Origin of the sequence: Actinoplanes auranticolor, from assembly GCF_018332655.1 — a bacterium.
GTDB classification, from domain to species: Bacteria; Actinomycetota; Actinomycetes; order Mycobacteriales; family Micromonosporaceae; genus Actinoplanes; species Actinoplanes auranticolor.
In genome coordinates this window covers 1-111,994 of record NZ_BOQL01000026.1, presented here as the reverse complement: position 1 = coordinate 111,994, position 111,994 = coordinate 1, and the positions used below count along the sequence as shown (strand labels likewise).

111 protein-coding genes, 2 pseudogenes and 1 riboswitch (1 of these 114 cut by a window edge) are annotated in these 111,994 nt (G+C 72.2%); of the genes and pseudogenes, 55 read left to right on the top strand and 58 right to left on the bottom strand.

Going from position 1 to position 111,994, the window contains the following annotated elements:
* The 3 genes from Aau02nite_RS16340 to Aau02nite_RS16330 form a co-directional block, all read right to left on the bottom strand.
* Positions 1-560 carry the 5' end (the start) of a dynamin family protein gene (locus tag Aau02nite_RS16340; RefSeq protein WP_212989275.1) on the bottom strand. It extends 865 nt beyond the left edge of the window, so only the first 560 of its 1,425 coding nucleotides appear in the window; it begins with the start codon at positions 558-560; its stop codon lies off the left edge, out of view.
* A gap of 73 nt (positions 561-633) precedes the next feature.
* Positions 634-2,385, bottom strand: a complete 1,752-nt coding sequence (locus Aau02nite_RS16335) for a dynamin family protein (RefSeq protein WP_212989274.1) — start codon at positions 2,383-2,385, stop codon at positions 634-636.
* 39 nt (positions 2,386-2,424) lie between these two features.
* A complete protein-coding gene (locus Aau02nite_RS16330; RefSeq protein ID WP_212989273.1) occupies positions 2,425-3,492 on the bottom strand; it encodes a TDT family transporter in 1,068 nt (355 codons plus the stop codon).
* A 71-nt stretch (positions 3,493-3,563) separates the two neighbouring features.
* Here Aau02nite_RS16330 and Aau02nite_RS16325 point away from each other — a divergent pair, with 71 nt between their 5' ends.
* The 3 genes from Aau02nite_RS16325 to Aau02nite_RS46470 all read left to right on the top strand — a co-directional run bounded on the left by Aau02nite_RS16325 (position 3,564) and on the right by Aau02nite_RS46470 (position 9,079).
* On the top strand, positions 3,564-4,466 hold the full coding sequence (locus Aau02nite_RS16325; RefSeq protein WP_212989272.1) for a LysR family transcriptional regulator: 903 nt from the start codon (positions 3,564-3,566) through the stop codon (positions 4,464-4,466).
* A 213-nt stretch (positions 4,467-4,679) separates the two neighbouring features.
* Entirely contained in the window at positions 4,680-7,634 is a 2,955-nt protein-coding gene (locus tag Aau02nite_RS16320) for an Ig-like domain-containing protein (protein ID WP_212989271.1), read from the top strand.
* A gap of 119 nt (positions 7,635-7,753) precedes the next feature.
* A complete protein-coding gene (locus Aau02nite_RS46470; protein WP_246595232.1) occupies positions 7,754-9,079 on the top strand; it encodes a helix-hairpin-helix domain-containing protein in 1,326 nt (441 codons plus the stop codon).
* An 87-nt stretch (positions 9,080-9,166) separates the two neighbouring features.
* On the opposite strand, the gene Aau02nite_RS16310 is transcribed toward Aau02nite_RS46470, so the two are convergent.
* Positions 9,167-11,092 carry a S8 family serine peptidase gene (locus tag Aau02nite_RS16310; RefSeq protein WP_212989270.1) on the bottom strand — a complete coding sequence of 642 codons (1,926 nt, stop codon included), beginning with the start codon at positions 11,090-11,092 and terminating at the stop codon, positions 9,167-9,169.
* A 378-nt stretch (positions 11,093-11,470) separates the two neighbouring features.
* Between Aau02nite_RS16310 and Aau02nite_RS16305 the strand changes: the two genes are divergently transcribed.
* From Aau02nite_RS16305 to Aau02nite_RS16290, 4 genes are all read left to right on the top strand, one after another.
* Positions 11,471-12,199: an alpha/beta hydrolase gene (locus Aau02nite_RS16305; protein WP_212989269.1), complete on the top strand. Its 729-nt coding sequence runs from the start codon at positions 11,471-11,473 to the stop codon at positions 12,197-12,199.
* A gap of 9 nt (positions 12,200-12,208) precedes the next feature.
* Positions 12,209-13,837, top strand: coding sequence for an acyl-CoA dehydrogenase family protein (locus Aau02nite_RS16300; protein WP_212989268.1), 1,629 nt, complete (start codon positions 12,209-12,211; stop codon positions 13,835-13,837).
* A gap of 67 nt (positions 13,838-13,904) precedes the next feature.
* Entirely contained in the window at positions 13,905-16,154 is a 2,250-nt protein-coding gene (locus Aau02nite_RS16295) for a putative bifunctional diguanylate cyclase/phosphodiesterase (RefSeq protein WP_212989267.1), read from the top strand.
* A gap of 46 nt (positions 16,155-16,200) precedes the next feature.
* A complete protein-coding gene (locus Aau02nite_RS16290; protein WP_246595191.1) occupies positions 16,201-18,441 on the top strand; it encodes a putative bifunctional diguanylate cyclase/phosphodiesterase in 2,241 nt (746 codons plus the stop codon).
* An 18-nt stretch (positions 18,442-18,459) separates the two neighbouring features.
* Here the strand turns inward: Aau02nite_RS16290 and Aau02nite_RS16285 are convergent, their stop codons facing one another.
* Together Aau02nite_RS16285 and Aau02nite_RS16280 are read right to left on the bottom strand one after the other, a co-directional pair.
* On the bottom strand, positions 18,460-19,104 hold the full coding sequence (locus Aau02nite_RS16285) for a class I SAM-dependent methyltransferase (protein WP_212989265.1): 645 nt from the start codon (positions 19,102-19,104) through the stop codon (positions 18,460-18,462).
* A 2-nt stretch (positions 19,105-19,106) separates the two neighbouring features.
* Positions 19,107-20,564: an ATP-binding protein gene (locus tag Aau02nite_RS16280; RefSeq protein WP_212989264.1), complete on the bottom strand. Its 1,458-nt coding sequence runs from the start codon at positions 20,562-20,564 to the stop codon at positions 19,107-19,109.
* A 152-nt stretch (positions 20,565-20,716) separates the two neighbouring features.
* On the opposite strand from Aau02nite_RS16280, the gene Aau02nite_RS16275 reads away from it, so the two are divergent.
* Positions 20,717-22,693 (top strand): purple acid phosphatase family protein, encoded by a 1,977-nt coding sequence (locus tag Aau02nite_RS16275; protein WP_246595190.1) that lies wholly within the window; start codon positions 20,717-20,719, stop codon positions 22,691-22,693.
* Between the two features lie 9 nt (positions 22,694-22,702).
* On the opposite strand, the gene Aau02nite_RS16270 is transcribed toward Aau02nite_RS16275, so the two are convergent.
* Entirely contained in the window at positions 22,703-23,047 is a 345-nt protein-coding gene (locus tag Aau02nite_RS16270) for an XRE family transcriptional regulator (protein WP_212989263.1), read from the bottom strand.
* 117 nt (positions 23,048-23,164) lie between these two features.
* Here Aau02nite_RS16270 and Aau02nite_RS16265 point away from each other — a divergent pair, with 117 nt between their 5' ends.
* Positions 23,165-23,650 (top strand): GNAT family N-acetyltransferase, encoded by a 486-nt coding sequence (locus Aau02nite_RS16265; RefSeq protein ID WP_212989262.1) that lies wholly within the window; start codon positions 23,165-23,167, stop codon positions 23,648-23,650.
* 63 nt (positions 23,651-23,713) lie between these two features.
* Here Aau02nite_RS16265 and Aau02nite_RS16260 read toward each other — a convergent pair whose 3' ends face one another.
* Together Aau02nite_RS16260 and Aau02nite_RS16255 are read right to left on the bottom strand one after the other, a co-directional pair.
* Positions 23,714-24,859: a cellulose-binding domain-containing protein gene (locus Aau02nite_RS16260; RefSeq protein ID WP_212989261.1), complete on the bottom strand. Its 1,146-nt coding sequence runs from the start codon at positions 24,857-24,859 to the stop codon at positions 23,714-23,716.
* The gene (locus Aau02nite_RS16255) at positions 24,853-26,205 is read right to left on the bottom strand and encodes a glycoside hydrolase family 6 protein (protein ID WP_212989260.1); all 1,353 of its coding nucleotides are present in this window, start codon (positions 26,203-26,205) and stop codon (positions 24,853-24,855) included. Before Aau02nite_RS16255 ends, Aau02nite_RS16260 begins: the two co-directional genes overlap by 7 nt.
* 99 nt (positions 26,206-26,304) lie before the next feature.
* Here Aau02nite_RS16255 and Aau02nite_RS16250 point away from each other — a divergent pair, with 99 nt between their 5' ends.
* A complete protein-coding gene (locus Aau02nite_RS16250; protein WP_246595189.1) occupies positions 26,305-26,721 on the top strand; it encodes a nitroreductase family deazaflavin-dependent oxidoreductase in 417 nt (138 codons plus the stop codon).
* Positions 26,722-27,216: 495 nt separating this feature from the next.
* Here the strand turns inward: Aau02nite_RS16250 and Aau02nite_RS16245 are convergent, their stop codons facing one another.
* The 7 genes from Aau02nite_RS16245 to Aau02nite_RS16210 all read right to left on the bottom strand — a co-directional run bounded on the left by Aau02nite_RS16245 (position 27,217) and on the right by Aau02nite_RS16210 (position 32,538).
* Complete coding sequence (locus tag Aau02nite_RS16245; RefSeq protein WP_212989259.1) at positions 27,217-27,588, bottom strand: GntR family transcriptional regulator; 372 nt, start codon at positions 27,586-27,588, stop codon at positions 27,217-27,219.
* 5 nt (positions 27,589-27,593) lie between these two features.
* Complete coding sequence (locus Aau02nite_RS16240; RefSeq protein WP_212989258.1) at positions 27,594-28,391, bottom strand: hypothetical protein; 798 nt, start codon at positions 28,389-28,391, stop codon at positions 27,594-27,596.
* A gap of 411 nt (positions 28,392-28,802) precedes the next feature.
* On the bottom strand, positions 28,803-29,138 hold the full coding sequence (locus tag Aau02nite_RS16235; protein WP_212989257.1) for a hypothetical protein: 336 nt from the start codon (positions 29,136-29,138) through the stop codon (positions 28,803-28,805).
* A gap of 363 nt (positions 29,139-29,501) precedes the next feature.
* On the bottom strand, positions 29,502-29,690 hold the full coding sequence (locus Aau02nite_RS16225; RefSeq protein ID WP_212989255.1) for a hypothetical protein: 189 nt from the start codon (positions 29,688-29,690) through the stop codon (positions 29,502-29,504).
* 275 nt (positions 29,691-29,965) lie between these two features.
* Positions 29,966-30,244, bottom strand: a complete 279-nt coding sequence (locus Aau02nite_RS16220; protein WP_212989254.1) for a hypothetical protein — start codon at positions 30,242-30,244, stop codon at positions 29,966-29,968.
* Between the two features lie 420 nt (positions 30,245-30,664).
* Positions 30,665-31,348 carry a response regulator gene (locus Aau02nite_RS16215; protein ID WP_212989253.1) on the bottom strand — a complete coding sequence of 228 codons (684 nt, stop codon included), beginning with the start codon at positions 31,346-31,348 and terminating at the stop codon, positions 30,665-30,667.
* The gene (locus Aau02nite_RS16210; RefSeq protein ID WP_212989252.1) at positions 31,345-32,538 is read right to left on the bottom strand and encodes a sensor histidine kinase; all 1,194 of its coding nucleotides are present in this window, start codon (positions 32,536-32,538) and stop codon (positions 31,345-31,347) included. Before Aau02nite_RS16210 ends, Aau02nite_RS16215 begins: the two co-directional genes overlap by 4 nt.
* A gap of 174 nt (positions 32,539-32,712) precedes the next feature.
* On the opposite strand from Aau02nite_RS16210, the gene Aau02nite_RS16205 reads away from it, so the two are divergent.
* Positions 32,713-34,914 carry an MMPL family transporter gene (locus Aau02nite_RS16205; RefSeq protein WP_212989251.1) on the top strand — a complete coding sequence of 734 codons (2,202 nt, stop codon included), beginning with the start codon at positions 32,713-32,715 and terminating at the stop codon, positions 34,912-34,914.
* Positions 34,915-34,975: 61 nt separating this feature from the next.
* Positions 34,976-35,911: a phosphatase PAP2 family protein gene (locus tag Aau02nite_RS16200; protein ID WP_212989250.1), complete on the top strand. Its 936-nt coding sequence runs from the start codon at positions 34,976-34,978 to the stop codon at positions 35,909-35,911.
* Between the two features lie 15 nt (positions 35,912-35,926).
* Here the strand turns inward: Aau02nite_RS16200 and Aau02nite_RS16195 are convergent, their stop codons facing one another.
* The gene (locus Aau02nite_RS16195; RefSeq protein WP_212989249.1) at positions 35,927-36,547 is read right to left on the bottom strand and encodes a LysE family translocator; all 621 of its coding nucleotides are present in this window, start codon (positions 36,545-36,547) and stop codon (positions 35,927-35,929) included.
* 90 nt (positions 36,548-36,637) lie between these two features.
* Here Aau02nite_RS16195 and Aau02nite_RS16190 point away from each other — a divergent pair, with 90 nt between their 5' ends.
* Positions 36,638-37,789 (top strand): DUF2786 domain-containing protein, encoded by a 1,152-nt coding sequence (locus Aau02nite_RS16190; protein WP_246595188.1) that lies wholly within the window; start codon positions 36,638-36,640, stop codon positions 37,787-37,789.
* Between the two features lie 39 nt (positions 37,790-37,828).
* On the opposite strand, the gene Aau02nite_RS16185 is transcribed toward Aau02nite_RS16190, so the two are convergent.
* Positions 37,829-39,319: a M1 family metallopeptidase gene (locus Aau02nite_RS16185; protein ID WP_212989248.1), complete on the bottom strand. Its 1,491-nt coding sequence runs from the start codon at positions 39,317-39,319 to the stop codon at positions 37,829-37,831.
* A gap of 146 nt (positions 39,320-39,465) precedes the next feature.
* Between Aau02nite_RS16185 and Aau02nite_RS16180 the strand changes: the two genes are divergently transcribed.
* Positions 39,466-40,200 carry a sugar phosphate isomerase/epimerase family protein gene (locus tag Aau02nite_RS16180; RefSeq protein WP_212989247.1) on the top strand — a complete coding sequence of 245 codons (735 nt, stop codon included), beginning with the start codon at positions 39,466-39,468 and terminating at the stop codon, positions 40,198-40,200.
* Between the two features lie 76 nt (positions 40,201-40,276).
* Here the strand turns inward: Aau02nite_RS16180 and Aau02nite_RS16175 are convergent, their stop codons facing one another.
* Complete coding sequence (locus tag Aau02nite_RS16175) at positions 40,277-40,510, bottom strand: TM2 domain-containing protein (protein ID WP_212989246.1); 234 nt, start codon at positions 40,508-40,510, stop codon at positions 40,277-40,279.
* Positions 40,511-40,574: 64 nt separating this feature from the next.
* Between Aau02nite_RS16175 and Aau02nite_RS16170 the strand changes: the two genes are divergently transcribed.
* Together Aau02nite_RS16170 and Aau02nite_RS16165 are read left to right on the top strand one after the other, a co-directional pair.
* Positions 40,575-40,904, top strand: coding sequence for a FitA-like ribbon-helix-helix domain-containing protein (locus tag Aau02nite_RS16170; RefSeq protein WP_246595187.1), 330 nt, complete (start codon positions 40,575-40,577; stop codon positions 40,902-40,904).
* 59 nt (positions 40,905-40,963) lie between these two features.
* The gene (locus Aau02nite_RS16165; RefSeq protein ID WP_246595186.1) at positions 40,964-41,728 is read left to right on the top strand and encodes an IclR family transcriptional regulator; all 765 of its coding nucleotides are present in this window, start codon (positions 40,964-40,966) and stop codon (positions 41,726-41,728) included.
* 4 nt (positions 41,729-41,732) lie between these two features.
* On the opposite strand, the gene Aau02nite_RS16160 is transcribed toward Aau02nite_RS16165, so the two are convergent.
* Complete coding sequence (locus Aau02nite_RS16160; protein ID WP_212989245.1) at positions 41,733-41,903, bottom strand: hypothetical protein; 171 nt, start codon at positions 41,901-41,903, stop codon at positions 41,733-41,735.
* A gap of 50 nt (positions 41,904-41,953) precedes the next feature.
* Between Aau02nite_RS16160 and Aau02nite_RS16155 the strand changes: the two genes are divergently transcribed.
* From Aau02nite_RS16155 to Aau02nite_RS16145, 3 genes are all read left to right on the top strand, one after another.
* On the top strand, positions 41,954-42,319 hold the full coding sequence (locus Aau02nite_RS16155) for a hypothetical protein (RefSeq protein ID WP_212989244.1): 366 nt from the start codon (positions 41,954-41,956) through the stop codon (positions 42,317-42,319).
* A gap of 81 nt (positions 42,320-42,400) precedes the next feature.
* Complete coding sequence (locus tag Aau02nite_RS16150; RefSeq protein WP_212989243.1) at positions 42,401-42,604, top strand: hypothetical protein; 204 nt, start codon at positions 42,401-42,403, stop codon at positions 42,602-42,604.
* A gap of 204 nt (positions 42,605-42,808) precedes the next feature.
* Positions 42,809-43,651 carry a DUF1028 domain-containing protein gene (locus tag Aau02nite_RS16145; protein WP_212989242.1) on the top strand — a complete coding sequence of 281 codons (843 nt, stop codon included), beginning with the start codon at positions 42,809-42,811 and terminating at the stop codon, positions 43,649-43,651.
* 6 nt (positions 43,652-43,657) lie between these two features.
* Here Aau02nite_RS16145 and Aau02nite_RS16140 read toward each other — a convergent pair whose 3' ends face one another.
* Positions 43,658-44,245 (bottom strand): LuxR C-terminal-related transcriptional regulator, encoded by a 588-nt coding sequence (locus Aau02nite_RS16140; protein WP_246595225.1) that lies wholly within the window; start codon positions 44,243-44,245, stop codon positions 43,658-43,660.
* Between the two features lie 41 nt (positions 44,246-44,286).
* Positions 44,287-45,525: a sensor histidine kinase gene (locus tag Aau02nite_RS16135; RefSeq protein ID WP_212989240.1), complete on the bottom strand. Its 1,239-nt coding sequence runs from the start codon at positions 45,523-45,525 to the stop codon at positions 44,287-44,289.
* 110 nt (positions 45,526-45,635) lie between these two features.
* Between Aau02nite_RS16135 and Aau02nite_RS16130 the strand changes: the two genes are divergently transcribed.
* The 11 genes from Aau02nite_RS16130 to Aau02nite_RS16080 all read left to right on the top strand — a co-directional run bounded on the left by Aau02nite_RS16130 (position 45,636) and on the right by Aau02nite_RS16080 (position 59,666).
* Positions 45,636-46,382 (top strand): ABC transporter ATP-binding protein, encoded by a 747-nt coding sequence (locus Aau02nite_RS16130; RefSeq protein ID WP_212989239.1) that lies wholly within the window; start codon positions 45,636-45,638, stop codon positions 46,380-46,382.
* Complete coding sequence (locus tag Aau02nite_RS16125) at positions 46,379-48,691, top strand: ABC transporter permease (RefSeq protein ID WP_212989238.1); 2,313 nt, start codon at positions 46,379-46,381, stop codon at positions 48,689-48,691. The genes Aau02nite_RS16130 and Aau02nite_RS16125 overlap by 4 nt, the downstream gene beginning before the upstream one ends.
* Before the next feature lie 90 nt (positions 48,692-48,781).
* On the top strand, positions 48,782-50,329 hold the full coding sequence (locus Aau02nite_RS16120; protein WP_212989237.1) for a long-chain-fatty-acid--CoA ligase: 1,548 nt from the start codon (positions 48,782-48,784) through the stop codon (positions 50,327-50,329).
* A gap of 169 nt (positions 50,330-50,498) precedes the next feature.
* Positions 50,499-51,821: a GlnX family signal transduction membrane protein gene (locus Aau02nite_RS16115; protein WP_246595185.1), complete on the top strand. Its 1,323-nt coding sequence runs from the start codon at positions 50,499-50,501 to the stop codon at positions 51,819-51,821.
* Positions 51,821-52,774, top strand: coding sequence for a glutamate ABC transporter substrate-binding protein (locus Aau02nite_RS16110; protein WP_212989236.1), 954 nt, complete (start codon positions 51,821-51,823; stop codon positions 52,772-52,774). Before Aau02nite_RS16115 ends, Aau02nite_RS16110 begins: the two co-directional genes overlap by 1 nt.
* 6 nt (positions 52,775-52,780) lie before the next feature.
* Positions 52,781-53,980, top strand: a complete 1,200-nt coding sequence (locus tag Aau02nite_RS16105) for a hypothetical protein (protein ID WP_212989235.1) — start codon at positions 52,781-52,783, stop codon at positions 53,978-53,980.
* A complete protein-coding gene (locus tag Aau02nite_RS16100) occupies positions 53,977-56,175 on the top strand; it encodes a serine/threonine-protein kinase (RefSeq protein WP_246595184.1) in 2,199 nt (732 codons plus the stop codon). The genes Aau02nite_RS16105 and Aau02nite_RS16100 overlap by 4 nt, the downstream gene beginning before the upstream one ends.
* A 73-nt stretch (positions 56,176-56,248) precedes the next feature.
* Positions 56,249-57,223: a PP2C family protein-serine/threonine phosphatase gene (locus Aau02nite_RS16095; protein WP_212989234.1), complete on the top strand. Its 975-nt coding sequence runs from the start codon at positions 56,249-56,251 to the stop codon at positions 57,221-57,223.
* Between the two features lie 10 nt (positions 57,224-57,233).
* Positions 57,234-58,499, top strand: coding sequence for a vWA domain-containing protein (locus tag Aau02nite_RS16090; protein ID WP_212989233.1), 1,266 nt, complete (start codon positions 57,234-57,236; stop codon positions 58,497-58,499).
* Positions 58,496-59,143, top strand: coding sequence for an FHA domain-containing protein (locus tag Aau02nite_RS16085; protein ID WP_212989232.1), 648 nt, complete (start codon positions 58,496-58,498; stop codon positions 59,141-59,143). The genes Aau02nite_RS16090 and Aau02nite_RS16085 overlap by 4 nt, the downstream gene beginning before the upstream one ends.
* Before the next feature lie 70 nt (positions 59,144-59,213).
* Positions 59,214-59,666: a DUF1707 SHOCT-like domain-containing protein gene (locus Aau02nite_RS16080; RefSeq protein ID WP_212989231.1), complete on the top strand. Its 453-nt coding sequence runs from the start codon at positions 59,214-59,216 to the stop codon at positions 59,664-59,666.
* A 6-nt stretch (positions 59,667-59,672) separates the two neighbouring features.
* Here Aau02nite_RS16080 and Aau02nite_RS16075 read toward each other — a convergent pair whose 3' ends face one another.
* Together Aau02nite_RS16075 and Aau02nite_RS16070 are read right to left on the bottom strand one after the other, a co-directional pair.
* A complete protein-coding gene (locus Aau02nite_RS16075) occupies positions 59,673-60,464 on the bottom strand; it encodes an inositol monophosphatase family protein (RefSeq protein WP_212989230.1) in 792 nt (263 codons plus the stop codon).
* The gene (locus tag Aau02nite_RS16070) at positions 60,445-61,377 is read right to left on the bottom strand and encodes an RNA polymerase subunit sigma-70 (RefSeq protein WP_246595183.1); all 933 of its coding nucleotides are present in this window, start codon (positions 61,375-61,377) and stop codon (positions 60,445-60,447) included. The genes Aau02nite_RS16075 and Aau02nite_RS16070 overlap by 20 nt, the downstream gene beginning before the upstream one ends.
* A gap of 35 nt (positions 61,378-61,412) precedes the next feature.
* On the opposite strand from Aau02nite_RS16070, the gene Aau02nite_RS16065 reads away from it, so the two are divergent.
* Both Aau02nite_RS16065 and Aau02nite_RS16060 read left to right on the top strand, forming a co-directional pair.
* Positions 61,413-61,793, top strand: coding sequence for a VOC family protein (locus Aau02nite_RS16065; RefSeq protein WP_212989228.1), 381 nt, complete (start codon positions 61,413-61,415; stop codon positions 61,791-61,793).
* 220 nt (positions 61,794-62,013) lie between these two features.
* Positions 62,014-63,342, top strand: a complete 1,329-nt coding sequence (locus Aau02nite_RS16060) for a pectate lyase family protein (protein WP_212989227.1) — start codon at positions 62,014-62,016, stop codon at positions 63,340-63,342.
* Between the two features lie 66 nt (positions 63,343-63,408).
* On the opposite strand, the gene Aau02nite_RS16055 is transcribed toward Aau02nite_RS16060, so the two are convergent.
* Positions 63,409-64,227 carry a phytanoyl-CoA dioxygenase family protein gene (locus Aau02nite_RS16055; protein ID WP_246595182.1) on the bottom strand — a complete coding sequence of 273 codons (819 nt, stop codon included), beginning with the start codon at positions 64,225-64,227 and terminating at the stop codon, positions 63,409-63,411.
* Positions 64,228-64,301: 74 nt separating this feature from the next.
* Between Aau02nite_RS16055 and Aau02nite_RS16050 the strand changes: the two genes are divergently transcribed.
* The gene (locus Aau02nite_RS16050; protein ID WP_212989225.1) at positions 64,302-65,312 is read left to right on the top strand and encodes a LacI family DNA-binding transcriptional regulator; all 1,011 of its coding nucleotides are present in this window, start codon (positions 64,302-64,304) and stop codon (positions 65,310-65,312) included.
* Position 65,313: 1 nt separating this feature from the next.
* On the opposite strand, the gene Aau02nite_RS16045 is transcribed toward Aau02nite_RS16050, so the two are convergent.
* Both Aau02nite_RS16045 and Aau02nite_RS16040 read right to left on the bottom strand, forming a co-directional pair.
* Positions 65,314-65,778 carry a YfbM family protein gene (locus Aau02nite_RS16045; protein WP_246595224.1) on the bottom strand — a complete coding sequence of 155 codons (465 nt, stop codon included), beginning with the start codon at positions 65,776-65,778 and terminating at the stop codon, positions 65,314-65,316.
* A gap of 117 nt (positions 65,779-65,895) precedes the next feature.
* Entirely contained in the window at positions 65,896-68,694 is a 2,799-nt protein-coding gene (locus tag Aau02nite_RS16040) for a DEAD/DEAH box helicase (protein ID WP_212989223.1), read from the bottom strand.
* Between the two features lie 86 nt (positions 68,695-68,780).
* On the opposite strand from Aau02nite_RS16040, the gene Aau02nite_RS16035 reads away from it, so the two are divergent.
* Positions 68,781-69,527 carry an HAD family hydrolase gene (locus Aau02nite_RS16035; protein WP_212989222.1) on the top strand — a complete coding sequence of 249 codons (747 nt, stop codon included), beginning with the start codon at positions 68,781-68,783 and terminating at the stop codon, positions 69,525-69,527.
* Between the two features lie 106 nt (positions 69,528-69,633).
* Here the strand turns inward: Aau02nite_RS16035 and Aau02nite_RS16030 are convergent, their stop codons facing one another.
* The 7 genes from Aau02nite_RS16030 to Aau02nite_RS16000 all read right to left on the bottom strand — a co-directional run bounded on the left by Aau02nite_RS16030 (position 69,634) and on the right by Aau02nite_RS16000 (position 74,567).
* Positions 69,634-69,828, bottom strand: a complete 195-nt coding sequence (locus Aau02nite_RS16030; protein WP_212989221.1) for a hypothetical protein — start codon at positions 69,826-69,828, stop codon at positions 69,634-69,636.
* A gap of 68 nt (positions 69,829-69,896) precedes the next feature.
* On the bottom strand, positions 69,897-70,796 hold the full coding sequence (locus Aau02nite_RS16025) for a diacylglycerol kinase family protein (protein WP_212989220.1): 900 nt from the start codon (positions 70,794-70,796) through the stop codon (positions 69,897-69,899).
* A 24-nt stretch (positions 70,797-70,820) separates the two neighbouring features.
* Positions 70,821-71,771, bottom strand: a complete 951-nt coding sequence (gene tatC, locus Aau02nite_RS16020) for a twin-arginine translocase subunit TatC (protein WP_212989533.1) — start codon at positions 71,769-71,771, stop codon at positions 70,821-70,823.
* Between the two features lie 6 nt (positions 71,772-71,777).
* Complete coding sequence (tatA, locus tag Aau02nite_RS16015) at positions 71,778-72,140, bottom strand: Sec-independent protein translocase subunit TatA (protein ID WP_212989219.1); 363 nt, start codon at positions 72,138-72,140, stop codon at positions 71,778-71,780.
* A gap of 165 nt (positions 72,141-72,305) precedes the next feature.
* Positions 72,306-72,578 carry a hypothetical protein gene (locus Aau02nite_RS16010; RefSeq protein ID WP_212989218.1) on the bottom strand — a complete coding sequence of 91 codons (273 nt, stop codon included), beginning with the start codon at positions 72,576-72,578 and terminating at the stop codon, positions 72,306-72,308.
* Positions 72,579-72,588: 10 nt separating this feature from the next.
* Positions 72,589-73,575, bottom strand: a complete 987-nt coding sequence (locus Aau02nite_RS16005; RefSeq protein ID WP_212989217.1) for a helix-turn-helix transcriptional regulator — start codon at positions 73,573-73,575, stop codon at positions 72,589-72,591.
* The gene (locus tag Aau02nite_RS16000) at positions 73,572-74,567 is read right to left on the bottom strand and encodes a helix-turn-helix transcriptional regulator (protein WP_212989216.1); all 996 of its coding nucleotides are present in this window, start codon (positions 74,565-74,567) and stop codon (positions 73,572-73,574) included. Before Aau02nite_RS16000 ends, Aau02nite_RS16005 begins: the two co-directional genes overlap by 4 nt.
* A gap of 175 nt (positions 74,568-74,742) precedes the next feature.
* Between Aau02nite_RS16000 and Aau02nite_RS15995 the strand changes: the two genes are divergently transcribed.
* Together Aau02nite_RS15995 and Aau02nite_RS15990 are read left to right on the top strand one after the other, a co-directional pair.
* Entirely contained in the window at positions 74,743-75,738 is a 996-nt protein-coding gene (locus tag Aau02nite_RS15995; protein ID WP_212989532.1) for a cation diffusion facilitator family transporter, read from the top strand.
* A gap of 10 nt (positions 75,739-75,748) precedes the next feature.
* Positions 75,749-76,831 (top strand): DUF3866 family protein, encoded by a 1,083-nt coding sequence (locus Aau02nite_RS15990; RefSeq protein WP_212989215.1) that lies wholly within the window; start codon positions 75,749-75,751, stop codon positions 76,829-76,831.
* A gap of 350 nt (positions 76,832-77,181) precedes the next feature.
* Here the strand turns inward: Aau02nite_RS15990 and Aau02nite_RS15985 are convergent.
* The 3 genes and pseudogenes from Aau02nite_RS15985 to pafA all read right to left on the bottom strand — a co-directional run bounded on the left by Aau02nite_RS15985 (position 77,182) and on the right by pafA (position 79,236).
* Positions 77,182-77,565 (bottom strand): annotated as a pseudogene (locus tag Aau02nite_RS15985) (macro domain-containing protein).
* 22 nt (positions 77,566-77,587) lie between these two features.
* Positions 77,588-77,854 carry a hypothetical protein gene (locus Aau02nite_RS15980; RefSeq protein WP_212989568.1) on the bottom strand — a complete coding sequence of 89 codons (267 nt, stop codon included), beginning with the start codon at positions 77,852-77,854 and terminating at the stop codon, positions 77,588-77,590.
* Between the two features lie 23 nt (positions 77,855-77,877).
* The gene (gene pafA / locus Aau02nite_RS15975) at positions 77,878-79,236 is read right to left on the bottom strand and encodes a Pup--protein ligase (protein ID WP_212989214.1); all 1,359 of its coding nucleotides are present in this window, start codon (positions 79,234-79,236) and stop codon (positions 77,878-77,880) included.
* A gap of 128 nt (positions 79,237-79,364) precedes the next feature.
* Between pafA and rfbB the strand changes: the two genes are divergently transcribed.
* Positions 79,365-80,339, top strand: a complete 975-nt coding sequence (gene rfbB / locus Aau02nite_RS15970) for a dTDP-glucose 4,6-dehydratase (RefSeq protein WP_212989213.1) — start codon at positions 79,365-79,367, stop codon at positions 80,337-80,339.
* A 91-nt stretch (positions 80,340-80,430) separates the two neighbouring features.
* On the opposite strand, the gene prcA is transcribed toward rfbB, so the two are convergent.
* The 6 genes from prcA to arc all read right to left on the bottom strand — a co-directional run bounded on the left by prcA (position 80,431) and on the right by arc (position 86,464).
* Complete coding sequence (gene prcA / locus Aau02nite_RS15965; RefSeq protein ID WP_212989212.1) at positions 80,431-81,288, bottom strand: proteasome subunit alpha; 858 nt, start codon at positions 81,286-81,288, stop codon at positions 80,431-80,433.
* 57 nt (positions 81,289-81,345) lie between these two features.
* On the bottom strand, positions 81,346-82,185 hold the full coding sequence (prcB, locus tag Aau02nite_RS15960) for a proteasome subunit beta (RefSeq protein ID WP_212989211.1): 840 nt from the start codon (positions 82,183-82,185) through the stop codon (positions 81,346-81,348).
* Positions 82,104-82,676: an endonuclease VII domain-containing protein gene (locus tag Aau02nite_RS15955; protein WP_212989531.1), complete on the bottom strand. Its 573-nt coding sequence runs from the start codon at positions 82,674-82,676 to the stop codon at positions 82,104-82,106. The genes prcB and Aau02nite_RS15955 overlap by 82 nt, the downstream gene beginning before the upstream one ends.
* A 5-nt stretch (positions 82,677-82,681) precedes the next feature.
* Entirely contained in the window at positions 82,682-82,897 is a 216-nt protein-coding gene (locus tag Aau02nite_RS15950) for a ubiquitin-like protein Pup (protein ID WP_106124861.1), read from the bottom strand.
* A gap of 95 nt (positions 82,898-82,992) precedes the next feature.
* Positions 82,993-84,510 carry a depupylase/deamidase Dop gene (gene dop, locus Aau02nite_RS15945; protein WP_345477919.1) on the bottom strand — a complete coding sequence of 506 codons (1,518 nt, stop codon included), beginning with the start codon at positions 84,508-84,510 and terminating at the stop codon, positions 82,993-82,995.
* A gap of 175 nt (positions 84,511-84,685) precedes the next feature.
* A complete protein-coding gene (gene arc / locus Aau02nite_RS15940) occupies positions 84,686-86,464 on the bottom strand; it encodes a proteasome ATPase (RefSeq protein ID WP_212989210.1) in 1,779 nt (592 codons plus the stop codon).
* Positions 86,465-86,639: 175 nt separating this feature from the next.
* Here arc and Aau02nite_RS15935 point away from each other — a divergent pair, with 175 nt between their 5' ends.
* The gene (locus tag Aau02nite_RS15935; protein ID WP_212989209.1) at positions 86,640-86,933 is read left to right on the top strand and encodes a ferredoxin; all 294 of its coding nucleotides are present in this window, start codon (positions 86,640-86,642) and stop codon (positions 86,931-86,933) included.
* A gap of 56 nt (positions 86,934-86,989) precedes the next feature.
* On the opposite strand, the gene Aau02nite_RS15930 is transcribed toward Aau02nite_RS15935, so the two are convergent.
* From Aau02nite_RS15930 to Aau02nite_RS15920, 3 genes are all read right to left on the bottom strand, one after another.
* On the bottom strand, positions 86,990-87,580 hold the full coding sequence (locus Aau02nite_RS15930) for a hypothetical protein (RefSeq protein WP_212989208.1): 591 nt from the start codon (positions 87,578-87,580) through the stop codon (positions 86,990-86,992).
* A 75-nt stretch (positions 87,581-87,655) separates the two neighbouring features.
* Positions 87,656-88,621, bottom strand: a complete 966-nt coding sequence (locus Aau02nite_RS15925; protein ID WP_438841139.1) for a tRNA (adenine-N1)-methyltransferase — start codon at positions 88,619-88,621, stop codon at positions 87,656-87,658.
* 25 nt (positions 88,622-88,646) lie between these two features.
* The gene (locus tag Aau02nite_RS15920; protein WP_212989528.1) at positions 88,647-89,717 is read right to left on the bottom strand and encodes a M50 family metallopeptidase; all 1,071 of its coding nucleotides are present in this window, start codon (positions 89,715-89,717) and stop codon (positions 88,647-88,649) included.
* 170 nt (positions 89,718-89,887) lie between these two features.
* On the opposite strand from Aau02nite_RS15920, the gene Aau02nite_RS15915 reads away from it, so the two are divergent.
* Both Aau02nite_RS15915 and Aau02nite_RS15910 read left to right on the top strand, forming a co-directional pair.
* Positions 89,888-91,111 (top strand): RecB family exonuclease, encoded by a 1,224-nt coding sequence (locus Aau02nite_RS15915; protein WP_212989207.1) that lies wholly within the window; start codon positions 89,888-89,890, stop codon positions 91,109-91,111.
* 370 nt (positions 91,112-91,481) lie between these two features.
* Positions 91,482-92,111 (top strand): LuxR C-terminal-related transcriptional regulator, encoded by a 630-nt coding sequence (locus tag Aau02nite_RS15910; protein WP_438841143.1) that lies wholly within the window; start codon positions 91,482-91,484, stop codon positions 92,109-92,111.
* A 26-nt stretch (positions 92,112-92,137) separates the two neighbouring features.
* Here the strand turns inward: Aau02nite_RS15910 and Aau02nite_RS15905 are convergent, their stop codons facing one another.
* Together Aau02nite_RS15905 and Aau02nite_RS15900 are read right to left on the bottom strand one after the other, a co-directional pair.
* Positions 92,138-92,935 carry a DUF4097 family beta strand repeat-containing protein gene (locus Aau02nite_RS15905; RefSeq protein ID WP_212989205.1) on the bottom strand — a complete coding sequence of 266 codons (798 nt, stop codon included), beginning with the start codon at positions 92,933-92,935 and terminating at the stop codon, positions 92,138-92,140.
* A gap of 29 nt (positions 92,936-92,964) precedes the next feature.
* On the bottom strand, positions 92,965-93,462 hold the full coding sequence (locus Aau02nite_RS15900; RefSeq protein WP_212989204.1) for a toxin-antitoxin system HicB family antitoxin: 498 nt from the start codon (positions 93,460-93,462) through the stop codon (positions 92,965-92,967).
* A gap of 192 nt (positions 93,463-93,654) precedes the next feature.
* Here Aau02nite_RS15900 and Aau02nite_RS15895 point away from each other — a divergent pair, with 192 nt between their 5' ends.
* Entirely contained in the window at positions 93,655-94,422 is a 768-nt protein-coding gene (locus tag Aau02nite_RS15895; protein WP_212989203.1) for an ABC transporter ATP-binding protein, read from the top strand.
* On the top strand, positions 94,422-96,971 hold the full coding sequence (locus Aau02nite_RS15890; RefSeq protein WP_212989202.1) for an ABC transporter permease: 2,550 nt from the start codon (positions 94,422-94,424) through the stop codon (positions 96,969-96,971). Before Aau02nite_RS15895 ends, Aau02nite_RS15890 begins: the two co-directional genes overlap by 1 nt.
* 101 nt (positions 96,972-97,072) lie before the next feature.
* Here the strand turns inward: Aau02nite_RS15890 and Aau02nite_RS15885 are convergent, their stop codons facing one another.
* A complete protein-coding gene (locus tag Aau02nite_RS15885) occupies positions 97,073-97,720 on the bottom strand; it encodes an HAD family hydrolase (protein ID WP_212989201.1) in 648 nt (215 codons plus the stop codon).
* A 103-nt stretch (positions 97,721-97,823) separates the two neighbouring features.
* Complete coding sequence (locus tag Aau02nite_RS15880) at positions 97,824-98,546, bottom strand: neutral zinc metallopeptidase (RefSeq protein WP_212989200.1); 723 nt, start codon at positions 98,544-98,546, stop codon at positions 97,824-97,826.
* Between the two features lie 187 nt (positions 98,547-98,733).
* Here Aau02nite_RS15880 and Aau02nite_RS15875 point away from each other — a divergent pair, with 187 nt between their 5' ends.
* Positions 98,734-99,282, top strand: coding sequence for a hypothetical protein (locus Aau02nite_RS15875; protein ID WP_212989199.1), 549 nt, complete (start codon positions 98,734-98,736; stop codon positions 99,280-99,282).
* 64 nt (positions 99,283-99,346) lie between these two features.
* A complete protein-coding gene (locus Aau02nite_RS15870) occupies positions 99,347-100,093 on the top strand; it encodes a YqjF family protein (RefSeq protein ID WP_246595180.1) in 747 nt (248 codons plus the stop codon).
* Here Aau02nite_RS15870 and Aau02nite_RS15865 read toward each other — a convergent pair.
* From Aau02nite_RS15865 to Aau02nite_RS15840, 6 genes are all read right to left on the bottom strand, one after another.
* The gene (locus tag Aau02nite_RS15865) at positions 100,090-100,542 is read right to left on the bottom strand and encodes an SRPBCC family protein (protein WP_212989198.1); all 453 of its coding nucleotides are present in this window, start codon (positions 100,540-100,542) and stop codon (positions 100,090-100,092) included. The two genes, Aau02nite_RS15870 and Aau02nite_RS15865, sit on opposite strands and share 4 nt — an antisense overlap.
* Complete coding sequence (locus tag Aau02nite_RS15860; protein ID WP_212989197.1) at positions 100,539-100,874, bottom strand: ArsR/SmtB family transcription factor; 336 nt, start codon at positions 100,872-100,874, stop codon at positions 100,539-100,541. Before Aau02nite_RS15860 ends, Aau02nite_RS15865 begins: the two co-directional genes overlap by 4 nt.
* 76 nt (positions 100,875-100,950) lie before the next feature.
* Positions 100,951-101,496 carry a hypothetical protein gene (locus tag Aau02nite_RS15855; RefSeq protein ID WP_212989196.1) on the bottom strand — a complete coding sequence of 182 codons (546 nt, stop codon included), beginning with the start codon at positions 101,494-101,496 and terminating at the stop codon, positions 100,951-100,953.
* 18 nt (positions 101,497-101,514) lie between these two features.
* A complete protein-coding gene (locus tag Aau02nite_RS15850; RefSeq protein WP_212989195.1) occupies positions 101,515-102,228 on the bottom strand; it encodes a spermidine synthase in 714 nt (237 codons plus the stop codon).
* 83 nt (positions 102,229-102,311) lie between these two features.
* On the bottom strand, positions 102,312-103,289 hold the full coding sequence (locus Aau02nite_RS15845; protein ID WP_212989194.1) for a CDP-alcohol phosphatidyltransferase family protein: 978 nt from the start codon (positions 103,287-103,289) through the stop codon (positions 102,312-102,314).
* A gap of 136 nt (positions 103,290-103,425) precedes the next feature.
* Positions 103,426-104,205, bottom strand: a complete 780-nt coding sequence (locus tag Aau02nite_RS15840; protein WP_212989193.1) for a hypothetical protein — start codon at positions 104,203-104,205, stop codon at positions 103,426-103,428.
* Positions 104,206-104,359: 154 nt separating this feature from the next.
* Between Aau02nite_RS15840 and hpt the strand changes: the two genes are divergently transcribed.
* The 3 genes and pseudogenes from hpt (at position 104,360) to Aau02nite_RS15825 (ending at position 105,929) form a co-directional block, all read left to right on the top strand.
* Entirely contained in the window at positions 104,360-104,908 is a 549-nt protein-coding gene (gene hpt, locus Aau02nite_RS15835) for a hypoxanthine phosphoribosyltransferase (RefSeq protein WP_212989192.1), read from the top strand.
* Positions 104,905-105,237 (top strand): HAD family hydrolase, encoded by a 333-nt coding sequence (locus Aau02nite_RS15830; RefSeq protein ID WP_212989191.1) that lies wholly within the window; start codon positions 104,905-104,907, stop codon positions 105,235-105,237. The genes hpt and Aau02nite_RS15830 overlap by 4 nt, the downstream gene beginning before the upstream one ends.
* Positions 105,238-105,414: 177 nt before the next feature.
* A pseudogene (locus Aau02nite_RS15825) lies at positions 105,415-105,929 on the top strand (pyridoxamine 5'-phosphate oxidase family protein).
* Between the two features lie 7 nt (positions 105,930-105,936).
* On the opposite strand, the gene Aau02nite_RS15820 reads toward Aau02nite_RS15825, so the two are convergent.
* On the bottom strand, positions 105,937-106,551 hold the full coding sequence (locus Aau02nite_RS15820) for a LysE family translocator (protein WP_212989190.1): 615 nt from the start codon (positions 106,549-106,551) through the stop codon (positions 105,937-105,939).
* Positions 106,552-106,583: 32 nt separating this feature from the next.
* Here Aau02nite_RS15820 and Aau02nite_RS15815 point away from each other — a divergent pair, with 32 nt between their 5' ends.
* Positions 106,584-107,114, top strand: coding sequence for an AAA family ATPase (locus Aau02nite_RS15815; RefSeq protein WP_246595179.1), 531 nt, complete (start codon positions 106,584-106,586; stop codon positions 107,112-107,114).
* Here Aau02nite_RS15815 and Aau02nite_RS15810 read toward each other — a convergent pair.
* Positions 107,068-107,598: a hypothetical protein gene (locus tag Aau02nite_RS15810; RefSeq protein WP_212989189.1), complete on the bottom strand. Its 531-nt coding sequence runs from the start codon at positions 107,596-107,598 to the stop codon at positions 107,068-107,070. The genes Aau02nite_RS15815 and Aau02nite_RS15810 overlap by 47 nt on opposite strands.
* Positions 107,599-107,636: 38 nt before the next feature.
* On the opposite strand from Aau02nite_RS15810, the gene Aau02nite_RS15805 reads away from it, so the two are divergent.
* From Aau02nite_RS15805 to Aau02nite_RS15775, 7 genes are all read left to right on the top strand, one after another.
* Complete coding sequence (locus tag Aau02nite_RS15805; RefSeq protein WP_212989188.1) at positions 107,637-108,395, top strand: endonuclease/exonuclease/phosphatase family protein; 759 nt, start codon at positions 107,637-107,639, stop codon at positions 108,393-108,395.
* Positions 108,392-109,033, top strand: coding sequence for a class I SAM-dependent methyltransferase (locus Aau02nite_RS15800; RefSeq protein ID WP_246595178.1), 642 nt, complete (start codon positions 108,392-108,394; stop codon positions 109,031-109,033). The genes Aau02nite_RS15805 and Aau02nite_RS15800 overlap by 4 nt, the downstream gene beginning before the upstream one ends.
* An 11-nt stretch (positions 109,034-109,044) precedes the next feature.
* Positions 109,045-109,740: a hypothetical protein gene (locus tag Aau02nite_RS15795; RefSeq protein WP_212989187.1), complete on the top strand. Its 696-nt coding sequence runs from the start codon at positions 109,045-109,047 to the stop codon at positions 109,738-109,740.
* A 58-nt stretch (positions 109,741-109,798) separates the two neighbouring features.
* Positions 109,799-109,861: riboswitch (guanidine-III (ykkC-III) riboswitch) on the top strand.
* A 10-nt stretch (positions 109,862-109,871) separates the two neighbouring features.
* On the top strand, positions 109,872-110,186 hold the full coding sequence (locus tag Aau02nite_RS15790; RefSeq protein WP_212989186.1) for a DMT family transporter: 315 nt from the start codon (positions 109,872-109,874) through the stop codon (positions 110,184-110,186).
* A 92-nt stretch (positions 110,187-110,278) separates the two neighbouring features.
* Positions 110,279-110,962, top strand: a complete 684-nt coding sequence (locus Aau02nite_RS15785) for a phytanoyl-CoA dioxygenase family protein (protein ID WP_212989185.1) — start codon at positions 110,279-110,281, stop codon at positions 110,960-110,962.
* Positions 110,962-111,354 carry a hypothetical protein gene (locus Aau02nite_RS15780; protein ID WP_212989184.1) on the top strand — a complete coding sequence of 131 codons (393 nt, stop codon included), beginning with the start codon at positions 110,962-110,964 and terminating at the stop codon, positions 111,352-111,354. Before Aau02nite_RS15785 ends, Aau02nite_RS15780 begins: the two co-directional genes overlap by 1 nt.
* A 390-nt stretch (positions 111,355-111,744) precedes the next feature.
* Positions 111,745-111,994: hypothetical protein (locus Aau02nite_RS15775; protein WP_212989183.1), on the top strand; the 250-nt coding region annotated here is incomplete at its 3' end.

The window sequence follows — 111,994 nt, the reverse complement described above, 5'->3', positions numbered from 1 at the left end:
TGGAACGATTCCAGGAAGCGGATGTCGTGGGCGTGCATGTGACGCAACAGGTAGATGACGGCGTCGGTCTGCGCCGGACGGTCGGCGTCGGCGTCGAGGAAGGCCGTGGTGCGCAGGGACACCTCGGTGGACAGCGACGCGATGCCCGGGGTGTCGATCAGGGTGTGCCGGCGCAGGCGCGCACTCGGGACCCGGACCTCGAGGTGGTCGACCTGGTCGGCCGGGCGGTCGAGGGTGATCCGCACGGCGCCGCCGGCCCGGTGGAACGGCAGCGGCCGGGTGCCGCCGTCGCGCAGATGGGCGGTGACCGCGTACGTCGGACCGTCGGCGTACCAGGTCACGATGCGGGTGCACTCCCCCGCGTCGGTGGGCGCCAGGCCCTCACCGACCAGCGCGTTGAGCAGCGTGGACTTGCCGGCCTTGACCTTGCCGGCGAGGGCCACCCGCAGCGGCTCGCCGAGCCGGCGCCGGGCGTCGCCGATCGCCGCCCGCACGGTCGGGTCCGTGGTCCCGGCCAGCGCCCGGTCCAGCAGCGCCCGCACCTCCGGCAGCAGGCTCATGCCATCCCCTCCGCTGGCGCTCCGGGGATGACATTCGTCGGGCGCAGAGTTGATGATTCGCTCGCAAGCTCGCTCATGCCAGCCGGTCCAGTTCCGCGCGCTGGGCGGCGAGCTGCCGGGCCCGGGCCGCACGCTGGTCGTCCGGCAGCGCCGCCGCCTCGCGGACCGCGGACGCCGCCTCGGCCGTCGAGCGCTCGACGGCGGCGGCCCGGGCGGTGAACTCGTCACGCAGCAACCGCTGCGTGCGCCGCACCGCCTCGCGGGAGTCACGGCCCACGTGGAAGGACACGTCGTCGACGTAGCGGCGCAGTTCGGTGCGGGCCTGCTGGCGGCGCTGCTGGACCTGCCGTTCGCGTTCCTGCTTGACCAGCCGGCGACCCAGGGTCAGGCCGGCGATCAGGCCGATCGGCGCGGCGATGAACACGTTGAACAGCGCGCCGATCGCCCCGAGCATGTAGAAGCCGCCGTAGGTGATCCGGGCGGCGGTGAACGCGCCGAGGAACTGCTGCATCCCGGAACGGTGGAAGTCCACGTCGAGCTCGCTCACCTTGCCCAGGCCCGGCTCGGGCGACGGCAGGTCGAGCTCGAGGCCCTCGTACTCGAGGTCGAAGCGAGTGGCCACTGCCTGGGCGAGCTCGTCGCTGCGCCGGGCCAGCAGCATCAGGTTGTCCACCGCGGCGGCGGACGCCTCACGGGCGGCCCAGGCCTGGAAATCCTGCCAGGTGTCGCGCGGGTCGGACTCGTTGAGCAGCTCCTCACCGGCGCGCAGCATGGTCCTCAGTCGTTCGCGCAGGTCGTGGTCGACGTCGGCGGTGAGGTCCTGGATGCCGTCGCCGAGCACGGTCTGCCAGGAGCCCAGGGTGCGGGTGCGGCGCTGCTTCTCGGCGTACCGCTGGACCAGCGTCACCGCCGCCGCCGGTGAGCTCGCCGCGGCCTGCTCGGCCGCCACCCGCTCGCGCAGCTGGGCCACGACGAACGCCAGCTCGGCACGCGCGGCCGTGCGGGCCCCCGCGCGGGCGGCGTCGAGCACGTCCCGGCGCAGCAGCTCGACCAGCCGCGGGTAGCCCGACTCGGTGTTGAGCTCGGTGCTGTCGCGGGCCTGGGCGCGCAGCCGCAGGAACGACGAGACGGCCAGGACCGGCACGTCCAGGCCGGCGGCGGCGAGGTGACCGGCGTTGAGCTCGACGATGCGCCGCCACTCGCCGTGCAGGTCCGTTTTGGTGACGACGCAGTACGCGGCCGGGCACCGTTCCAGCACCCGGCGCAGGAAGGCGACCTCGGGCGCGGTCAGCTCCTGGGAGGCATCGGTGACGAACAGCGCCGCGGCCGCCCCGGCCAGCGCGCCGAGGGTCAGGTTGCCCTGCGCGGAGTCGAGCCCGCCGACGCCCGGCGTGTCGACCAGCGACAGCCCGGCGCCGAGCAGCCGCCGGTCGAGACGGACCTCGACGCTGCGCGGCGCCCGCGCCCCGGCCGCCGGGGCGGCCTCGGTGACATACCGGCTGAGCTGGTCGAACGGCACGGTGACGGGCTCCAGCGCGCCGTCGTCGGACGGCACCTGCAGGGTCACCGTGGGCTCTCGGCCGTAGCGCAGGACGGTCGGCACGGCGGTGACGACATCGGGGTCCACCGGGCACACGTCGGTGCGCAGCAGGGCGTTGACCAGCGTGCTCTTGCCCTGCTTGAACTCGCCCACCACCGCGACGGTGACGTCGCCGCGGCCCAGCTCGGCGGCTGCGCGGTCCAGGCGCCCGGCGAGGTCGCCCCGGTCGTGGGCGACGGCCAGACGGCGTGCGCCGGCCAGCTCGGCGAGCAGGTCCGTGGCCAACGACTCCCTCACTCATCTCGACGCAGCCCTGCTCAGAGGCTACGCGGGCGGCGCCGGCCGGAGTAGGTCACCCCGGTGCGCCCCGAGCAGCGTGCGCACGGCGACGACCGACCAGGCGGCCAGCAGCATCGCATAGAGCGCCACCGCCAGGGCGGCGGGCACGGCCGAGGGGATCCGGGTGGCCAGCCCGCTCGCGCCGGTCACGACCGTGCCGAGCGGGAAGGTGAAGCTCCACCAGGTGAGCGAGAAGGGCAGCCCGGCCCGGGCGGTGCGCACGGTGATCGCGGCGGCCAGGGCCGCCCAGCCCAGGGCAAAGCCCAGCGCCGGTACGCCGTAGAGCACGACCAGCAGCTGCGCGGCGGTGGCGTACGGCTCGCTCAGCACACCGTCGGCGGCGCGGCCCAGCAGGTGCACGGCGGTGACCGACTGACCGACCGGGCCCAGCACGATCCACCACGTCGGCACCATCCGGGCGGGGCCGGGGCCGTACCCGACGAGCCGGCGCCACAGCCGGACGAACACCAGCACCGCCGCGACCAGGCTCAGCAACGCCATCGCGTAGCAGGCCGCCAGCAGTTCGACGGGCCAGGGGACGTGCGGCACGAGCAACGCGCCGGTCGCCGCGGACACCATCGGCGACACGACCGGCATCAGCCGGCCGCCGAAGGCGGTGCCCGGTCCGGGCCGGTGCCGGGTGACCATCCGGTACGGGATCACGACCGCGACCACCAGCCCGAGCAGCGTTCCGGCCGTCCAGAGCACCAGGTCCACCGCAACGGCAGCCGGCTCGCCGATCCAGTCCCGACCCAGCAGCAAAGTCCCGGCGCCGACGGTCAGCAGCGCCATCGGCGGCGCGCCCCAGAACTGCTCCGAGACGACGTCGCCCGCGTACGCCCGCCGGTGCCGGACGGCCGCGGCCACCAGGACCACCAGTAGGACGGACGCCAACGCCCACACGGCCGTCGCGAGCGTCCGCAGCACCGGCACGTGCAGCGGCAGAGAAGCCGCGGCGGTGGCGACGATGCCCGTGCCCATGACACCGGCGAACCAGTTGGGGCCGACCACGATCGGGGCGACGCGCACGGGACGTTCGAGCAGGACGGTCATGATCTCCACTGTCCGGCCCCGGCCCGGTCCCCGGTAGCGGCCGCCCGCTTGTGGGGTCATAAGCTGCGGTTATGCCTCTGCCGCCGGCGTTCGCCGACCTGACCGGGTTCGACCTGCTGCTCAGCGTCGCCCGGCTGGGCAGCGTGGGCCGCGCGGCCACCGCCCATCACATCTCCCAGCCGGCCGCCAGCGCCCGGCTACGTGAGCTGGAACGCCGCCTCGGGCTGACTCTGCTGCACCGCTCCCCGCGCGGCTCGACCCTGACCGCGACCGGTGCGCTGGTCGCCGACTGGGCCCGCGCCGCCGTGGACGCGGCCGACGCCCTGGCCACCGGGGTCGCCGCGCTGCGCGCCACCCACGAGAGCCGGCTGGCGGTGGCCGCCAGCCAGACCGTCGCGGAATATCTGCTGCCGGCGTGGCTGGTGGCCCTGCGGGCCGGGCACCCCGGGCTCAGCGTGACGCTGCGCGCGGCCAACTCCGCCGACGTGGCGGCCGCGGTGCTGGCGGGCGAAGTCGAGCTGGGCTTCGTCGAAGGCCCGGACGCGCCCGCCGGCCTGCACGCCGAGACCGTCGCCACGGACCGGCTGGCGGTCGTCGTGGCCCCCGGGCATCCATGGTCGAAGCGGCGGCGCGGCGTCACCCCGGCCGAGCTGGCCGGGACGCCACTGGTGTCGCGGGAGGCCGGCTCGGGCACCCGGCGGGCGTTCGAGCAGGCCCTGGCCCCGCTGAACGCGGCGGCACCGCTGCTGGAACTGTCGTCGACCACGGCGATCAAACACGCGGTGGCGGCCGGCAGCGGGCCGGCGGTGCTCAGCTCGCTCGCGGTCACGGCGGAGCTGGCGGCGGGCACGCTGGTCGCGGTGCCGACGGCCATGCCGCTGCAGCGGCAGCTCCGGGCGGTGTGGCCGGCCTCGGGTCAGCTGATCGGCCCGGCCCGCGACCTGTACGCGATCGCCCGCCGCCAACACCGCTGAGCCGGCGCCGATCTGTACCGGGTGCGGCGGATCCGCTCGATGATCGGCGCTTACGGGCGCTCTATCCGTTCACGCCCTGCGGTCGGAGCGCGACATTCGGTCCGGGTCCCCACCTGCGTGAACACCGCAGACAGATTGCTGACAGCGGGCGCCGCACCGCCGCCGTGCCAGGCTGCCGCCAGGCCTGCTGGGGGCCGGTCTGAGGGGACCATCATGCGCCGTCTTTTGTGGACAGTCGCCGCCGCGGCACTCGTCGCGCCGTTCGCCGCTGCCGCACCCGCGCAAGCCGCCGTCACGCCCGTCGCGAGAATCAATTTCCAGCCGGCCGCCGCGGCGGTTCCGGCCGGATACACCGCCGACACCGGGCTCGGCTACACCGCCGCACGCGGGTCGGGCTGGGTCGCGGCCGGCACGCAGGACCCGCTGGACCTGAGCCGCAACACCCGCGACCGGGCCCGGTCCGGGATCGACGCGCGGCTCAACACCCTGATCCACCTGCAGTACGGCGACGTCGGCGGCACCGGCGGCGTACTGACCCCCGGCGCCTGGGAGTACGCGCTGTCCCCGGGTTCGTACCAGGTGACCGTGTCGGCCGGGGACCAGCCCGCGTACGACAGCGCCCACACCGTCCGCGTCGAGGGCGTGACCGCGGTGTCGGGCTTCGTGTCCACCGCCGCGGCCGAGTTCCGCACCGCCACCGTGACCGTGCCGGTCAGCGACGGCCGGCTGACCGTCGACGCGACCGGCGGCACCAACACCAAACTGACCTACCTGGAGATCGCCCGGGTCGGCGCACCGGCCGCACCCACCGGACTCACTGCCCGGCCGGGTGACTCGCAGGTCGCCCTGGCCTGGACCGCCTCGCCCGCCGCCGAGCCGACCGGCTACCGGGTCTACCGGAGCGGCACGCTGCTCTCGGGCCCGGCCCCGCTGACCAGCGCGGCGTGGCTGGACACCACCGCCCGCAACGGCACCGCGTACGGCTACACCGTCACCGCCGTGGACAGCGCCGGCACCGAGTCACCACCGTCGGCCGCTGTCACGGCGACCCCGGCGGCGTACGCGCTGAAGGTCAACTTCTCCGACGCCGCCACCGCCCCGCCCACCGGCTACGTGCGCGACTCCGGCGACGCCTTCACCACCGCCCGCGGCTACGGCTGGGTGCAACCGGGCACCACGACGCCGCTGAGCCTGGCCGGCAACGGGCGCAACCGGAACCCGGCCGCCGCCCAGCCCGACGTCCGGCTCGCCACACTCATCCACGCCCAGCTGCCGGCCGGCTCGACCGGAGTCACCACACCCGGATCGTGGGAGGCCGTCATGCCCGCCGGGACCTACACGGTGACGGCGGCGGTCGGCGACGCGGGCACGGCCGTGAACAGCGTGCACTGGCTCAGCGTCGAGGACCAGAACGCCGTCGCCGCGTTCACCCCGACCGCGTCGGTCAGGCATGCCACCGCGACCCGGACGGTCACCGTCACCGACGGACGGCTCACGCTCAGCCCGGCCGGCGGCACCAACACCAAGCTCAACTACGTGGACGTCGCCAGTGTGCCGGGGGCGGGGGCCGTCCCCGGCGTCCGCACCAGTACGCCGGCCAACGGTGCCACCGGAGTGTCGCCGACCGGCAGCGTCGTCGAGGATCTGGTGCTGCCCAACGGCGGCGTCGACCAGGCCACGCTGACCTCGGCGACCGTGACATTGACGCGGGTCAGCGACGGCGTGGCGGTGCCGGCCAACGCCATCACCAGCGGCGGCGGAGACGTCGTCAACCTCTCCCCGACCTCGGCGCTGGCGGCGAACACCGGGTACCGGTTCAGCCTGACCGCCGGGGTGCGGGACGTCAGCGGGCGGGCCTTCACGCCGTACTCCATCGTCTTCACCACCGGGACCGGGCCGGGCGGCCCGGCCGCCTTCGACAAGGTGGTCGGGGTCGCGACCGGCGCGTCCTTCACGACGGTGGTCGAGGGCCCCGGCAACCAGCTGTACGCGGGCACGCTCGACGGGCGCATCTTCCGGTTCCCGATCAACGGGGACGGCACGCTGGGCACCGCCACGATCATCACCGCGGTCCGGGACAACGCGGCGGCCCTGGGGCTGCCCGGCGCCCCCGCCCGCACGGTGATCGGCATGGCCTTCGACCCGGCCGGCAACCTCTGGGTCACCGACAACTACGAGTTCACCGGTCCGCTCAACGTGCCGGAATGGTCGGGGCGCATCGGCCGGCTCAGCGGCACGAACCTGGGCACCTACACGCCGGTCGTGGTCAACCTGCCCCGCTCGGTCAAGGACCACGAGACCAACTCGCTGGCCTTCGGACCCGACGGCGCACTCTACGTGTCGCAGGGTGCGAACAACGCGATGGGCGCGCCCGACTCGACGTGGGGCAACCGGAGCGAGCAACTACTCAGCGCGGCCGTGCTGCGCTTCGACCCGGCGGCGTTCACCGGTACGCCGATCAACGTCAAGACGGCGGACGGCGGCAGCTACAACCCTTACGCGGCCGGGGCTCCGGTGACACTGCACGCGACCGGCGTCCGGAACGCCTTCGATCTGGTGTGGCACCGCAACGGCCACCTCTACGCGCCGACCAACGGCTCGGCCGCCGGAGGCAACACCCCCGCGACGCCGGCACCGCTGCCCGCGTCGTGCGCCCGCCGGGGTTACACCGGACCGGCGGTGCCGGCACTGACGTCGGTGCCGACGGCCGAGACGGACTACGTGTTCGACGTGAAGGCGGGCCGCTACTACGGGCACCCGAACCCGCAACGCTGCGAATGGGTGCTGGCCGGCGGCAACCCCACCGCGGGCACGGACCCGTTCCAGGTGGGCGCGTACCCGGCCGGCACCGCACCGGACCCGAACTTCGACCTCGCCGGCACCTACGACGCGGGCCTGCACGCCTCGGCGAACGGCGTGATCGAGTACCGCGGCGGGGCGCTCGACGGCAAACTGCTCGTGGTGCGCTACTCGGCGGGACAGGACATCGAGACGTTCGACGTGGCGGCGAACGGCACCCTGAGCAACCGGACGACGGGCATCACCGGACTGACCGGATTCAGCCAGCCACTGGACGTGACGCAGGACGTGAGCACCGGCAACCTGTACGTGACGGAACTCGGCGCGCGCCGGATCACGTTGCTGAAGCCCGTGGGAGCCGGGACCTGACCGGCTCGTGCCGAAATCACCCGTCCGGGGTCACGAAAACGGCACGCCGCAACCGGGACGGTATCGAGATGTGCGAAGCTGCGCGCCTACATCTCGACCCTCGTCTTCGGAGGCATGCCGTGGCATCGCTCCTGTCCATCGTTGCCGCCCTCCTGGTCGGCCTGCTCGCGGGCTGGCTGATCTGGGGCCGGATCCTCGTTTCCCGGCGGTCCGCGGCTGCGGAAGCCGCCCCGGCGGCCGTCGCCACCGAACCCGCCGAGACACCGGCCGCGGCTTCCGCGGTGCCGGCCCCGACACCCGCCGCCGAGGTGAAGCCGGCCCCGGCAGCCACCGAGCCCAACGTGGAGACCCCCGAACCGGCCGGGAAGCTGCCCGTCGCCGACGTCGAGCCGATCGCAGCACCCGAGCCGGTGGCAGCTGCCGAGCCCGTGGCAGAGCCTCACCCGGTTGCCGCACCGGAGCCCGTCGCGCCTGCCGAACCGGTCGCCAAGCCCGAGCCCGTCGCGGTTGCCGAGCCCGTCGCGATTGCCGAGCCGATCGCGAAGCCCGAGCCCGTCGCCGCTGCGGCTGAGCCCGCGCTCGCCCAGCCCCTCGCCGCCGAACCGGCTGCCGCCGAACCAGTTGCCGCTGAACCGGCTGCCGCCGAACCAGTTGCCGCTGAGCCGGTTGCAGAGCCTGTGGCCGCAGCCGAGCCCGCCGTTGTGGAGCCCGAGCCCGTCGCCGCGCCGGGCGGGGTCGGGGCCGGGGCTGCGCGCCCGGCCGACAAGCTGACCCGGATCGAGGGCATCGGCCCGAAGATCGCCGCCACCCTCGCCGCCGCCGGCATCAGCACCTACCGCGACCTGGCCGAGGCCGACCTCGCCTCGCTGCGCGCCACCATCAAGGCCGCGAAGCTGCGGCTCTCGCCGAACCTGGCCACCTGGCCGGAGCAGGCCCGTCTGCTGGCCGAGGGCGACCAGCGCGCCTTCACCGCCCTCGCCGACGACCTGGCCGCCGACCGCGAACCAGGTGTCGAGCCCATCGCCACCACCAGCGCCACCACTCCGGCCGCGGACCCGGATCTGATCGCCGCCACCGATTCCGTCACCGGCTCCGAGCCGGCCGCGACCTCGGGCCTGGCTGCACCGACGCTCGGCAGCACGACGGCCGACGACACCGTGCCCGCCGACGGCGCGACCGCCGATGAAGCCACCGACGCCGTACCCGCGCAGCGCAGTGCGGAGCCGACCGCCCCGGACGATCTCACCCGGATCGAGGGGATCGGCCCGAAGATGGCCGGCGCGCTCGTCGCCGCCGGCATCACCACCTACGCGCAGCTGGCCGCCACGGACGAGGCCGGGCTGCGGGCCGCGATCGCCGCCGCCGGGATGCGTTTCTCGCCCAGCCTGGTGACCTGGCCGCAGCAGGCGAAGCTGCTCGCCGACCGCGGCGTGCTGCGGAGCTGACCCGGCCGGCCCCGGACGACAACGAAGGCCCAACCCCGTGCCGGGGGTTGGGCCTTCGCCGTCAGTGCGGGTGGCGCGGACCGGCTGTCAGCGCTTCCAGGTACGCAGCGTGGACTTGGCGGAGTTGCCCACCTTGTCGTACGCCCGGACCTGCACCTTGATCTTCTTGCCGTACTTCGACACCTTGATCTTGAACGAGTACGCCGACTTGGTGTCCTTGGCGACCACCTTGCCGTTGATCAGCAGCTCCACCCGGTTGATGCCGGACGCGTCGCTGGCCGACGCCTTCAGCGTGACCGTGCCCTTGACCTTCGCGCCGTTCTTGGGGCCGCTGGTGATCTTCGTCGTCGGCACCTTGTTGTCGGCGATCAGGGTGCGGTTGTAGACCGCCGAGTTACCCGCCCGGTCGTACACCTTCCACTGCAGTTTCACCGCACGGTTGAGCCGGCCACTGTTGTACTTGACCGCGTACGGCGTCGTGGTGTCCCGGCCGACGTACTTGCCGTCGGCGTAGAGCGCCCCGTACGACATGCCCGCGCCGCCGGTGTCGGTGACGCCGGTCGCGCCGACCGTCACCGCGCCGCGGAACCGCGTCGACTGCTTGGGCGTGGCCCCGGTGACCTTCGGCGCGGTGGTGTCCACAGTGGTCACCGCCGTGCCCGCGCGCACCTCGCCGAACGCCGTGAAGTCCGTCGTGACGGTCTGCTTGGCGGTCTTGGTGAGGCTGTTCTGCAGCGACCACAGGGTCGCCTTCGGGTAGCGCGAGCGCACCAGCGCCGCGGTGCCCGACACCAGCGGTGCGGACGCCGAGGTGCCACAGAAGTACTTGTAGTTGTCCTTGTCGTCCTCCTCGCCACCGGTGTCGTTGGCGAAGCCGGCCAGACTCGGCGCGTACGTGCACCAGGGTGCGGCCACGTCGACCCAGTCGGCGCCCCAGTTCGAGCCGTAGAAGCCGGCGGCCGGGTCGTAGCCGAGGAACCAGTCACCGGCGGAGTCCGTGCCACCGACGGCGAGCGCGTCCGGGTACGCGGCCGGGTACATCTTGTCGGGCACGGCGTTGTTGCCCGCAGACGCGACGACCAGGATGCCCTTGCCGCGGGCGTACGTGACCGCGCTCTGCAGCACCGTGCTGGTCTCGTAACCACCGAGCGACACGTTGATGATCTGCACGCCACGGTCGGCCGCGTACTTGATGCCGGCCGCGACGGTGCCCATCGTGCCTTCGCCCCTGGAGTCCAGCACCTTGACCGGCAGAATCTTGCACTGCCAGCAGACCCCGGCCGTACCGGCGCCGTTGTTGCCGCGTCCGGCGATGAGGGCGGCAACCGCGCTGCCGTGGCCCTCGTCGTCGGCCGGGTCGTTGTCGCCGTTGACGTAGTCCCAGCCGGGCACCAGCGCGTCACCGAGCTCGCCACCGAGGTCCGTGACACCGGTGTCCACCACGGCCACCGTCACGGCGGCCGATCCGGTGGTCAGGTCCCAGGCACCCGGCACGGTGATCTGGGGCAGCTCGGTCTGGCTCGCGTAGTGCGTGTCGTCGGGCGTGATCGCCGTGGCCCGGACGATGCCGTCCTTCTCCACGTACGCCACGTCCGGGTCGGCCCGCAGCTTCGCGATCGCCCCGGCGCTGGCTGCGGCCGGAACGGTCACACGACGGGCGTCGAGGGACGCCAGCGCGGCGTCCGCCTTCGCCCGGAGGCCGGCCGCACCGAGGGTCTGCGTGGCCGCGGGGGCCTCGACCCCCGCCTTGAAGCCGACCACGAGATGCACGGTGTCGTCCCCCGTATCCGCCTTCTCGCGGGCTGCGGCCTTCGCCGCGGCGGCCTTGGCCGCGGCCAGCATCTTCTTGTCACCGGCGGGAGCTTTCCCGTCGGCCGCGGCCCGCTTACGGGATGCCACGTCGGTGCCCGTGTCATCCGCCGACGCGGTGCTCGCCAGGATTCCCGCCGTCGCGACCATGGCCACGCAGGCGAGCCCGGCCGCAGCGCCGCGCACTTTCCGTTGTTTGAACACGTGCCTCCCCCATTTCGACCCGCAGGTTCGGGCGGGCCGGGTCATCCTAAGAGGACGACGCTCCTGCCGTGGGGCGGCATTTGGGACCAACACCCGCGATTGCGCCTTACCGGTCGGACGAGTTCCGGCTCGGTCCGAGAACGTCTCCCGCCGTCTCGACGGCGGGGTAGTCGCCGGCACACCCCACGGTCGCGCAGCCACCACGCGGATACCGTCCGGCCGGCTGACCGACGCCGGCCGCCGGGCGCGCGGCAGCCCGCGGTTCTCCCGCTGCTCCCCCGCCCGAAGTCGGAGCCGGTCGCCCGGCGGACCCGGTTTCGCTGTAGGCGTCACGCGCCACCCTGGCCACGGCGGCCCGTTTCCGGGACCGTGAGCACCATGGACGCCGTTTTCGTACTGGTGCACAGCCCGTCCGTCGGGCCCGGGACGTGGAGCCCGGTCGCCGATCAGCTGCGCGCCCGGGGAGCCGAGGTCGTCGTACCCTCGCTGACCGGCGTCGGCGCGGCCGGCCCGCCGTTCTGGCCGCGGGTCGTGGAGCTGGTCGGGGCCGCGATCGCCGAGCTGCCCGCGGACCGGTCCGTGGTGCTGGTGGCGCACAGCAACGCCGGGCTGTTCGTGCCGGTCATCGTCGCCGCCGCCGGCCGGCCGGTCGTCGGCTGCCTGTTCGTGGACGCGACGTTGCCGGCCCGGCAAGGACCCACCCCGGTCGTCCCGCCGGAGGCCCTGGCGTTCCTGCGGGACAAGGCCGTCGACGGCATCCTGCCGCCCTGGACGACCTGGTTCGACGAGACCGAGGTGGCCCCCATGCTGCCGGACCCCGCCGTGCGCGCGGCCGTCGAGGCCGAGCAGCCACGGTTGCCGCTGAGCTATTACGAGCAGCAGATCCCCGTGCCGGCGGGCTGGGACGCCCAGCCGTGCGGCTATCTGCTGTTCGGGCCGCCGTACGAGCAGGTCGCGAACGAGGCCGCCGCGCGGGGCTGGGCCGTGGAGAGGATCGCCGGACGCCACCTGCACCAGGTGGTCGACCCGGCCGGGGTCGCCGGGCGGATCGCCGCCATGGCGGCGACCTGGTCGCCGCCCTCGTCACCGGCGGGTGCGGCGGCCTAGATTCGGGGCATGCCACTCACCCACGAGGTCGTCAACCAGCCGCCACCCCTGGCCGGGCACGACCTCGCCGCCGACGCCGCCCTGCTCGAAGGTCTGGCCCGGGAGGGCGCCGGCTGGGCGGCCGAGGATCTGCACCGGCTGGGCAAGCTGGGTGGGCAGCCGGAGGCCCAGCGCTGGGCCGAGGATGCCAACCGGTACGAGCCGCGCCTGCTCACCCACGACCGGTACGGCCACCGCGTCGACGAGGTCGAGTTCCACCCGGCCTGGCACAACCTCATGGACGTCGCCGTCGGCGCGGGGCTGGCCGGGGCACCGTGGGCCGACGGCCGGGCCGGGGCGCACGTCGCGCGGGCCGCCGGCACGTTCGTGTGGAGCCAGGTCGAGGCGGGTCACACCTGCCCGGTCTCGATGACGTACGCGGTCGTCCCGGCCCTGCGCAACGCCCCCGAGCTCGCCGCCGCCTACGAGCCGTTGCTGACCGCGCGGGTGTACGACCCGGGGCTGCGTACCCCGGCGGCCAAGCGGGGGTTGCTGGCCGGCATGGGCATGACCGAGAAGCAGGGCGGCTCCGACGTGCGGGCCAACTCGACCACGGCCGCCCCGGCCGGCGACGGCACGTACCGGTTGCGCGGGCACAAGTGGTTCACCAGCGCGCCCATGTGTGATCTGTTCCTGGTGCTGGCCCAGGCTCCCGGCGGCCTCTCCTGTTTCCTGGTGCCGCGGGTACTGCCGGACGGCGCTCGCAACCCGTTCCGGATCCAGCGGCTCAAGGACAAGCTCGGCAACCGGAGCAACGCCAGCAGCGAGCCGGAGTTCGACGAGACGGTGGCCTGGCTGGTCGGCGAGGAGGGCCGCGGGGTGCGGACCATCATCGAGATGGTCGCGATGACCCGGCTGGACTGCGTGACCGGCTCAGCCGCGGGGATGCGGGCCGCGCTGGTCCAGGCCGTGCACCACGCGCGGCACCGCGCCGCCTTCGGCGGGCCGCTGATCGGCAAGCCGCTGATGCGCAACGTCCTGGCCGACCTGGCGGTGGAGTCGGAGGCGGCGACGGCGCTGGCTCTGCGGCTGGCCGGGGCCGTCGACCGGGGGGTACGCGGTGATGCCGGCGAGCGCGCGTTCAGCCGCCTGGCCATCGCGGTCGGCAAGTTCTGGGTGTGCAAGCGCCAGCCGGCCGTCGTCGGCGAGGCCCTGGAGTGCCTGGGCGGCAACGGCTACGTCGAGGAGTCGGGCCTGCCCCGGCTCTACCGGGACGCCCCGCTGAACTCGATCTGGGAGGGCTCCGGCAACGTCCAGGCGCTGGACGTGCTGCGGGCCCTGCGCCGCGACCCGGCCGGGCTGGACGCGTTCCGGGCCGAGGTGGGCGCGGCGGCGGGCGCGGACGCCCGCCTGGACGCGGCCACGGCGCAGCTGACCGCGCTGCTCAGCGACGGCGACGACCTGGAATCGGACGCGCGCCGCGTCGTGGAGCGGATGGCGCTGGTCCTGCAGGGCTCCCTGCTGGTGCGGCACGCCCCGGCGGCCGTGGCCGACGCCTTCTGCGCGAGCCGGCTCGGCGGCGACTGGGGGCACTCGTTCGGCACGCTTGCCCGCGGCGTGGACACCGCGGCCCTGATCGACCGGGCCCTGCCGGCGTAGCGGTCCACCGGGCGGCCCGTGGGTGCCCGAAGTCTCAGGTGCCGGGCGCCGGTGCCGATGGCCCGTCGTGCGGACAATTGGGGTCGACCGGAGGGTCACGGCGTGGACGGCGGCCGGGCTGCTGATCTGCGTCGCGTACCCCCTCCTGGGCGACGGCACCCTGGCCGGGGCTCTCCTGTACAACCTGTTCGAGCTGCTGGCGTTCGTGGTGGTGCTGGTCCGCGCCCGGCGGAACCGGCCGGAGGACCGGCTGGGCTGGTACGTCTTCGCCGCCGCCATCGGGTTCCGGCTGGCCGGCGACGTCACGTACGAGATCTACCGGCAGGTGCTGCACCAGTCGCCGTTCCCCTCCCCGGCCGACGTCTTCTACCTGGGTAGCTGCCCGTTGCTGGTGGTCGGCACGCTGCTGCTCGCCCGGGGCGGCCGGCGGCCCGGCCGCGACCTGGCCGGCCTGCTCGACGCGGCGATCATCGCCACCGGCCTGGGCCTGGTCTGGTGGGTCCTGGTCATCGGCCCGATCGCCGGCGACAGCTCCATCCCGCTGGCGGAACGGTTGCTCGGCGCCGCGTACCCCGGTTGTGATCTGGTGTTGCTGGCCCTCGTGGCCCGCGTGCTGACCCGCTCCGGGCGCCCGGCGGTCAGTGTCGCCCTGCTGATCACCGGCACCGGCACGCTGCTCGCCGCCGACGTCGGTTTCCAGTTCGTCACCGCCTACCGCCCCGAGCTGGAGGGGATCATCTCGGTCGGCTGGCTGCTCTCCAACGTCGTCTGGGGCGCCGCGGCTCTGCATCCGTCCGCCGCCGCCCCGCCGCCGGTCCGCACCGGCGGGCCCCGCGTCGGCCCGGGCCGGCTGGTCCTGCTGACCGGCAGCACGCTGCTCGTGCCCACCCTGCTGTTCGCCCAGGGTGCCCTGGGCTTCCCGAACCTGAGCTGGCTGTCCATCGGCGTCGGCGCGGTGCTGCTGTTCGTCCTGGTCCTGCTGCGGATGTCCGGTTTCGTCACGCAGGTGCAGCGGCAGGCCCGGCAGCTGCAGGACCTCGCCATGCGCGACGACCTGACCGGCCTGCCCAACCGCCGCTTCTTCGAGGAACGGCTCGCGGCCGCGGTCGCCGCCGGTCCGGCCCAGGTGGCGATGCTCGACCTCAACGGCTTCAAGGACGTCAACGACCGGTTCGGCCACGCCGTCGGCGACCGGCTGCTCGCGGTCGTGGCGCAGCGCCTGGCCGACCGCCTGCGCGGCGGCGACCTCGTCGCGCGGATGGGCGGCGACGAGTTCGCCGTCCTGGTCACCGGCGCGTCCCCGGAGGCCATGACCGGCATCGTCGACCGGCTGACCGCGGGCCTGCGCCGGCCGGTGGAGGTGGCCGGCCACGAGCTGCTGGTCGGGGCCAGCGTCGGCATCGCCGGCGACGAGGGCACGGACGACCCGTACGAGGTGCTGCGCCGCGCGGACACCGCCATGTACGCGGCCAAGGCCCAGACCGGCAGCCACGTCCGCCGGTACGCCGTCGAACTCGACGACCGGGCCCGCGCAGAGGCCCAGCTCGGCGCCGAGCTGCGCGCCGCCCTCGACACCGGCCAGTTCCGCCTCGTCTACCAGCCCATCGTGTCCCTGCCGGACGCCCGCGTCGTGTCCGTCGAAGCCCTCATCCGCTGGCACCACCCGGAGCGCGGCCTGATCAACCCGGTGGACTTCATCCCCGTCGCCGAGCAGAACGGCCTCATCGTCGAACTCGGTGCCTGGATCCTGCGCACCGCCTGCGCCCAGGCCGTCACCTGGCACACCTCACAAGCCTCATCGACACCCGTACGCGTCAGCGTCAACGTCTCCGCGCGCCAGCTCGCCGAACCCGATTTCGCCGATCTCGTGGCCGAGGTGCTGGCCTGGACGGGCCTGAGTGCGCACAATCTGATCATCGAAGTCACCGAGACAGCCGTGTTCCGTGGCGGCCAGAGCGTGCAGACCGTGAAGGACCTGCACCAGCTCGGTGTGCGGATCGCCCTGGACGATTTCGGTACCGGCCACTCGTCGCTGGGGTTGCTGCACACCGTGCCCGTCGACGTGCTCAAAGTGGACAAGAGCTTCGTGGACACCATCACCATGGCCGGCCGGCACGCGGTCATCGCCACCGCGCTGATCCAGGTCGCCGACGGACTCGGCCTCAGTGCCGTCGCCGAGGGTGTGGAAACCGCCGAACAGGCCGCCGAGTTGTACCGCCTCGGCTACCGGCTGGCCCAGGGTTACCACTTCGGCCGGCCCGTCGCCGAACCGGACTTCCACGGCACCGTCATCGCCGCCGAGACAGCGGTGGCGTGACGCGATGGAATTCTCAGATCAATACGCCGGCGACCGATTGCCCTCCGTGCGACAGAAACGGCTCTGGTGGTGGTGGCTGACCCTCGGCGTGCTGGCCGTGGGCGGCTACTACCTGCTGCCGCACGACGGTCTCGCCGCGAACCTGGTCTACAACATCATCGGGCTGCTGTCCTGCCTGATGATCCCGCTGGCGGTACGCCTGCACCGGCCCGAGCGGCCGGCGATGTGGTACTGGTTCGCCGCCGGACAGACCACCTGGGTGTGCGGTGACCTGGTCTGGGAGTACTACAAGTACGTCCTGCACCAGGAGCCGTACCCGTCGGCCGCCGACTTCTTCTATCTGAGTGCGTACCCGATGCTGGTCGTCGGTCTCGTGCTGCTCAGCCGCGGCCGGCGCCGCGGCGGTGATCTCGCCGGCCTGGTCGACCCGGCGATCGTGGCGATCGGCATCGGCCTGGTCTTCTGGGTGTTCGTCATGCACCCGATCGCGGCCGGCTCGACCGCCTCGACGCTGGAGCGGGTCATCGGGGTGGCCTACCCCGCCGCCGACGCCCTGCTGCTGGCCATCCTGGCCCGGTTCTTCACCACCTCGGGGCGGCACTCGGCCAGTGCCCGCCTGCTGAGCGTGGCCGCGCTGCTGCTGCTCGTCGCGGACATCGCCTACTCGCTGGTCTCGCTGTACTCGGAGTCCGAGGGTGGCAGCCTGCTCGACGCCGGCTGGCTGCTCTCCTACGTCGCCTGGGCGGCGGCGGCCCTGCACCCCTCGATGCGCTGGACCGGCACGACGACGAACCAGCCCAGCGACGCGCGGGTGGGCCGGTCCCGGCTGGTGCTGCTGGCCGTCTGCTCGCTGCTGGCCCCCGCCCTGCTGTTCGTGCCCGGCATCGGCGGCGACCCGGTGGACCGGCTGGCGATCGCCATCGGCGCCGTGCTGCTCTTCGTGCTGGTGGTCCTGCGCATGTCGGGCTTCGTCGCCCAGGTGCAGCAGCAGGCCGATCAGCTCGAGGACCTGGCGATGGCCGACGCCCTGACCGGGCTGGCCAACCGCCGCCGGCTGGAGCAGGGGCTGACCGAGGGCCTGGCCGCCGGGCCGCTGCAGGTGGCGCTGCTCGACCTGGACGACTTCAAGGAGGTCAACGACGCGCTGGGGCACGCCGTCGGGGACCGGCTGCTGGTCGGTGTGGCCGAGCGGCTGTCCCGGGCGGCCGGCCCCGGTGCGCTGGTCGCCCGGATGGGCGGCGACGAGTTCGCGGTCCTGCTCACCGGGGCGGACACCGCGACGGCCGACGCCGCGGTCACCAGGCTGGCCGACTCGCTGCGTTCCCCCGTGCAGGCGGCCGGGCACGAGCTGCTGATCGGCGTCAGCATCGGCGTCGCCGACGGCACGGGCACCGCCGACCCCGTCGAGGTGCTGCGCCGCGCCGACGTCGCCATGTACGCCGCCAAGGCGGTCGGCGACACCCACCGCCGCCACACCGCCGACCTCGACGACTCCGCGGACGAGCAGGCCCGGCTGGGCGCCGAGCTGCGCACCGCACTGGACACCGGTCAGTTCCGGATGGTCTACCAGCCCATCGTCGAGCTGCCGTGCGGCCGGCTGCGGGCGGTCGAGGCGCTGGTCCGCTGGGACCACCCGGAACGCGGCCTGATCTCCCCCGACCGGTTCATCCCGGCGGCCGAGCACAACGGGCTCATCATCGAGCTGGGCGAGTGGATCCTGCGGACCGCGTGCACCCAGGCCGTCGAGTGGCAGGCCGACTGGGGCCCCCGAGCGCCCCAGCGGATCAGCGTCAACGTCTCGGCCCGGCAGCTGGCCCAGCCCGGCTTCACGGCCGTGGTGGCGCGCGCCCTGGCCGACACCGGGCTGCCGGTCGGCAAACTCACCGTCGAGGTCACCGAGACCGCGGTGTTCGGCGGCGGTCAGGCCGTGCAGACCCTGAACGAACTGCACGAGCTGGGCGTACGGATCGCCCTGGACGACTTCGGCACCGGGCACTCGTCGCTCGGTCTGCTGCAGACCGTGCCGGTGGACGTGCTCAAGGTCGACAAGTCCTTCGTCGACAACATCACCATGGCGGGCCGGCACGCGGTCATCGCCACGGCGCTGATCCGGGTCAGCGAGGGCCTCGGCCTGACCGCGGTGGCCGAGGGTGTGGAGACGGCGGAGCAGGCCGAGGAACTGCACCGCCTGGGCTACCAGCTGGCCCAGGGCTACCACTTCGGCAAACCAGAGGCCGAGCCGGACTTCGCGGCGTACGCCGTGCGCGAACCCGCGTCCCGCCCGTAGGGAGCCGATGTCCTGCGCTCAGCGCCCCTTGCGGGCGAGTAGCTGGAGGGCGCCGACCGGGTTGCCGTTCATGGTCTCGACGGTGAGCTCGCGCTCGGCCACCAGCTCGTAGCCGGTCAGCAGACCCCGCAGGTGTTCCGGGCTGTGGTGCCGGCAGACCGCGCCGTCGCCGACGTCGAAGACTCCGTGGGTGCCGTAGCGTTCCGCGCCGCGCCGGTAGCGGTCCTGGTTGCGCGCATCGGTCTGCAGCAGCACGTCGCTGACGTAGAGCAGGCCCCTGGGGCGCAGCACCCGGGTCAGCTCCGCGAGCAGCCGCCGCTGGTCGTCGTCGGCCGGGATGCACGTGAGCACAGCGAAGACCAGCACCGCGTCGACGCCGCCGTCCGGGAAGGGCAGGTGGGGCGGATCCGCCAGCAGCGTGAACGCCAGCCCGGGATGGGTACGGCGGGCCCGCGCCAGCAGACCGGGTGAGGGGTCGACTCCCTCGACGGCGGTGAACCCGTGCTCCCGGAGCAGGCCGGTGACGCGGCCGTACCCGCAGCCGTAGTCGACGATCCGGGCCGTGCCGGGCAGGCCGGGCAGCCAGGCGACGTCGAGCGGGTGGGTGAAGGACTTGGCGACGCCGGTCGAGCTCCAGTAGGCCAGTTGCCCGTCCGGCGTCACGGTCAGCGGGGGCCGAGCAGGTCGTTGACGCTGGCGATCAGGTCCTGCTGGCTGATCGGATCGACCAGGCCGCCGGTGCGGGCGTCCTGCATCGCCTTGGCCAGCTGCACCCGGCGCAGGATCTCCTTGATGTCCGCGCCGGTCATGCCGTGGCTGAGCCGGCCCAGCTCGCCCAGGTCGATGCCGTCGGCGAACATGGTGAAGCCCGGCTCCTCGTGCACGGCCGCCAGCTGGGCGATCATCTTGCGGAAGATCTCCGCCCGGCTCACCTCGTCCGGCTTGGGCACGGAGATCTTGACGTCGAAGCGCCCGGAACGGATCAGCGAGTCGTCGACCCGGTGCGGGAAGTTCGTCGTGGCCACCACGATGACGTTGGGGTTGGCCTCGATCAGGTCGTTCATCTCCTGCTTGAAGATGCCGGCCACCGCGTTGATCGCCTGGCTGGCCGCGTCGCCGCCGGAGCCCGCGTAGCTGATGATCGAGTCGAACTCGTCGAAGAGGATCAGGGTGGGCACCCGGTACCGGCGGGCGTCGCGGAAGATCTGCTTGATGTTGCGCTCGGAACCGCCCAGCCACTTGTCCAGGATCTCCGGCGTGCGGATCTCGCGGAAATCGGCGCCGATCTCGTTGGCCAGCGCCCGGGACAGCATGGTCTTGCCGGTGCCGGGCGGACCGTACATGAGAATGCCCTGCGGCCGGCGCGCGCCCCACCGGGCCATCGCCTCCGGGTGCCGGAACGACACCGCGATCTGCCGCAGCTCGGCGACCACGTCGGCCAGGCCGCCGACCTGGTCGAGGGTGACCGTCTGGGTGGTGGGAGCGACCCGCGGGATGGTCTCGCGGCTGACCACGTACTGCCGGCCGGCCAGCGGCTGCTCGCCCGCCTCCGGGCCGAGCAGCTCGACCACGGCCTGCAGGGTCAGCTTGACCATCGCCTCCAGGTGGGCGGGCTGGACGTCGTCGCGGGGCACCTCGGCGCGCAGCCGCACGACACTGCCGGCCTGGTCGTAGGTCACCGCGGCCTGCAACCCGGCGGCCGCGTCGGCCAGGACCGCGGCGCCCGGCTCCCGCTCCGCGACCGGCCCGGAGGGACGATCAAGACCGAGCTTCTTGTACGCCGCGACGGCCGCCGCCCCCACCCCGTCCACGATCTTGGTGGTCACCGGGTCACCCGCGGCGATCCGCTTGGCCAGCAGGGTCCCGACCGGGTCGTTGCCCAGCACCACAGCCCGGATCCGCTCCCGCTGCGGCACGTCGTCATCGTTGGTGCGGATCTCCGCGACGAACACGTGCACCGGGCCAGAATCGGCATCCGCGCTGGTCACGGTCAGGGTGGCCCGCCGCACCGGCGCGGGGAAAACAGCCCGGCGCAGCAACTCGACCGGATTGACCCGGGCAGCGGCAAGAATGGTGGCGGCATCCACGATCTCGACCGTGGCGCCCGCGTACTCGAAGGACATGACGGCCCCCTCTCCCACCAAGAGTGACACGACCCCCCGACGTTCCGCCCGCTCAGCCCGGCGTCCGGTCCCGGGGACCCCTTTCGTCGGGTTTTCTCGGCGGGCCGGGCGTGTACGGCCCGTGACCCGCGCCGGCCGGTCAGGATGGCCGCGTGAAGTTGTCGAAGGGTAGCCGTCCCGTCACGGTGGATGAGTGCACTGAGTGGAACGCCCGGGAGCTGACCCGGCAGCGGGTGAGCCGCCGCTCGATGCTGAAGGCCGTCGTGGCGGGCGCCGGCGGGTACGCGTACGCCCAGTTCCAGCTGGCCGATGCGGCGTTCGCGGCCGGTGGCGGCAAGGCGGGCAAGGCGGGGGTGGTGGTCTCCGGCCGGCACCTGTCGTTCGTACCGGCCTCCGACGGCATGCTGCGCCCCGCGATGGCCGTGACGGCCCAGCTGGTCAGCAAGACCGGCAAGCTGCCGGGCAAGTTGCGGGCGTTCGTCGACGTCGGCACCGAGCCGGGCCGGTACGGCCACCGGACCGAGGCGGAGATCCAGCACCTGGTCGGCCAGTACGCCATCCCCGGCGGTCCGATCGGGAGCCAGTTCTACCTCAAGGCGACCGTGGACGGACTGCGCGCCGACACGGTGTACCACTACCGCGTCCGGCTGTCCGACGGCACCGTCAGCGGCGACGCGCACTTCAGCACCGCTCCGGCCCGGCAGTCCACGGTGCCGGCACCGTTCACGTTCACCGCCTTCGCCGACGTGGGCACCAACACCGCGCCCAAGGACCCGAAGTACGCGTGGGGACAGAACCCCGCCTCCGTCACGGCGGCCGGTGGGAAATGGCCGTCCGGGATCTTCGACGACAACTCGTACCTGCCGGATGATCCGGTCGCCGGGCCGCACGGCACCGACCGCCGCCCCGCCTTGACCCAGACGATGCTCATGGCCACCCAGCGGCCGGTCTTCACGCTGCTGGCCGGCGACATCTGCTACGCCAACCCGTCCGGCTCGGGGCTGCCCGCCGACGACACCACGGCGCTGACCGGCGTCGCTCCCAAGGGCCGCAACCTCTACAACCCGTACGTCTGGGATGTCTTCCTCGATCAGATCGAGCCGGCGGCCGCCTACACCCCGTGGATGTTCACCACCGGCAACCACGACATGGAACCGCTCTACGGCAACACCGAGTTCCTCGGCGACAGCCCCACCCACGGGTACGGCGGCCTCATGTCACGACTGGACTTCCCGTCGAACGGGCCGAAGAGCTGCCCCTCGGTGTACCGGTTCGTCTACGCCAACGTGGGCGTGATCTCCATCGACGCCAACGAACTCTCCGCCGAGCTGCAGACCAACACCGGCTACTCCGGCGGTGCCCAGCTGAGCTGGCTCAAGCGCACGTTGCGGGAGTGGCGCACCGAGCGGGCCGGGGACATCGACTTCGTCGTCGCCTTCCTGCACCACTGCGCGTACTCCACGACCCAGAACCACGCCTCCGACGGCGGTGTCCGCGACGCGCTCGACCCGCTGTTCAGCCGGTACCAGGTCGACCTGGTCGTGCAGGGCCACAACCATCTGCTCGAACGCACCGACCCGATCCGGTACGGCAAGCGGACCCGGTCGGCGCCGGACGGCTCGACGATCCATCCCGCCAAGGACGGCGTCACCTACATCTGTGTCGGTTCCGGCGGCCGGCCGCGCTATCCGTTCCGGCACGCGCCCAGCCCCGCCGCGCCACCGCCGCCGGGGATCACCCCGACCGGGCCGCAGAAGCTGCCGGCGGGCCAGCGCTACCGCGGCTACCAGCCGCCCGGCGGCCCGAACGAGGTGGAGAACAACACCGAGAACATCGTCAACAGTTACGTGTGGTCGAAGCAGGACAGCAAGATCAAGGCGGCCGGCCACCTGGGCGGCAGCCGGGTCCCCGAGGTGATCGACTGGTCGCAGGTCCGCTACGACGACTACGCGTTCATCGCCGTCGACGTCGTGCCCGCCGCCCGGGGCGCGCGCACCACCATGACCGTACGCAGCCTCGCCGACGCGCTGCCGGGGACCGAGACGCCCTACACCGAGATCGACCGGATCACGCTGGCCCGTACCGCTGGCCACGCGGCCGTGCTGAGCGACGCGGCCACGCAGCCGTGACCGCGCACTTCAGCACGCGCGGTGACCCGCGGCCGGCCGGGGCCTGACGGTGCGCTGGCCCTCCGGATAGACCTTGTGGAACGTGATGAGCCAGCGGATCTGCTCCCGTGGGGGCACTCCGCATCCGCGCAGGAAACCCACCAGGGAGTCCTGCCGGGGCGTGCTCGCGGCGGTGATCAGATTGTGGACCGTGGCGCGGGAGATCGGCGTCCCCGCGTCGCGGCTGCGCTTGGCCACGCTGTCGAGCGAGCGTCTGCGCACGGACATCAACGCCCGCAGGCGTCCTGCGAACTCGACCGGTGTGGCGGCGCCGGTGGGATCCGGGGGTACCGCCGACGTGGTGGTGACGTTCATCAAACCTCGCCCCTCGTACTGGCCCTTCCAGACACCGCCGATCGTGGTGGGGGCCCCGGCAGCGAACAAGAACGCAGTTGCGTACGAGTTGGCGCGCCCGGCGGGTACCGTCGTCGCGTGCCCGAGCTGATCACGCCGACCGTCCACCTGCACCGGTCCTGGCTGGAGGCCCACACCGAGTGGGGCCCCGGAGCGCACGAGGACGGATTCGGGCTGGGTCCCGGCGACGAGGTCGGCACGCCGGCCGGGTTCGCGGCCTGGCTGGCACGGCTCTCGCAGCACCGGTGCAGGTACCGCTGGATCATCGAGGGTGATCGCGTGCTCGGCGGGATCGCGCTGCGTTACGGTGACGACGAATACGTACGGTGGGCCGGTCACCTCGGTTACGGCATCCGGCCGTCCGCCCGGCGGCGCGGGCTGGGCGCCTGGGCGCTGGCCCGGATGCTCGACGAGGCGCGCGGGCTGGGTCTGGAGCGGGTGCTGGCGGTGTGCGCGCCCGGCAATGCCGCCTCGGCGCGGACGATCGAGCGGGGCGGCGGCGTCTTCGAGGGCCTCGGGGAGACTCCGTTCGGCCCGGCCCGGCGGTACTGGTTCGAGCTCTGAGGTGTCCCGGGACCCGGAACGGCGACGCGGAGGTCGCGCCGCCGCCCGGGTGCCCGGGGTGAATCAGCAGCCGATGCGGGCGGTTCCCACGGCGACGTCGTCGTACCAGAGGGTGTCGGCCCCCTCGCCGTAGCTCTCCCAGCCCAGACGCAGGTCCGTCAGGGCCGGGCGCCAGGTGCGGTTCAGCCACTGGCCGTCGATGTCGTGCGTCGGTACGCCGTCCTGCAGCAGGCCCGGCACCGAGGTGCCGTTGAGCCAGGTCTGCATCGTGCCGTTGCCCTGGTCCACCTTGAACTCCACGCAGTTCCAGGTGCCGGTGGGCAGCGGCGCGGACAGCGCCACCCCGGCCGGGCTCTGTTCCGGCAGCGTGGCGTCGTCGGATGCCCGGTTCCACTGCAGAGCGCCGTTCTGGCCGCCGAGGCGCAGGTCCCGGTTGCCGTCGTTGGCGTCACGCAACGCCACCGCCGTGGTGTGCGCCGCCGGCAGCGCGGTGGTGTGCCGCACCCAGTAGCGGACGAACAGCGCGGACGCCCCCGCCGGCAGCAGGGCGGTGTTCCGCATGAACACGTGGTTGCAGTAGCCGGCCGCACCGTCGATGCGCAGCGACGTGCTGCCGCTGTGCGCGACCGCGGTGTCGAACGCCGCCTTGCCCGCGCCCGAGCAGTCCGGATAGGTCGCCGTCCAGGCGGCCTGCGTGCCCTCGAAGCCGTCGCAGCGGACGCCGGAGTCGCACCCGTTCTGCGGCGGGGTCGTGGTGGGCGGGGTGCTGGGCGGCGTACTGGTCGGGGGCGTGCTGGGCGGGGTGGAGGTCGGCGGGGCGTCGCCGTTGCAGGAGACACCGTTGAGGGCGAAGTCCGCCGGGGCGGGGTTGGTGCCCGAGTACGTCGCCTGGAAGCCGAAGCCCGCCGAGGCCCCGGTGGCCAGCGCGGTGCTGTAGCTCGGTGCCGCGGCGGTCACGGCACTGCCCGACTGGGTGAGCTGCGCGTTCCAGCCGGAAGTGACCCGCTGGTCGCCGGTGTACGTCCAGGTCACGACCCAGCCGCTGATCGGTGCGCCGTTGTTGGTGACGCGCACGTCGGCGGTGAAGCCCGTACTCCACTGGTTGGCGGTGTAGGTGACGTCGCACGCCGTGGCGGCGGCCGCGGGGGTCACCGCGACCAGGACCGCGCCGATCAGCAGAGCGCCGGCGGCCGCCAGCTTGATCAACACGGCGTGCCGTTCAGCACGAAGTCCGTCGGGGCGGCCGGGGCGGTCCCGGTGAAGGTGGCCTGGAAGCCCGTCGACGTGGTGGCGCCGGTGGCCAGCGAGCCGTTCCAGGCCGCATTGCGGACCGTGACCGTGCTGCCCGACTGCGACCAGGTGCCGCTCCAGCCGCTGCTGACCGTGACGTTGGCCGGCAGGGTGAAGGTCAGCGTCCACGAGGTCAGGGCGGCGCCGCGGTTGGTGATCCGGACGTCGGCGGTGAAGCCGTTCGACCAGGCGTTGGCCGAGTAGGCCACCGAGCAGGTGCCGGTCGGCGGCGGGGTCGGCAGGGACGGCGGCGGGGTGCTGGGCGCCGGCGTGCTCGGCGTGGGCGAGGACGTGACCGGCGGCGGGCTCACCGGGCCGGCCGCGATCGCCAGGTCGTAGGCGCGCTGGGGGACGAACTGCCCGGCCCCGGCGATGCAGCCGTCGGCCTCACCCGGCAGCTTGATCCACAGGTACGCGTCCAGGATCGGGTCGGACACCGCGTTGGTGCTGGGGATGCCGATCGCCCGCCCGGCCGGGTCGCACCACTCGCTGCCCAGCGGCCCGTTGCCGTTGCGGCTGGTGTCGATCACACCCTTGAGCCGGGAGACCCCGGTGGCGGCGATGACGTTCCGGATGTAGGCGGTCGACTCCGCGGTGGTGCGGTAGTTCGAGACGTTGACCGAGATGCCGTCGGCGCTGTTGGCGATGTCCGCGCGGACCAGCCGGGCGGCCACCTCGGCCGGGGTCAGCCAGGCCGAGTGCCCGGCGTCGAAGTAGACCTTGGCGGCGGCCGAGGCGGCCTTGAACGCCTTGCCCGCGTACGCCATGGAGGCATAGACCTCCTGTTGCTGGGCCGCGGTGAGACAGCTCGTCATGATCGGGAGCACGTCGGGCTCGAGGATGATCGCCGCCGCCCGGCCCTTGAGCCCGGCAGCCACCTGGTCGACCCACTGCCGGTACACGGTGTGGTTGGGCAGCCCGCCGGAGCTGGCCCCGCTGCAGTCGCGGTTGGGGATGTTGTAGACGACCATGATCGGCGTCTTGCCGGCCGCGGCCGCAGCCCCCACGTAGGCGTCCACCTCGGCGGCCACCGTGGCGGTGTTGTTCTGGGTGTACCAGCGGCCCTGCGGGACGTTCGCGATCCGGTCGCGGATCACGGCCGCTCGCGAGTCGCCCGGGTTGGCGGCGACCCAGCGGGCGGCGCTGGTCTGCGGGTCGACGTAGAAGGGGGACTCGGCGGCGGACGCCGCGCCGGGCCAGAGCACCGCGGTGCCGGCGACCACGGCGGCGGCCGCCGTGGTGGAGGCGAGGGATCTCAAGCGCATTCGACAACTCCTGGGGATGAGTATGGGAGCGCTCCCATGCATCGACCACGCTAGTTGTAACAAGGTGGAAATCTCAAGGCCGCAGGCGATGATGTCCGGATGACCATGCCTGAGGACGTCCTGGCCTACAACCGCGAGCTGATCGAGGAGTTCCGGACCGACGGCGGAGAATCGCTGGCGAACCGGCCCCTGCTACTGCTCACCACGGTCGGCCGCCGCACCGGCCGGCCGCGGACCAGCCCCATGATGTACGTCCGCAGCGGCGACCGCCTCCTCGTGATCGCCTCGAACAACGGAGCCCGCGAGGACCCCCAGTGGTACCGCAACCTGCAGGTCGACCCCTCGGTGACGGTCGAACTGCCGGGCGAGAGGTTCACGGCTCACGCCGAACCGTTGTCCGGCGACGACTACGACCGCGAGTGGGCCGGGATCAAGCAGGAGTTCCCGTTCTTCGCCGAGCACGAGACCCGCGCCGGCCGGCGTATTCCGGTGGTGGCCCTGACCAGAACGGCCTGAGCGCCGCGCGGAGGAAATCCAGCGCGCCGGCTGCGCCCGAACGTCAGCTGGGCGCTTGGCGCCAGCAGCGAATGACGAGCACGACGGATTGCTGGTCGTCGTCGCAGGTCACGGCGCATACGGCGAGGACGATCTTCTGGCACCGGACAGCGCCTGTTGTCCTTTGCCATCGAACTCTGCCCGTGCCACTCAATCTTGTCTCGAACCGAGCTCTTGCCACTGAAGTTGTCCTGCTGGCTGCTGACCTGCGAAAATCCGCCCCCCGTAGCCGGAGAAGGGCTTCCGATGGCGCGTGGCGCCTCCGCTCTTTGCCAATCATGAAGGCCCGCGCAGGTCAGGGACACCCCAACGGGCCGACATAACTGTCACAGGACAGCGCCCGACGGCGGGCAGCCAGGCCTCTCTTCCGTGCTGTCCTTCGACCGATCCTTGATCGCCTACGACCACTGATCCGTTGGGAATCACTCGCCTGGGGGTTGGCGGTCGTCCCGATGTTCAGCTGACCTTTGGAACGCCCTGGGTCAGCGCCGCTTGGACGATGCGGACGGCCTCGGCGGTGTCGATGCCGAGGCTGGCGATGACGGCGGCGTACTCGGCGGCGGCGCGGCTTGCCCGTTCGCGTCCCTGCTCACCGGCTGCGGACACAAACGAGCCGGCCGCGCCGCGGGTCTCGATCAGCCCCGCCTCCTCCAGCTCCCGGTAAGCCCGGCCGACCGTGTTGACCGCCAAGCCGAGGTCCGCGGCCAGGCGGCGGATGGTCGGAAGCCGGGTGCCCACGGCCAGCGTGCGTTCCTGGATCTGCCGGGCGAGCTGGGCGCGGAGCTGCTCGAACGGTGGGACCGGCGAGGCCGAGTCGATGACGATCATGCGGTTCACCGGGCGCTGGAGACACGCTGGGCCGCCAGGGTCCTCCGCCCGTCCCAGACCGTGATCAGGACGAGCGCGATGACGCTCAGGATGATGAAGACGAGCCAGCCCGTGTTCCACGGATCGAGCCCGGTGTCGAATACCGAGACGACCGGCAGTGACCACACCACGGTCGGTAGGCCCACCTCGCGGGCGTCCTCGACGCGCATGAGGAAGTCGACCTTCAGTGAGCCCTCGTCGTCGGCCACTACCGGGTGGGTGAGCACATGGCGCAGTTGGACGGCCGTACCAACCGCGACCCCACACAGCCCGATGAGCAGGATGACCGCCGCGTACCTCGCGGTTCCGTCTCGCATGGTCAGGGTCGCGATCGCCAGCACTGCCGCGCCCGCGTACGTGATCGCCAGCAACGCGGCCCGCGGCACGCCGAGTACGGTTCGCCAGCCGGGCCGGACGGAGTGGGTCGCCCGTCGCGGCAACGCCGCGCCGGCCTGCTCATCGACCCGCCGTACCCACCGGTCCAGCAGCGACAGGCTCAGCACCAACCCGGCCACCAGCGCCGTCAGCACCACCAGCGCCCAGCGCCGCTGCGTCCCGAACCCGTCATCCGCGGGACGGATCGGCAAGGCCGAGACGTAGACGAGGGCGGTTGCGATGAGGAACGCGGTCGGCAGGACGGCAGCGGCCAGCCGCGCACGTCGCCGGGCCGTCAGGCGCACCGCCAGCATCGGTGTCGGCATGACGTCGGCCAGGCCGCGCCCGGCCAACCACAGACGAGCTATCTCGAGCTCCGTCGGACGCACCTTCCTCGGCATAGCGGCCTCCCAGCTTGTCGCAAGTCTTGTCTCACTATCTTGCGACAAGTGCAGCGACAAGTCAATTCTGGCCACCGTGCGATGGAACGTGACGACAAGCGCGCTCGGCGTCCCGTAGCCGGCCCGGCCGGCGGGCCGCGGCGACCGGCTGGGTCACCTCGAACCTCCGGCCGGACAAACCCCGGTGGCAGGCCAGACGGAACTACTCAGCTGTCAAAGGACGCGTACGCACTCCGGCTGCCTCGGAGCCGGTGGTGCCGAAAGAACATGCCGAGTTTGGAGTGGCGCCCACAGAAGATGCCGAACGATAGCTACCTATACCTGCGCCCGACCCGTGGTGCCGAGAGAACCCACCCTCCCGGTACCCGATCAAGGTGCCGAAATCAGACGGCCGCCTGGTCAGGGGCGGGCGAATCTTCTGGCGAGGTCGCGGTATCGAGTCGCGGCCGCCAAGGCCTGGTCGGGGGTGACGGCGGTTCCGGGCATCCGGCTGAGGTGTTCGAGCTGGTCGGCGAGGTGCAGGTGGTGGCGGTGGGCGAAATCGCGGCAGGCCAGGCAGGTGACGTTCTCCGGGTGGGCGGAGGTCATCGCGTGCGGCACCCGCAGGCCGCATCCGGTGGTGACTGTCGGCGGTAGGTCGGCCGCGAGGCCGAAGGTGGACGCGAGGATGTTGCGTGCGGTCACGTCGGCGTTGAACTTCACGTCGACGTGGATGTGAGGATCGGCGTCGCCCATTCAGTTGTGTTTAGCACAGAGGCTGCCAGGCACGGGGTCGAGGGGAGCCTTGGCGCTACCTCTCGCGGTGATCGAGCGGCCGGATGACGCGCCCAACTCGGTCAGTTCCTGGCGGTCGCCCCCGATCGTCTGCTCAATGATCTGGGGTGATCCCCGCCGGCCGGTACCTCTCCTGCATCTCGATGCCGATCTGGACGGCCGCCTGGTCGCGGGTAGTCGGTTCCGTGCAGCGCGGCCAGGTCGGCAGCGTCCGCGCTGCCGTGCAGCGCCCAATCGGGAAGTCGGCCTTGATGCCGACGTAGCCGTAGTGGAGATTCGACCAGAAGTCGTAGCTGATGCCGGTGTCCGTGTCGGAGATCGGGATCAGCCGGTTGTCTCCGCGGCGATGTCCCGGATGTCCTCCTTGTGATCCCAGTCGCCGCCGGGGTTCACAAGGTCGAACCACCTGACCAGGGACGCCCCGGGGACGGACGCGTTCGCCTCCGCCAGCTCGGCGACCGTCTTCGACTGCGAGTTGCGCGTCATCTCGTCGGTGATGAAGTCAGTGACCACCTGATACTCCGCGCCTTCGGCGCCGGGCACGCCCTACAACGCGACGCCGGAGTCCTGCTTGCGGATCAGTTCAGTGGGCGGCGTTCAGATGGTGCGCACCTCCTTCATACCCCGATCGGGCATAACTCGGCGTTTCCTCCGCAATTCTGGCGGTCCCTTCTGCACACACAGCCTTACCCGGAATTGCTCAGTCCGACCCGGCAGGTCCTTGAAACTGATCCAGAATTGCTTGGCAGCCGTACTGAGCAGGCACTGCCGAAACTAAGGACGATCGTTCAACCGCAGAACCCTGAAAGGGACAGCTGGCCGGCACGGAGTGTGCCGTTCGCGATGAGTAGGTCTGCCGAACGAGGCGCGACGTCGAGATAGTCGAGATCGAAGTTGTCTCGGAAGAGGATCAGCCGACGGCAGTCAGCGATTTTCGGCGGATCGTTGACGTCTCCCAGAATCTCGGCACAGATTCCGGCCTGCCCTGTTCCGGCCACTCCGAAGGCCGGGGTCGGCAACGGATCCTGCGGCTGCGGCCCGAGGCTGACCTGCGCCGCACTGGTCACCAACGTGGTTCCAGAAAGCGTAATCATGACAATGGCGGCGGCGATGGAGATCAGCCGGATATTGGTGACCTGGCGTGAGTGATCACTCCAGCGCTGGAAACGCGCACGCAGGGCGCCTTACCGAGAAGGACTCACGTCCGGCTTCCATGGTGACCCATGGAATGATCTCTTCTCATCATGTCGCCCCCGTTCCGGGCTCTGCTGCAACTGCACTCCGAGCTTAACGGCGGATGGCGCTGAAGGTGATGAATGATTCGATCGATCATGCCCACCTTCACCCGTGCGATCCCGTCCCGAATTCAAACTCGTGCTTGCGTCCTGGGCATGGGTTCTGAACGATGCCGGCCGCTCTCCGAATGGACTACCTCGCCAGTGTCCCGACGTCAGCCGACGCCGATCGCCGTGCCGCGCGGAGCAGCTCTAGCCCGTGGGCAGCTGCTCGCCCGGGCGGACCAGGCCCCGCTGGTACGCCAGCACCACCAGCTGCGCCCGGTCCCGCACGTCGAGCTTGGTCATCGCCCGGTTGACGTGTGTCTTCACGGTCAGCGGCGAGACGTACAGCCGCTCGGCGATGTCGTCGTTCGACAGGCCGTGGGCGACCAGCACCAGGATCTCCCGTTCGCGGTCGGTGAGGCCGGTCAGCTCCACCGGGACCTGTCCGGCGCCGCCCTCGGGCTGGCTCAGGAACCGGCTGACCAGCCCGCGGGTGGCCCGGGGTGACAGCAGTGCCTCGCCGTCGGCCACCACCCGGATGGCGTGCAGCAGGTCCGCGGGGGCGACGCTCTTGCCCAGGAAGCCACTGGCGCCGGCCTGCAGGGCGAGCACCACGTTGTCGTCGTTCTCGAAGGTGGTGAGCACCAGGACGCGTACCCCGGCGAGGTTGTCGTCGGCGCCGATGCGCCGGGTGGCCTCCAGGCCGTCCATGCGCGGCATCCTGATGTCCATCAGCACCACGTCGGCGCGGGCCGTGCGGGCCAGGGCCACCGCCTCGCCGCCGTCGGAGGCCTCGCCGACCACCTCGAACTCCGGCTCCGAGTCGATGATCATCTTGAAGCCGGCCCGGATCAGCGTCTGGTCGTCGGCCAGCAGCACGCGGATGGTCACCGCAGGCAGCCCTTCGCCGGGGTGTCCTCGGTGGGCAGCACGGCGTGCACCCGGAAGCGGCCGTCGCCGAGCGGGCCGGCGGTCACGGTGCCGCCCGCCGCGGTGGCCCGCTCGCGCATGCCGAGCAGGCCGTAGCCGGTGCCCTCGGTGTCGCGGTCGGGCCGGATGTCGTTGGTGACCTCGAGGATCACGCCGCTGGCGGCGTACTCGACGAGCAGCACGGCCCGGCCGTCGCCGTAGCGGTGGGCGTTCGTCAGGGCTTCCTGCACGATCCGGTACGCCGCCAGGTCGACCATCGCCGGCAACTCGCGGGGCTCGCCGCGCAGCTGGTTCCGTACGGTGAAACCGGCGGCCTGCAGGGCGCCCAGCAGATCGGGCAGCCGGGACAATCCGGGGGCGGGCTCGGTGTTCGCCTGCTCGTCGGAGTTGCGCAGCACGCCAACCACCGAGGAGATCTCCTTGAGTACCAGGTCGGAGGCTTCGCGGATGTGCGCCAGTACCGGGCCCACCTGGTCGGGCCGGCGCTCCAGCACGTGGGTGGCCGCGCCCGCCTGCACGCTGATCACCGCGATGTGGTGGGCGACCACGTCGTGCAGCTCCCGGGCGATCCGCAGCCGCTCGTCGATCACCCGGCGCTGCGCCTCCTGCTCGCGGGTCTGCTCGGCCCGGTGCGCCCGGGCCTCGACCTCGGCGACGTACGCGCGGTGGCTGCGGGCGGCGTCCCCGACCGCGGCGGCCATGAAGATCCAGGCGAAGACGGCGAGCACGTCCGGACGCCACCCGGCGGAGGCGACGACGGCGGCCACGTAGACCACCGAGGCGGCCGCCAGCGCGCACGTCCAGCCGTCCCGGCGGTTGCGGTGGGCCGCGATGGAATAGGTGATCACGCCGAGCACGAGGATCAGCCCGGGATTGCTCACCCCCTGGCTGATGCCGCCGACGGTGGCGCCGGTGGCGATCACCAGGGCGCCCCGGGGATGGCTGCGGCGCTGCAGGACGGCCAGGAAGGCCACCACGGCGACCAGCACGTCGCCGATCGTCACGGTATCGGTGAGGTCGGAGGTCGGCTTCAGCACCGCCGACTTCAGCACGAAACCGGCCAGCACGACGGCGAGCAGGGCGTCCACCAGCAGCGGGTGCCACTGGGCATCCGACCACCGCTTCATCCGCATCACGCCGGTCTCCTCCATCACGCTGACCGTACGCGGGCGGGCGGGACCGGGTCGTCGTCTCGTCGCAGTAGCCGGTGCCGGTCGGAAATACCACGCCGATGGTATGCGGTGCCTGCACGGGGACGACGCGCCGGAACCGGGATTCATTGATCGTTTCAGGGGTCACCTGACGACGCGATCACGGGAGTACCGATGGCCACCTACCTCTACCGGCTGGGCCGGTTCAGTTTCCGCCGGCGCAGACTGATCCTCGCGCTCTGGCTGGCCGCGCTGGCGTTACTCGGCGTGGGCGCGGCCACGTTGTCGGGACCCACCTCCGACGAGTTCAAGATCCCGGGCACCGAGGCCCAGGAGGCGATGGACCTGCTCGGTCAGCGCTTCCCCGGCGCCGGTGCGGACGGCGCCCAGGCCCGGGTGGTGTTCGCGGCCCCCGCCGGTGAGAAGCTCACCGACGAGCGCAACCGCGCGGCCGTCGCCGAGACCGTCGCCCGGCTCAAGACCGGCGGGCAGGTCGCCGCGGTCTCCGACCCGTTGCAGGGCACCGTCAACCAGGCCGGCACGGTCGCGTACGCGCAGGTGACGTACAAGGTCGCCGCCACCGCGCTGACCGACGCCGACCGCGAGGCGCTCACCGAGGCCACCGAGGCGGGCCGCGATGCCGGCCTGGCCGTGGAGGCCGGCGGTGACGCGGTCCAGGAGCAGGGCGGCCCGGGCAACTCCGAGATCCTCGGCATCCTGGTCGCCGCGGTGGTCCTGGTCATCACCTTCGGTTCCCTGGTCGCCGCGGGGCTGCCGCTGCTGACGGCCATCCTCGGCGTCGCCGCCGCCGTGCTCGGCATCCAGATCGTCTCCGGCTTCGTCGACCTGGGCAGCAACACCTCCACGCTGGCACTGATGCTCGGCATCGCCGTGGCCATCGACTACGCGCTGTTCATCGTCTCCCGCTACCGCCACGAGATCACCATCGGGCGCCGTGCCGAGGAGGCGGTCGCCCGCGCGGTCGGCACGGCCGGTTCCGCGGTCACCTTCGCCGGGCTGACCGTATTCATCGCCCTGGCCGCGCTGACCGTGGTCAACATCCCCGTCCTGACCGAGATGGGACTGGCGGCCGCCTTCGCCGTCGTCGTCGCGGTGCTCATCGCCCTGACCCTGCTGCCCGCCCTGCTCGGCTTCGCCGGCAAGCGCGTCATGGGCCGCCGGGGCCGCGACCCGGAGGCCGGCGCGGCCAAACCGTCGGCCGGGCTGCGCTGGGCCACGTTCGTCACCCGCCGCCCGGTGGCCGTCCTGGTCGCCGCCGTGCTGGGCCTGCTGGTGCTCGCGATCCCGGCCCTGGACCTGCGCCTGGGCCTGCCCGGGGACAACATGGCCGGCGCCGAGACCACCCAGCGCAAGGCGTACGACATGCTGACCGACGGCTTCGGGCCGGGCTTCAACGGCCCGCTGACCGTGGTGGTCGACGCCGCGTCGAGCCCGGACCCGCAGAACGCCGCCGCCACCGCGGCCGGGACGATCAAGGGCCTGGCCGGGGTCGTCACGGTCAGCCCGCCCACCCTCAACCCGGCCGGTGACACCGCGATCCTGCAGGTCATCCCGGCTACCGCACCGGACAGCACGGAGACCGAGGCGCTGGTCCACGCGATCCGCGACCAGAACGACGGCCTGCGCGAGCGCACCGGCGCGGACCTGTCGGTCACCGGCACCACGGCGGTCGACATCGACATGTCCGACAAGATGGGCAACGCGCTGGTGCCGTACCTGGCGGTGATCGTGGCGCTGGCGTTCCTGCTGCTGACGCTGCTGTTCCGGTCGATCCTGGTGCCGATCAAGGCGATCGGCGGCTTCCTGCTCTCGGTGATCGCGACCTTCGGCGCCGTCGTGGCCGTCTTCCAGTGGGGCTGGCTCGACGGGCTGTTCGGCATCGACCAGGCCGGCCCGATCATGCCCATGCTGCCGATCTTCCTGATCGGCATCGTCTTCGGCCTGGCCATGGACTACGAGGTCTTCCTGGTCAGCCGGATGCGCGAGGAGCACGTGCACGGCACGCCGCCGACCGAGGCGGTGGTCAACGGCTTTGCGCACGGGGCCCGGGTGGTGACGGCGGCGGCGATCATCATGGTCAGCGTCTTCGCCGGCTTCATCCTCTCGCCCGAGTCGTTCATCAAGTCCATCGGCTTCGCGCTGGCGGCGGCGATCCTGTTCGACGCGTTCGTGGTCCGGATGACCATCGTGCCGGCGGTGATGACGCTGCTCGGGCGCCGGGCCTGGTGGCTGCCGCGCTGGCTGGACCGGGTGCTGCCGGACATCGACGTCGAGGGCGAGAAGCTGCGCGTCCCGCCGGAGGAGCAGAGCGAGCCGGAACACACCGGCTCGGATCTGGTCACCGCCGGCCGATGAGAGTGGCCCGGACCGCCCCGGCGGTCCGGGCCCTCACCCCGGGAACAGAGGTGACCCCGCGATGACGCTCGCCGACGACCGTCCGGCTCCGGCGCCCGTGGCCGTGCCGCGGACCCGGCCGGCCCCGCTGCGCGAGCTGGCGCTGATCGCGGCGCTGTGGGCCGCCTACAGCCTGGGCCGGCTGGCCGCGGACGGCCACGTCGCCACGGCGACGGCCAACGCGAGCCGGGTCTGGGACCTCGAACGGTTGCTGCGCCTGCCCGGCGAGACCGGACTGCAGCACCTGCTGCTGCGTTCCGGCGCGGTGATCGAGGCGGCGAACAGCTATTACGCGTACGTGCACTTCCCGGCCACGATCGCCTTCCTGCTCTGGGTCTACCTGCGCCGCCCGGGCCACTACCGGCCGGTCCGCAACACCCTGGCCCTGCTCACCGGTACGGCGCTGGCGGTGCACCTGATCTTCCCGCTGGCTCCGCCCCGCATGCTGGCCGCCACAGGGCTGATCGACACCGGGCGACTCTTCGGCCCCAGCGTCTACGGCTCCCCCGCCACCGACAGCGTCACCAACCAGTACGCGGCCATGCCGTCCCTGCACGTGGGCTGGTCCCTGCTGGTGGCGTGCACGCTGCTGCGACTGACGCGGGGCCGGTGGCGCCGGCTGTGGCTGCTCCACCCGGTGCTGACGCTGCTGGTGGTGGTCGGCACCGCCAACCACTACTGGATCGACGCCGCGGTCGCCGCCGCTCTGCTGGCCGCCGCGATGCGCCTGACCGGGCTGGGCCTCGTCCGCCCCGGCCCGGCCCGGTCCAGCCTTTCCCCGCCCAGTCCCGCACCGCTCATTCCCGCACCGCGCCACAGTCCGCACGTCCGCGAGCTCACATCACACGGCCCCATCCGGCGCAGTCCCACCCGGCCCCGCGCCACCCGGCCCGGCCCGGCCCGGCGCGGCCCCGGACCCCGCGGCCCGATACCGCACGGCCGCACACCGCGCACCTGAGCGCCGGCCCGGGCGTCACGACCGGACGAAGGCCAGCCGGGCGCCCAGGCCGAGCAGCGCCGCACCGCTCAGCCCGTCCAAAGCCCGCCGCACCCCGGACCGGTCGAACACCCGCCGGAACACGGCCACCAGGTTCGCCACCGTGTAGAACCACAGCAGGGTGACCGCGACGGCGAGCAGCGAGAGGGTGAGCGTCTCCAGGGTGCCGGGATGCGCGGGCAGGAACTGCGGCAGCAACGCCAGGAAGAACACCGCCGCCTTGGGATTGAGGGCATTGCAGAGCAGCCCGTCCCGGAACGCCCCGCCGGTCGACCCCGGCACGGCGCCCGGACCGGTCTCCGGAGGGCGGATCGCCGCCAGCAGAGCCCGGATCCCCAGGTACGCCAGGTACGCCGCACCCACGTACCGGATCGTCGTCAGCACCACCGGGACCGTAGCGACCAGCGCGGCCACCCCCGCGGCCGCCGCGACCGCCCAGAGGAAGACGCCGGTGGCCACGCCCGTGGCCGCGGCCATCCCTTCCGCCCGCCCGCGCACTGCCGAGCGGCGCACGACCACCGCCAGGTCGGGGCCGGGCGACATCGCGCCCAGACCCACCACACCGCAGAACGCCATCAGCTGAGCAGCCGTCGTCATGCCGCCCACGGTACGGCCACCGGGGTGACGTGCGCCGCCCGGCGGCCACGCTGTGCGAGGGCTGCTGGCCCGACCAGGCATCATGGCCGCGTGGAAACGGTGCGGGAGACGATCGGCGCGATCGTCGGCGGGCGGACGGGCTACGAGGACGGCCTCGACGCGCTCACCGTCGCGCCGGCCGCCGAGGTGGACCCGGCGCTGGCAACGGCGGTGTTCGACGCCACCGCGCGGCTCTGGCGCGGTGGCTGGCAGCCGGCCGAGCTGCACCGCCTGGTCACCCGCCGCGGCACCGGGGTGCAGCCGCTGCTGATCGTCGACTCCGTCGCCGCGTACCTGCGCAGCTTCCGCCCCAAGACGGTCGACGAGCGCTGGCGGGCCCAGGCCGCCGAGCTGGACGCCCGCCCGTGGTGGGGCGACGACGCCGGCTACCTGCGGCAGGTCACCACCCACCGCCGGGTCGACCGGGTCACCCTGATCGACGCGATGCTGAGCCTGGTGACGTTGCTCAACGGGCTGCCGCCGATCGAGGTGCTCGTGCCGCCGCCCGGGCAGGCCGCGCCGGTGCGGCGGGAGCCCGGCAACGACGCCAAGCTGGAACGGGTCCGGGCGTTGCTGGCCAAGGCCGAGGCGACGACGTTCCCGGCGGAGGCCGAGGCGTACAGCGCCAAGGCGCAGGAACTGATCTCACGGCACAGCATCGACGAGGCGCTGCTGGCGGCCGGGGGCGGGACCGCCGTGGTCCCGTACGCCCGGCGGATCGGGGTGGACCACCCGTACGAGAGCGAGAAGGCGTCGCTGCTGAACTCCGTGGCCCGGGCCAACCGCTGCCACGTCGTCTGGTCCCCCGAGTTCGGCTTCGCCACCGTCTTCGGCTTCGACGCCGACATCGACGCGGTGGACCTGCTGCACACCTCGCTGCTGGTGCAGGCGCACCGGGCCATGGCGCGTACCGAGCCGCGGGGCAAGGCGGGCCGGTCGCGGCTCAAGAACTTCCGGCAGTCGTTCCTGGTCGGCTACGCGGTGCGGATCGGCGAACGGCTCGCCGAGGCCAGCCGGGCCGCCCTGGACCAGGCCGCCGATCCCGCGGCGCTGCTGCCCGTGCTGGCCTCGCGCGACGTGCAGGTGCGCGAGGCCCGGGACCGTTCGTTCCCGAGCACCACACGCGGGCGCGGCTTCCGGGTGGCCAGCCTGGAGGGCTGGGAGTCGGGTCGCGAGGCGGCCGACGAGGCGAAACTGCACTGAGGACCCGGCCGTCTCCGGCCGGGCCCTCAGCGGGACGGATCAGTGTGCGTGCAGCATCTCGTGGTTCTGCTGGATCTTCGCCCACGACTTCGGGGCCTTCGGCGCGGCCTTGCGGGCCAGCGCGGAGACACCCTCGACGGCCGGCTTGGACGGCGTGTAGAGCCAGTCCTGGAACAGCTCGTCGAGCTGCTGGCCGGAGACCTTCTCGGCCAGCGCGATGAACTCGGCGGTGTTGGCGTCGCCGTCCTTGTGTTCGGCCGCCCAGGTGCGCAGCAGCTCGAAGAAGTCGTCGTCACCGATGGCCAGGCGCAGCTGGTGCAGCGTCATGGCGCCCCGGTCGTACACCGCGCCGCTGAAGATCTCGGCCGCGCCGGGGTCACCGGGTGCGATGGTCCAGAAGTCGGCGGGCTGGGTGGCGTACAGGTAGTCGAAGATCTCCTGGGTCGTGCCCTCCCCCTGCTCCTCGGACCACAGCCACTCGGCGTAGCTGGCGAAGCCCTCGTTGAGCCAGATCTCCTTCCACCGCTCGACCGACACGCTGTCGCCGAACCACTGGTGGGCGTTCTCGTGCACGACCACCGACATGTTGGCGCCGCTGCGGAAGAAGCCGGACGAGTACACCGACCGGGTCTGGGTCTCCAGGGCGAAGCCGAGCGCGCCCGGCGGCCCCACGACGCCGCCCTGCGCCTCGAACGGGTACGGCCCGAAGATGCTGCTCCCCCAGTCGACGACCTCGGCCGTGCGCTCGACGCTGGCCTTGGCCGCGTCCTCGAAGTCCTGCGGCAGCAGCTCCGAGTAGGCGTTGATCACCTGCTGGCCGCCGGCCGTGGTGTCCCGGGTGATCTCGTACTGCCCGATGGCCAGGAACGCCAGGTAGGTGGCCTGCGGGTGCAGCGAGCGCCAGCTCCACCGCTTCCAGCCCAGGATGTCCTGGGTGGGGTTGCGCGGCATGACGCCGTTGCTGAGCACCTCGACGCCGTCGGGCACGGCCACGGAGACGTCGAAGGTGGCCTTGTCGCTCGGGTGGTCGTTGCTCGGGAACCACCACCAGGCGATCTCGGGCTGGCCGACCGCCAGGGCACCGTCGGCGGTGCGCGTCCAGGCGGTGTAGCCGGCCGCGACCTTGTTGGACGGCACGCCGGAATACTGCACCACGACGGTCATCGTCTGGCCCTGGGTGACCGCCCGCGGCGGCGTGACGACCAGCTCGTGGTCGCCCTCGCGGGTGAACGTGGCGGGCCGGTTGTTGACCTTCACGGAGGCCACGTCGAGCACGAAGTCGAGGTGGAAGGAGCTGAGATCCTGCGTCGCCGCGGCCAGGATCGTGGTGGTGCCGGTGAGGCGGTCCTCGCCGGGGTAGTAGCGCAGCCGGACGTCGTAGTGCGAGACGTCGTAGCCGCTGTTGCCGTAGTCCGGGAAGTAGTCGTCGCCCAGCCCGGCCCCGCCGGGAGTGGGTGCGGCCTGGGCCGGGAGCGCGCCACCGGCCAAGGTCAGTGCGGTGGCGAGCGTTGCCACCAGCAGTCGTCGCACGGTCGAACTTCCTTCCGTCGCGGACCGGATCACGGTCCTGCGTGGAGTGGTCAGCCCGAACCTATCGAAGTGTCTCGACGCCCGCCGCCCCCGGACAGTCCGCGGTAGAGTCGTCCTCATCTATGGCGGACATCCGCATCCTTGTCATGACGAAGCCGTTCGGCGCTCCCCCGCCCGGCCGGCTCGCCGCGACCCTGGCCGCGCTCGACGCCGACGGGGCCGAGCTCGTCGTGCGCGACGGCCAGACCGTGACGCCGCGGGATCCCGGCCGGCTGCGGGACGTCGCCGCGGAGCTCACCCGGCACGGCCTGCAGCTCGGCGTGGTCACCACCGATCTGGTCCGGGCGGACGACACCGCCGACACGATCTTCGGCATCTGCGCCGAGCTGGGCGTGCCGCTGGTCCGCCTCGGCTGGTGGCGGTACGACGCCGCAACGGGCTACCAGCGCATCCTCGACACGGCCCGGCGGGATCTGGCCGGGCTCGCGGGGCTGGGCCGCCGGCACGGCGTACGGCTGGCCCTGCAGCTGCACCACGGGACGATCCACCCGTCGGCCGCGCACGCGCTGCGCCTGACCGAGGAGCTGGCCGTCTACCTCGACCCCGGCAACCAGGCGATGGAAGGCAGTGAGCACCTGCCGATGAGCCTGGACCTGCTCGGCGACCGGGTCGCCTGCGTGGGCGTGAAGAACGCAGCCTGGCGCGACGCCGGCCTCGCCTGGCAGCCGCTGGCCGACGGCGGTGGCGTCGTCGACTGGCCGCGACGCTGCGCATCCTGCGCGAGCGCGGCTATGCCGGGCCGCTGTCGCTGCACGCCCACTACCCGACCGCCGACCCGGTGGCCGCCGTCGCGCGGGATCTCGCCCACTTGCGGACATTGATCGCCTGAGCCGAACAATGCCGGCCGCGCCGCCGCTTCTGTCGCGGGGGCACGGCCGGTCATCGGCGGGATGCGGGTCAGCGCGCGAGCGCGAGCCCCTGCTTGTCGGTGAACTTCCCGACCGCGATCATGATGAAGTCGATCAGCGCCCAGAGACCGAACCCACCGAAGGTGATCAGCATGAGGACGCCCGTGCCGATCTTGCCGACGTAGAAGCGGTGGATGCCGAGCACGCCCACGAAGAAGCTGAGCACGAGCGCGACGACCCAGGACTTCGAGCCCGTGCCGGTGGCGGTCTGAGTAGCAGTCATTCTGGTTATGTCTCCCTGTCTGAGATGTGTCGAAGCCGGTGCACGGTAGCGGGACAGGGCATCCGTGGGCAAGATCGAAATTCCGATCGCCGCGGCCCCGCGTGCGGGCATTGCCAGCGTTCCGGAGCAACAAGGAGATGAGGCGATGGCGGCGCTCAGCATCCGAGATCTGGACGACTCAGTCAAAGAGAAGCTGCGTCTCAGGGCGGCCCGGCATGGTCGTTCCATGGAGGCTGAGATCCGCCTGATTCTCACCGCAGCTGCCACCGAGGAGGAACGCTCACAAGCCGACCTCTTCGGCGCGCTTACCGAGCGCTTCGCCCAACTCGGCGGAGTCGACCTCGACATCCCGGTCCGGACCACGCCACCCCGAGCGGCGGACCTCGGCGCGTGATGATTGTCCTCGACACGAAAGTCGTCTCCGAACTCATGCGTGCGACGCCAGCTCCGGCCGTGCTCGCACGGCTACAGCAAACGTCCAGCACCGGCCTGTACACCACTTCGGTCACTGCCGCCGAGATCCGCTACGGCGCCCTCTCGGAGCTGCAGGAGCGCATGGGCTATCCCCGCTCCAGCCTGCACGCGCTGGTACGCACGCTGCGCGAGCTGAAGTGGGTGGAGGCGGACGAGAGCGGCTCGGCGTTCGGCGTCGGCCCGCACGCCCTGCTCTCCGGCACGGCCTATCTGGACCGGGACCCGGCGCTGCGGTACGCGTACGAGACGCTGGAGGACCTTCGTACCGAGGTGGGCCACACCATCCACTACGCCCGCCGCGACGACACCCACGTGCTCTACCTGGCCAGCCGCGAGTCACGCGAGGCCGAGCGGGTCATCTCCCGGGTCGGGCGCCGGCTGCCGGCCCACGTCACCGGGCTGGGCCAGGCACTGCTCGCCGACCTGACCAAGGCCGAGGTGGACGCCCTGCTGCCGGACACGCTGGAGGCTTTCACCCCGCAGACCATCACCGGGCGCGCCGCCCTGCACGCCGAGCTGGACGCGGTCCGCCGGCGGGGCTGGGCCTTCGAGGTCGAGCAGGGCACGCCCGGCGTGGCCTGCGTCGCGGTCGCGGTCGGCTACCGCATCCCGGCCACCGACGCCATCTCCTGCTCGATGCCGGCCGACCTGGCCCAGGGCGTCCACCTGGATGAGGTGGTGGCGGCGGTGACCGCGCACACGAACGCCCTCGCCGCCACGTTGCGCCGCGAGGGCATCCGCTGACGGCTCACATCGGCTCACCCAGCGGCAGGTCGCACCACGAGCCGACCCGGGTCAGCAGCGGGGCGTGCGCGAAGTCGGGCTCACCGAACTCGGCGATCTGCCGCTCGGCGTAGACCTCGGCCTCGGCCCCTCCATCGCGGGCCCGCGGCAACCTCAACCGGATGATCCGGGACACCGCACGCAGTCAGGCCCGGCGCCCCACCGCGCAGTATGCCCCACTGCTGCGTGCGATGGCCGGGTCGGCGTACCGCACCCGGGGTCACCCACCTGGAGCCGCTCATCGATGTGCTGGTGCAGGGGCAGGACGTCGCCGTCCCGCTCGGCCGGCAGCGCGCGATGCCCGCGCGGGTGTCGGCCGCCGCCGCAGCCCGGGTGTGGCCGAATCTGTGGCCGTTCCGGGCCGAGCGGCGGCTGCGCGGCTTCTCCTTCGCCGCCACCGACGACGACTGGACGGCGGGTGCCGACCCCGCGTCGAGGGCCCGATCGGGGCGATCCTGCTGCTGCTCACCGGGCGGCCGGCGGCCCTGTCCCGGCTCTCCGGCCCGGCGTGGAGGCTCTGGCGCACGGCTGTCACCCGCCCGGACGGAGTAGCCGCCGCCCGGGGCACGTGTGGCAATCGTCGCCGCGGGTAATCAGGAGGGCGTACCCCCAACCGGCGACGAGGAGACTCCGATGTTCTTCAACCTGATCAGGCGCTACGCGATCATGGCGATCGCCATCCCGCTGGCCGCGGCCGGCGCGCGCAAGCTCAGCGACGCCGTGGAGGCCAAGCGCGGGCCCAGCCGCGGCACCAGGCTGCTGCGCCAGGGCGCCGACACGCTCCAGGGCCGTTTCGGCCGGCAGAAGAAGCGCTCGCGTTTCGCCTTCGGCCGCTGACGCAGCTACGGGCGGGCCGGGAACCGGCAAGCACCCGTCCCCGCCCGTAGCTCCCGGCCCGCCAGTCGCGGACCGTGGTCGGCCCCACCGAGGGCGGCGGCGGGCGCGACAGTGATCAGACCGGCGGGATGCCGCCGGCGAAGTGGGGCGGCACCCGGGGCACAGTGTTCTCCTGCCGTGTTACGACTCGGATAACGTGCCCGCATGACTTTCTCTGTCGTGGCGCGATCCGCCGACGGCGGCGCGCTCGGTGTGGCCGTGGCCAGCAAGTTCCTGGGCGCCGGCGCGGCCGTGCCCGCCGCCCTGGCCGACGTGGGCGCGGTGGCCACCCAGTCGTACGCCAACCTCGCGTACCGGCCGCAGGCGCTCGCGCTGCTGGCCACCGGGGTGCCCGCCACCGAGACGGTCGCCGGGCTGATCGCCGCGGACGCCGGTCCGGTGGACCACCGGCAGGTCGGCGTGGTCGGCACGCAGGGTCCCGGCGCCACGTTCACCGGCTCGGCGTGCCACGACTGGGCCGGCGGCGTGGCCGGGGACGGCTTCGCCATCCAGGGCAACATGCTGGCCGGCCCGCAGGTGGTCGAGCAGATGCGCAGGACTTGGCTGGCCGGCGCGGACCGGACCCGGCTGGCGTACCGGCTGCTCGACGCCCTGCGCGCCGGCGACGAGGCCGGCGGCGACCGGCGCGGCCGGCAGAGCGCGGCGCTGCTGGTGGTGGCCAAGGGCCAGGGGTACGGCGGCACCAGCGACGTCGTGGTGGATCTGCGCGTGGACGACCACCCCGACCCGGTCACCGAGCTGACCCGGCTGCTCGAGCTGCACACGCTCTACTTCGCACGCCCGGACCCGGCGACCCTGCTGGATCTCGACGGGGACATCGGCGCCGAGGTCCGCGAGCGGCTCGCCGCCCTGGGCCACCCCGCGGGACCGGCGCCGGCCGACCTCGACGAGGCCCTGGCCTCCTGGGCCGGCATCGCCAACCTGGAGGAACGCATCGTCGCCGGGAGGATCGACCCCCTGGTGCTGGACCAGCTGCGCGCCGCCTGAGCCGGGTCAGCCGCGCAGGAAGGCCAGCACGGCCCGGACGCGGCGGTGGTCGTCGACGTCCGGGGGCAGGTCCAGCTTGGCCAGCAGGCTGCCGATGTGCTTGGCCACGGCCGCCTCGCTGACCACCAGCGTGCGGGCGATCGCCGTGTTCGAGCGGCCCTCGGCCATCAGCGCCAGGACCTCGCGTTCGCGCGGGGTGAGCCGGCCCAGCGGGTCGCGGCGCCGGCCGAGGAGCTGCCGGACCACCTCCGGGTCGACCACGGTACGGCCGGCGGCCACCCGGACCAGCGCGTCGACGAACTCGGCCACCTCGCCGATCCGGTCCTTGAGCAGGTAGCCGACGCCCGCGGTGTGGCCCGAGTCGAGCAGCTCGGCGGCGTACGTCTGCTCCACGTACTGGCTCAGCACCAGGACCGGCAGGTCCGGGTCGGCGGCCCGCAGCGCGATCGCCGCCTGCAGCCCCTCGTCGCTGAAACCCGGCGGCATCCGCACGTCGGTGACCACCACGTCGGGCCGGTGCTCGGCCACGGCCGCCAGCAGGGCGGGCGCGTCGGCGACGGCCGCGACCACCTCGTGGCCGAAGTGCCGCAGCATCCCGGCGATGCCCTCGCGGACGATGACGCCGTCCTCGGCGATCACGACCCGCACGGGATCTCCACGTGCAGCAGGGTCGGGCCACCGGGCGGGCTGGACAGCGCCACCGTGCCGTCGACGGCGGCGACCCGGTCGGCCAGCCCGGTCAGGCCGGTGCCGCGCTCGGGGTCGGCGCCGCCGCGGCCGTCGTCGCGGATGTCCAGGTGCAGCCGGCCGCCGCGCACCCCGGCGGTCACGGCCGCCCGCGTCGCCGCGCTGTGTTTCGCCACGTTGGCCAGGGCCTCCACCACCACGAAGTACGCCGCCACCTCGACCGCGTCCGGCAGCCGCCCGTCCAGCCGCAGGTCCAGGTCGACCGGCACCGGGGCGTGCCCGGCCGCGTCGCCGACGGCCGCGGCCAGGCCCCGGTCGGTGAGGACCTTCGGGTGGACGCCGCGGATCAGCTCGCGCAGCTCGGCCAGGGTCTCCTTGGCCAGCTGCTGCGCCGCCGTCACCTGGACCGCCGCCGGAGAGCCGGCGGCCAGCTCCAGCCGGGCCAGGCCGAGCTGCATGCTGAGCGCGACGAGCCGCTGCTGGGCCCCGTCGTGCAGGTCCCGCTCGATACGCCGGCGCTCGACCTCGAACGCGTCGACCAGCCGGGCCCGGGACCGGCTGAGCTCGACCAGCTTGGCGTCGCTGTCGTCACTGCGCGGGGCCAGCAGCGCCCGGGCCATCGCCGCCCGGGCCCCGGCCCACGCGGTCACCGGATAGGCCGCCACCGCCAGGATGGCCGGGGTCGACAGGGCGAGCGGCACGGTGAGCCACAACGAGTCCTCGCGGTTGTAGAACGGACCGAACAGCACCGTCGTGGGTGCGAAGACGGCCGCCCCGACGACCACCGCGTCCATCCAGCACAGCACCAGCGCCGAGATCATCGTGTAGCCGAGCTCGCGCCAGGTGGCCTGCTCCCGCAGCCGGCACATGAGCCACGGGCGCAGGCCCGGGGCGGCGGGTGCGCGGTGCGGGTCCGGCAGTTCCTCGCGGTCGACCAGGCGCATCCGCCACCGCTCCAGGCGGCCGACGGCGACTCCGGACAGGACGGTGGCCAGGTAGCCGGCGATACCGACCACCACGACCGACAACACCGCGCCCGCGGCCAGCAGCAGCACGGTGGCCACGATCGTGGCGAAGCCGATCATCGCGCCACCGGTGAGATAGGCCAGCGAGCGCCACGGCCACGACGACGTCAGGAACCGGGTGGGCCGCATGGTGAGCGCGTCGAGCGCGTTGCGGACCGGCATGGGCAGTCACGCTACCGGCGGGCCGCGGCCCACTCGGTAGTGCTGGGTATACCTTCGATCCTCGCCCGCGGGGGAATGTGCCCGGCCGGGCCGGCCGGAAGGCTTCCGGCATGACCATCACGACGATCGGCACGGCGGTCCGGCTGCGGGCCGTCTCCAGGATCTACGGTACGGGCGAGAGCGCGGTGACCGCCCTCGACGCGGTCGACGTGGACATCGCGCCGGCCACGTTCACCGCGGTGATGGGCCCGTCCGGGTCCGGCAAGTCCACCCTGCTGCACTGCGCCGCGGGCCTCGACCGGCCGACCGGCGGCGAGGTCAGCATCGACGGCGTCAGCCTGACCGGGCTGTCCGAGCGTGCGCTGACCAAGCTGCGCCGGGCCCGGGTCGGCTTCGTGTTCCAGGCGTTCAACCTGATCCCGGCGCTGAGCGCGGAGCAGAACGTGGCGCTGCCGCTGCGCCTGGCCGGACGGCGGCCGGCGGCGGGCGAGGTCCGCGAGATGCTGGCCGAGGTGGGGCTGGCGGACCGGGCGCGGCACCGGCCGAGTGAGCTCTCCGGCGGCCAGCAGCAGCGGGTGGCGATCGCCCGGGCGCTGGTGACCCGGCCGGCGGTGCTGTTCGCCGACGAGCCGACCGGCGCGCTGGACACCACGGCGTCGCGGGAGGTGCTGCGGTTGCTGCGTACGGCGGTGGACCGGCACGCGCAGACCGTGGTGATGGTGACGCACGACCCGTACGCGGCCGCGCACGCCGACCGGGTGCTGCTGCTCGCCGACGGCCGGGTGGCCGACGTGCTCGACCACCCGGCCGGCGCCCCGGAGATCGCCGTGCGCATGGCCCGGCTGGAGGAGCGGTGAGGCTCGCCTGGGACATGGTCCGGCACCGCTTCGCGGCGTTCGCCGGCACCTTCGTCGCGATCGCCCTCGGCGTGGGCGTGGTGGCTGGTTCGACCACCCTCTGGGCGTCGTCGCAGCCCGAGACGCCGCAGCGGTTGTCCGCGACGCCGGTGCTCGTGCACTCCCCCTCGGTCGGTGACAACGACGACGGTTACCCCGAGTACCGCTCGTGGACGATCGCCGAGGCGGCCGCTCTGACCGGGCGGCTGGCGGCCCTGCCCGGAGTCACCGCGGCGATCCCCGACCCGGCCTTCTACGTGCAGCGGGTCGTCGGCGGCCGGCCCACCGGAGACCCGGAGACCGCACTCACCGAGGGACACGCCTGGTCGTCGGCGGCGCTCGGCGGCTACCGGCTCAGCGCGGGCGCCGCGCCGGCCCGGCCCGGGGAGGTCGCGCTGGCCGGCCCGGCCCCGGGCTCCCGGATCGACGTACTGACCGCGCGCGGCCCGGCGACCTGGACCGTGACCGGCACGACCGACGGGCCCGGCTTCTACGTCGCCGACGCCACCGCGGCCGCCCTGTCCGCCGGGGTCCGGCTCATCGGGCTCACCGTCAGCGGCGACGCCGAGGCGGTCGCGGCGGCGGCCCGGTCGGCGGTGGGCACGGACGGCACCGTCCTGTCCGGCGCGGCCCGCGACCGGCTGGAACCGGAGTCGGTGACCCGGATCCGCTGGCTCGGCGCGCAACTGCTGATCGCCATGGTCGCGCTCGGCTCCTTCGTGGCGATCTTCGTGGTCGCGTCCACCTGCGCGCTGAGCGCCGCGCAGAGACGACGGGAGATCGGCCTGCTGCGCGCGGTCGGTGCCACCCCGGGCCAGGTGATCCGGATGATGTACGCCGAGACGCTGGTCGTCGCCGTGCTGGGTGGCGCGGTGGGCGTACCGCTGGGGGCGCTGGCCGCTCCCCTGCTCGCGCCGCCGCTGGTGGCCGCCGGACTCGAACCGGCGGGTTTCGCCGTGACCGGGCAACCGGCCGCCCTGGCCGGCTCGTTCGCCCTGGGCATCGTGGTCGCGCTGGCCGGCGTCTGGACGGCGGCCCGGCGGTCCAGCCGGGTGCCCGCCCTGGACGCCCTGCGCGACGCGGCAGTCGAGCACCGGGCGATGACCCGGCCCCGCTGGATCCTCGGCGTCCTCGGCATCGCCGCGGGGGCGGCGCTGCTGATCGCCCTGCCCACGATGAGCACCGACGCCCAGTCGTCGGCCATGATGGGCGCCGCGATGCTGCTGCTCGTCGGGGCGGCGCTGCTCGCCCCGGTGCTCATCGCCCCGCTGGTGCGGCTCACCACCTGGCCGTGGCGGCGCGGCGCCACCGGCATGCTGGTCCGCGAGGGCACGCTCACCGGGGCCCGCCGGGTCGCCTCGACGGCGGCCCCCGTGCTGCTCACCGTCGGCTTCGCGGTGCTGCTCACCGGGACCGTCTCGACGATCTCGCAGTCCGCCGGGGCCGACGAGGCGGCCGACGTGCCGGCCGCGCTGGTCGCCGCCCCGGACGGCGTTCCGGGGCTGTCCGACGCCGCGGTGGCCGGCCAGCCCGGCGACTCCTATCTGAGCAGCCACGCGCTGGTCACGGTGGGCGGCACGACCACGCGCTACGGCGTGGCGGGGACCGACGGCCTGACCGGCGTCGTGCTGTCGCGCGAACTCGCGGACCTGCCCCGCCGCCTGGACCTCCGGTTCCCGGACGGCACCACTACGACGCTGCCGGTCACCGCCGTCCGCGACGACGCTCCCGAGGCCATCCTGCTGCCCCGCGACCTGGTCCGGCGGCACGACCCGGGAGCGCTGACCCCGGCGGTGCTGCTCGACGGCCCGGCCGGGCCGGCCACCGGGCTGCGGGTGCTCACCGCCCGCGCGTACGTGCAGATCGACATCGACGAGGAGGGCGAGATCGTGCAGATCTTCCTGGCCGTGCTGCTCGCGCTCGGGGTCGGCTACACCGGTCTGGCCGTGGCCAACACCCTGCTGATGGCCACAGCCGCACGCCGTGAGGAGTTCCGGGCCCTGCGCCTGGCCGGTGGCGGCACGTCCCACGTGCTGCGGGTGACCTCCGGCGAGGCCCTGCTGGCGGTGGCCACGGGCACGCTGCTGGGCGGCACGGTGGCGCTGTTCTGCCTGCTCGCCGCCCGGCGCTCGATCGAGGAGGAGATCGGGCAGGCCATCGAGCTGGTGATCCCCTGGGGCCAGAACGTCGCCGTGGCGCTGGTCTGCGCCCTCGTCGCCGTCGTGGCGGCCGGCGTGCCGGTGCTCCGCGCCAGGGCTGGGTCTCGATGAAACAAAATCGAAACGGAGGGTTCTTCGGGTGCCGTCGGCGTGTTGGGATTGAGACCGTCGTCACAGCGGATCTGTCGAGGAGACCCACGCATGCTCAACCTCTCCGTCTTCTTGGAAGACAGCGCCCGTCACTACCCGGAGCGGGCCGCGGTCGTCCTCGGCGACCAGCGCCTGACGTACGCGCAGGTGAACGCGGCAGCCAACCAGGTCGCCAACCTGCTGCGCTCGCGGGGCATCGGCCCCGGGGACAAGGTGGCCCTGTCCTGTCCCAACCTGCCGTACTTCCCGGTGCTCTACTACGGCATCCTCAAGGCCGGTGCCGTCGTCGTGCCGCTCAACGTGCTGCTCAAGGGGCGCGAGATCGCGTACCACCTGACCGACTCCGAGGCCAAGGCGTACTTCTGTTTCCAGGGCACGCCCGACCTGCCGATGGGCACCGAGGGGCACACCGGCTTCGCCCAGGTGGACGCGTGTGAGCACTTCTTCCTCGTCACCGCCGACCCGGCCGCCGAGTCGCCGATCGAGGGCGCCGAGACGCTGGGCCGGGCGCTGGCCGGGCAGTCGGCGGTCTTCGAGACCGTGCTCGCCGCCGAGACCGACCCCGCGGTCATTCTCTACACCAGCGGCACGACCGGGCAGGCCAAGGGCGCCGAGCTGAGCCACTCCAACCTGATCCTGAACGCGCTCACCTGCAACCGGCTGTTCCAGTCCGCGCCCGGCACCGACACCCACCTGCTGGTCCTGCCGCTGTTCCACTCGTTCGGCTCCACGGTCAACATGAACGCGGGCTTCTCCAGCGCCTCGACGCTGGTGCTGCTGCCCCGGTTCGAGCCGGCCGCCGCGGTCAAGCTGCTGGAGAAGGAGAACGTCACCTTCTTCGCCGGCGTGCCGACGATGTACTGGGGGCTGCTCAACGCGCTGACCGACGACGTCGACGTGGAGAAGATCGCCCGGACCATGCGGCGCACGGTCAGTGGCGGCTCCAGCCTGCCGCTGGAGATCATCAAGGAGGTCCGCAGCCGGCTCGGCTGGACCATCCTGGAGGGCTACGGCCTGTCCGAGACCTCCCCGGTGGCGACCTTCAGCGCTCCGGACAGCGAGCCGCGACCGGGCTCCATCGGCGTGCCGATCTGGGGTGTCGAGGTCAAACTGATCGACGAGTCGTGGAACACCGTCGAGGCCGGCGACGAGATCGGCGAGATCGCCATCCGCGGGCACTGCATCATGCGCGGCTACTACAACCGGCCCGAGGCGACCGCCGAGGTGATGAACAACGGCTGGTTCCGCACCGGCGACCTCGCCAAGCGCGACAAGGACGGCTGGTACTACATCGTCGACCGGGCCAAGGACATGATCATCCGCGGCGGCTTCAACGTCTACCCGCGGGAGATCGAGGAAGTGCTGATGACCCACGAGGCGGTGTCGCTCGCCGCGGTCATCGGGGTGCCGCACGCCACCCACGGCGAGGAGGTGAAGGCGTACGTGATCCGCAAGGAGGGTGCGACCGTCACCGAGGAGGAGCTCATCGCCTGGGGTAAGGAGCAGATGGCCGGCTACAAGTACCCGAGACTGGTCACCTTCGTGGACACGCTGCCGATGACCGCGACCGGCAAGCTGCTCAAGCGCGCCCTGACCTGAGTGTCCTGACCTGACCTGACGTACGCCGGACGCGCACCCGGAGGGGGACCCTCCGGGTGCGTTCTGCTGCGTAGACTCGGCCGGCCGGGACGCTCCGAAGATCATTTGCGCGCGTGCGGCACAGTGAGCGGGTGAGCGCCCGACCACGCACGGCACCGACGGAGGAAGCTTGAGCACAGCACAGCTCGACCGGTCCGTGCCGGTCGTGGCCGACCCCGCCGGAGGCGTCCTGCACCGCGTCGCCCGGCTCCGGCGGACCTCCCCCGGCCGGCTGCAGCTCATCCTGGCCGGGCTCGTCACTCTGGGCCTGCTCACCGGCCTCGTCGCCGGGCTGACCGCGGCCGCCGCCGCCACCGGCACCGCCGATCTCGGCAACCGCGCCCAGCCGCTGCTGGTCGAGGCCGAGACGATCTACTCCGCGCTCGCCGACGCCGACACCACCGCCGCGCAGGCGTTCCTGGCCGGCGGGCTGGAGCCGACCGAGCTCACCCGCCGCTACGATGACGACCTCGACCGGGCCACCACCGCGCTGACCTCGGCGGCCCGCCGTACCCCCGAGACCGGGGCCTCGGCCGACGCGATCCGGCAGCTGTCCACGGACGTCTCCCGCTATGCGGCCCTGGTGGCCAGCGCCCGGGCCAACAACCGCCAGGGCCTGCCGATCGGCGCCGCGTACCTGTCCTCGGCGTCCGCGCTGAGCCGCGATTCGCTGCAGCCGCAGGCGCAGGCGCTGTTCCAGGCCGCGCAGGCCGAGGTCGACGACGGCTACGGCGACGCCCGCAGCTCCTGGTGGACCGCCCTGCTAGTCCTGCTGCTGGTGGCCCTGCTCGCCGCGCTGGTGCTGGCCCAGCGCCACCTCAGCCGCCTGACGCACCGCACGTTCAACGTGCCGCTGCTGGTCGCCACGGCGGTCACCCTCGTGCTGGCGGTCGGCGTCGGCGGGGTGCTGATCTCCCAGCGCGCGCACCTGTCCGAGGCCGACACCGAGGGCTCCTGGCCGGTCGCGCTGCTCGCCGAGACGCGGATCGCCGCCCTGCGCGAGCGCGGCGACGAGGCGCTGACGCTGGCCGCCCGGTCCGGCGAGGGCGCCCTGGAGGCGGACTTCGACGAGACCACCAGCCGGCTCGACAAGCTGCTCACCGACGCCGCCGAGGTCATGCCGGACGGCCGGACGGGCTCGGACGTGCGCTCCGCGGCCCGGGCCCACCGGGCCTACGTCAGCGCCCACGACGAGGTCCGCAAGCTCGACAACGGCGGCAACTACGACGGCGCCGTGGCGCTGGCCATCGGCCCGCAGACGAGCAGGACCTTCACCGGCTTCACCGACGACATCGACCGGGCACTGGAGAGCCGCAAGGACGTCTTCCGCAACGAGATCGGCGCGGCCGGCCGCGGGCTGGGGCTGCTCACCGTGCTGGGACCGCTGCTCGCGCTGCTGATCTGCGGCCTCGCCGTCGCCGGCCTGCGCGCCCGACTCGAGGAGTACCGCTGATGCGTGCCCGTGTCACCCTCGTCGCCGTCGCCGCGCTGTCCGTGCTCGCCGCCGCGGGCTGCTCCGGCGACTCCTCCCCGCTGCCCGGGCGCCCGAGCGCGTCCGCACCCGCCCCGACCGGCCCCGCCGCCGCCGTGGACACCTCCTGCAACCCGCGCGCCAGCCTGAAGCCCACCGGGGCGCTGCCCGCGCCCGGCAAAATGCCGGCCGGCACCTACATGGCCGAGATCTTCAAGCGCGGCCGCCTGGTGCTCGGCACCAGCCAGGACACTCTGCTGTTCAGCTCGCGCAACCCGTTCACCGGCAAGGTCGAGGGCTTCGACGTGGACATGGGCCGGCAGATCGCCCAGGCCATCTTCGGCGACCCGGACAAGATCCAGATCAAGGTCATCGGGTACGACAAACGGGTCAGCTCCGCGGTGGACGGCTCGGTCGACATCGTCGCCGACACGATGACCGCCAACTGCGCCCGGTGGAAGGACGTCAACTTCTCCACCATCTACTACGACGCCGGGCAGAAGGTGCTGGTCTCGTCGGCCTCGAAGGCCAGGAGCATCAACGACCTCGGCGGCAAGAAGGTGTGCGCGGCCAAGGGCTCCACGTCGTACGACAACATCGCCAAGGTGCCCGCCAAGCCGATCGCGGTGGACCGGCCCGGCTTCGGTGACTGCCTGGTCGCCTTCCAGCAGAACGAGGTCGACGCGATCTCCACCGACGACACCATCCTGGTCGGGCTGGCCGCCCAGGACCCGTACGCCAAGGTCGTCGGCCCCCGGTTCACCGAGGAGCCGTACGGCATGGCGATGAACAACGACCACCCGGAGTTCACCCGCTTCGTCAACGCGGTGCTGGCCAGGAACCGGGCCGACGGCACCTGGAAGGCCACGTACGAGCGGTGGCTCGGTGACTTCGGCGCCGCCCCGCAGCCGCCGGTCGCCGAGTACCGGGACTGACCCGCCGTGACCGCACCCACCCAGCACCTGCTCGGCCGGGCCGACAGCGAGCTGTTGCGCCTGGAGGCGGCCGCGGCGGCCGTGGCGGCGAACCTGGTGGACCTCGACGACAACACGGCCCGCAAGGATCTCGACAAAGGACCGCTGACCGGGCGTACGGCCGCCGCCTGGGCCGACGCCACCGCCGCGCTGACCCGGCTCTGGGACGGCTACGGCATGCTGACCGCGCTGATCACCTCGGCCCGGTCGGTGCGCAACCAGCGACGGTTCACCGACGCCGAGAAGACCGCGTACGTGCACCAGGTCCTGGGCCGCTCGATCACGCTCTCCACCACGACGGTCCCGCTGGCCCAGCGCGGCCTGCTCGGGGCCGGCCAGGTCAGCACCACCTGCACCCCGGCCGAGCTGCTCGCCGCGATGGAAGCCGCCTTCAAGACCGCGGTCGACGTGGCCGTCCGGGCCGGCGACGTGTGGCACCGGCTGATGCCCGAGGCCGCCACGGTCGCCTCGTCGCTGGCCCACCTGCGCGGGCTGACCCGCTCGGCCGCCCTGGACGAGGCCGACCGGCGGCTCGGTGACTTCACCTCCGCGCTCGCCAGCGACCCGCTCGGCTGCGACGAGCAGGCCCTGGCCACCGTCCGCACGCTGCTGGACCGCGCCGACGCCGAACGCACCTCGGCCGGCGAGCTGCGCGAGACGCTCACCCAGCGCCTCGCCGACGCGCACGCCCTGCTGGACCAGCTCGCGGAGGCCGCCCGGGCCGCGGCGGTGGCCGAGCAGAACGCCGCCGGCCGTTTCGCCGACAGCGCCATCGCCGTGGTGTCCGGGCTTGATCTGCGTCCGGACCTGGCCGCGCTGGACGCCCTGGCCGCCGCCGGGCACTGGGCGTTGATCAGTCCACGGCTGGCCGAGTGGAGCCGCCGGGCCCGGGAACGCATCGCCGCCCTGCGCGACGCGGCTGCCCGCAACGCCGGGATGCTGGCGGCCCGCAACGAGCTGCGGGGACGCCTGGACGCGTACCAGGCGAAGGCCGGCCGGCGGGGGCTGGCCGAGGACCCGGCCCTCGCGCCGCTGGCCGAGCGGGCCCGCGACGCGCTCTACACCGCGCCCTGCGATGTCGACGCCGCCCGCGCCGCGGTGAATGCGTACCAGGACGCGGTGGCCAGACTCACCGCCACGACGACTGCGAGGGACGGCCTCTTGTGAAATGCCAACGCGACTGTCCCGGCACCATCCAGGACGGCTACTGCGACACCTGCGGCATGGCCCCGCTCAAGGGAGGTGCCGCCGCGCCGCCGAAGCCGCGTACGGCCACCGCGCCCTCGGTGCGCACGGCTGCGCTCTCCACCCGTACCGGTGGCTCGGCCCGCACCGGCAGCTCCCGCACCGGGTCCCGGCGCCGGCGGTTCGGCGGCGGGCTGGTCGACGTGGCACCGCTGCCCGAGCGTGATCCGGCCACGGCGATCATGGCTGTGGCCGAGGTGCCCGAGGACAAGCGGTACTGCGCCAAGTGCGGCAGCCCGGTCGGCCGGGCCCGCGGTGACCGGCCCGGGCGCACCGCCGGTTTCTGCCCGTCCTGCGGCGAGGCGTTCAACTTCACCCCCAAGCTCGGTAAGGGCGACCTGGTCGGCGGGCAGTACGAGGTGATCGGCGCGCTGGCGCACGGCGGCCTGGGCTGGATCTATCTGGCCAACGACAAGCGCGTCTCGGACCGCTGGGTGGTGCTCAAGGGCCTGCTCAACTCCGGCGACGAGGACGCGCTGGCCGCCGCGGTGGCCGAGCAGCGCTTCCTGGCCGAGGTCGAGCACCCGAACATCGTCAAGATCTACAACTTCGTGGAGCACGAGGGCGCCGGCTACATCGTGATGGAGTACGTCGGCGGGGAGTCGCTCAAGGGCATCCTCAAGGACCGCCGTACGGCCAACAACAACCAGCCGCACCCGCTGCCGGTGGACCAGGCGCTGGCCTACGTGCTGGAGATCATGCCGGCGTTCGGCTACCTGCACGACCGCGGCCTGATCTTCTGCGATTTCAAGCCGGACAACGTCATCCAGACCGGCGACCAGGTCAAGCTCATCGACCTCGGCGGCGTCGTGCACATCGACGACCAGGACGCCGCGCTGTACGGCACGCTGGGCTACCAGGCCCCCGAGATGGCCACGGCCGGCCCGTCGATCCAGTCCGACCTCTACACCATCGGGCGCACCCTGGCCGTGCTGACCACCGACTTCCGCGGGTACCAGAGCACCTTCAAGGACAGCCTGCCCGACCGCGGCGAGTTCGAGGTCTACCAGCGCCACGAGTCCTTCTACCGGCTGCTGCAGCGGGCCACCCGCACCGACCCGGGCGAGCGCTTCGTCGACGCCGGCGAGATGACCGAGCAGATGCTCGGCGTGCTGCGCGAGGTGCTCGCGGCCGACGGCGACCCCCACCCGGCCACCTCCCGGCTGTTCACCGGAGAGCTGCGCACCGACCCCCGCAACGACGAGCCGCAGTGGCGGTTCCTGCCCGCGCCGATGATCGACCTGACCGACCCGGCCGCGGCGTTCCTGGCCTCGGTCACCGTCACCGAACCGCAGCAGGTTCTGACCCTGCTCGGCAAGGCCCCGGAGAACACCCTCGAGGTGCAGCTGCGGGCCCTGCGCGCGCTGATCGACCTGGGTGCGGCGGGCAGCGGCCGGGACGCCTTCGCCGACGCGACCCGGCTGCGCGACACCATCGCGGCGCACGCGGGCGGGGACTGGCGGGTCGCCTGGTACGACGGGGTCCTGGCGCTGGCCTCCGGTGACCTGGCCCGCGCGCAGGAGCAGTTCGACGCGGTCTACTCCGCGCTGCCCGGCGAGCTCGCGCCCAAGCTGGCGCTGGGCCTGACGCTGGAGCTGGCCGGGCGTCCGGCCGAGGCCGCGGGCTACTACGACGTGGTGAGCCGCACCGACCCGGCGTACACGACCGCGGCGGCGGGGCTGGCCCGGTGCCGGCTCGCCACCGGGGACCGCGACGGGGCCGTGGAGGCGTACAACCGGGTGCCGGGGACCTCGGCGGCGTACCGCAGCTCGCAGGTCGGCGCCGTGCGCGCGCTGGTCCGCTCGCATCCGGCGGCAGCGGCCGACGTGGCCGCCCTCGCGGCCGCGGCCGCCCTGATCGACCGGCTCGAGATGGAGGCCGCCCAGCTCGCCGCGCTCCGGGCCGAGCTGCTGGAACGGGCGCTGAGCACGCTGACCGGCGGGACCCCGGTGCCGGCCGCGGTGCTGGGCACGCCCGGCGCCACGTACGCCGGGGAGCGGGACGTACGCTTCGCGCTGGAGGGCGCGTACCGGGAGATGGCCCGGGCCGCGCACGGGCCGGAGAAGATCCGCCTGGTGGACCTGGCCAACGCGGCCCGGCCGAGGACCCGCACGTGAGGTGGGGCATGACCGACTGCACCGAACTCCCCTGGCCGCAGCAGGGGCTTTCCCGGCCGCAGAAGGGCACCGCATGAGCTCCGCACCGGACTGCGCGTCCTGTGCCGACGAGCGCGCCGCCGGGGCCGCCTTCTGCGAGAGCTGCGGCAAGCCGCTGGCCACCGGCGCCGGCCGGGCGATCGGCAAGGACTGCCCGTCCTGCGGCGCGGCGGGCGGGGTCGGGGACGACGGCTACTGCGGCAACTGCGGCCTGCTGGCGGCCCGGCCCCGCGACCACGTCGAGGCCGACGCGGGCCCGGTGGCCGCCGCGGTCACCGACCGCGGCCTGCGGCACCACCGCAACGAGGACGCGATGTGGCTGGCCACCCGCGGCACCGACGTCGACGTGGTGGTCTGCGACGGGGTGTCCGCCTCGTTCGACCCGGACGTCGCCTCCGAGGCCGCGGCCGAGGTGACCGGCAAGGCCCTGCTCACCGCCGGCCCCGAGCTGCCGGAGAGCATCGCCGAGGCGATCCTCGCCGCCGGCACCACGGTCGCCGCCCTGGCGGCGACCGGCGACCCGCGCCGGGCCACGTCCAACCCGGCCTGCACGATCGTCGCGGCCTGCGTGCGCGGCACCGAGATCGGGTACGGCTGGGTCGGCGACAGCCGCGGCTACTGGGTGCCCGTCGAGGGCGACGCCGTGCAGCTCACCGAGGACGACTCGTGGGCCACCCACGCCATCTCGCTCGGCGTCGACCCGCAGTCGGCCTGGAACGACCCCAAGGCGCACGCCATCACCGCCTGGCTGGGCGCGGACGCCGGCACGATCCGCCCGCGCACCGGGGCCTTCTTCGCCGAGACCCCGGGTCACCTGGTGCTGTGCAGCGACGGCCTGTGGAACTACCTGACCGAGCCGGCCGCCTTCGCCGACACCGTCCGGGCCGCGCTGCGCGACTCCGCGGATCTGCTGCAGGCGGCCCGCCGGCTCGTCGACTTCGCCAACGCCGCGGGCGGCTCGGACAACATCACCGTCGCCCTCGTCCCCTTCAACACCTCCGACAGCTAAGGGAGAGCCCGTGCCGTACACCGCCGAGGCGTTCCAGAACGAGTTCCTCGCCCTGGGCGCGACCGAAGTCAACGCGATCGTCACCGTCGCCTCGTCCGGTGCGGAGGGCGGACGGCGTACGGCCGGCGCCACCGAGATCATCATCGTCGACTGCTCCGGCTCGATGCAGGCCGAGGGCCGCATGGTCGCCGCCCGGCAGGCCGCCAAGGCCGCGGTCGACTGCATCGACGACGGCGTGCGGTTCGCCATCATCGCCGGCGTGAGTACCGCGCAGCAGCTCTTCCCGGCGCCCGGCCAGCTCGCGGTGGCCACCGGTGAGACCCGGGCCCAGGCGGTCAGCGCGATCGACCGGCTGCAGGCCAACGGCGGTACGGCCATGGGCGCCTGGCTCAAGCTGGCCGGCCAGCTGTTCGCCCAGCGCCCGGGCGACATCACCCACGCCATCCTGCTGACCGACGGTGAGAACGGCGAGTACAAGGGTTACCTCGAAGGCGTGCTGCGGGAGATCGGCGGCACCTTCACCTGCGACTGCCGCGGCGTGGGCACCAACTGGACCGTCTCCGAGCTGCGCAAGATCGCCGCCGCGATGCTCGGCACGGTCGACATCGTGGCCCGCCCGCAGGACCTGGCCGCGGCGTTCGAGCAGATGATGACCGCCGCGATGGGCAAGACCAGCGCCGACGTGCAGCTCAAGGTCTGGACCCCGGTGAACTCGACGGTCCGCTTCGTCAAGCAGGTCGAGCCGCAGGTGGCCGACCTGACCGGCAAGCGGGTCGAGGACGGTCCCCGGGCCGGCCGCTATCCGCTGGGCTCGTGGGGCTCGGAGAGCCGCGACTACCACGTCTGCGTCGACGTGACCCCGGGCGCGGCCGGTGACGAGATGCTCGCGGCCCGGGTGTCCGTGGTGGAGGGTGACAACGTGCTGGCACAGACCCTGGTGCGCGCGGTCTGGACCGAGGACTCGGCGCTGTCCACCCGGATCAACCGCCAGGTGGCCCACTACACCGGGCAGGCCGAGCTGGCCGACGCGATCCAGGCCGGCATCGAGGCGCGCAAGGCCGGTGACGACCGGACGGCGACGCTCAAGTTCGGCCGGGCCGCCCAGCTGGCCCACGAGAGCGGCAACAAGGCGACCGAGGAGCTGCTGGCCACGGTCGTCGACATCGAGGATGCGGCGACCGGCACGGTCCGGCTGCGCCGCAAGGTCGAGGCGGCCGACGAGATGGCCCTGGACACCCGCTCGACCAAGACCGTGCGGGTGGGACGGTCGTCATGACCACGTACGCCTGTCCCAAGGGCCACGCGTCCACGACCGACGACTTCTGCGACACCTGCGGTGCGAAGATCGGCGGCACGGCGGTGTTCAGCCCGGGCGTCGTCGCGGCCGCCCCGCCGGCCTTCCCGAGCGGTGAACCCTGCCCGAACTGCGGCACCCCCAGGGCCGGGGCGGGCCGCTTCTGCGAGGACTGCGGCTTCGACCACAGCACCGGCAAGGTGCCCGCGCTGGTCCAGCCCCCGCCGGCCGGGCAGCCGGCGGCACAGTGGACGGCGACCGTGTTCGCCGACCGGGAGTACTTCGCGGCCAACGCCATCGAGGGTGTCGACTTCCCGGAGCAGCCCACCGAGCGCACGGTGACGCTGCCGGCCCCGCAGGTGCGGATCGGCCGCAAGAGCACCTCCAAGGGCACGGACCCGGAGATCGACCTGGCCGACGCCGACCCGGGGGTCTCGCACAGCCACGCCCTGCTGACCCTCAGCGTGGACGGTGTCTGGCTGGTCTCCGACCTGGGCTCGACCAACGGCACCTACCTCAACGACGAACCCAAACCCCTGACCGCCGGCCAGACCCGCAGCGTCGGCGCCGGCGACCGGGTCCACGTCGGCGCCTGGACGACCATCCTGCTGCACGCCCCGGCGTAGCCGACTCCGTGCGGGTGACTGTGCGGGTTTCGCCGCGCGGGGCGCCCGGCGCGCGATACGTTCGCCACCGATGAAGGACGAGCGCATCGGCACCGTGCACCGCACCCAGGTGATCGACCAGCTGAGTCAGGCCCTCGGCGAAGGGCTGCTGACCACCGAACAGTACGACGGCCGGGTGGTCGCGATCAGCACGGCCACGTACGCCTCGGACCTCATGGTCCAGGTGCAGGACCTGCCGCCCCGGTTGCAGTGGGACCCGCGCAACGCCGCGCCGCCGACCCCGCCGAACCGCACCGCCGGGCGGACCGCCCTGATCCTGGGGGTCATCGGCGTACCGCTGTCGTTCTGCCTGCTGGGCTGGATCGTCGGTATCGCCGCCATCGTCATGAGCACCCGGGGGCGCGGCGCGCACGGGGTCGGGCCGGCGCTGATCGGCCGGGTCCTGGGCATCATCAGCGTGGTGCTCTCCATCGGGGCGGCCGTGGCGCTGGTCTTCGCCCTGAACTCCAGCACCTCCCCGTAGCGCGGGTCAGGCCGGCCAGAGCACTTCGGACGCTTCCTGCCACAGGGAACGGTTCGCCGCGTAGAGGGAGACACCGGCGCGCGGCCCGCGGATGCCGTCCACCCCGCCGTAGCAGCCGCCCGCCTCGGTGACGATCAACGAGGTGGCGGCGAAGTCCCACACCTCGCCCCGGGTCTGCACGGCCAGGTCGAGGGTGCCGCCGGCGACGAGCAGGCCGGCGTGCACATCCCACTCCACGGCCGGCGTCACCGCGGTCAGCGGCGCGGCGACAGCCAGGTCGGAGGGGTAGACGTTCGGGGCGACCGGGACGACTCCGAGGCGGGCGGCGCTCAGCGTGGTGCGGCGGTCGCTGACGTGGATGCGCTTGTCCGCCTTACCGTCGAGGTTCGTCTCGAAGGCGCCGCCGCCGCGGCGCGCCCACCAGACCCGGTCCTGCGCCGGGACCGCGGCCACCCCCGCGACGATCTCGCCGGCCTCCTCCAGGGCGACCAGCACCAGCCACCGGTCGTCGCCGGTGACGAACTGGGCTGTACCGTCGATCGGGTCGATGATCCAGCGCCGCTCGCCCGCACCGGTCTCGCCGCCCTCCTCCCCCAGGATGGCGTCGTGCGGCCGGGCCTCGGCCAGCACCGCGCGGATCGCGGCCTCGGTGGCGCGGTCCGCCTCGGTGACCACGCTGCCGTCGGCCTTGAGCTCGCGCGGCAGACCGGCGAGCTCGGCGAAGTACTTCAGGGCGACTGTCGCACCGGCAAGGGCGGCGGTCCGGGCCAATTCAGCATCACTCTGCACGCGTCCCATCCTGCCCCCACGCCGCGGGTGACTCGTCGAGAAACGTGGTGATCTCCGTAACCAGACCGTCCCGGGTCTCGAACAACATCAGGGCGAACGGCTCGTACGCCCCGCCCGGCCCGGTGGGCCGCTCCTGCCAGTACGCGGTCGTGCCGTTGGCCGCGACCGGCACCATCCGGGCGCCCCGGCACGATCCGTCGCCGTGCAGCAGCACCTGCCGGATCCGCTCCCGCCCGCGCAGCCACCAGAGCAGCGGCGGCATGGTCATCGTCGCGTCCTCGTGCAGCAGCGCGACCATCGCGGCCACGTCGTAGCGCTCGAACGCCCGGCAGTAGCGCTCCAGCAGCGCCGCGGCATCCGGCTCCAACGGCTCGACCGTCCCGGCCCGGCGCACAGTGGCCCGGGCCCGCTGCAGCGAACTGGTCACCGCGGGCACCGACGTGTCGAGCAGGTCGGCCACCTCCCGGGCCGGCCAGCTCAGCACGTCCCGCAGGATCAGCACCGCACGCTGCCTCGGCGAGAGCCGTTGCAGGGCGGCGATGAAGGCCAGACGTACGGACTCCCGGCGCACCGCGTGCTCGGCCGGATCGTCGCCGGGCAGCACCCGCGCGTCGGCGACCGGCCGGACCCAGACGCCCGGCGGCAGCGGCGCGCCCAGCGGTGCGCCCGCCTCCACGGCCGGGCCCAGGTCGACGGCGCGGGCCCGCCGCTGGGCACTGCGCAGCATGTCCAGGCAGACGTTGGTGGCGATGCCGTACAGCCAGGTGCGCAAGGTGCCCCGGCCGGGGTCGAAACGGCCGGCATGCTGCCAGGCCCGCAGCAGCGTCTCCTGCACGGCGTCCTCGGCCTCCGCGGCCGCGCCGAGCATCCGGTACGCGTACCCGGTCAGCTCCACCCGGAACTGCTCCGCCTCGAGCTGCACGCCTGGCACGGTACCGCGTTGCTAGCCTGGCTCCCATGCATCGCAGCCGCCTCTACGGCCTCTTCGTCGACACGCCCACAACGGAGGCACCGGCGGCCGCGGCCTTCTGGTCGTCCGCGCTGGGCGTCCCGGCGGTGCCCGAGCCGAACGAGGAGCAGTTCATCATGCTGCGTACGGCGTTGCCCGCGCTGACCATGGGGGTGCAGGCGGTCGACGACGCGCCGCGCTACCACGTGGACATCGAGACCGACGACCACGAGGCCGAGGCGGCCCGGCTGACCGCGCTCGGGGCGGTCGAGATCAACCGCTGGCTGGACTGCCACATCATGCGCGCGCCCGGCGGGCACCTGCTCTGTGTCGTGCCGGTGCACAGCGACCCGGAGCTGTTCGCGGCGCACGCCACCGTCTGGCCCTGACCGGCCGGCCCCCTTTCCGCCAGCCGGCCCCCTTCCGCCAGCTGAACCTTGCGCCAGCGGCTCTACCGCTTGCCGGAGGTCGATCACTGCAAACTTCCTGCACGTTCGCGGGCATTGACTCGCCGAAACACGCGTGTAACCGTTGCTCGGGGTAAGCGCTTTCCCACTCTCACCTGCGCTTTCCTCCCCCACCTGGAGCATCGATTACCTGGAGCGCACCATGCGCGGAAGATCCCTTGCCGCGGCCGCCCTGGTCACGGCCATCGGTTTCAGCCCCGTCCTGCCGGCCGAAGCGGCCGACACCCCGCCGGGTGTGTCCGCCGCGGCCCTCCGGCTGGCCCGGCAACCCCTGCCCGCCGACGACGGCTGGGCCGCCGCCGGCACCGGCACCACCGGCGGCTCGGCTGCCGACGCCGCCCACACCTTCGTCGTCCGCAACCGCGCGGAGCTGGTCGCGGCGCTGAGCGGCGAGGCCGCACCCCGCCTGGTCATCGTCGACGGCCGGTTCAGCATGAGCGTGGACGCCGACAACCAGCCGCTGAGCTGCACCGACTATGCCGACCCGGCGTACACCCTGGAGGCTTTCCTGCAGGCGTACGACCCGGCCGTCTGGGGCCGGGCGGCCAAGCCCACCGGGCCGCTGGAGGAGGCGCGGGTCCGGTCGGCCAAGCGGCAGGGCGACCAGATCAAGATCAACGTACCGTCCGACACGACCGTCATCGGCATCAACGGCGCCCGCATCGAGCACGGCAGCATGATCCTGCAGAACGTGCGCAACGTGATCGTGCGCAACATCGAGTTCACCGACGCGGCGGACTGCTTCCCGGCCTGGGACCCCACCGACGGCTCGGCGGGCAACTGGAACTCGCTCTACGACCTGGTGTCGCTGAGCGGCGCGACCAACGTGTGGCTGGACCACAACACCTTCAGCGACGGCAACAACCACGACGCCGACCAGCCGCAGTACTTCGGCCGGCCGTACCAGGTGCACGACGGGGCCAGCGACATCATCCGCGGCTCCGACCTGGTCACCGTCTCGTACAACAACTACTACGACCACGACAAGACGATGCTGATCGGCTCGACGGACACCCCCGGCGTGGACGTGGGCAAGCTACGCGTCACCGTGCACCACAACCGCTTCGGCAACGTGATCCAGCGCGCGCCGCGGGTCCGCTTCGGCCAGGTGGACATCTACAACAACCTGTACGTCGCCACGGCCGACGACTACAGCTACTCGCTGGGCGTGGGCTTCGAGTCGAGCATCTACGCGGAGAACAACTACTTCCTCCGCAGCGCCGACGTCGGTGACGGTGACCTGATCAAGTACTGGAAGGGCACCCGGATCACCGCGAAGGGCACCCTGGTCCACGTGGGCAGCCAGGCGCCGCGAGCGGTGGACCTGGTGGCGGCCCACAACGCGGCCTACGACCCGGACTTCGCTCCGGACGCGGGCTGGGAGCCGGTGCTGCGTACCCGCCTCGACCCGACCGCGCTGGTGCCGGTCATCGTCAAGGCCGCCGCGGGATCGCGCCGCCTCGGCATCTGAAGGACCGCCTCGCATCTGAAGGACCGATGAGCTCGGCCGGGCCGTTGTGCCCGGCCGAGTCGTTTCTCAGGCCTCGCCCATGACCAGGCCCTCGATGGTGTGCTTCTGGGTGATCGGGGTGAGCGTCTCCACGACCGGGCAGTGCAGGTGGGCCTTGACCTGCTCCGGCAGCGCCTCCCAGTAGGCCCGGGTGACCGCGGTGTCGTGGCGCTCGCTGTTGCCGGCGCCCGGTGCGTCCACGCCCAGGACCAGCACCGGCCGCGACATGTCGGAGTAGTTGCGGGTGCCCCGGTGGATGGTCAGCGCGGAACGGGCCGAGATGTCGCCGCGCTTGGGGTACTTGCGCACCGCCCGCTCCTCGTAGCGGGGGTAGAAGGACTTCGGCGGGAACATGCCGTGGCCGAACTCCGGCTCGTCGTCGAACTGGGTGCCCGGGGCGATCTCGAACGGTCCCATCTCCTCGGTGGTGTCGACGCCGGTGAGGTTGAACGCCAGCGAGTTGAGCCGCCGCTCGGTGCGGGTCACCTCGGGCATCGGGAAGTCACGGTGCCAGGGCTGGTTGACCGCGCCGGCCAGCGGGACGTCGAAGCCGAGCTCGACGATCTCGTACTCCGGGCCCAGCACCGACTCGCACACCGCGGTGACCCACGGGTGGGTCACCAGGTCGACGAAGCCGCGCAGCTGCTCGGGGTGGATCTCGACGTAGTAGCGGTGCGGTCCGCGGCCGACCGCGCCACCGGGCCGGGAGCGGGCCTCGGCGAACGCCTTCTCGATGTCCTCCCGCATGGTGTCCGCCCAGGCGACGCTGAAGGCGCCCGGACAAGCGGTGATCCCCTGGTCGTAGATGGCGTCGCGAGCCCGCACGCCGGCGTCGGTGTCAGTCATGCCCCTCACTTTGCAACGTTGCATGCAACGTGGCAAGTGGTAGCCGGTAGGGTTTGCACCATGGGAGGTCGATCATGACGGCGAGCCTGCGGCAGGTGGCGGAACGGGCCGGGGTCTCGATCCGTACGGTGTCGAACGTGGTCAGCGGCTTCGCCCAGGTCGCGCCGGAGACCCGGGCCCGGGTGCAGCAGGCCATCGACGACTTGCAGTACCGTCCCAACGCCGCGGCCCGGCACCTGCGCGGCGGCCGCTCCGGGCTGGTCGCGCTGGCCATCCCGGAGATCGCCTCGCCGTACTTCGGCGAGCTGGCCGGGCTGCTCGTCCGCGAGGCGGAACAACGATCGTGGATGCTGCTGGTCCAGCAGACCGACGGCGACGCCGACCACGAACGCCGCCTGCTCGACGGGGTACGCGGCCAGGTGATCGACGGTCTCGTGCTGAGCCCCTGGGCGCTGTCCCCACAGGAGTTGCGCCGTAGCCCGGGCGGCGTACCGGTGGTGCTGCTCGGTGAGCAGGACGCCGCCGGCCTGCTGGACCACGTCGCGGTCGACAGCGTGGCCGCCGCCCGCGAGATCACCCAGCACCTGATCGGCATCGGTCGGACCCGCATCGCGGCGATCGGGCTGCAGCCCCATCTCGAGAACGGCACCGCCGCCCGCCGCCTGGAGGGCTACCGGCAGGCGCTGGCCGAGGCGGGCCTGACCGCCGATCCCGCGCGGGAGATCCCGGTGGACCGGCTGCACCGCGCCGACGGCGCCGCGGCGATGAGCCGGCTGCTCGACGCCGGGCCGCGGGTGGACGCGATCTTCTGCTTCAGCGACCAGCTCGCCCTGGGAGCGATGCAGGTCGCGCTGGGGCGCGGCCTGCGGATCCCGCGGGACCTGGCAGTGGCGGGCTTCGACGACGTCGAGGACGGACGGTACGCGACCCCGGCCCTGACCACGATCTCGCCGGACAAAGCGGCGATCGCCCGAGAAGCGCTGAACTGTCTCGCCGACCGGCTCGGCACCCGCCCACCGGACCGCCCGGCCCGCCGCATCGTGGCCGCGCACCACCTGGTGATCCGCGACAGCACCGCCGGCTGAATCAGGTGATGACCAGCAGGACGGCCTGCGTCTCCTCCGCGGCGGCGGCATAGAACGCCTGCAGGCTCAGGAAGTTCGGCAAGAGGTAGCTGGCGAGGTCCTCGTCGTCCCAGACCTGCGGGTAGATCGCTTCCGCGAGCAGGGCGGCCGGATCGAAGCGGGCCCGCAGCGAGTCGGCGGTCACCTCACCGAGGGCGGCGGCGACCAGCTGGACCCGGTCCGCCGGCAGGAGCCGGGCCGGACCGTAACCCAGGTCGTCACCGATCGGATCGCCGCCGAGCACCGCCTCCCCGGCGCCCGGGGAGGTCTCCCAGGCGCTGCCGGTCAGCAGGAAGTGGATGCCGTGCCAGGCCTTGTCGAGATCGAGGACGTCGTCCTCGCGATCGAGGAGGCCGGCGGTCAGCGACGGATCGGCGGCGAGGTCCGCGACCTGCTCGGACGTCAGCCGCCGCCCTTCGAAAATCATGCCCACGCCGGGAGTGTGCCAGACCCCTGCGACAGCTACCGCCCTGGCCGACCTGCCCCGCCCGGCTCGCACCGCCTTGGCCGCACCGCCCTGGCCGCGCGGACCGCCCAGGACCGTTCACAGGGCCGTCTGGTAAGCCAGCACTCCCCTGTTCACCGCGGTCATCGCCTTCCGCGCCGTCTCCCGCACCCCCGGCGTCGCCGCCGAGGCGTCCCTCAGCTGGGCCAGCAGGTCGAGCACCTGGCGCGCCCAGCGTACGAAGTCGCCCGCCGGCATGTCGGTCTCGTAGTTGTTGCCGCTGGCCAGCACCCGGGCCAGCGGTTCCCCGCGCGCCCAGCGGTACATCGGCCAGACGAAGCCCGGGTCCGGCTCGCGGGTCAGCGACAGCCCGTGCTCGGCCTCGTCGGACTCGATCTCCGCCCACAGCTTGTGGCAGGCGTCCACGGCGGCCGTGGTGGCGCCCTTGGGCACCGATGCCCGTTCGTCACCCTCGCGGCGGGACTCGAAGAGCACCATGGACACCGCCGCCGCCAGTTCCTCCGGGGCGAGGCCCTCCCAGACGCCTCGGCGCAGGCACTCCGCGACCAGCAGGTCCGCTTCCGTCCAGATGCGGCCGAGCATCCGGCCGGCGTCGGTCACCTCGCCGTCGCCGGACAGGTAGCCGCGGCCCGCGAGCACCGCGCAGACCTGGTCGAAAGTGCGGGCCAGGGACCCGGTGCGCCCGGCGACCTTGTCGCGCAGGGCGTCGGTGTCGCGGGCCAGGCGGTGCCGGCGTTCGGCGAAGCGGGCGTGCTCCTCGCGGTCGGGGCAGGCGTGGCACGGGTGCTGGCGCATCTGCACCTTGAGCAGCGCGATCTCCGCGTCCTCGCCGGGGGCGGCCTTGCCGCGGCCGCGCCGGCCGTTGCCCGAGCCGTGCCGGTCGAGACCGGTCGCGCTGACCGTGGCGGCCAGGTCGCGGCGGGCGCCGGGTGAGCGGGGGTTGAAGTTCTTCGGCACCCGGACGCGGTCGAGCACGTCGACCGCACCGGGGAAGTCGGCCGGGCTGACCCGGCCGGCCCAGCGGTCCTGGGTGAGCACCAGCGGGCGCGGCTCGCCGAAGCCGCCGGTGGGCGGCTCCAGGACGACCGCGAGCCCGGCCCGGCGGCCCTGCGGGACCCGGATGACGTCGCCGACGCGCAGCTTCTCCAGCGAGGACACCGCGGCGGCCCGGCGCTGCGCGGTGCCCTGGCGGGCCAGGGCGCGCTCGCGGTCCGCGATGGCGACGCGCAGTGCGAAGTACTCGTCGAAGTCACCGTGGTGGCAGGTACCGTCGTTGTCGTACGTCTGCATCGTCTCGATGTTGCGCTGCACCTGCCGGGCCAGCCCGACCACCGACCGGTCGGCCTGGAACTGCGCGAACGACGACTCGAGCAGGTCGCGGGCCTTGTCCGCGCCGACCGAGCCGACCAGGTTGACGGCCATGTTGTACGACGGGCGGAAGCTGGAGCGCAGCGGATAGGTGCGGGTCGAGGCCAGGCCGGCGACGTGCCGCGGGTCGACCTCGGGACTCCACAGCACCACGGCGTGGCCCTCGACGTCGATGCCGCGGCGCCCGGCGCGCCCGGTGAGCTGGGTGTACTCCCCCGGGGTCAGGTCGACGTGGGCCTCGCCGTTGAACTTGACCAGGCGTTCCAGCACCACGCAGCGGGCCGGCATGTTGATGCCCAGCGCCAGCGTCTCGGTGGCGAAGACCGCCTTGACCAGGCCGCGCACGAAGCACTCCTCGACGGCCTCCTTGAAGGCGGGCAGCATGCCGGCGTGGTGGGCCGCGACGCCGCGCTCGAGGCCGTCGAGCCACTCCCAGTAGCCCAGGACCGACAGGTCCTCGCTGGGGATGTTCGCCACCTTGGCCTGGGCGATGCGGCGGATCTCGGCCCGCTCGTCGGCGCCGGTGAGCCGCAGGCCGCTGGACAGGCACTGCTGCACGGCGGCGTCGCAGCCGGCCCGGCTGAAGATGAACAGGATGGCCGGCAACAGGTCGGCCCGGTCGAGCCGGTCCACCACCTCGGCGCGGGGCGGCGGCTGCCAGCGCCGGGGGCGTCCGCCCCGGGAATTCCAGCCGGCACCGGCGGTGCGGTCGGTGAGCTCCAGGCGGCGCAGCATCTCGCGGGTGTAGCGCAGCAGCTCCGGGTGGACGTCGTGCTTGCGGGCCGCGTCCGCGTCGTGGAACAGGTCGAACATCCGCTTGCCGACCAGCATGTGCTGCCAGAGCGGGACGGGGCGGTGCTCACTGACCACGACCTCGGTCTGCCCGCGCACCGTCACCAGCCAGTCGGCGAACTCCTCGTAGTTACTGACGGTCGCGGACAGGGAGACCAGCGTCACAGAGGACGGGAGGTGGATGATGACCTCCTCCCAGACCGCGCCGCGGAACCGGTCGGCCAGGTAGTGCACCTCGTCCATCACCACGTACGCCAGGCCCTGCAGGCTCGCCGAGCCCGAGTAGAGCATGTTGCGCAGCACCTCGGTGGTCATGACGATGACCGGCGCGTCGCCGTTCACCACGTTGTCGCCGGTGAGCAGGCCGACCTGGTCGGCGCCGTAGCGTTCCACCAGGTCGTGGTACTTCTGGTTGGACAGGGCCTTGATCGGGGTCGTGTAGAAGCACTTGCGGCGCAGGCCGGAGCCGTCCGAGCGCAGCGCCAGGTGCACGGCGAACTCACCGACCACCGTCTTGCCCGCGCCGGTCGGGGCGCAGACCAGCACGCCGCTGCCGCGCTCCAGGGCCTCGCAGGCCTGGCGCTGGAAGTCGTCGAGGTCGAAGCCGACGTCGAGCATGAAATCGTCCAGGGCCGGGAACTCGGCGGCCCGGGCCGCCCGGCGCTTCGAAGCCGCATACCGTTCGGCGGGGCTCACATCACCGGCGGGGCTCGTCATGACCACAAGGCTAATGCTTGCCTGTGACACAACGACGGTCATGCCCCGCCAGGCGGTTGCCGACAGTTGCGTCGCGGGCGCTGGGTATGGTGCACGGCGTGCCGGATGCCGCCGAATCGACTGCCTTCCCGTCGCGCCGCCAGGTCGACGCGGTGCTCTTCGACTTCCACGGCACCCTCGCGCAGGTCGAGGAGCCGGTGGCCTGGGTGCTCGCCGCGGCCGCGGCCTGCGGGCGGGAGCTGGACCGCGGCCGGGCCACGATCCTGGCCGACCGCCTGGTCACCGCCGGGCGGGCCGGCGGGCCGCTGCCCTACCGGGTGCCGCTGCACCTGGCGGAGCACTGGGCAGACCGCGACCTGTACGAACACAGCCACCGTGCCGCCTACACGGGTCTGGCCGCCACCGTCAGCACGGACGTGGAGGGCCTCGCCGACGCCCTCTACGAGCGGTTGCTGGGCCCGCAGGGCTGGCTGCCGTACGCCGACACCGAGCCCACCCTGCGCACCCTGCACGACTCGGGCATCAAGGTGGCGGTGGTCAGCAACATCGGCTTCGACATCCGCCCGCACTTCGCCGCGTGGGGACTGGCGGAGCTGGTGGACGCGTTCGCCCTGTCGTACGAGGTGGGCCGCACGAAGCCGGACCCGGCGATCTTCCTGCGCGCCTGCGGGATGCTCGGTGCCGACCCGGAACGCACGCTGATGGTGGGCGACAGCCCGGCCGACGCGGGCGCGGTCCAGGCGGGCTGCGCGGCGCTCGTCCTGCCGGCGGCCGAGCCGGGCCGCACCAACGGCCTGGGAGCGACGCTCGCCCTGGCCGGCTGCCCCGTCTGACCCCGGCCAACCGCCAGCAGCGGCATTCGCCCGGCGCGCGCCGGGCGAGCGCCACCAGCGCAGCCGGAACGAACAGCAATGCGGCGCGGTCAGCCGGCCGGTGCGGTCAGAGGTAGGTGTCGACCAGCGTGCCGAGCGTCGTCGAGACGCTGCGGATCGGCTCCTGCGTGTCCGCCGCGGCCACGTGGTCGGCGATCGTCGGCGACTCGGCTTCCCGGGCCTTCGTGGCCTGCCCCGCCGTGTCGGCCGAGGCCAGCGTCGCGGTGGACACGGTGCTCGAGCTCAGCGAACCGATCGACATGCTGCCTCCCGATGATCTGTGGCTTCACCTGTCCGTTCGGCCTGAGCGGGCGGCTGCTGACGCCGTAGTCACCGCAACAACCGGACCGCACCCGGCTCGCAGCTGATCACGAGCGGCAGGGCGGCGACGCGTTCCCCGTCCGCGTACCCGATGATGTCCGGCGCCCCGATCCGGATCTCCCGGGCGCGGTAGCTGCCGACCCGCGGGTCGGTGACGTGCGTGCCGCGGCGCAGGCGCGGCTTGAGCCGGACCATGGCGCCGCGGCCCAGCGGGGCCGCGACCACCACGTCGAGCAGGCCGTCGGTGGGGTCGGCGTCCGGGCAGATCAGCATGCCACCGCCGTAGCTGCGGCAGTTGCCCACCGCCACCAGGACGCCGGTGAAGCTGCGGTCGACGCCGTCGAGCTCGAGGCGGTAGCGGCGCGGGCGCAGCCGGGCCATCTCCAGCACGATGGCCAGGTCGTAGCGGCGCGGGCCGCGGGGCCAGCGCATCCGGTTGGCCCGTTCGTTGACGATCGCGTCGAAACCGGCGGCCAGTACCGCGCCGTACCAGCGGACGTCGCCCTGGCCGGTGGTGACGCGGGCGAGGTCGACCGGGGTGGCGTGCCCGTCGCGGACCGCGTGCGCGATGGCGGTCGCGGCTGTCATCGGGTCGGCGGGCACCCCGGTGCCCGCGGCGAAGTCGTTGCCGGTGCCCGCGGGCACGACGCCGAAGCCGACCCGGCTGCCGGCCACTGCCTGGACGGCCCGGTGCACGGTGCCGTCCCCGCCGACGGCGACCAGCGCGCCGATGCCCTCGGCGACGGCCCGGTGGCAGGCCTTCTCGGCGTCCTCGGCGCTGTCCGCGCTGAGCAGCCGGACGCTGCGGCCGGAGGCGCCCAGGCGTTCCAGGACCCCGGGAAGCAGACCGCGGTGCCGGCCGCGCCCCGCCCGGGGGTTGGCCAGCACCGCGATGTCGTCGCTCGTCACAGCCGGAGGCTACCGGCTGCCCGGTCAGGTCATGTCGTCGAAGCGGCTCGACAGCGGCAACGGTTTCGACACGGGCTCCGGTGTCTCGACCGGTGCGATGGACTCGACCCGGCTGCCCGCGGTGACCGGATCGCGATCGTCCTCGATCGGCGAGATCTCGTCGTCGTCCAGGCCCGCGTAGATCTCCTTGCCCCGGCCCTTGCGCTTATCGTTGAGCGCGGCCACGCCCACGGCGATGAGGTAGAGCACCACCAGGCAGGCGGCGAGCAGCGTCATGCCGAAGGGTCCGGGGTCGGGTGTGGCGATGGCGGCGAAGCCGAACGACAGCAGGACCACGATCCGCCACCAGCTCATCAGCCTCTTGGCGGTGACCACGCCGGTGAAGTTGAGCATCAGCAGGACCAGCGGGAACTCGAAGGCCACGCCGAACAGCATGATCATGCTGGTCACGAAGCCGATGTAGGACGTCACCTCGAGCTGGGTGGTGTCACCGATGACACCGGCCTGCATGATGAAGGCCAGGCTGTGCTGGACCACGAAGAAGGCCAGCACGGCACCGCCGGCGAACAGCGGCGCGGCGATCGCCACGAAGACGTAGGCCCACTTGCGCTCGTGCCGGTGCAGGCCGGGAGCGATGAACGCCCACAGCTGGTAGAGCCAGACCGGCCCGCCGACGATCAGGCCGACCCACAGGGCGATCTTGAGTCGCAGGATGAGCGTGTCCGCGACGCCGAGCACGAGGAACTTGCACTCGCCCGCGATGTTCGAGCTGGGCAGGGCGCAGTACGGGCCCGACAGCAGGTTGAACACCCATTGCGAGACGATGAAGCCGACGATGAGGCCGGCGACGATGCCGAGCGCCGCCCAGAAGAGCCTGTTCCGCAGCTCGCGAACGTGCTCGATCAGGGTCATCGAGCCGTCGGAGGCCTGCTCGAACTTGCTCGGGCCCTTCTTACGGCGCAGGGAGAGGGCCACCATGGGTCAGCGGTCGTTCGTGCGCTGCACCGGGTCCACGTACGGCTGGGCCGGCGGCTGCTGCGGCGGGTACTGCTGGCCGTTGGGCTGCTGGTAGCCCGGCTGCTGGTAGCCCGGGGGCGGCGCCTGCTGGTAGCCCGGCTGCCCCGGCTGGTGGATCTCGGTGGGGTGCAGCGGCTGGCGCGAGTACGGCGGCTCGGCCTTCTCGGCGACGTTGTCGTTGTCGTCGACCAGGCCCTTGGTCTCGGCCTTGATGATCCGCAGCGACCGGCCGAGCGACCTCGCGGCGTCCGGCAGCCGCTTCGCACCGAACAACAGCACGAGGACGACGACGAAGATGGCGATGTGCCACGGCTTGAGGGCGCCCATGGATAACTCCAGTCGATCGGATCAGGGTCCTGACGGGTGATGCGGGGTCCATCGTACGTGTGGTTGCTGAGAGCGGCCCCTGCCGGAGCTGTTTGATTGCGATCCCGGCCGAGGAATTTTCGGACAACGCGCGGGGAACGCCGCACGCTACCACCCGGATCAGACCTACTTTAAGGCGTGTTTCCCGTCCGAGGCGCCCCGCCCGGCCTTGATCACCGCGAGCTGGGCCTGCATGATCTCGGCACGTTGCTGCAGGCCGGCCACGGACTCCTCGAGCACGACGGCGCCCTGCTGGAGCTTCATCGCCTCGGCCTGCCGCAGCTGCAGCCGCCGCGCCGCCCGGTCCAGCCCGTTGAGCCTGTTCAGCACGGAGAACACGGCCACGACCAGAACGACCAGGGCGAGCGCCACCACGGCGATCACGATCCACTTCACCATGGCGGACAGCTTAGGCGGTGACCGGTGGGGTCGCCGCGTACTGGTCCAGCGCGGTCGCGGCCTGTTCGCGGATCCGGTCCACCAGCTCGACCGGGCCGACCACCGTCACGTCCGGGCCCAGGCCCAGCAGCAGCCGCTGCGCCCAGCCCAGATCGGTGACGCGCATCGTGACGATCCACTCGTCGCCGTCGCGCCGCACGTCCTCGCACGGGTAGTACTCGGTGATCCACCGGCTGCCCCGGCCCACCCGCAGCGTGACCAGGGGCAGGTCCGGCGACGGATGGAACACGCCGTCGCTGACGTCGTGCGGCACCGCCTGCGCCGGCGGGGCCGACGGCTCGTCCAGCTCGGTGAAGGCGTCGATGCGGTCCACCCGGAACAGCCGGGTGCCCTCGGCGCGGCGGCACCAGGCCTCCAGGTACGCCCGGGGGCCGACCATGAGCATCCGCATCGGGTCGACCACCCGGTCGGTGGTCTCGTCCCGGGCCGGCGTGTAGTAGGTCAGGCGCATCGCGTGACGGCGCTCGACGACCCCGCGGATCGCGTCGACCCGTTCGTTGTCAGCCGGCAACCGCACCGCGACCGGGGTGTCCGCCACGTCACCGGCCGCGTTCTCGATCTTGGCCAGGGCCCGTTCGACGGCGTCGCGCGACCCGGTGCCCGGCGTCTCGGCCAGCATCCGCAGGGCCACGACCAGGGCGAGAGCCTCGTCCGGGTTGAGCCGCAGCGGCCGGTCGATGCCCGCGTCGTAGGTGATCGTCACCCGGTCGCCGTCCAGCGCCATGTCGATCAGGTCGCCGGGGCCGTACCCCGGCAGCCCGCAGACCCAGAGCAGCTCGAGGTCCTCACGCAGCTGCCGCTCGGTGATCCCGAAGGCCGCGGCCGCTTCCGCGACCAGGATCCCGGGCCGGGCCAGCAGATAGGGCACCAGGTTGAGCAGCCGGCCCAGGCGGTCGGCGGAGGCCTTGTTCTCCCGGGTACGGGGTTGAGGGGTCATCGCAGCACCGCGGGCCGCACCCGCTCGTGGCGCGCCACGACCTCCTTGAGCTGCTGGATGACGGCGTCGCGGAGCTCCGGCGGCCCGTCCGCGCGCACCTCGGCGCCGTAGCCGACCAGCCGCGAGGCCAGCCACTCGACGTCGGAGTACGGGATGGTCAGGCGGTCACCGTCGGGACCGGGCACGGTCTCGATGGCCAGCCGGCGCAGCCCCGCGGCCCGGCCGGGCTGCACGAGCACCGTGGCCCGCCCGTTGCGCTCGACGGGCCCGGACCAGCGGGCGACGTGGCTGATCAGGTCGACGTTCTCGGGCGGGGTGAACGCGCCCTCGGTGCCGACCGGGCGGACCGCGCCGACGATGCGCGACAGCCGGAAGCAGCGGGTGGCGCGGCGGTCCCGGTCGTGGCCGACGACGTACCAGCGGCCCTGCCAGCAGACCACGCCCCACGGCTGCAGCCGGCGGGTGGAGGGCTCGTCGACCTCGGGCACGCGGTAGGAGAAGGTGACCGCGCGGCGGGCCCGGGCGGCGGCGGTGAGCGGCCCGAACGCCGGGTCCACGGTCATCACCGGCTCCATGCCGAGGGTGGCCTGCGGGTCGACCTCGACGCCAGCGGCGCGCAGCTTGGCCAGGCCGGAGGAGGCAGCGGCGGCGAGACCGGCGTGCTGCCAGAGGCGGGCGGCGATGCCGACGGCGGCGGCCTCGTCCGGTTCGAGCGGGATGTCCGGCAGGGCGTACTCGCGGTGGGCGATCCGGTAACCCGACTCGGTGTCGAAGGCGCTGGCCAGGCCGGTCTCCAGCGGCACGCCCAGCTCGCGCAGCTCGGCCTTGTCGCGTTCGAACTTGCGCTGGAACGCCTCGTGGTCGCGCGGATCCTCCGGGTCGTGCTCGTACCCGGGCACGGTCGCGGCGATCTGCGCGGCGGTCAGGAACCGTCGCGTGGACAGCAGACAGATCACCAGGTTCACCAGGCGCTCGGTGCGGGTCCGCGACACGAGAGGAAACGCTAGCAGCAACGACGCCGGATGGCGGCAGCCGGAAGCCCCGCTGAGGTTATTCGTGACCGCCGAGGGGAAACCCGCACGCGTGCCAGAGCAGACCCCCACCGCCGGACCCCCGCTCACCGAGCCCGATGACCACCTGCCGGCCGGCGTCGCCGGCGGCTCGGCCCTGCCCGCACCGGCCGAGCCCACCAGCCCGGCGGGATCGTCCGATGACAAGGGCAACGAGAGCGTCGGCACCGTCGTCGTCGCCGGCCTGGCCAACCTGGCCATCGCCGCCGCCAAGCTGGTCGCGGGCATGCTCTCGGGGTCGGCGGCCATGCTGTCCGAGGCCGCGCACTCGCTCGCCGACACGGTCACCGAGGTGTTCCTGTTCGTCGCGCTGCGCCGCGGCACCAAGGAACCGGACGAGGAACACCCGTTCGGGTACGGCAAGGAGAGCTTCGTCTGGGCCTTCATCGCGGCCCTGTTCACCTTCATCGGCGGCGCCGGCTTCTCGATCTACCACGGTGTGACGACCATCATCAGCGGCGAGCACAGCGGCCAGTTCCTGGTGTCGTACGTCGTGCTCGAGGTGTCGTTCCTGGCCGAGGGCACGTCGTTCCTCAAGGCCCAGCGGCAGGTGACCGGGGAGTCCCGGCGCTGGAACATCAGCCGCCGGCGGTTCCTGCGGCTCACCTCGGACACCACGGTCAAGGCTGTCTACTTCGAGGACGCCGCGGCGCTGATCGGCCTGATCCTGGCCGCCGCCGGCATCGCGCTGTCCCAGATCACCGGCTCCGAGCTGTGGGACGGGGTGGCCTCGATCGCGATCGGCCTGCTGCTGCTCGTGGTCGCGACGGTGCTGGCCCGCGCCAACGTGTCCCTGCTGGTCGGGCGGGCGGTGCCGCGGCGCATGCACAACCAGATCGCCGACGACCTGGCCGGCATCCCGGTGGTGACCGCAGTGCCGACGCTGCTGACCATGCAGCTCGGCCCGGGCGCGATCCTGGTGGCGGCGAAGGTGGACTTCGACGACGAGGTGAGCGGCGCGGAGATCGAGGCCGCCTCCGACGAGGCGGAGCGGCGGCTGCGGTCGCGCTATCCCGGCATCCGGTACGTGTTCCTGGACCCGACGCGCGGCCGGGCGGCACGCGACCACCGCGACGGCGGAGTGGACATATAGGGTCGCCGCCATGGTGCGCTGGCGATCAGGAACGGTGTCCGCGGTACGGCGCGAGTGGCACGGCGCCGTCGAACTCGACGTGACGACCGACGACGGTCCCCTGCGGGCGCTGGCCTATCCGGCCCTGACCGGTACGCCCGAAGCCGGCGACCGGGTCCTGCTGAACGTGGGCGCGCTGGTCATGGGCCTCGGCACCGGCGGTTACGCCCTGGTGGTGGCCCTGCCCGACCGGCTGCCGCCCGACCCGCCCTCGGCCGGCACCGACCGCGACCAGGGCCACCTGGTAAAGGCCCGCTACACGCCATTGCAGCCGATCCTGCTGGGCGTCGACGAGGAGGCGTCCCCGCACCGCGAGGTGATGGCGGCCGCGGACAGCCTGGACGGCATGCCGGTGGTGACGGCGGACCTGCACTCGGCGCTGCCGGCGGTGCTGGCCGGCATCCACGCGGACCGCCCGGAGGCCAGGGTCGCGTACGTGATGACCGACGGCGGCGCCCTCCCGGCCTGGTTCTCCCGCACCCTGGACGGCCTGCGCGACCACCTGGCCGGCACGGTGACGACGGGCCAGGCGTTCGGCGGCGACCTGGAGGCCGGCACCCTGCACACCGGCCTGCTGGCCGCCCGGCACGTGCTGAACGCCGACGTGGCGATCGTGGCGCAGGGCCCGGGCAACCTCGGCACGGGTACGCCGTGGGGCTTCTCGGGTGTGGCCCTGGGCGAGGCGGTCAACGCGATCGTGGCGCTGCAGGGTCACCCGGTCGGCTCCCTGCGCATCTCGGACGCCGACGGCCGCGCCCGGCACCGCGGCGTCTCCCATCACAGCCTGACCGCGTACGGCAGGGTCGCCCTGGTCCCGGCCGATCTGGTGATCCCGGACGACCTGCCGACGGACCTGGCCAAGGCGGTGGAGGACGCCCTGGCCCCGCTGGCGACCCTGCACAGCCTGGTGCACGTGGCGACCGACGGCCTGGACGCAGCTCTGCAGGCAAGCCCGGTCCGCCTGTCCACGATGGGCAGAGGTCTGACCGAGGACCACGCCTATTTCGTAGCAGCGGCAGCAGCCGGCCGCCACGCCGCAACCCTGATCCCCTGACCACCCGGCCACAACCCTGATCCCTGACCGCCCGGCCGCAACCCTGCTCCCCTGGCCGCGTGCGAGCGACTGGACCGCAGCAGCGGCCGGCCACCCCCACCCACCACCTCGACCCGCCGCTCACCCGGACGACCCAGCACCGAACCCGCCGCTTCGGGTTTGTGCGCGTAGCGCGCAAGGGTGACTCCGCACGCACCTGGCAATCGGCGGGAGCGACGGTCAGTGCCATGCAATCAGGCACGACATGACCTTGACCTTCATGACCTTGACCTTCGAGACCTTGATCTTCCAGAGCTTGATCTTCCGGTCCTTGATCCCCGGACCCTGCCCCGCCCGCTGACCTCTACCGCTCAGGTCGCTCGCAACGCCGCCTGCAAGATCCGCCCTGCTTCGGCGTCGAAGGCGACCAGCCGAACCGTTTCCACCGCCGTCGGGGTGTCGGTGATGGCGCGGACCGCGATGCCCGCCGCCTGCTCGGCCGGGAAGCCGTAGACCCGGTTGCGATCGCGGGGAAGGCCACCGTGCGCGCCCCGATGCGGTCGGCCACCTCCAACGCACGCCGGCAGCAGGACGCCAGCACCTCGGCCTCGCCCTGATCGCCGCCGTGGCCCGGCCGCGCGGTGCACGGCACCGTCCACACCGCCGCCACCGAGCAGGGATTCGTTCGCCGCCGTGACGATCGCGTCCACAGCTTCGCCGGTGATATCGGCGACCACGATCTCGATGTGGGTCATGACCCGTCATGACCGCCGTGCGTCAGGCGGTGATGATCAGAGCGAGCCAGGCCACCACGATGACGATCAGGATGGTCGTCAGCACCCAGGTCGGCACCCGGTGATCACCGTTGCGGGCCTGCTGCACCTCGGCCCGGATCCGCTCGCGACGGCGCTCCACCAGGCTCGGCTTGCGGTCCTCGACGGGCTCCGCCGGCTTCTGGCCGGTCGGATGCTGAACACCGGGAGGCTGGCCGGGGAGACGGCGGCCGGACGGATGCTGGTCGGGCTCGCGCGCTGGTGTCGTCATGGCCCGACCAGCCTACCGTTCACTCACATGCTGGCGATGAGGCGCTCCACCCGCTCGTCGTAGGCGCGGAACGGGTCCTTGCACAGGACCGTGCGCTGCGCCTGGTCGTTGAGCTTGAGGTGCACCCAGTCGACCGTGAAGTCGCGCCGCTTCTCCTGCGCGTGCCGGATGAACTCGCCGCGCAGGCGCGCGCGGGTCGTCTGCGGCGGCGTCTCCTTGGCCTCGAAGATCTCGAGGTCGTTGGAGATGCGGTCGACCTGCTTGCGCTTCTCCATCAGGGCGTAGAGGCCGCGGCCGCGGCGCACGTCGTGGTACGCCAGGTCGAGCTGCGCGATCCGCGGGTGCGACATCGGCATCTCGTGCTTGGCCTGGTACCGCTCGATCAGCTTGTACTTCGACACCCAGTCGATCTCGCGCGACACCGGGTCGAGGTCGCCGCTCTCGATCGCGTTGAGCACCCGGCCCCAGAGCTCGACGACGCGCTTGGCGGTCGGGTCGCCGCCGCGGCGCTCGACGAACTCCGTCGCCTTGGCCAGGTATTCCTGCTGGATCTCGAGCGCGCTGACCTCTTTGTTGTTGGCCAGGCGGATCTTGCGGCGGCCGGTGATGTCGTGCGACACCTCGCGGATGGCCCGGATCGGGTTCTCCAGCGACAGGTCGCGCATGACCACGCCCGCCTCGATCATCCGCAGCACGATGTCGGCGCTGCCGACCTTGAGCAGCGTGGTGACCTCGTTCATGTTGGAATCGCCGACGATGACGTGCAGGCGCCGGTAGCGCTCGGCGTCGGCGTGCGGCTCGTCGCGGGTATTGATGATCGGGCGGCTGCGCGTCGTCGCGCTGGAGACGCCCTCCCAGATGTGCTCGGCCCGCTGCGAGAGGCAGAAGACCGCGCCGCGCGGGGTCTGCAGCACCTTGCCGGCGCCGCAGATCAGCTGGCGGGTGACGAGGAACGGGATGAGCACGTCGGCGAGGCGGCCGAACTCCCCGTGCCGGCTCACGAGGTAGTTCTCGTGGCAGCCGTACGAGTTGCCGGCCGAGTCGGTGTTGTTCTTGAAGAGGTAGATCTCGCCGGCGATGCCCTCGTCGTGCAGGCGCTTCTCCGCGTCGACGAGGAGACCTTCCAGGATCCGCTCACCGGCACGGTCATGGGCGACCAGGTCGGTGACGGAGTCGCACTCGGGGGTCGCGTACTCGGGGTGGGAGCCGACATCGAGGTAGAGGCGGGCACCGTTGCGGAGGAAGACGTTGCTGGACCGTCCCCAGGACACCACTCGGCGGAACAGGTAGCGGGCCACTTCGTCCGGCGACAGCCGCCGCTGTCCCCGGTAGGTGCACGTGACTCCGTACTCGGTTTCGAGGCCGAAAATTCGCCGTTCCATGACGAAACACTAGCCGCACCCGGGGCGTTCGCGGCAGTGACAACGCGCCCTTTCACCGGTGCTATCTGTCATGATCGTCTGTGAAGATCAACTCGCAGGGCCTGGACCTGCGGATACACTCCCGCTTGATGAATCTTCTGGTCACCGGCGGCGCCGGCTTCATCGGGTCCCACTTCGTCCGCGGCGCGCTCACCGATGCGCTGCCGGGCCTGGAAGGGGTCCGGGTCACGGTGCTGGACAAGCTGACGTACGCCGGCAACTTCGCCAACCTGGGCCCGGTCGCGGAGAGCAAACGCCTCGACTTCGTACCCGGCGACATCGCCGACGCGGCCCTGGTGAACTCGGTGCTGCCCCGCCACGACGCGGTGGTCCACTTCGCCGCGGAATCGCACGTCGACCGCTCGATCCGGGCGGCGACGGAATTCGCCACGACCAACGTGGTCGGCACCCAGGTGCTGCTGGACGCGGCGCTGCGGCACGGCACCAGCCGCTTCGTGCACGTCTCGACGGACGAGGTCTACGGCTCGATCAGCACGGGCGCGTGGACGGAGAGGTCACCACTGGCCCCGAACTCGCCGTACGCGGCCACCAAAGCGGGCGCGGACCTGCTGGCGCTGGCGTACCACCGCACTCATGAGCTGCCGGTCGTGGTGACCCGCTGCGCCAACAACTACGGGCCGTACCAGCACCCGGAGAAACTGATCCCCCGCTTCGTCACGAACCTGCTGAGGGGCCGCACGGTGCCCCTGTACGGCGACGGTGAGCAGGTGCGCGACTGGGTGCACGTGGACGACCACTGCCGGGGGACGGCGCTGGCGCTCCTGGAAGGCAAGGCGGGCGAGGTCTACCACATCGGCGGGAACGAGGAACTGACCAACCGGAAGCTGACCGGCATGCTGCTGGAGGCGTGCGGGGCGGGGTGGGACCGGGTGGAGACCGTCGAGGACCGCAAGGGGCACGACCGCCGGTACGCCTTGGACGACGAGCGCATCCGGCAGGAGCTGGGCTATCGGCCCAGGGTGGACTTCGCCGCGGGACTGGCGGAGACGGTGCAGTGGTACCGCGACAACGAGGACTGGTGGCGCCCGAACGTCATCGACTGAGGCTCGCCGGTCCTCAGCCTGCTCCCGGCCCGGCCGCTCCCCCGAGCCCGGCCCGTGCGGGCGAGGCCGGGGGTGCGGCACCGGATTCAGGTCAGGAGCCGTCGCCGTTGGTGTCGTCGGCCGGCTTGGCCGGGTCCGCCTCGGGCTTGCCCTCCAGGTCGACCGAGGCCGCCGAGACTGTCGGCTTGTCCTCGGCCGGTGCCGGCGGTGCGACGTCGCCCGCCTCGCCGACCTCCTTCTCCGGCTCGTCCTTGCCGCCCTCGAGCAGCGTGGTCAGCGCCGCGCCCGAGATGCGGCGGAAGGTGCGGCCCTTGCGGCTACGGTCCAGAACCGCCACCTCGAGCTGGGAGGCGCCCAGCGTGCGCGGGGTGCCGTTCTCCCCGCCGACGCTGGCCAGGCCCTCGACCGCCAGCGCGAGGGCGGTCTGCAGGTCCGCCGCGACGTCGTGGCGGGACTTGAGCACCGTCGAGATGGCCTCGGCGGAGCCGCCCATCGCCATGAAGCCGGGCTCGTCCTGCACCGAACCGTCGTAGGTGATCCGGTACAGCTCGTCGGCCTCGGGCGAGGTGCCGACCTGCGCCACGCAGATCTCCACCTCGTACGGCTTCTGCGTCTCGGAGAAGATCGCACCCAGCGTCTGGGTGTAGGCGTTCGCCAGGGCGCGGCCGGTCACGTCCCGGCGGTCGTAGGCGAGACCGTTGAGGTCGGCCATCCGTACGCCGGCCCGGCGCAGGCTCTCGAACTCGTTGTAGCGGCCGACAGCCGCGAAACCGATCCTGTCGTACAGCTCGCTGATCTTGCGCAGCGAGGTGAGATTCTCGGCGACCAGCAGGACGCCGCCCTCGTAGGTGAGGACGACGGCGGAGCGGCCGCGGGCGATGCCCTTGCGGGCGTACTCCGAGCGGTCGCGCTGGACCTGCTCGGGTGAGGCGTAGAACTGCATGGCCACGGGTGGCAACTCCTTCGAAGACCGGATGGCGGGTTCAGGTGGGAGAACCGGGGGGCATCAGCCGCCCGGGTTCTCCATCCGTCCGGCGACCACTTGCTCGGCCACCGCGTTGATCTCGGCCTCGGTCAGCCGGTGGGTGCTGTCCGCCGTCGCGGTCATCACCACCGGATAGATCTTGCGGGTCAGGTCCGGGCCACCGGTCGCGGTGTCGTCGTCAGCGGCGTCGTAGAGCGCCTCGACCGCGAGACGGATAGCGTCCTGGGTGCTGACGCCGGGACGGTAGCGCTTCTTCAGGGCCGACTTGGCGAACAGCGAACCGGAGCCGATCGCGTCGTAGCCGGTCTCCTCGTAGAGGCCGCCGGCGACGTCGAAGCTGAAGATGCGACCGACCTTCGACGGGTCGGACGGGGACAGGTCGAAGCCCGCGAAGAGCGGCACCACGGCCAGGCCCTGCATGGCCGCACCGAGGTTGCCGCGCACCATGGCGGCGAGCCGGTTGGCCTTGCCGTCGAGGGACAGCATCGCGCCCTCGATCTTCTCGTAGTGCTCCAGCTCGACCTGGAAGATGCGCATCAGCTCGATGCCGATGCCGGCCGTGCCCGCGATGCCGATCAGCGAGTACGCGTCGGCCGGGTGCACCTTCTCGATGTCCCGGCTGGCGATGAGGTTGCCCATGGTGGCGCGCCGGTCGCCGGCCATCACGACGCCCTCGGCGGTGGCGATGGCGACGATGGTGGTGCCGTGCGGCGCGATGTCGGCGGCCATCCCCGGCGGCAGCGGCCGGCGACCCGGCAGCAGCTCGGGGGCCGCTTGGCTCAGGAACTGCGTGAAGGAGGACGTCCCCGCATTGGTGAACACATCTGGAAGACGCCCGGATGGATCAAAACCCGCTGCCACGTGGTTCCTTTCAGATACGTAATAGCCTCGGCGAGGAACACCGGGTTGTCCCGGAACCGCCCCAGGCCGCCGTTGCAGTTGAAGCACAGTATCCCGCGAACCCAGCCGGTGCGGTGATCGTGATCGACGTGTTGGGGATCAGGGGCGCCATAGAGACGTTGCCTGGTCTCGTTACCTCGGGCGTTATGACAAAGCAGGCAATAGCTGTGGTATCCACTGGCGTTCGCCCGGGTACGGGCGAACGCCGTCAGCGGCTTGGCCGTCTCGCAATCGGGGCACCACTTCGACCCATCGGGCACCGGCACCGGCGCCTGCCGCCGCGCGGAGATCCCACGCCGCCGACGGCTCGCTTCCGACCGCTCAGCGGCGCACCGCTTGCAGTAGTAGGCCAGGCCATTGGGCCGCCGGCGGTTGGAATGGAATTCGGAGCGCGGTAGATCTCGACCGCACTGAGGACAGTGCACACTATCCAATTCCCCCGAATCGGACATATCGCTCACTGGCCGCCTTTTTGTACATACCCCCGCACGAACTCCTCGGCGTTTTCTTCGAGGACGGAGTCGATTTCGTCGAGCAGGTCGTCGACGTCCTCGGTGATTTCGGCGTGTCGTTCGGCAACCTCAGGGTTGGCCTCGGTGGTGACGTCCTCGATCTCCTCGTCGCGCTTGCCCTTGCCGGACTGCGACTGACCGCCGGTGTCTCGCGTTGCCATGGCTGTCCCCCTTCGTGACCCAACCGCTTCGGGTTGGGAAAAACTTACCTCGCGGGTCCGACAGAAACGCCCGTCGGCACACGGGCGTTTCCCGGTCAACGGCTCGTGATCACCTCGAGCAGGTCCTTCGCGGTGTCGCACTTGTCGAACAGGGCGCCGACGTGCTTCCTGGTGCCCCGTTCGGGCTCCATCATCGGGACGCGCACGAGCGATTCGCGACCCACGTCGAAGATCACCGAATCCCAGCTGGCCGCGACCACCTCGGACGCGTACCGGGCCAGGCACTGGCCGCGGAAGTAGGCCCGGGTGTCCTCGGGCGGTTCCACCATCGCGCGGCGGGTCTCGTCGTCGTCCAGCAGCGTCTTCATCGAGCCGCGGGCGACCAGGCGGTGGTACAGGCCCTTCTCGGTCCGTACGTCGGAGTACTGCAGGTCGACCAGCTGCAGCTTGGGCGAGGACCAGGTGAGGTTCTCGCGCTCGCGGTAGCCCTCCAGCAGCCGCAGCTTGGCCACCCAGTCGAGCTGGTCGGAGAGCTGCATCGGGTCGCGGCCGAGCTGGTCGAGGACGTCCTCCCAGCGCTGCAGGATGTCCGCGGTCTGCTCGTCCACGTCGGCGCCGTAGCGCTCGTCGCAGAACGCCTTGGCGCGCTCGTAGTAGGCCCACTGCAGGTCAAGCGCGGTGAGCTTGCGGCCGTCGCGCAGGCGCATGAGGTGCTTGAGCGACGGGTCGTGGCTGACCGCCTTGAGCTCGGAGACCGGGTCGGCGATGCCGAGCTCGCCGGTGAACACCTTCTCCTCGATCATGTTGAGGATCAGGGCGGTCGTGCCGACCTTGAGGTAGGTGGAGATCTCGGAGAGGTTGGCGTCGCCGATGATCACGTGCAGCCGGCGGTACTTGTCCGCGTCCGAGTGCGGCTCGTCGCGGGTGTTGATGATGGGCCGCTTCAGCGTGGTCTCCAGGCCGACCTCGACCTCGAAGAAGTCGGCGCGCGAGGAGATCTGGAAACCGGCGCCGCTGCCGTCCTGGCCGATGCCGACGCGGCCGGCGCCGCAGAAGATCTGGCGGGTGACGAAGAACGGCGTCAGGTGCGCGACGATGTCGGCGAAGGGCGTCTGGCGGCGCATGAGGTAGTTCTCGTGCGAGCCGTACGAGGCGCCTTTGTTGTCGGTGTTGTTCTTGTAGAGCTGGATGCGGTGGGTGCCGGGGATCGAGGCGGCGCGCCGGGACGCCTCGGCCATGACCCGCTCGCCGGCCTTGTCCCAGCGGACGATGTCCAGCGGGTTGGTGCATTCCGGGGTGCTGTACTCCGGGTGGGCGTGGTCGACGTAGAGGCGGGCACCGTTGGTCAGTATCACGTTGGCCAGGCCGAGGTCCTCGTCGGCGAGCGCGTCGGCCGGGTCGTACGCGGCACCCGAGTAGGTGAAGCCGCGGGCGTCGCGCAGCGGCGACTCCTCCTCATAGTCCCACCGGGCGCGGCCGCCGCGGTTGAGCTCCGGTCGTGCTCCGTAGGCGTTGACCACCTGCGATGAGGTGACCATCGGGTTGGCGCCGGGCTGCCCGGGCACCGAAATGCCGTACTCGACCTCGGTACCCATGATTCGTCGAACGCTCATGCTGCCACCCCACCCGCCACTGTGCTGCCGTTGCCCATGTATCGAGCCTAGACGCTTCTCTGTCCGTACTCGCACCCGCACGTGCGCACCAGAACACGCAGGGTAGAGATGCACAACGCGGACGAGGGGGCGCGTCGTAGCGCCTCCCCGCCCGCGTCGGGCGTTGCTCGGCTTCCTACAGGTACTGACCGGTGTTGCTGGCCGTCTCGATGGAGCGGCCGGCCTCTGCGCCCTTGCCGCCGGAGACGAGCGTACGGATGTAGACGATCCGCTCGCCCTTCTTGCCGGAGATGCGGGCCCAGTCGTCGGGGTTGGTGGTGTTGGGCAGGTCCTCGTTCTCCCGGAACTCGTCGACGCAGCTGTCGAGCAGGTGCTGCAGTCGCAGGCCCTTCTTGCCGGAGGTGAGGAACTCCTTGATCGCCATCTTCTTGCCGCGGTCGACGATGTTCTGGATCATCGCGCCGGAGTTGAAGTCCTTGAAGTACAGGACCTCCTTGTCACCGTTGGCGTAGGTGACCTCCAGGAAGCGGTTCTCCTCCGTCTCCGTGTACATCCGCAGGACGACGGCCTCGATCATCGCGGCGACGGTGACATCGCGGTCGCCGCCGTGCTCGGTGAGGTCGTCCTCGCTCAGCGGCAGGCCGCTGAGGATGTACTTGGCGAAGATGTCCTTCGCCGCCTCCGCGTCCGGACGCTCGATCTTGATCTTCACATCGAGGCGGCCGGGGCGCAGGATCGCCGGGTCGATCATGTCTTCCCGGTTGGAGGCGCCGATGACGATGACGTTCTCCAGGCCCTCGACGCCGTCGATCTCGCTGAGCAGCTGCGGGACGATGGTGTTCTCCACGTCGGAGGAGACGCCGGAGCCACGGGTACGGAAGATCGAGTCCATCTCGTCGAAGAACACAATGACCGGCGTACCCTCGCCGGCCTTCTCCCGGGCCCGCTGGAAGACCAGGCGGATGTGCCGCTCGGTCTCACCCACGTACTTGTTGAGCAGCTCGGGACCCTTGATGTTGAGGAAGTAGCTGGTGTGCTTCTCCTCGCCGCGGCGCTCGGCGATCTTCTTCGCGAGCGAGTTGGCGACCGCCTTGGCGATCAGGGTCTTACCGCAGCCGGGCGGGCCGTAGAGCAGGATGCCCTTCGGCGGGCGCAGCTGGTGCTCCCGGAACAGGTCGGCGTGCAGGAACGGCAGCTCCACCGCGTCGCGGATCTGCTCGATCTGCGAGTGCAGACCACCGATGTCGGTGTAGTCGACGTCCGGCACTTCCTCGAGGACGAGCTCCTCGACCTCGCTCTTCGGGATGCGCTCGTACGCGTACGCCGAGCGCGGCTCGATCATGAGCGAGTCGCCCGCACGCAGCTTCGAGACCTGCAGCGAGTCGGCCAGGTGGACGATCCGCTCCTCGTCGGCGTGCGAGATCACCAGCGCCCGGTCACCCGGACCACCGGCGGGATTCTCGAGGACTTCCTTGAGCAGGACGACCTCGCCGACCCGCTCGTAGCCGAACGCGTCGACGACGTTGAGCGCGTCGTTGAGCAGGACTTCCTGCCCCCGCTTGAGATCCTCGACCACGAGCGACGGCGAGACCGCCACCCGCAGCTTGCGACCGCCGGTGAAGACATCGACAGTGCCGTCCTCGTGGGCGGCCAGGAATACGCCGTAGCCGCTGGGCGGCTGGGCGAGCCGGTCAATCTCTTCTTTGAGAGTGACGATCTGGGATCGGGCTTCCTTGAGGGTCGCCACGAGCCGGTCGTTGTTCTCGGTCAGCCGGGCCAGCTGCGCCTGCGTCGCCGCGAGCCGTTCCTCGAGCTGCCGGACGTGTCGGGGGCTTTCGGTCAACTTGCGCCGTACCAGAGCGAGTTCCTCTTGCAGGAACGCAACCTGGCTGGAGAGATCGTTGGCCTCTTTCTCCCAACGTGCGGCGCCTGACGCCTCGTCGCTACGTGCCACGTCCCACCTCCCCGGGGGCTCGAACGTCTTGGGGACAACACTAGCCGCTGCGAGCCGGATTTCGACCCATGCAACACCCTCGTCACTGAACCTTGATCGATCGGGCCCGTGGGGTGCACCGGGTGGTCAGGGGGTTCGGGTACCGTCGGACCGGGCTAGTTGGGGGAGGTAAGCGGTGTCGACACAGACCGACACAGACGAGCTAGAGGTCTGGGTGGATCAGGACCTGTGCACCGGTGACGGGCTGTGTGTGCAGTACGCACCCGAGGTGTTCGAGTTCGACATCGACGGCCTCGCGTACGTCAAGGACAGCGCCGGTGAGCTGCTGCAGAGCCCCGGAGTGCGGACCGGCGTGCCGGCCCGGCTGCACCTCGAGGTGATCGACGCGGCCAAGGAGTGCCCGGGCGATTGCATCCACGTGGTGCGCTCGCGCGACGACGTGGAGATCGCCGGCCCGGACGCCGACTGATCGTTTTCCACCATCCCGCCGGGCCCGACGGAGTCGGCCCGGCGGAGCGGGAAATGTCACAGCGTCGGGCGACCGACCAAAGATGCGACAACTCGGGAGAATTCCTCCAAACGGGCAATCTGCCCGGGACCGCCGTCGTCGAGCGTCTTGCCGAAGCGCAGTGCGTCGTGCCGCAACGCGGCCCGGCCCTCCTCCTCGGCCATGCCGGGCGGCGGCACCGCGTCGTCCACGGAGCTCAGCAACAGATAGACGTCGATGCTGTCCACTCGGGCCTGCCCGGTCGACGTGCGGGTCAGCCGCCGCCGGCAGCCCACCTCGGTGACGGTCGACAGCGGCACCACCCGCAGGGACGACGTCATCGAGCCGACCGGCCCGTCGCCGGGCGCCACGTCCTCGCCGTGCCACAGCACGAGCCGGCTGCCGTCACAGATGACGACCTCCTGCCAGACGCCGTTGACCTCGTTGACGAAGCGCTCCAGCGTGAAACAGAGCACCGAGGCACCCCGCAGCACCCCGAACAGGGCGTCGAGCGCCACCTCGGGGTCCCGCAGGTAGGCCCGGGCGGCCGAGTCCAGATCCTCGTACGGCGACCAGTCGGGGAAAACCGCCGGCATCTCGTTGCTGCCACCGAACGGCGGAGAACTCATCGCGCCCACCCGATCCCTCCGCTCTGCGAACCCATCGAAACCCGCGACGGAAACTACCGGATCCGTCCCGGACCGTCACACCCCGGGATCGTCATCCGTCTCCGCACGTTCGGCCGCCAGCGCCGCCTGAGCGGCCCTGCGCAGGGCGTACGCCTCGGAGCCCTTGCTGGGCTTGCGGCGCCGCGGCGGAGCGGTCACCCCGGGGGCCAGTTTGCGCGCCGAGACCAGGAACGCGGTGTGCGCGATCATCCGGTGATCCGGGCGTACGGCGAGGCCCTCCGCGTGCCAGTCGCGCACCAGTGACTCCCAGGCCCGGGGCTCGGTCCAGCCGCCGCGCTCCCGCAACGCCTCGACCAGCTCCGACAGCTGCGGGGTCGTGGCGACGTACCCGATGAAGACGCCGCCGGGGATCAGCGCCCGCTCGACCATGTCGAGGGCTTCCCAGGGGGTCAGCATGTCGAGGACGATCCGGTCGAAACCGGCCCCCTCGGCCTGCGCGACATCGCCGGAGTGCAGGTGCCACGCGGGGTGCGGACCACCGAAGAACGCCTCGACGTTCTTGCGGGCGATCGCCGCGAAGTCGTCGCGCAGCTCGTACGAGTGCAGCTCACCGCTGCTTCCCACGGCCCGCAGCAGCGAGCACGTCAGCGCGCCCGACCCGACACCGGCCTCCATGACCTTGGCGCCCGGGAAGATGTCGGCCATGGCGACGATCTGCGCGGCGTCCTTGGGGTAGATGACCTGCGCGCCGCGCGGCATGGAGAGCACGTAGTCGGCGAGCAGCGGGCGCAGCGCCAGGTAGGCCGTACCACCGGCGGAGACCACGACGCTGCCGTCGGGCAGGCCGATCAGCGCGTCGTGGGCCAGCGCACCGCGGTGGGTGTGGAACTCCTTACCGTGCTCCAGCACGATGGTGTGCATCCGGTTCTTGGGATCCGTGAGCTGCACACGGTCGCCCTCGCGGAACGGCCCCCGGTGGGCGGGCACGGGCTCGCCGACCACGGGAGTGGTGTCTTGCACGGTCACTGATCGCTCTTTCATTCGGTGCTGACTGATGGGCGCCGGCTCATCCGGTCGCCGGGCGGCGCCCCGCGCGGCGCGGCTCCAGCAGCTGGGCCAGATCCGCGACGTGCAGCACGCCGACGACATCCTCCCCGGAGGTGACGACGTACTGCGCACCCGGGTGGGCCTGCACCGCCCGGACCACCTGCTCGCCGGTCAGCCCGAGCGGCAGGGCGGGCACCCGGCCGAGGTCCCGCGCGACGGTGTCGACAGCCACCCACGGCCGTCGCTCGGCGGGCACGGCGGCGGCCCCGGCCACGTCCACCAGCGCCACGAGCCGGCCGCCGGCATCGGCGACGGCCAGGGCATCCCCGGCCCGGTCGGCGGCACCGGCCCGGCGCTGGGCCTCGGCCAGCGGCGTTCCCGACGGTACGGCGAACAGCGGCCGCGCGAGGGCCCCCAGATCGACCAGGGGGAACCGCCGCGACATCCGCGCGAGCCGGATCGACTGTCCGGCGCCCTGCCACAGCGTGAAGGCGACGAGCATGATGAACAACAGACCGAAAACGGTCAGTAGCTGCAGCCAGTACAGGGTGAGCACGGCCAGGCCGGTCAGCACGGCGATGCCCCGCCCGGCCCAGGCGGCGACCTCGGTGGCCCGGTGCCGGTCCTTGAGCAGCGCCCAGAGGCCGGCCCGCAGCGCCCGGCCGCCGTCGAGCGGCAGGCCGGGCAGCACGTTGAAGATCGCGATGAGGACGTTGCTGACGGCCAGCTGGAAGGCGATCTCACCGACGACGGTCCGGTCGGGCAGCGCGAACGCGGCGGCGGTGGCGGCGGCACCCAGCACCAGGGACACGGCCGGGCCGGCCAGTGAGACCAGCGCGTCGACGCGGGGCGAAGGCGCGTCCCGGTCCATCTCCGTGTAGCCGCCGAGCAACTCCAGGGTGATCCCGCGCACACCGATGCCGTACCGCCGGGCGGTCAGCGCGTGGCCGAGCTCGTGCAACAGCACGGACCCGAGCAGACAGACCACAAACCCGAAACCGATCGCGTACGCGTACGGCGCGACGAGCCCGAGCTCGGCCTCCGCGTACCCGCCGTAGACCACGGTGACCAGCACCGCGAGCAGCAGCATCGAAGGGTTGAGATACACCGGGATGCCCAGCACCCGCCCGACCACCCGGCCCGGCCGCCGAGCGGACCGGGTCTGCTGCGCGCCGTCGTCCACACGTCGATGCTACGGACCGCGCCTGAGAGGTCCCTGCCGCGGCGGTTTCGTCGTACCCCTCCCCTAGCCTTACCTCCATGACGGCAGAAACGGTTTTGTCCCCATCCGCGGATCCGCAGCCGCAGCCCGGCTCGGCTCCCGGCCGTGGGGAGCGTCACGCGGGGCCGTCGCTGTCGCCGTCGCGGGCCGCGGATTTCAAGACCTGCCCGCTGCTGTTCCGGTTCCGCACGATCGACCGGCTGCCGGAAAAACCCACCCCCGATCAGGTACGCGGCACGCTGGTGCACGCGGTGCTGGAGAGCTTGTTCGACCTGCCGGCGGCGGAGCGGACCCCGGCGGCCGCGGCGGCTCTGGTGGCGCCGTCGTGGGCGCGGCTGCTGGAGCAGGAGCCGGCCCTGGAGGCGCTCTTCGCCGAGGCCGTTGCCACGCCGTCACCCGCCGCATCCCCGCCTGCCGCCACGACCGCGGGACCTCAGGCCGCCGGCGCGGTGTCGGCCGGCTCGGTGTCGGCCGGCGCCCCGGCCTCTGCTGGCCCGGCGGCGGCTTCGTCGCCTGATGCCCCGGAGGCCGACGCCGTTACCGCGCGGACCGGCGAGACCATCGAGCCGAGCGCTCCGGCGACAACCGTTCCGGTCGCGGAGGCCGGCGGTGCGAGATCGGCCGCCGTGGCCGACACCCTGCCGGGCCTCGAGGCCGCCGGCGAAGCGGAACGGATCGCGGCGTTCCTGGCCGGCGCCGGCGACCTGCTGGCCGGTTACTTCGCGGTCGAGGACCCCCAGCGCCTGGAGCCGGCCGAGCGCGAAAGCCTGGTGTCGACGCTGGTGGACGACGAGCTGCTGATCCGCGGCTATATCGACCGGCTCGACATCTCCCCGGCCGGCGACCTGCGCGTGGTCGACTACAAGACCGGCGGCGCGCCCCGCGAGGCCTTCGAGGGCCGGGCGCTGTTCCAGCTGAAGTTCTACGCCCTGGTGCTGTGGCGCACCCGCGGCGTGGTGCCCCGGGTGCTGCGCCTGCTGTATCTGAAGGACGCCGAGATCTGCGACTACAGCCCGGACGCGGCCGAACTGGAACGCTTCGAACGCACCCTGGTGGCGCTGTCCCAGGCGATCGAGCGGGCGAAGCAGGACAAGGACTTCCGCCCGAAACCCAGCAAGCTGTGCGGGTGGTGTAGTCACCAGGCTTTCTGCCCGGAGTTCGGCGGCACCCCGCCGCCCTACCCGGACCCCCAGCCGGAGGCAGTCGCGCCGCCCGAGGCGGAGGACGACACCATCACGCTGCCGGTCCCCCGCCAGTCCTGACCTGATCCGACCAACCCCAACCGGCGCGGCCCGCCCAGCGCGGCCGCGACGCGCCACCGACGTGCGTGCCCGGCTCTCCAGGCGCTGGGTCACCGGCGCTATCCGCAAGCGCCGGGTCAACGACCAAGGATGCCCGGAGAACCCCTTGGCGCAGGGTCGTCGGCCGGCGCGTCCGAAGGGCGACACGCCGGGGCCTTGATCACGGCAGCATCCCCTAGGGTGGGCGCGGGGCCGGCGAAGGGGCTCCGGGCGAGCGGCCGCGATCAAGCCGCCGGAGCGGAGAGGCGAAGCGGTGACGGGGGTCAACGGCGCGGCTGCGAACGTGGCGAACGGGCGGCCGGTGCGGGTCCTGCTCGTCGATGATCAGCCGATGCTGCGGTCCGGGCTGCGGATGGCGCTCACCAATGCCGGCGGCGTCACCGTGGTCGGTGAGGCCGGTGACGGGCTCGAGGCGGTTGATCTTTCCCGGCGGTTGCTGCCTGACGTGGTGCTCATGGATCTGCGGCTGCCCCGGCTCGACGGGCTGGCCGTGACGCGTTCGGTCGTCGAGTCCGGGTTGCCGGTGCGGGTGCTGATCCTGACCACCCATGACGCCGATGAGCAGGTTGCCGGGGCGGTTGCGGCCGGGGCGATGGGTTACCTCTGCAAGGATGTGCCGCCGGCCGAGCTGGTTGCCGCTGTCCGTACCGTCGCTGCCGGGGGCGCCGTGGTGGCGCCGGCGATTCTGGCCCGGTTGCTCACCCGGCTGGCCGAGGCTCTGCCCGCCCCGGCCACGACGGCGGCCGCGCCCGCGCTCAAGACGTTGACCGACCGGGAGCGTGAGGTCCTCGCCCACGTGGCCAAGGGGCACTCGAACGCCGAAATCGCCCGGGCCCTCACGGTCAGTGAGACGACGGTGAAGACCCACGTGGGCCACATGCTGACGAAGCTCGGCCTCCGCGACCGGGTCCAGGCCGTCGTCCTGGCCTACGAGACCGGTCTGGTCCGCCCCGGCGGCTGACACCGCCGGCACCGGGCCGGACAGGGTCAGGCCGCGGTGGGCAGGTCGCCCATCGCGCGGTGGACGTCGATGTCCCCGCTGGCCGACCGCACCCGCAGCTCCAGCGCCGCCTCCCGCGTACCCTCGGGCGCCCCGCCGCCCATCGCCAGGTCGCTCGTCGTCGATCCCGAGGCTGTGTTCAGGTCGAGCCAGACCCCCGTACCCGCGGCCACTCCGACCGAGACGTCGCCGGATGCCGTGACCAGCCGGGTCTTGCCCCGGCTCACCGTGCCCACTTCGATGTGGCCTGATGCGGTGTCGGCCTGCAGCGAGCCGCCGGCCCGGCGGATGGTGATGTCACCGCTCGCCGTGTCCGCCTTGACGTCACCACTGACGTCACCCACCCGCAGGCTGCCCGACGAGCTGCCGATCCGCAGCGAGCCGCCGACCCGGTTGACCGCGACCTCACCGCTGGCCGCCTTCAGGGAGGCGTCGCCGGTGACCTCGTCCACGGACACGTCCGCCGACGCGGCGTTCACCTGCGCGGTCGCCCAGCGGCCGGTCGCGCGTACGTCGGCCGAGGGCGACTTGGCCGCCAGCGTGCTGTCCAGCGGCACCCGGACCACGACGTGGGCCGTCGGGCCACGGCGCCAGTCCCCCGTCGACTCCGGCGCGTGCACGACCAGGGTGTCGCCTTCCAGCGTCACCGTGAAGCGGTCCTCGGTGCCGTTCTCGGGCTGGACCTCCACTTGGATGTCCGGCCGGTCCTCGGCCACCAGGTCTGCCGAGCCGCGCTGCAGGCGCAGGGACACCGTCACGGGGGTGGAACGATCGAACTCGTACATGGTCTTTCCCTTCGGAGAGGAACAGCAGGTCAGGCTTGGGCGAAGCCGGTGATGCGCTTGCCGGGGCCGCCCCGGCGCGAAGGCGGGGAAGGCGGGGACGAGGCGCCGCCGGCAGCGACGCTCACCGCGCGGACGAGCCAGGCGTTGACCGAGATGCCCTCGGCCGCCGCCGCCTGCTCGACATGGGTCTTGAGCGCTTCCGGCATCCGCAGGGTCAGCCGGGCGAGGTCACCACCGTCGACCGGGGGTGCCGGGGCCGGCGGCAGGTCGATGTCCGGCTCCACCACCGGCTGGGTGACCACCAGGTCCGCGTCGCGGCCGCGCAGGCGGACGTCCACCACCGGCCCGTGCAGGCGGGTGGTGATCTCGGCCGCCGCGTCCGAGAGCGCCTGCAGCAGCGCCAGCCGGGCCGACGCCTCCAGGGCGTGACCGAGCAGGTCCGCCGCCCGGGTGGTCTCCGGACCACCCGGGGCAGCGGCGGCACTGAGGTCGCTGCGGAGCGTTTCGAGGTACGGCGTCAGGTCCATGACGTCAATATGACGTCAGTGCTGACGTCTGTCAACCGTCAATGTGACGCCAGGGGGTAACCCTGAGCATTCCTTGGGTGGCACCCCCACCGAAATCTCCGCGTTGCGCTACGCCGCTGGGCGGACGCCCCGGCCCGCCCGCACCGAAAGACTGAGCCGGACAACATCGAGCACGTTCTCCAGGGGGCGACAGTGACAACCACGGATTCCCGCGAACCGGCGGCCGCCCGGGCCGGCGAGGTCTGGAAGGTCTACGGCACCGGCGAAGCGCGTGTCGTCGCGCTGCGCGGCGTGAGCGCCGAGTTCGAGCGCGGCAGGTTCACGGCCATCATGGGCCCGTCCGGCAGCGGCAAGTCGACCCTCATGCACTGCCTGGCCGGGCTGGACACGGTCGACCGCGGTGAGGTGCACGTCGGTGGCACCAAGATCACCGGCATGGGCGACAAGGCGCTCACCCGCCTGCGCCGTGACCGGGTCGGCTTCATCTTCCAGCAGTTCAACCTGCTGCCCACGCTCAGCGCCCAGGAGAACATCCGGCTGCCGCTGGACATCGCCGGGCGCAAGCCCGACCCGCAGTGGTGGGACATCGTCATCGACACCGTCGGTCTGCGGGACCGGCTCAGCCACCGGCCCAGCCAGCTCTCCGGCGGCCAGCAGCAGCGCGTCGCCTGCGCCCGGGCGCTGATCGGCCGGCCCGACGTCATCTTCGCCGACGAGCCGACCGGCAACCTGGACTCGCGGTCCGGCGCCGAGATCCTGTCGTTCCTGCGGGCCAGCGTCCGCGAGCACAACCAGACCATCGTCATGGTCACCCACGACCCGGTCGCCGCCAGCTACGCCGACCGGGTGGTGTTCCTGGCCGACGGCGCGATCGTCGACGAGCTCACCGGCCCGACCCCGGAGACCGTCCTGGACATGATGAAGCGCCTGGACACGCACGCCGAACCGGTGATGCTCTGATGCTGCGCGCGACCCTGAAGAGCCTGCTGGCCCGCAAGCTGCGGCTCATCCTGTCCGGGCTCGCCGTCGTGCTCGGCGTCATGTTCGTGGCCGGCGCGTTCGTGGTCACCGACACCCTCAGCAAGTCGTTCGACTCGCTGTTCGCCAGCGCCTACTCCACCACCGACGTGGGCGTCACCGCCAAGCCCAAGGTCGCGGTCTCCGAGTTCGAGGGCGAAGAGGTCGTCACCCCGCTGCCCGCGTCCGCCCTGGCCCAGGTGCGGGGCGTGCCCGGCGTGAAGAGCGCGGCCGGACTCGTCGACGCCGACGGGGCCCGGGTGATCGGCAGTGACGGCAAGGTCCTCACCTCGGTCGGCCCACCGCGCATCGGCTCGGCCTGGGCCGGCACCGACGATCTGGTGCAGCTGCGCGAAGGCCGCGGGCCCACCGCGGACGACGAGTTCGTGGTGAACGCGACCGTGGCCAAGGCCGCCGGCATCAAGGTCGGTGACCGGGTCGGCGTGCTCACCCTGGAACCGAAAAAAGAGTTCAAGCTGGTCGGCATCTACGGCTACAGCGGCGACCGCGACAGCCTCGGCGGCGTGCAGGAAGTGGCCTTCACCGAGCCGGTGGCCCAGAAGCTGATGCTGGGCCAGACCGGGGTCTACAGCTCCGTACGGGTACAGGCGGAGCCGGGCGTGACGCCGGAGGCGCTGCGGGACCGGATCGCGGCCACCCTCGGCGACGGCTACGTGACCAAGACCGGTGACCAGCTCGTCGCCGACACCTCCGCGGACCTGCAGGCCGGGCTCGGCTTCTTCACCAACATCCTGCTCGGCTTCGCCGGCGTCGCGCTGTTCGTCGGGATCTTCCTGATCCTCAACACGTTCTCGATCATCGTCGCGCAGCGCACCCGGGAGCTGGCGCTGATGCGGGCGCTGGGCGCGAGCCGCCGGCAGATGATCGGCTCGGTGCTGGTCGAGGCCGTGGTGATCGGTCTGATCGCCTCGGTGCTCGGCCTGGCGGCGGGTGTCGGGGTGGGCGCGCTGCTGGCGTACCTGTTCAATTCGTTCGCCGGGGGTGGCATGCAGCTCGGCACGGTGGGCGTGCCGCTCACCGCGATCATCAGCTCGTTCGTCGTCGGGGTGCTGGTTACCGTGGTCGCCGCGGTCCTGCCCGCGCTGCGGGCCTCGCGGATCGCGCCGGTCGCGGCCATGCAGGACGTCGCGACGCCGGACCGGCCGCTCACCAAGGTCAGCGTGGCCGGCGGCGTGGTGACCGCGGCGGGTGCGACCGGACTGGGTCTGGGCCTGTTCGCCGACATGGGCGACGCCACCCTCTGGACCATCCTGGCCGGCGTCCTGGTGTCGTTCATCGGCATCGCGCTGCTCACGCCGCTGATCAGCCGCCCGGTCGTCTCCGCCATCGGCCGGCTCTTCTCCTGGTCGCTGCCGGGGCGCCTGGGCCGGCTCAACTCGGGCCGCAACCCGCGCCGCACCGCGATCACCGCGGCCGCGCTGATGGTCGGCATCGCGCTGGTCACCGGCGTCACCGTGGTGATGGACTCGGCCAAGGCCAGCCTCAAGGCCGAGGCGGCCACGATCCTCAAGGCCGAGGTCGTGATCAGCGGCGATCAGAACGGACCGCGGCCGCCGACCTACGACCCGGCGGTGCTGCGCGACACCGCGAAGATCCCGGGGGTACGGGCGGTCGCCGGCCTCTGGAACGACCAGGTCACGATCAACGGCGAGAACCACTACGTGAACGCCACCGACAACCTCGCCGGGCTCAAGGACGCGTTCGGCAACACCGCGGTCGGCACGCCGTCGACCCTGCGCGACGACCAGCTGGCCGTCAGCGTCCCGGAGGCGCAGGACTACGGGTGGCAGGTCGGCACCAAGCTCACCATCCAGCCGGCGCGCGGTGATCCCCGCGAGTACACGATCGCGGCCGTCTACCCGGAGGACAGCCTGCCGGGCAGCTACGTGCTGCCGGTCGCCGCGGCCAAGGACTTCGGCATCACCCAGCCGACGATGGGCTTCGTGCGCCTCGCCGACGGTTACGCGGTCAGCCAGGTGCTGCCGCAGGTCAAGGCGCTGCTGGCGGACAGTCCCGAGGTGTCGGCGCAGGACGCGCAGGCGTTCGTCGACGAGCAGGCGGCCACCTTCGACACGCTCATCACGATGATCCAGATCCTGCTGGCGCTGGCCATCCTCATCGCGGTGCTCGGCGTGATCAACACGCTGGCCCTGTCGGTGCTGGAACGCACCCGCGAGCTGGGGCTGCTGCGGGCGGTCGGCCTGGGCCGGGCGCAGACGATGCGGATGGTGACGGTCGAGGCGGTGGTGATCTCCGTCTTCGGCGCGCTGCTGGGCGTGGTCGTCGGGGCCGGGATGGGTACGGCGGTGACCCGCGCCCTGAAGAGCGACGGCATCACCGAGCTGGTGCTGCCGTGGGAACGGATGGGCACGTACCTGGTGCTGGCCGCCCTGGTCGGGGTGATCGCCGCGGTCCTGCCGGCGATCCGCGCCGCCCGCCTGAACGTCCTGGGCGCGATCGCCCACGACTGAGAGCACCGCGCGAGCCCGCGCCGAATCCGGCGCGGGCTCGCGCGGTGCGCACCAAGTAACGCGGACGCCAACCAACGCGGCGCGGCAGAGCGGCGCGGGGCTCAGGCGGTGGCGGACGCCAGCAGTGTCGCCAGGAAGGCCGGATCGACGCCCTCCAGCGAGTCCCGCAAGTGCACGCCGTCGGTCGGCGGCAGCTCCAGCTCGGCCGGCACCGCCAGCACCGCCGCCCCCGACGCCACCGCGCTGGCCATGCCGGTCGGTGAGTCCTCGATCGCCACGCACTGCTCGATGGGCACGCCGAGCAGCTCGGCGGCCGTGCGGTACGGCGCCGGGTCCGGCTTCGGGGCCGACACCTCGTCGCCGCAGACCACCACGTCGAAATTCTCCCGGCCCAGCGTGTCCAGTGCGACCTCGACGAGCCGGCGCCCGGTCGAGGTGACCAGCGCCGTCGGCAGTCCCGCCGCACGGACCGCGCGCAGCAGCTCCAATGCTCCCGGGCGCCAGATCAGACCGTTGCCGAACAGCTCCTCGACCCGGTGCTCGAGCCGGGCCACGTCGGCGGCCTCGTCGCGGTCCGGCTGGGCCAGGTCCTCGCGCAGGATCCGCATCGAGGTGGCCATGCTGCTGCCGATCATCGCCAGCCGGGCCGGCTCGGACAGCTTGCCGCCGGCGTGTTCGGCCAGCTCGTACAGCGCGACGTCCCAGACCTTCTCGCTGTCGACCAGCGTGCCGTCCATGTCGAAGAGCACCGCAGCCGGTTGTGTGCGTGTCAGGGCAGGCCTCCCGAGCCGATCGTCCGATGTCCTGCCCATTGTCCCCGCCGGCCGGCCGTCACGGGCTCCGGTGTGACCGCTACGACACGTCGCAGGGCTCCAGCGAACGCCGGTATCCGTTGTCGAAGGCCCTGGTCCGCTGCTTGGCCGAGCCGTGCGCGCCCTCGGCGAACCACGGCTGCCCGGGGTCGTCGCCGACCGCCTCCAGGCCCCGGGCCAGCTCGTCGAGGTCACCGTCGTCGAGCTTGAGCGTGCCCTTGCGCTCGGCGTCGCCGATGTACGCCCCGGCCATGCAGTCCGCCTGCAGCTCCTGCTCGATGGTGAACTTCTTCCGGATACCGAGCCGCAGCTGGATCGCGTGGGCGTACTCGTGGCCGAGCAGGTAGAAGATGAAGGCGTCACCGATCTGCCGGAACGCGGCGAACGCCCAGTTGATGTCGTACGCGATGAAGTCACCGGCCGAGCAGTACGCCGCGTTGTTCAGCCCGAGCCCCTGCCCGCCGCACTCCACCTCGCCCTCCCGCTCGTACGGGATCAGCTGCGCGACCGGCTCGAAGTCCAGCCCGGAGGCCTTGAACTTCTCTTTCCAGTACGCCTCGGCGACCCGTTCGGCATCACCGATGTCGGCCTTGAACTCGGCCGGGGTGTCCGTGCCGTCCGGATCCTCACCACCGGCCGTCCGGGTCGCCGCCGGAGCCTGCTCACCGCCCGCGTTCTCGGGCGCCGAGACACAGCCGAGCCCGATCAGCGCCACGACCACGGGGATCAGGGGGAACAGGCGGGTGCGGCGCGGTACCGGCATGCGGGTCCTCCGAAGGGCTGGCGTGACCGGGATACATCAACGATACGGACGAAGCGCCGCGCAAGGATCAGCGTGTGTGGCACCGGACACCACCCGGGCCGGACTCGATCGGGCACCGGCCGTGTAGAGCGTCCCCTCCCGGGTAGCTCGCTCAGGTACCCCACCTGCGCGAACTCTGGAGGACACCTTGGCACAGGACACTCTTTCCCGGTCCCTGCACGACGTCGGGCTCGCCGCCTGGTTCGGCGGCACCCTGGCCAACGCCGTGGCGCTCAACCCCGCCGCCGCGGAGACGGCCGACCCGGAGAGCACCGGCCGGGTCGCCAACACCGGCTGGAACAAGTGGACCCCGGTGAACGCCGCCGCGATCGGCGCGCACCTGGCCGGCAGCGTCGGTGAGCTGGTCGGCAACCGCGGGCGGCTGGCCGCTCAGCAGGGCGTCGGCACCATGTCGCTGGCCAAGACCGGCCTGACGGTGGCCGCGCTCGGCGTGACCGGCTACAGCCGCCTGCTCGGCCGCAAGGTGGCCAAGGACACCGCGGTGCCCGCCGCCTCCGGCACGGAGTCGACGGTGGACACCCCGATCGAGGTGGTACGGGCGCAGAAGAAGCTCTCCGCACTGCAGTGGGTGGTGCCGGCGCTGACCGGTGCGCTCATCGTGGTCAGCGCCTTCGCCGGCGAGCAGCAGCGGCCCTCCCAGGTGAAGAAGGGCATCCTGAGCCGCTTCACCCGCTGATCCCGGCCGGCGCGGCGACGGAGATCACTCCGGCGCCGCGCCCGGCCCCGGCATGATGGGGAGCGTGCGGATCGAGGACGTGACCCCGGAGACGGTACGGCCGGTACGCCGGTCGTTGCTGGTGCAGAGCTGGCACGACCTCGCGTTCCTGCACTGGGCGGTGCCGCCGGAGACGGTCGCGCCGTTCCTGCCGCGCGGCACCGTCCCGGACACCCTCGACGGGGTGACCTACGTCGGGCTGATCGGCTTCCGGATGGTGAAGCTGGGGCCGTTGCGCGGGCCCGGCATCCCGTACCTGGGCACGTTCTGCGAGACCAACGTACGGCTGTACAGCGTGGACGCCCGGGGGCGCCGGGCCGTCGTCTTCCTATCCCTGGAGGCCGAGCGGCTGCTGCCGGTGCTGACCGCGCAAGTGTCGCTGCGGCTGCCGTACAAGTGGGCGCGGATGCGCCTGGAGAAGACCGGCGATGTGCTGCGCTACACCAGCCGGCGGCGCTGGCCCGGCCCGCGCGGGGCGGCCAGCGCCATGACGGTACGGGTGGGAGCCCCCGTCGCCGAGCCGTCCGCGGTCGAGCATTTCGTCACCGCCCGCTGGGGCCTGCACACCCACGCGTGGGGCCGCAGCCTGCACCTGCCCAACGAGCACCCACGCTGGCCGTTGCACCGTGCCGAGCTGCTCGAGCTCGACGACGAGCTACTCACCGCGGCCGGCCTGCCCGCACCGGCCGGTCCGCCGGTGAGCGTGCTCTACTCCCCCGGCGTGCCGGTCACCTTCGGCGCCCCGGACACGCTGGCGGGCACCCGCGGCTAGCCGAGCGTGCGGTCCAGCTTGGTGAAGGAGCTGCCCCAGCCCTCGCGGGCCATCTCGACGAAGTCCTCGGTGTACGGGCCCTGGGTCAGCACCAGCCGGGTCCGGCCGCCGGGTTCGTCGTGGAACTCCAGGCGCATCCGCATCACCGAGCCGGCGAACTCGGGGATCTCGGACGCGTTCTCCTGGCCGACCAGCAGCTCGTTCTCGACGACCTCGACGAAGGTCACGTCGACCGGTGAGCTCTGGGCCGGGTCCTCGTCGTTGACCATGGTGAAACGCTGGTGCCCGCCGACCTTGGCCTCGATGTCCACGCTGTCGCGGGGCACCGACCAGCCGACCGGGCCGAACCAGGCGGCGAGCTGGTCGGGGTCGGTGAACGCGCGGTAGACCAGCTCCCGCGGGGCGTCGAAGATGCGGGTGAGGACCAGTTCGGTGGTGGCGTCGCTCATGACTCTCTCTCCTGAAGCTGGATGCGATGCAGGTGCGCGTCGAGGCGCGTGAAGTTGACGTCCCAGAACCGCCGGTACCGCTCCATCCACGCGGTGGCCTCGCGCAAGGGCTCGGCCTGCAGGCTGCTGGAGCGCCATTGCGCGGAGCGGCTGCGGGTGATCAGCCCGGCCTGCTCCAGCACCTTCAGGTGCCGGGAGATGGCCGGGAGGCTGATCGAGAACGGCTCGGCCAGCTCCGAGACGGTGGCGTCGCCCTCGGCCAGCCGGGCCAGGATCGCCCGGCGGGTCGGGTCGGCCAGGGCCGCGAAGATCACGCTGAGCCGGTCGGTCACTGTTTAACACCTTCGTTAATTAACGGATGCGTTAAACATAGGGCGGCGAGCGGCCGCGGTCAAGGAGTGCGGAGACTCAGACCCGGGACGGGATACGCCGGTGCAGCTCGGCCAGCAACGTCTGCGGCCCCGGCGACATCAGGCCCACGTCGATGAGGAACGCCGGGCCGGACGCGCGGCGCAGCACCCGCGGCCGCCGCCCGGGACCGGGCAGCTCGGTCACCGCGGCCAGGTCGGTCGGGGTCACCACGAGTTCCGTGAACGGGCCCCAGCGCCGCAGGCCCACCGAGGCGATCGACGCCCAGCGCAGGTGCACACCGCGACGCCCGGTCGCCGCGAACTCCAGGCCGTAGACGGAGCTCTTCATCCAGCCGAGCCTGTTCCAGACCACCAGCATGACCACGCTCGCGGTGACCACCGGGACGACCAGCAGGCTCTCCAACACCCGGATCAGCTCACCGATCGTCGGCACGTCCCCGAGCAGCACCTGGACCAGCACCGACAGGCCCCGGCACAGGAACCACACGGCCGCGCACACCCACAGCACGGTCACGAAGACTTCGGCGCGCGGCTGGAAGAACGTCGTGGCGTCCTCGCCGGGTTCGAGAGGGTGGTCGTCCACGATCGCCAGTATGCCCGGCTATGTAGCTACATATACGGTGTTGGCCGACTCTCCGCCGGTGAGCGGGTTCGGGAACGAGACCACGTGCGCCGCCGACGAGGTGAAGACCTCGGCCAGGACGGCCTCGAACTCGGCGTCCGGCGGGTCGTCGGACCACAGCGCGAAGACTCCACCGGGCCGCAGATGAGCGGTCAGCCGGCGTATCCCGTCGACGGTGTAGAGCGCCGCGTTCGCCGGGGCCAGCACGTGCCGCGGGCTGTGGTCGACGTCGAGCAGGATCGCGTCGAAACGCCGGCCCGGCTCGGCCGGGTCGAAACCGTCCGGCCCCGCCGCCATCGCGAAGAAGTCGCCCTCGACCAGCCGGCTGCGGGGATCGGTCACCAGCGCCGCCGCGTCGGGCAGCAGGCCGCGCTCGTGCCAGGAGATGACCTCGGCCACCGCGTCCACCACCACCAGCGACGCCACCCGGGGATCCTCCAGGACCGCCCGTGCGGTGTAACCGAGGCCGAGCCCGCCGACCACGACGTCCGGCCGGGCGCCCGCGGGCAGCGCCGCCAGCCCCAGCCGGGCCAGCTCTATCTCGGCCACGGTGAACAGGCTCGACATCAGGAACTCGTCATTGATCTTGACTTCGTACACGTCGACCCGCAGCCGCGGGTCGAGGCGGCGGCGCAGGCTGATCTCGCCGATCGGCGTCTCGCGCCAGGCCAGCTCCTCGAACCGGGCGCTCACGCGCACTCCGGGCGCACCGCGGATACGTTCATGGCCGGTCAGCTTGCCACGCTGACCGGCCATGCGGTGGGACGCCCCGCCTCTCAGGCGGAGATGCGCTGCCCGGAGAGCTCGTCGTCGTCCTCGTCACCGGCCGGCGCGCCGGCCGCCACGGCCGCCGCCTGGGCGTCGGCCTCGGAGGCGCCGATCTTGGCGAGCTCGCGGGTGTAGACCTTGGTGGCGCTGTAGAGCTTGTAGATCAAAAGCAGCTCGAAGCCGCCGAGCAGCACCGCGGACAGCACGATGAAGAAGATGATCTGGTTGGTCAGCGGGCCCAGGATGAAGATGAACATCTGGAACTCGATGCCGCTGAACAGGTGCGCCCGGATGCGCTGCCGGGCCAGCGCGTTGCGGAGCCGCATCAGCGGGCCCATCTTGGCGCGGAACTCGCCGTACACGTCGACGACCGGAGCCGCCTCGGCCGGGCCACCCGCCACCGGGCCGGCCGGGCCCAGGGGCTGCTGCTCGCTGGTCTCCTCGACGAACACCGGCCGATCGGGGCCCTCGCCGCGGGCGGCTTCGAGGTTGCGCCGCATGTCGGTCTTGACCTTGCCCATCTGCAGGGCGTTCAGGTACCGGAACATGTCGAGGAAGACGACCACGCCGGCCAGCCACAGGTAGACCACGTTGTCGGTCTTGGCGTACTGGCCGACCATCAGGGCGACCGCGCAGGTGACCACGCGCAGCCGGTCGAAGACGTAGTCGAGCCAGGCGCCGAACACCGACCCCGTACCCTTGAGCCGGGCGATCTTGCCGTCCATGCAGTCCAGCACGAAGCTGATGTGGAAGACGACCGCGCCGGCCACCAACCACGGGTAGTCGCCCTGCACGAAGCAGTAGGCGGCCACGAACCCCAGCAGGAACGCGCACATGGTCAGCAGGTTCGGGGTGATCCAGCGGACCGGGGCCACGAGCCAGACCAGGCGCGACGCCAGCGGGTCGACGAGCCACACGGTCCACCAGGCGTCGCGATCCTTGTAGGTGCGGGTCCGGATCTCGTCGAGCGTGAACCGTTGTGCCATGCCACAACTCCACCGTCGTGATGAATACATGAATAGTGGGACGCGCGGACATTACAGGAGTCTTATTGCGGACAGCGAAACCAGGCCGGGAATGTGGACAAACGACGCGTGGATGCACCTGACCGGTCCGAGACGGTCACGCTGAGCCATACAGCAGGAGGACGACCAGCGCCGGCACGCCACCCAGCAGCAGTCCGCGGCCGAACGCCCGGGTGCGCGGCGCGGTCAGGCAGGCCAGCCCGCCGACCAGCGCGCCGCAGCCGGTGAGCAGCAGCGCCAGGTACGCCGTGGACAGCGCCGCGACCACGCACGGCACTCCTCCGGCGGCCAGCCCCGCCGCGAACCCCCAGCGCCGGGCGGCCGGCGGGGCGACGGTCAGGACCGCGTCACCGAAGACGCCCGGTCCGGCCCGCAGCGAGAACGCGTAACCCTCGCCGTCGTACGCCTGCAGCGCCAGCGGCTCCGGCAGCTCCCGCACCCGCAGGCCGGAGTCCCGCCACAGGTCGTGGTAGACGCCGACCAGCTGCGGATAGGCGATCGGCACGTCCCGCAGCAGCAGGCTGCGTTCCCGGCGTGAGCCGGCGTGCATCATCGGGGTCACCTTCAGCCGGGTCGACACCAGCGCGCTGTGCAGCCTGTTCTCCACGTCCCGCGCGACCGGGTCGCGGGGCAGGACCCGGATCAGCAGGCGCACCACGAAGGCGTTGAGTACCGCGAGCAGCGGCAGGGCGTACCAGCCGAAGTGGCCCGGGACCAGCGCCAGCAGGGGCGACAGCAGACCGGCCGGCATGGTCAGCACCACCGCCACGAACATCGCCAGGTCCGCGTACGGCAACGACAGCCGGCCCGTGATTGTGAGCATCACCACGACCACGACGTAGCAGGTCGCCACCGGGGCGAAGCGGAGCCGGCGCATGACCGCAGTCTGCCGCCCGGCCAGGGCGGATGTCGGCGATTCGACGTGTCCTGCCGGAGCCGGACTCGTGTTGGCGGCGGTGGCCCCGCATGTCAGGATTCCGGCGTGACCTCGCGGGGGCTGCGAGGCGCGGCGAATTCTCAGGGAGATGACGGTGGACGCCGACCACGTCGCGGACGACCTCGAGTCCGTGCTGCTCACCGAGGACGAGATCCACACCCGGGTGCAGGGACTGGCCGCGGAGATCGGCAAGGACTACGCCGGCCGCGAGGTCGTGCTGGTGGGGGTACTGGGCGGGGCCGCCACGTTCACCGTCGACCTGGCCCGGGCCCTGCCGAGCCAGGTGGAGATCGACTGGATGGCGATCCGGTCGTACACCACGAGCAAGCGCGCTTCGGGCTCCGTACGCCTGCTCAAGGATCTTGATCTGGACATCGCCGACCGGGACGTGGTCATCGCCGAGACGGTCATCCAGACCGGGCTGACCATGTCCTGGCTGATCGCGAACCTGCGCCAGCGCGGCCCGGCGTCGATCGCGGTGGCCGCGCTGCTGCGCAAGCCGGACACCCCGGAGCTCGGCGTGCCGACCTACATCGGCTTCGACGTGCCGGCGGGCCTGATCGTCGGGTACGGCCTGGACTACCGCGGGCACTACCGCAACCTGCGCTGCGCTGCCGTGCTCGCCCCGCACGCCGTGCGATGAAAGCCGTCGTCTTCGACTTCTTCGGCACGCTGACCGACCCGTCCGCCGAGGCCGGCCGGCTGGCCTCCTTCGCTGCGACCGCGGCGGCCCTCGGGATGCCGGCGGACGCCTTCGCCACGACGATGGCGGCCACGTTCCGCGAGCGGGCGACCGGCGCCTTCGGCGACACCAGAGCCACCCTGCAAGCCGTCGCCCAGCGCTGCGGCGTCACCCCCACGCCGGCCGCGCTCGACGCGGCCACGGCGGTCCAGCTCGCCGGGGCGGCCACGGTCCGCACACCACGGCCCGGCGTCCTGACGGTGCTGGCCACTCTGCGCGAGCGCGGCTGAGCTGAATGGCCTCGCTCCGCTCGGCGGGCAGTGCGCCCCACGAGGTCGGGCGCACTGCGACCCTTGTTGCGGCTATCCGTCGGCGGCGGCGTACCGCGACGACCCGGACACCCACGTGCCGGAGCTGGCGGTGGACGACCTGTCGACTCTGCTCCCGCTGATCGGCCAGGATCACTCATGCCCGTGACCAACCCCTGGCTGGCCGGCCCGCCGCCCACCGCCCGCCTCGACCGCCCCCGCCTCGAGGAACGCCTGCTGAACCTGTTGTCGTCGCAGAACATGTGCGTGCTGGCCACGGCGGGACCGGCCGGGCCGCTGGCCACCCCGGTGCGCTACTTCCACCTGGACTTCACGCTGCTGTTCACCGCGGCGGCCGGCTCGCCGAAGCTGCGCAACATCGCCGCCGACCCGCGGGTCTCGGTCGGCGTCTTCGCCCCGCTGGCGGGCCAGGCCAGCAGCCGCGGAGCGCAGATCTTCGGGCGGGCCCGGGTGCTGACCGCGGCGGACCCGGACTTCGCCGGGTACTGGCCGGCGGTGCGCTGGCAGTCCGACCACGTGGAACGGTCCCGGTCGCTGGACGACCCGCCGACCGGACCGCTGGTGGTCATCCCGGCCGACCGCATCGTCTACACCGAGCACTGGCTGCGCGGGACGGCTTCGCACCCCGGCAGGTGTGGCGGGCCGACGGCTAGCGGCCGCTCAGCTGCTGCTCAGCGCGAGCCGCAGCCCGAAGGCGGTGATCACGGTTCCGGTGATCCGGTCCAGCAGGCGACGGGCCGCCGGCCGCCGCAGCAGGGCCCGCAGCCGGTGCGCGAGCCCGACCAGGACGGCCGACCAGGCGGTGCCCAGCATGATGTGGACGCAGGTCAGCAGCACCCCGAAAGCCAGCGGGGACACGCCCGGCGGGATGAACTGCGGCAGCAGGGCGACGTAGAACGCGCCCATCTTGGGGTTGAGCAGGTTGGTCAGCAGCCCGCGCCGGAATCCCGGCGCCTCCGCGACGACGAGCGGCTCGGCCCGGTGACGGCGGGCGGCCCACAGCATGGACAGGCCCATCCAGATCAGGTAGCAGGCGCCGGCCCACCGCAGGACGTCGTAGGCGAGCCGCGAGGCGGTCAGCAGGGCCGTGATGCCGGCCGAGGTGAGCAGACCCCAGACCAGGGTGCCGCTCTGGATGCCGAGCACGACACCCCAGGCGCGGCGCGGGGCGCCGACGGCAGCGGTACGCACAATGAGCGCGGTGTCCATGCCCGGGGTCAGCGTGAGCAGCCCGACCACGACGACGAAGGACCCGAGACTGCTCAGCACCGTCACCGGACCACGCTAACGCCTCGTATCCTCGCCCCATGAGCCCGCGGTCCACTGCGAAGATTCTGATCACCGGCATGTCGGGGACGGGCAAGTCCACGGCCTTGCGGGCCCTGGAGGCGCGGGGGCACCGCACGGTCGACACGGACACCGACCGGTGGAGCCGCTGGGTGACGCTGCCCGACGGCTCGGCCGACTGGATCTGGCGCGAGCCCGAGCTGACGGCGTTGCTGCGGGAACCGGGCGAGCTGTTCGTGGCCGGCTGCAAGTCCAACCAGGGCGACTTCTATGCCTCGTTCGACCACGTCGTGCTGCTGAGCGCACCGGCGGAGGTGCTGCTGGCCCGGATCGCGGCGCGCACCGACAACCCGTACGGCAAGAGCCCGGCGGAACGCGCGGCCGTCCTCGACCACCTGGCCCACGTGGAACCGTTGCTGCGGGCCACCGCGACCGCGGAGATCGACGCGACCGCCCCGGTCGACGAGGTCGTCCGGCAGCTGGAAGCGCTGCTGCCGCCGGCGCTCACGCCTGATCCGGGCCCGCGCCGGTCCAGCCGGTCAGCTCGATGATCTCGGCGGCGAGGTCGGCGACCGGACGGTCGTCGGTGCGGATCCGGTGCACCCACGGCGGGCTGAGCTCCGCCAGCTCACGCGCGGCGAGGTCGCTGCGTTCGATGTGACGCTGCAGCGCGGTGCCGATCTCGCGCCGGGCCAGCCGCTGCCGCGCCGTACGGTCGTCGGCGGTCAGCAGCACCGCGGTGACCCGCGGATCGTCGCCCATCGCCGCGGTGAGCGCGTCGACGAAGCGGACGCTCACCGTGTTGGTGTAGATGAGCCGCCGGTAGCCGAGGACGCGGTAGTTGGCCCACATCGCGGCCAGGTTACGTTCGGCCAGGCCATGCTCCCACGGCGGCGGGTAGGCGAGATCGAGGTTGTCGCCCTCGATCAGGCCGTGCCGCACGTGCCGGGCGGACAACTGCACGTGGATCTCGGTGCCGACGCTGGTCTTGCCGACGCCGGCCCGGCCGCCGAGGAACAGAACTTCGCTGCGCAAGACCGGGACCTCATCCTGACGCTCGGTACGGTGGGGTCGTGACGAACGGGTCCACGGTAGAGGGTGCCGTCAGCAGCGTCCGGGTGCTGACGATGAACCTGTGGAACCGGCACGGGGACTGGGCTCGCCGCCGTACCGTGCTGATCGAAGGTCTTCGGCGTCTCGACCCGGATATCGTCGCTTTTCAGGAGGCCGTGGTGACCGACGACTACGACCAGGTCACCGACCTGCTCGGCGCGTATTACCACGTCCGGCACCAGGCCGGGCGCGAGGCCGACGGGTCCGGCTGTTCCATCGCCAGTCGCTGGCCCGTCCACCGGCACGAGGAGCGACACCTGCGCGTCACCGACCGCGTCGATCCCGCCGAGCTGACCGGGCGGCTCGCCTGCGCGGAGATCGATGTTCCGGCGCCGATCGGCCCCGTGCTGCTCGCGCACCACAAGCCGTCGCCGTGGCTGGGCTACGAACACGAACGCGAACTGCAGGCGGTCGCCACCGCCCGGTACGTCGAGGAGCGGCACCGCCGGCGCCCGGCGCACGTGGTGCTGCTGGGTCACTTCGACGCCGAGCCGGAGTCGGCAGGCATCCGGTTCCTCACCGGGCGGCAGTCGCTCGACGGGTGCAGTGTCGCCTACCGGGACGCGTGGGCGCCCGGACCCGGAGGTGACACCTTCTCGCCGGTCAATCCGCTGCGCATCACCTCCTGCGAGCGCGTCTTCGACGAGCCGTCGGACGGGGTCTGGGCCGGCGATCACTTCGGCGTGACAGCTGAACTGGCCGTGCTGGAGGGACCGTGACGTCGCATCCGGTGTTCGCGCGGGTCTACGAACGGCTGAGCGTCGTCATGGACCGCGCGGGCATGGCCGACGAGCGGCAGGCGCTGGTGGCCGGGTTGTCGGGGCGGGTGGTGGAGGTCGGGGCGGGCAACGGGCTCACGTTCGCGCACTACCCCGCCGAGGTCACCGAGGTGGTGGCGGTCGAGCCGGAGCCGCGGCTGCGGGCCGCCGCTGCGGTTGCCGCGCGGCGGGCCCCCGTACCGGTGAAGGTTGTCGAAGGTCTGGCCGAGCACCTGCCCGGCGCGGACGGCGGGTTCGACGCCGCGGTGGCCGGGCTGGTGTTGTGCTCGGTGCCGGACCAGGGTGCGGCGCTGGCCGAGATCCGGCGGGTGCTGCGCCCGGATGGGCAGCTGCGGTTCTTCGAGCACGTCGCCGCGCACGAGCCGGGCATGATGCGCCGCGCTCAGCGGCTGGCCGACGCGACGCTGTGGCCGCGACTGTTCGGCGGCTGCCACACCGGCCGGGACACGGCCACCGCCATCGTCGCTGCCGGATTCGTCATCGTTCAGCTCGAACAGTTCCGTTTTCCGCCGGCCGGACCGAGCAGCCTGGCGGCCCCGCACATCCGGGGCACCGCCATCCGGCCCGGCACTGGGTAAAGTCTTGCGCAATGTCATACGACCTCGCGGTGTGGGACGGCGACCGGCCGGCGGACGACCTCGCCGCGGCGGCCGAGTTCAAGCAGCTGTACGACCGCTACGTGGGGTCGCCCGACCGCGTGGAGCCGACGGCGCGCATCGCGGCCTATGTGCGGGCGCTGCTGGACCGCTACCCGGACATCGGCACCGACGCGGGTGAGGACAGCCCGTGGTCGACCGGCCCGCTGCTCAACGAGGCCCGCGGCCCGCTGGTGTACTTCCCGATGGTGTGGCGCCGCAGCGAGGAGGTCTCGGCCTGGGCCGCGGGGCTGGCCGGTGAGCACGGGCTCAACTGCTACGACCCGCAGGACAACCGGCTGCGGACCCCGGCCGGCGCGGCGTGGCGGTTCGAGCTGACCTCCACCCGGGGCCGGGCCCTGCGGGACCCGGACGGCGAGCTGGTACGCCGGGAGCTGGTGCGGCTGTCGGCGGACAACCACTACGCGGTGCTGAAGCGGGTGGACGGCTGGTACATCCAGGCGGCGTACGGCACGTGGGCGGGGACCCGGCCGGGCTGGTACGTGCTGGAACGGCGGGACGGCGGACCGGAGAAGCACTTCCGCGCGGAGGTGGTCAACGTCGACGAGGTGGTCCGGGCGTTCGTGGCCTTCCTGGAGGACGACCCGACGATCGCGGTCCGCTTCCCGTGGCACCCGTACGTGGTGTGAGCCCCGTCCGGTGATCGAGGCAACATTGCGCCGTACGGGCGGGTATGTCAGGTTGGGGGCAGAGTTCAACCGAGCTCCCGGACGAGGGTGCCGTACCCGGTCAGCGACAAGACGGCACGCGGGAGATTTCGATGTCCTGGTTCATTCTCGTGCTGTCCGGCGTGTTCGAAGCGGTCTGGGCCACGGCGCTGGGTAAGACGCAGGGGTTCACCCGGCTCGTGCCGTCGGTGGTGTTCCTCGTCGGGATCGTCGCGAGCATGGCTGGTCTGGCGTATGCGATGCGCACCCTGCCGGTCGGTACCGCCTACGCGGTGTGGGTGGGGATTGGGGCGGCGCTGACTGTCGCTTATGCGATGGCTACCGGCGAGGAGCCGGCCTCAGCGATGAAGATCGTCTTTCTCGTCATGATCATTGGTGGGGTGATCGGGCTCAAGGCCAGCCACTGAGTCTCTTTCACCGCCTGGTTGGGCCGCCGCCTGGTTGGGGCCGCCGCCGAAATGCTCGCGAGATTTCCGCCGGGTTGACTCACCATGGGTCGGTGCGCCCCTCTTCCCTGCTCGACGACGATCAGCTCGCCGCGTTCCGGAGCACCGGGATGTTGCGCCTCCCCGGCGCGATCCCGGGGCCGGAAGCCGCCGCCATGGTCGATCGGATCTGGGACCACCTGCACCGCAGCCACGGAGTCATCCGGGACCGTCGGCAGACCTGGCCCGCCGGCCAGATCACCGGCCTGCGCGCCGTCACCGACACGCCCGAGTTCCAGGCGCTCGGCAGCGCCACGGTGCGCGGGGCCCTCGACGATCTGCTCAGGGCCGGTCGCTGGCAACCACCCCGTCGCTGGGGCCGGCTCCTGGGAACCTTTCCCTCCCCGGGCCGGCAGTGGACCCTGCCGGACGGTGCCGCCTGGCACAACGATTTCGTCCCGCTGCAACCCGGCCCGGCGTTACGCGCTGTCCAACTCTTCACGATCCTGCACGACCTGCCGGCGCGGGGTGGGGGCACGCTGGTGGTCACCGGATCGCACCACCTGGTCACCCGGTACATCACCGGCACCGAGGGCACCCGCATCGACGACGTGGACCTGCGCGTCGTCGAACTGAGCGGACGCCCCGGGGACGTCTTCGTCATGCACTGCGACACCTTGCACGCCGCCGCGCCCAACAGTCACGAGGAACCCCGGATGATGGCAACCACGATCGTGCCCGCCAAGACGGTCAGCTGATGGGCATCTGGGACGAACTGAGCCGCGAGGAGAGCGTGGTCCTGGTCAACGCGCTCGAGGAGGCGTGGCTCAACCAGGTCATCGGCGACTACCTCGGGCACCGCGAGGAGAACGGCATCTGGCGGTTCAGCGGCGACCTCGCCGCTATCACTCCGCTGATTCCCGGCTTCGCCGCCATCGTCAGGAGCATGATCGAGCGGGATCTGATCGACCTTGTGCCTACCGATCGCTACGAGGACCAGCCGCGTGCGCCGCGGATGACGGATGCTGAGGTGGATGCGGCGCTGGGTGACCCGGCGACGTGGTTGCCTCCCGTCGGTCCGGGGCCGGTCATGGTGATCGCCACCGGACATGTCATCCGCCGGATCGAGCGGTCCAAAGATCCCATCTGAACGGGCCGCTGCCTTCCGGACAGCGTCGGTCTACCAAGATCCGCCGATGGTCGATGTCACCGGCTACTTGCGCTGCAGAACATCGCGTGGGTGACAGAGAACTGGCCGGGATGGTCCGGGGGTCCGACCCGCCGGACGTCTCCGCTGCGGTGCCGCCGAAGGATTGCCGTACGCAATCGGTCGACCGCAGCTCGCATCTCCCAGCGCCGGGACGCGTCGAGCGCCGAGGCCGCCGGTGTGGTGCCTCGGTCGTAGCGTCGTCGCGTCGCACGGCGGTTCGCCGCCTGAGATCGGCGCGAACCGCCGGGGTGCGCCCAGCGAAGCGACCAGGCGCGGGCCCTCAGATACTTCGCCGGGAGAATCCCAGGACGCCCCAACTACCATGGCCCCATGCAAGCAGCGTTAGGGCGACTGACCCTTGCTACGTTCACGGCCGCGATTTTCGTCGGGACAGCTGCTTGGTTCCTCCCCGAGCCGGTCGCCTGGCCCGCCGCGGTTGTATCCCTGCTCTTGGCAACCATCGGTGTGGGCGCTCCGTGGGTTGGCAATTGGCTCGGCCGGGACCTCCACCGCCCCGTCGAGCTTGGTCTCGACGGCGACTCCAGGCTCGAAGTCGGGGACCTAGTACTCCAGCAGGAGA

What these genes read in the sequence shown, in the direction of transcription:
- Aau02nite_RS16330 (WP_212989273.1), bottom strand. Translation starts at nt 3,492, where the DNA reads ATGACCGTCCTGCTCGAACGTCCCGTGCGCGTCGCCCCGATCGTGGTC.
- Aau02nite_RS16325 (WP_212989272.1), top strand. Translation starts at nt 3,564, where the DNA reads ATGCCTCTGCCGCCGGCGTTCGCCGACCTGACCGGGTTCGACCTGCTG.
- Aau02nite_RS16320 (WP_212989271.1), top strand. Translation starts at nt 4,680, where the DNA reads ATGCGCCGTCTTTTGTGGACAGTCGCCGCCGCGGCACTCGTCGCGCCG.
- Aau02nite_RS16305 (WP_212989269.1), top strand. Translation starts at nt 11,471, where the DNA reads ATGGACGCCGTTTTCGTACTGGTGCACAGCCCGTCCGTCGGGCCCGGG.
- Aau02nite_RS16300 (WP_212989268.1), top strand. Translation starts at nt 12,209, where the DNA reads ATGCCACTCACCCACGAGGTCGTCAACCAGCCGCCACCCCTGGCCGGG.
- Aau02nite_RS16280 (WP_212989264.1), bottom strand. Translation starts at nt 20,564, where the DNA reads ATGTCCTTCGAGTACGCGGGCGCCACGGTCGAGATCGTGGATGCCGCC.
- Aau02nite_RS16270 (WP_212989263.1), bottom strand. Translation starts at nt 23,047, where the DNA reads ATGAACGTCACCACCACGTCGGCGGTACCCCCGGATCCCACCGGCGCC.
- Aau02nite_RS16255 (WP_212989260.1), bottom strand. Translation starts at nt 26,205, where the DNA reads ATGCGCTTGAGATCCCTCGCCTCCACCACGGCGGCCGCCGCCGTGGTC.
- Aau02nite_RS16250 (WP_246595189.1), top strand. Translation starts at nt 26,305, where the DNA reads ATGACCATGCCTGAGGACGTCCTGGCCTACAACCGCGAGCTGATCGAG.
- Aau02nite_RS16245 (WP_212989259.1), bottom strand. Translation starts at nt 27,588, where the DNA reads ATGATCGTCATCGACTCGGCCTCGCCGGTCCCACCGTTCGAGCAGCTC.
- Aau02nite_RS16235 (WP_212989257.1), bottom strand. Translation starts at nt 29,138, where the DNA reads ATGGGCGACGCCGATCCTCACATCCACGTCGACGTGAAGTTCAACGCC.
- Aau02nite_RS16210 (WP_212989252.1), bottom strand. Translation starts at nt 32,538, where the DNA reads ATGGAGGAGACCGGCGTGATGCGGATGAAGCGGTGGTCGGATGCCCAG.
- Aau02nite_RS16205 (WP_212989251.1), top strand. Translation starts at nt 32,713, where the DNA reads ATGGCCACCTACCTCTACCGGCTGGGCCGGTTCAGTTTCCGCCGGCGC.
- Aau02nite_RS16200 (WP_212989250.1), top strand. Translation starts at nt 34,976, where the DNA reads ATGACGCTCGCCGACGACCGTCCGGCTCCGGCGCCCGTGGCCGTGCCG.
- Aau02nite_RS16195 (WP_212989249.1), bottom strand. Translation starts at nt 36,547, where the DNA reads ATGACGACGGCTGCTCAGCTGATGGCGTTCTGCGGTGTGGTGGGTCTG.
- Aau02nite_RS16180 (WP_212989247.1), top strand. Translation starts at nt 39,466, where the DNA reads ATGACGAAGCCGTTCGGCGCTCCCCCGCCCGGCCGGCTCGCCGCGACC.
- Aau02nite_RS16175 (WP_212989246.1), bottom strand. Translation starts at nt 40,510, where the DNA reads ATGACTGCTACTCAGACCGCCACCGGCACGGGCTCGAAGTCCTGGGTC.
- Aau02nite_RS16150 (WP_212989243.1), top strand. Translation starts at nt 42,401, where the DNA reads ATGTTCTTCAACCTGATCAGGCGCTACGCGATCATGGCGATCGCCATC.
- Aau02nite_RS16145 (WP_212989242.1), top strand. Translation starts at nt 42,809, where the DNA reads ATGACTTTCTCTGTCGTGGCGCGATCCGCCGACGGCGGCGCGCTCGGT.
- Aau02nite_RS16140 (WP_246595225.1), bottom strand. Translation starts at nt 44,245, where the DNA reads ATGCTGCGGCACTTCGGCCACGAGGTGGTCGCGGCCGTCGCCGACGCG.
- Aau02nite_RS16135 (WP_212989240.1), bottom strand. Translation starts at nt 45,525, where the DNA reads ATGCCGGTCCGCAACGCGCTCGACGCGCTCACCATGCGGCCCACCCGG.
- Aau02nite_RS16130 (WP_212989239.1), top strand. Translation starts at nt 45,636, where the DNA reads ATGACCATCACGACGATCGGCACGGCGGTCCGGCTGCGGGCCGTCTCC.
- Aau02nite_RS16120 (WP_212989237.1), top strand. Translation starts at nt 48,782, where the DNA reads ATGCTCAACCTCTCCGTCTTCTTGGAAGACAGCGCCCGTCACTACCCG.
- Aau02nite_RS16110 (WP_212989236.1), top strand. Translation starts at nt 51,821, where the DNA reads ATGCGTGCCCGTGTCACCCTCGTCGCCGTCGCCGCGCTGTCCGTGCTC.
- Aau02nite_RS16095 (WP_212989234.1), top strand. Translation starts at nt 56,249, where the DNA reads ATGAGCTCCGCACCGGACTGCGCGTCCTGTGCCGACGAGCGCGCCGCC.
- Aau02nite_RS16085 (WP_212989232.1), top strand. Translation starts at nt 58,496, where the DNA reads ATGACCACGTACGCCTGTCCCAAGGGCCACGCGTCCACGACCGACGAC.
- Aau02nite_RS16080 (WP_212989231.1), top strand. Translation starts at nt 59,214, where the DNA reads ATGAAGGACGAGCGCATCGGCACCGTGCACCGCACCCAGGTGATCGAC.
- Aau02nite_RS16075 (WP_212989230.1), bottom strand. Translation starts at nt 60,464, where the DNA reads ATGGGACGCGTGCAGAGTGATGCTGAATTGGCCCGGACCGCCGCCCTT.
- Aau02nite_RS16065 (WP_212989228.1), top strand. Translation starts at nt 61,413, where the DNA reads ATGCATCGCAGCCGCCTCTACGGCCTCTTCGTCGACACGCCCACAACG.
- Aau02nite_RS16060 (WP_212989227.1), top strand. Translation starts at nt 62,014, where the DNA reads ATGCGCGGAAGATCCCTTGCCGCGGCCGCCCTGGTCACGGCCATCGGT.
- Aau02nite_RS16055 (WP_246595182.1), bottom strand. Translation starts at nt 64,227, where the DNA reads ATGACTGACACCGACGCCGGCGTGCGGGCTCGCGACGCCATCTACGAC.
- Aau02nite_RS16050 (WP_212989225.1), top strand. Translation starts at nt 64,302, where the DNA reads ATGACGGCGAGCCTGCGGCAGGTGGCGGAACGGGCCGGGGTCTCGATC.
- Aau02nite_RS16045 (WP_246595224.1), bottom strand. Translation starts at nt 65,778, where the DNA reads ATGATTTTCGAAGGGCGGCGGCTGACGTCCGAGCAGGTCGCGGACCTC.
- Aau02nite_RS16040 (WP_212989223.1), bottom strand. Translation starts at nt 68,694, where the DNA reads ATGACGAGCCCCGCCGGTGATGTGAGCCCCGCCGAACGGTATGCGGCT.
- Aau02nite_RS16035 (WP_212989222.1), top strand. Translation starts at nt 68,781, where the DNA reads ATGGTGCACGGCGTGCCGGATGCCGCCGAATCGACTGCCTTCCCGTCG.
- Aau02nite_RS16030 (WP_212989221.1), bottom strand. Translation starts at nt 69,828, where the DNA reads ATGTCGATCGGTTCGCTGAGCTCGAGCACCGTGTCCACCGCGACGCTG.
- tatA (WP_212989219.1), bottom strand. Translation starts at nt 72,140, where the DNA reads ATGGGCGCCCTCAAGCCGTGGCACATCGCCATCTTCGTCGTCGTCCTC.
- Aau02nite_RS16010 (WP_212989218.1), bottom strand. Translation starts at nt 72,578, where the DNA reads ATGGTGAAGTGGATCGTGATCGCCGTGGTGGCGCTCGCCCTGGTCGTT.
- Aau02nite_RS16005 (WP_212989217.1), bottom strand. Translation starts at nt 73,575, where the DNA reads ATGACCCCTCAACCCCGTACCCGGGAGAACAAGGCCTCCGCCGACCGC.
- Aau02nite_RS15990 (WP_212989215.1), top strand. Translation starts at nt 75,749, where the DNA reads ATGGTGCGCTGGCGATCAGGAACGGTGTCCGCGGTACGGCGCGAGTGG.
- Aau02nite_RS15980 (WP_212989568.1), bottom strand. Translation starts at nt 77,854, where the DNA reads ATGACGACACCAGCGCGCGAGCCCGACCAGCATCCGTCCGGCCGCCGT.
- pafA (WP_212989214.1), bottom strand. Translation starts at nt 79,236, where the DNA reads ATGGAACGGCGAATTTTCGGCCTCGAAACCGAGTACGGAGTCACGTGC.
- rfbB (WP_212989213.1), top strand. Translation starts at nt 79,365, where the DNA reads ATGAATCTTCTGGTCACCGGCGGCGCCGGCTTCATCGGGTCCCACTTC.
- Aau02nite_RS15955 (WP_212989531.1), bottom strand. Translation starts at nt 82,676, where the DNA reads ATGTCCGATTCGGGGGAATTGGATAGTGTGCACTGTCCTCAGTGCGGT.
- Aau02nite_RS15950 (WP_106124861.1), bottom strand. Translation starts at nt 82,897, where the DNA reads ATGGCAACGCGAGACACCGGCGGTCAGTCGCAGTCCGGCAAGGGCAAG.
- dop (WP_345477919.1), bottom strand. Translation starts at nt 84,510, where the DNA reads ATGAGCGTTCGACGAATCATGGGTACCGAGGTCGAGTACGGCATTTCG.
- Aau02nite_RS15930 (WP_212989208.1), bottom strand. Translation starts at nt 87,580, where the DNA reads ATGAGTTCTCCGCCGTTCGGTGGCAGCAACGAGATGCCGGCGGTTTTC.
- Aau02nite_RS15925 (WP_438841139.1), bottom strand. Translation starts at nt 88,621, where the DNA reads ATGAAAGAGCGATCAGTGACCGTGCAAGACACCACTCCCGTGGTCGGC.
- Aau02nite_RS15920 (WP_212989528.1), bottom strand. Translation starts at nt 89,717, where the DNA reads ATGCTGCTGCTCGCGGTGCTGGTCACCGTGGTCTACGGCGGGTACGCG.
- Aau02nite_RS15915 (WP_212989207.1), top strand. Translation starts at nt 89,888, where the DNA reads ATGACGGCAGAAACGGTTTTGTCCCCATCCGCGGATCCGCAGCCGCAG.
- Aau02nite_RS15910 (WP_438841143.1), top strand. Translation starts at nt 91,482, where the DNA reads ATGCTGCGGTCCGGGCTGCGGATGGCGCTCACCAATGCCGGCGGCGTC.
- Aau02nite_RS15905 (WP_212989205.1), bottom strand. Translation starts at nt 92,935, where the DNA reads ATGTACGAGTTCGATCGTTCCACCCCCGTGACGGTGTCCCTGCGCCTG.
- Aau02nite_RS15900 (WP_212989204.1), bottom strand. Translation starts at nt 93,462, where the DNA reads ATGGACCTGACGCCGTACCTCGAAACGCTCCGCAGCGACCTCAGTGCC.
- Aau02nite_RS15890 (WP_212989202.1), top strand. Translation starts at nt 94,422, where the DNA reads ATGCTGCGCGCGACCCTGAAGAGCCTGCTGGCCCGCAAGCTGCGGCTC.
- Aau02nite_RS15880 (WP_212989200.1), bottom strand. Translation starts at nt 98,546, where the DNA reads ATGCCGGTACCGCGCCGCACCCGCCTGTTCCCCCTGATCCCCGTGGTC.
- Aau02nite_RS15865 (WP_212989198.1), bottom strand. Translation starts at nt 100,542, where the DNA reads ATGAGCGACGCCACCACCGAACTGGTCCTCACCCGCATCTTCGACGCC.
- Aau02nite_RS15845 (WP_212989194.1), bottom strand. Translation starts at nt 103,289, where the DNA reads ATGGCACAACGGTTCACGCTCGACGAGATCCGGACCCGCACCTACAAG.
- Aau02nite_RS15840 (WP_212989193.1), bottom strand. Translation starts at nt 104,205, where the DNA reads ATGCGCCGGCTCCGCTTCGCCCCGGTGGCGACCTGCTACGTCGTGGTC.
- Aau02nite_RS15830 (WP_212989191.1), top strand. Translation starts at nt 104,905, where the DNA reads ATGAAAGCCGTCGTCTTCGACTTCTTCGGCACGCTGACCGACCCGTCC.
- Aau02nite_RS15815 (WP_246595179.1), top strand. Translation starts at nt 106,584, where the DNA reads ATGAGCCCGCGGTCCACTGCGAAGATTCTGATCACCGGCATGTCGGGG.
- Aau02nite_RS15795 (WP_212989187.1), top strand. Translation starts at nt 109,045, where the DNA reads ATGTCATACGACCTCGCGGTGTGGGACGGCGACCGGCCGGCGGACGAC.
- Aau02nite_RS15790 (WP_212989186.1), top strand. Translation starts at nt 109,872, where the DNA reads ATGTCCTGGTTCATTCTCGTGCTGTCCGGCGTGTTCGAAGCGGTCTGG.
- Aau02nite_RS15780 (WP_212989184.1), top strand. Translation starts at nt 110,962, where the DNA reads ATGGGCATCTGGGACGAACTGAGCCGCGAGGAGAGCGTGGTCCTGGTC.